Annotated in this window: 103 protein-coding genes, 1 tRNA gene and 5 pseudogenes; 57 read left to right on the top strand and 52 right to left on the bottom strand. The window is 71.6% G+C overall.

The window, feature by feature from the left end:
* Window positions 1-10: 10 nt before the first annotated feature.
* From HW837_RS02265 to HW837_RS02255, 3 genes are all read left to right on the top strand, one after another.
* Window positions 11-727, top strand: coding sequence for a polysaccharide deacetylase family protein (locus tag HW837_RS02265; protein ID WP_045558736.1), 717 nt, complete (start codon window positions 11-13; stop codon window positions 725-727).
* A gap of 433 nt (window positions 728-1160) precedes the next feature.
* Window positions 1161-2249, top strand: coding sequence for a multiple monosaccharide ABC transporter substrate-binding protein (gene chvE, locus HW837_RS02260; RefSeq protein ID WP_045558737.1), 1089 nt, complete (start codon window positions 1161-1163; stop codon window positions 2247-2249).
* A 126-nt stretch (window positions 2250-2375) separates the two neighbouring features.
* Complete coding sequence (locus tag HW837_RS02255; RefSeq protein WP_193379431.1) at window positions 2376-2585, top strand: DUF4287 domain-containing protein; 210 nt, start codon at window positions 2376-2378, stop codon at window positions 2583-2585.
* 28 nt (window positions 2586-2613) lie between these two features.
* Here HW837_RS02255 and HW837_RS02250 read toward each other — a convergent pair whose 3' ends face one another.
* Window positions 2614-4644, bottom strand: a complete 2031-nt coding sequence (locus HW837_RS02250; RefSeq protein ID WP_193379432.1) for a sensor histidine kinase — start codon at window positions 4642-4644, stop codon at window positions 2614-2616.
* Between the two features lie 101 nt (window positions 4645-4745).
* Between HW837_RS02250 and HW837_RS02245 the strand changes: the two genes are divergently transcribed.
* The 5 genes from HW837_RS02245 to HW837_RS02225 all read left to right on the top strand — a co-directional run bounded on the left by HW837_RS02245 (window position 4746) and on the right by HW837_RS02225 (window position 8527).
* Window positions 4746-5936: a CPBP family intramembrane glutamic endopeptidase gene (locus tag HW837_RS02245; protein ID WP_237269827.1), complete on the top strand. Its 1191-nt coding sequence runs from the start codon at window positions 4746-4748 to the stop codon at window positions 5934-5936.
* Between the two features lie 27 nt (window positions 5937-5963).
* The gene (locus HW837_RS02240) at window positions 5964-6467 is read left to right on the top strand and encodes an MSMEG_6728 family protein (protein ID WP_193379433.1); all 504 of its coding nucleotides are present in this window, start codon (window positions 5964-5966) and stop codon (window positions 6465-6467) included.
* 147 nt (window positions 6468-6614) lie between these two features.
* Window positions 6615-7232, top strand: coding sequence for a DsbA family protein (locus tag HW837_RS02235; RefSeq protein ID WP_045558741.1), 618 nt, complete (start codon window positions 6615-6617; stop codon window positions 7230-7232).
* Window positions 7233-7298: 66 nt separating this feature from the next.
* Complete coding sequence (locus HW837_RS02230) at window positions 7299-8105, top strand: MBL fold metallo-hydrolase (RefSeq protein ID WP_193379434.1); 807 nt, start codon at window positions 7299-7301, stop codon at window positions 8103-8105.
* A gap of 5 nt (window positions 8106-8110) precedes the next feature.
* Window positions 8111-8527: a nuclear transport factor 2 family protein gene (locus HW837_RS02225; RefSeq protein WP_179201627.1), complete on the top strand. Its 417-nt coding sequence runs from the start codon at window positions 8111-8113 to the stop codon at window positions 8525-8527.
* Window positions 8528-8658: 131 nt separating this feature from the next.
* On the opposite strand, the gene HW837_RS02220 is transcribed toward HW837_RS02225, so the two are convergent.
* From HW837_RS02220 to arsM, 3 genes are all read right to left on the bottom strand, one after another.
* Window positions 8659-9636 (bottom strand): helix-turn-helix domain-containing protein, encoded by a 978-nt coding sequence (locus HW837_RS02220; protein WP_045558744.1) that lies wholly within the window; start codon window positions 9634-9636, stop codon window positions 8659-8661.
* A 93-nt stretch (window positions 9637-9729) separates the two neighbouring features.
* Window positions 9730-10461: a hypothetical protein gene (locus tag HW837_RS02215; RefSeq protein ID WP_193379435.1), complete on the bottom strand. Its 732-nt coding sequence runs from the start codon at window positions 10459-10461 to the stop codon at window positions 9730-9732.
* A 201-nt stretch (window positions 10462-10662) separates the two neighbouring features.
* Window positions 10663-11589, bottom strand: a complete 927-nt coding sequence (gene arsM, locus HW837_RS02210; protein WP_193379436.1) for an arsenite methyltransferase — start codon at window positions 11587-11589, stop codon at window positions 10663-10665.
* Between the two features lie 105 nt (window positions 11590-11694).
* On the opposite strand from arsM, the gene HW837_RS02205 reads away from it, so the two are divergent.
* The 3 genes from HW837_RS02205 to HW837_RS02195 are packed head-to-tail and all read left to right on the top strand — an operon-like array spanning window position 11695 to window position 13398.
* A complete protein-coding gene (locus tag HW837_RS02205) occupies window positions 11695-12105 on the top strand; it encodes an ArsR/SmtB family transcription factor (RefSeq protein WP_193379437.1) in 411 nt (136 codons plus the stop codon).
* On the top strand, window positions 12102-12863 hold the full coding sequence (locus tag HW837_RS02200; RefSeq protein ID WP_193379577.1) for an aquaporin: 762 nt from the start codon (window positions 12102-12104) through the stop codon (window positions 12861-12863). The genes HW837_RS02205 and HW837_RS02200 overlap by 4 nt, the downstream gene beginning before the upstream one ends.
* A 52-nt stretch (window positions 12864-12915) precedes the next feature.
* Window positions 12916-13398, top strand: coding sequence for an arsenate reductase ArsC (locus HW837_RS02195; protein WP_078853548.1), 483 nt, complete (start codon window positions 12916-12918; stop codon window positions 13396-13398).
* 44 nt (window positions 13399-13442) lie between these two features.
* Here HW837_RS02195 and HW837_RS02190 read toward each other — a convergent pair.
* The 5 genes and pseudogenes from HW837_RS02190 to HW837_RS02170 form a co-directional block, all read right to left on the bottom strand.
* Window positions 13443-13829, bottom strand: a pseudogene (locus tag HW837_RS02190) (endo alpha-1,4 polygalactosaminidase); the annotation flags it as partial.
* 14 nt (window positions 13830-13843) lie between these two features.
* Window positions 13844-15559 carry a methyltransferase gene (locus HW837_RS02185; protein ID WP_193379438.1) on the bottom strand — a complete coding sequence of 572 codons (1716 nt, stop codon included), beginning with the start codon at window positions 15557-15559 and terminating at the stop codon, window positions 13844-13846.
* A 68-nt stretch (window positions 15560-15627) separates the two neighbouring features.
* Entirely contained in the window at window positions 15628-16794 is a 1167-nt protein-coding gene (locus HW837_RS02180; protein WP_193379558.1) for a 4-hydroxybenzoate 3-monooxygenase, read from the bottom strand.
* A 232-nt stretch (window positions 16795-17026) separates the two neighbouring features.
* Window positions 17027-17599, bottom strand: a complete 573-nt coding sequence (locus HW837_RS02175; RefSeq protein WP_045558750.1) for a GNAT family N-acetyltransferase — start codon at window positions 17597-17599, stop codon at window positions 17027-17029.
* Complete coding sequence (locus HW837_RS02170) at window positions 17596-18216, bottom strand: TetR/AcrR family transcriptional regulator (RefSeq protein ID WP_045558751.1); 621 nt, start codon at window positions 18214-18216, stop codon at window positions 17596-17598. Before HW837_RS02170 ends, HW837_RS02175 begins: the two co-directional genes overlap by 4 nt.
* 116 nt (window positions 18217-18332) lie before the next feature.
* On the opposite strand from HW837_RS02170, the gene HW837_RS02165 reads away from it, so the two are divergent.
* Complete coding sequence (locus tag HW837_RS02165) at window positions 18333-19244, top strand: alpha/beta fold hydrolase (protein WP_193379439.1); 912 nt, start codon at window positions 18333-18335, stop codon at window positions 19242-19244.
* A gap of 59 nt (window positions 19245-19303) precedes the next feature.
* Here HW837_RS02165 and HW837_RS50240 read toward each other — a convergent pair.
* From HW837_RS50240 to HW837_RS02150, 3 genes and pseudogenes are all read right to left on the bottom strand, one after another.
* Window positions 19304-19420, bottom strand: a pseudogene (locus HW837_RS50240) (phosphorothioated DNA-binding restriction endonuclease); the annotation flags it as partial.
* A gap of 121 nt (window positions 19421-19541) precedes the next feature.
* Entirely contained in the window at window positions 19542-20393 is an 852-nt protein-coding gene (locus HW837_RS02155) for a helix-turn-helix domain-containing protein (RefSeq protein ID WP_045558753.1), read from the bottom strand.
* A gap of 16 nt (window positions 20394-20409) precedes the next feature.
* Entirely contained in the window at window positions 20410-21168 is a 759-nt protein-coding gene (locus tag HW837_RS02150; RefSeq protein WP_045558856.1) for a DUF6879 family protein, read from the bottom strand.
* A 173-nt stretch (window positions 21169-21341) separates the two neighbouring features.
* Here HW837_RS02150 and HW837_RS02145 point away from each other — a divergent pair, with 173 nt between their 5' ends.
* The 3 genes from HW837_RS02145 to HW837_RS02135 all read left to right on the top strand — a co-directional run bounded on the left by HW837_RS02145 (window position 21342) and on the right by HW837_RS02135 (window position 22942).
* Entirely contained in the window at window positions 21342-21614 is a 273-nt protein-coding gene (locus HW837_RS02145) for a hypothetical protein (RefSeq protein WP_313895519.1), read from the top strand.
* A 98-nt stretch (window positions 21615-21712) separates the two neighbouring features.
* A complete protein-coding gene (locus HW837_RS02140; RefSeq protein ID WP_045558754.1) occupies window positions 21713-22213 on the top strand; it encodes a hypothetical protein in 501 nt (166 codons plus the stop codon).
* A 69-nt stretch (window positions 22214-22282) separates the two neighbouring features.
* Complete coding sequence (locus HW837_RS02135) at window positions 22283-22942, top strand: class I SAM-dependent methyltransferase (RefSeq protein ID WP_045558755.1); 660 nt, start codon at window positions 22283-22285, stop codon at window positions 22940-22942.
* Window positions 22943-23113: 171 nt separating this feature from the next.
* On the opposite strand, the gene HW837_RS02130 is transcribed toward HW837_RS02135, so the two are convergent.
* The 3 genes from HW837_RS02130 to HW837_RS02120 all read right to left on the bottom strand — a co-directional run bounded on the left by HW837_RS02130 (window position 23114) and on the right by HW837_RS02120 (window position 26146).
* Window positions 23114-23770: a DUF433 domain-containing protein gene (locus HW837_RS02130; RefSeq protein ID WP_093790708.1), complete on the bottom strand. Its 657-nt coding sequence runs from the start codon at window positions 23768-23770 to the stop codon at window positions 23114-23116.
* 85 nt (window positions 23771-23855) lie between these two features.
* Window positions 23856-24767, bottom strand: a complete 912-nt coding sequence (locus tag HW837_RS02125; protein WP_193379440.1) for a hypothetical protein — start codon at window positions 24765-24767, stop codon at window positions 23856-23858.
* Between the two features lie 485 nt (window positions 24768-25252).
* Window positions 25253-26146, bottom strand: coding sequence for a phosphorothioated DNA-binding restriction endonuclease (locus HW837_RS02120; RefSeq protein WP_045558758.1), 894 nt, complete (start codon window positions 26144-26146; stop codon window positions 25253-25255).
* A gap of 418 nt (window positions 26147-26564) precedes the next feature.
* Between HW837_RS02120 and HW837_RS02115 the strand changes: the two genes are divergently transcribed.
* Entirely contained in the window at window positions 26565-27104 is a 540-nt protein-coding gene (locus HW837_RS02115; RefSeq protein ID WP_045558759.1) for a DUF4232 domain-containing protein, read from the top strand.
* Between the two features lie 56 nt (window positions 27105-27160).
* Here the strand turns inward: HW837_RS02115 and HW837_RS02110 are convergent, their stop codons facing one another.
* Both HW837_RS02110 and HW837_RS02105 read right to left on the bottom strand, forming a co-directional pair.
* Window positions 27161-27547 (bottom strand): hypothetical protein, encoded by a 387-nt coding sequence (locus HW837_RS02110; RefSeq protein ID WP_193379441.1) that lies wholly within the window; start codon window positions 27545-27547, stop codon window positions 27161-27163.
* A gap of 85 nt (window positions 27548-27632) precedes the next feature.
* Complete coding sequence (locus HW837_RS02105) at window positions 27633-29168, bottom strand: fused MFS/spermidine synthase (protein ID WP_313895520.1); 1536 nt, start codon at window positions 29166-29168, stop codon at window positions 27633-27635.
* 204 nt (window positions 29169-29372) lie between these two features.
* On the opposite strand from HW837_RS02105, the gene HW837_RS02100 reads away from it, so the two are divergent.
* Window positions 29373-30098: a dienelactone hydrolase family protein gene (locus HW837_RS02100; protein ID WP_045558762.1), complete on the top strand. Its 726-nt coding sequence runs from the start codon at window positions 29373-29375 to the stop codon at window positions 30096-30098.
* A gap of 73 nt (window positions 30099-30171) precedes the next feature.
* Here the strand turns inward: HW837_RS02100 and HW837_RS02095 are convergent, their stop codons facing one another.
* The gene (locus HW837_RS02095) at window positions 30172-30714 is read right to left on the bottom strand and encodes a hypothetical protein (protein WP_193379443.1); all 543 of its coding nucleotides are present in this window, start codon (window positions 30712-30714) and stop codon (window positions 30172-30174) included.
* A 515-nt stretch (window positions 30715-31229) separates the two neighbouring features.
* Here HW837_RS02095 and HW837_RS02090 point away from each other — a divergent pair.
* The 8 genes from HW837_RS02090 (at window position 31230) to HW837_RS02055 (ending at window position 41907) form a co-directional block, all read left to right on the top strand.
* Entirely contained in the window at window positions 31230-34028 is a 2799-nt protein-coding gene (locus tag HW837_RS02090; RefSeq protein ID WP_045558764.1) for an alpha/beta hydrolase, read from the top strand.
* A gap of 197 nt (window positions 34029-34225) precedes the next feature.
* Entirely contained in the window at window positions 34226-35584 is a 1359-nt protein-coding gene (locus HW837_RS02085) for an MFS transporter (protein ID WP_045558765.1), read from the top strand.
* Window positions 35585-35625: 41 nt separating this feature from the next.
* A complete protein-coding gene (locus HW837_RS02080) occupies window positions 35626-36285 on the top strand; it encodes a response regulator transcription factor (RefSeq protein ID WP_045558858.1) in 660 nt (219 codons plus the stop codon).
* A gap of 17 nt (window positions 36286-36302) precedes the next feature.
* A complete protein-coding gene (locus tag HW837_RS02075; protein WP_193379445.1) occupies window positions 36303-37694 on the top strand; it encodes a sensor histidine kinase in 1392 nt (463 codons plus the stop codon).
* Window positions 37691-38713, top strand: a complete 1023-nt coding sequence (locus HW837_RS02070) for a TAXI family TRAP transporter solute-binding subunit (protein ID WP_045558767.1) — start codon at window positions 37691-37693, stop codon at window positions 38711-38713. The genes HW837_RS02075 and HW837_RS02070 overlap by 4 nt, the downstream gene beginning before the upstream one ends.
* Before the next feature lie 264 nt (window positions 38714-38977).
* Window positions 38978-40339 (top strand): sensor histidine kinase, encoded by a 1362-nt coding sequence (locus tag HW837_RS02065; RefSeq protein ID WP_313895521.1) that lies wholly within the window; start codon window positions 38978-38980, stop codon window positions 40337-40339.
* Window positions 40336-40995, top strand: a complete 660-nt coding sequence (locus HW837_RS02060) for a response regulator (RefSeq protein ID WP_045558768.1) — start codon at window positions 40336-40338, stop codon at window positions 40993-40995. The genes HW837_RS02065 and HW837_RS02060 overlap by 4 nt, the downstream gene beginning before the upstream one ends.
* Window positions 40996-41064: 69 nt before the next feature.
* Window positions 41065-41907 carry a hypothetical protein gene (locus HW837_RS02055; protein WP_093791295.1) on the top strand — a complete coding sequence of 281 codons (843 nt, stop codon included), beginning with the start codon at window positions 41065-41067 and terminating at the stop codon, window positions 41905-41907.
* Between the two features lie 71 nt (window positions 41908-41978).
* Here the strand turns inward: HW837_RS02055 and HW837_RS02050 are convergent, their stop codons facing one another.
* Both HW837_RS02050 and HW837_RS02045 read right to left on the bottom strand, forming a co-directional pair.
* Window positions 41979-43181, bottom strand: coding sequence for a L,D-transpeptidase (locus tag HW837_RS02050; protein ID WP_093791297.1), 1203 nt, complete (start codon window positions 43179-43181; stop codon window positions 41979-41981).
* A 131-nt stretch (window positions 43182-43312) separates the two neighbouring features.
* Window positions 43313-43915 (bottom strand): DUF4232 domain-containing protein, encoded by a 603-nt coding sequence (locus HW837_RS02045; protein WP_093791299.1) that lies wholly within the window; start codon window positions 43913-43915, stop codon window positions 43313-43315.
* Window positions 43916-44355: 440 nt separating this feature from the next.
* Between HW837_RS02045 and HW837_RS02040 the strand changes: the two genes are divergently transcribed.
* Together HW837_RS02040 and HW837_RS02035 are read left to right on the top strand one after the other, a co-directional pair.
* On the top strand, window positions 44356-45930 hold the full coding sequence (locus tag HW837_RS02040; protein WP_193379446.1) for a helix-turn-helix domain-containing protein: 1575 nt from the start codon (window positions 44356-44358) through the stop codon (window positions 45928-45930).
* 111 nt (window positions 45931-46041) lie between these two features.
* Window positions 46042-46785, top strand: a complete 744-nt coding sequence (locus HW837_RS02035; protein ID WP_078853551.1) for an aggregation-promoting factor C-terminal-like domain-containing protein — start codon at window positions 46042-46044, stop codon at window positions 46783-46785.
* A gap of 134 nt (window positions 46786-46919) precedes the next feature.
* Here HW837_RS02035 and HW837_RS02030 read toward each other — a convergent pair whose 3' ends face one another.
* Window positions 46920-47369 (bottom strand): DUF5707 domain-containing protein, encoded by a 450-nt coding sequence (locus HW837_RS02030; protein WP_045558773.1) that lies wholly within the window; start codon window positions 47367-47369, stop codon window positions 46920-46922.
* Window positions 47370-47929: 560 nt separating this feature from the next.
* Between HW837_RS02030 and HW837_RS02025 the strand changes: the two genes are divergently transcribed.
* The 7 genes and pseudogenes from HW837_RS02025 to HW837_RS48355 form a co-directional block, all read left to right on the top strand.
* Window positions 47930-48244: an MmyB family transcriptional regulator gene (locus tag HW837_RS02025; RefSeq protein WP_193379447.1), complete on the top strand. Its 315-nt coding sequence runs from the start codon at window positions 47930-47932 to the stop codon at window positions 48242-48244.
* Between the two features lie 32 nt (window positions 48245-48276).
* The gene (locus HW837_RS02020; protein WP_093791304.1) at window positions 48277-49155 is read left to right on the top strand and encodes a helix-turn-helix transcriptional regulator; all 879 of its coding nucleotides are present in this window, start codon (window positions 48277-48279) and stop codon (window positions 49153-49155) included.
* Between the two features lie 139 nt (window positions 49156-49294).
* Window positions 49295-51352: a PA14 domain-containing protein gene (locus HW837_RS02015; protein WP_193379448.1), complete on the top strand. Its 2058-nt coding sequence runs from the start codon at window positions 49295-49297 to the stop codon at window positions 51350-51352.
* A 507-nt stretch (window positions 51353-51859) separates the two neighbouring features.
* Window positions 51860-52513 carry a PadR family transcriptional regulator gene (locus HW837_RS02010; protein ID WP_193379449.1) on the top strand — a complete coding sequence of 218 codons (654 nt, stop codon included), beginning with the start codon at window positions 51860-51862 and terminating at the stop codon, window positions 52511-52513.
* 265 nt (window positions 52514-52778) lie between these two features.
* On the top strand, window positions 52779-53516 hold the full coding sequence (locus HW837_RS02005; RefSeq protein WP_093791308.1) for an ABC transporter ATP-binding protein: 738 nt from the start codon (window positions 52779-52781) through the stop codon (window positions 53514-53516).
* Entirely contained in the window at window positions 53513-56377 is a 2865-nt protein-coding gene (locus tag HW837_RS02000; RefSeq protein WP_045558778.1) for an ABC transporter permease family protein, read from the top strand. Before HW837_RS02005 ends, HW837_RS02000 begins: the two co-directional genes overlap by 4 nt.
* Before the next feature lie 456 nt (window positions 56378-56833).
* Window positions 56834-56941: pseudogene (locus HW837_RS48355) on the top strand (integrase); the annotation flags it as partial.
* A 228-nt stretch (window positions 56942-57169) separates the two neighbouring features.
* Here HW837_RS48355 and HW837_RS01995 read toward each other — a convergent pair.
* Window positions 57170-58516 carry a hypothetical protein gene (locus HW837_RS01995; protein WP_193379450.1) on the bottom strand — a complete coding sequence of 449 codons (1347 nt, stop codon included), beginning with the start codon at window positions 58514-58516 and terminating at the stop codon, window positions 57170-57172.
* Window positions 58517-58631: 115 nt separating this feature from the next.
* Here HW837_RS01995 and HW837_RS01990 point away from each other — a divergent pair, with 115 nt between their 5' ends.
* Window positions 58632-59939, top strand: coding sequence for a molybdopterin-dependent oxidoreductase (locus HW837_RS01990; RefSeq protein ID WP_045558780.1), 1308 nt, complete (start codon window positions 58632-58634; stop codon window positions 59937-59939).
* A 331-nt stretch (window positions 59940-60270) separates the two neighbouring features.
* Here the strand turns inward: HW837_RS01990 and HW837_RS49895 are convergent, their stop codons facing one another.
* The 3 genes from HW837_RS49895 to HW837_RS01970 all read right to left on the bottom strand — a co-directional run bounded on the left by HW837_RS49895 (window position 60271) and on the right by HW837_RS01970 (window position 62538).
* The gene (locus tag HW837_RS49895; RefSeq protein ID WP_193379451.1) at window positions 60271-61086 is read right to left on the bottom strand and encodes a class I SAM-dependent methyltransferase; all 816 of its coding nucleotides are present in this window, start codon (window positions 61084-61086) and stop codon (window positions 60271-60273) included.
* 88 nt (window positions 61087-61174) lie between these two features.
* On the bottom strand, window positions 61175-61792 hold the full coding sequence (locus HW837_RS01975) for a TIGR04282 family arsenosugar biosynthesis glycosyltransferase (RefSeq protein WP_045558781.1): 618 nt from the start codon (window positions 61790-61792) through the stop codon (window positions 61175-61177).
* Window positions 61789-62538 (bottom strand): glycosyltransferase family 2 protein, encoded by a 750-nt coding sequence (locus HW837_RS01970; RefSeq protein ID WP_390623553.1) that lies wholly within the window; start codon window positions 62536-62538, stop codon window positions 61789-61791. Before HW837_RS01970 ends, HW837_RS01975 begins: the two co-directional genes overlap by 4 nt.
* Window positions 62539-62654: 116 nt before the next feature.
* Here HW837_RS01970 and HW837_RS01965 point away from each other — a divergent pair, with 116 nt between their 5' ends.
* A complete protein-coding gene (locus HW837_RS01965) occupies window positions 62655-63482 on the top strand; it encodes a response regulator transcription factor (protein ID WP_237269822.1) in 828 nt (275 codons plus the stop codon).
* A 2-nt stretch (window positions 63483-63484) separates the two neighbouring features.
* Window positions 63485-64597 (top strand): sensor histidine kinase, encoded by a 1113-nt coding sequence (locus HW837_RS01960; RefSeq protein ID WP_045558783.1) that lies wholly within the window; start codon window positions 63485-63487, stop codon window positions 64595-64597.
* Window positions 64598-64673: 76 nt separating this feature from the next.
* Here the strand turns inward: HW837_RS01960 and HW837_RS01955 are convergent, their stop codons facing one another.
* Window positions 64674-65675: an NAD-dependent epimerase/dehydratase family protein gene (locus HW837_RS01955; protein WP_193379453.1), complete on the bottom strand. Its 1002-nt coding sequence runs from the start codon at window positions 65673-65675 to the stop codon at window positions 64674-64676.
* A 186-nt stretch (window positions 65676-65861) separates the two neighbouring features.
* Here HW837_RS01955 and HW837_RS01950 point away from each other — a divergent pair, with 186 nt between their 5' ends.
* The 3 genes from HW837_RS01950 to HW837_RS01940 all read left to right on the top strand — a co-directional run bounded on the left by HW837_RS01950 (window position 65862) and on the right by HW837_RS01940 (window position 68666).
* Window positions 65862-66428 carry a DM13 domain-containing protein gene (locus HW837_RS01950; protein ID WP_193379454.1) on the top strand — a complete coding sequence of 189 codons (567 nt, stop codon included), beginning with the start codon at window positions 65862-65864 and terminating at the stop codon, window positions 66426-66428.
* Between the two features lie 514 nt (window positions 66429-66942).
* Window positions 66943-67941, top strand: a complete 999-nt coding sequence (locus tag HW837_RS01945; RefSeq protein WP_045558787.1) for an RNA polymerase subunit sigma-70 — start codon at window positions 66943-66945, stop codon at window positions 67939-67941.
* A 428-nt stretch (window positions 67942-68369) separates the two neighbouring features.
* A complete protein-coding gene (locus tag HW837_RS01940; protein WP_193379455.1) occupies window positions 68370-68666 on the top strand; it encodes a hypothetical protein in 297 nt (98 codons plus the stop codon).
* Window positions 68667-69145: 479 nt separating this feature from the next.
* On the opposite strand, the gene HW837_RS48345 is transcribed toward HW837_RS01940, so the two are convergent.
* Window positions 69146-69349 (bottom strand): hypothetical protein, encoded by a 204-nt coding sequence (locus HW837_RS48345; protein ID WP_237269818.1) that lies wholly within the window; start codon window positions 69347-69349, stop codon window positions 69146-69148.
* A 381-nt stretch (window positions 69350-69730) separates the two neighbouring features.
* On the opposite strand from HW837_RS48345, the gene HW837_RS01930 reads away from it, so the two are divergent.
* Both HW837_RS01930 and HW837_RS01925 read left to right on the top strand, forming a co-directional pair.
* Window positions 69731-69952: a type II toxin-antitoxin system VapB family antitoxin gene (locus HW837_RS01930; RefSeq protein ID WP_177262056.1), complete on the top strand. Its 222-nt coding sequence runs from the start codon at window positions 69731-69733 to the stop codon at window positions 69950-69952.
* Complete coding sequence (locus HW837_RS01925; protein WP_045558788.1) at window positions 69949-70359, top strand: PIN domain-containing protein; 411 nt, start codon at window positions 69949-69951, stop codon at window positions 70357-70359. Before HW837_RS01930 ends, HW837_RS01925 begins: the two co-directional genes overlap by 4 nt.
* A gap of 196 nt (window positions 70360-70555) precedes the next feature.
* Here the strand turns inward: HW837_RS01925 and HW837_RS50235 are convergent.
* From HW837_RS50235 to HW837_RS01915, 3 genes and pseudogenes are all read right to left on the bottom strand, one after another.
* Window positions 70556-70648, bottom strand: a pseudogene (locus HW837_RS50235) (phosphorothioated DNA-binding restriction endonuclease); the annotation flags it as partial.
* 84 nt (window positions 70649-70732) lie between these two features.
* A complete protein-coding gene (locus HW837_RS01920; protein WP_193379456.1) occupies window positions 70733-71815 on the bottom strand; it encodes a fatty acid desaturase family protein in 1083 nt (360 codons plus the stop codon).
* 450 nt (window positions 71816-72265) lie between these two features.
* Window positions 72266-73096 carry a hypothetical protein gene (locus tag HW837_RS01915; protein WP_193379457.1) on the bottom strand — a complete coding sequence of 277 codons (831 nt, stop codon included), beginning with the start codon at window positions 73094-73096 and terminating at the stop codon, window positions 72266-72268.
* A gap of 103 nt (window positions 73097-73199) precedes the next feature.
* Between HW837_RS01915 and HW837_RS01910 the strand changes: the two genes are divergently transcribed.
* The 8 genes from HW837_RS01910 (at window position 73200) to HW837_RS01875 (ending at window position 80164) form a co-directional block, all read left to right on the top strand.
* Window positions 73200-73631, top strand: a complete 432-nt coding sequence (locus HW837_RS01910; protein ID WP_193379458.1) for an Asp23/Gls24 family envelope stress response protein — start codon at window positions 73200-73202, stop codon at window positions 73629-73631.
* Window positions 73632-73669: 38 nt separating this feature from the next.
* Window positions 73670-73897 (top strand): hypothetical protein, encoded by a 228-nt coding sequence (locus HW837_RS01905; protein ID WP_045558792.1) that lies wholly within the window; start codon window positions 73670-73672, stop codon window positions 73895-73897.
* Window positions 73894-74340 carry an Asp23/Gls24 family envelope stress response protein gene (locus tag HW837_RS01900; RefSeq protein ID WP_045558793.1) on the top strand — a complete coding sequence of 149 codons (447 nt, stop codon included), beginning with the start codon at window positions 73894-73896 and terminating at the stop codon, window positions 74338-74340. The genes HW837_RS01905 and HW837_RS01900 overlap by 4 nt, the downstream gene beginning before the upstream one ends.
* Window positions 74337-75026 (top strand): DUF6286 domain-containing protein, encoded by a 690-nt coding sequence (locus tag HW837_RS01895; protein ID WP_093791332.1) that lies wholly within the window; start codon window positions 74337-74339, stop codon window positions 75024-75026. Before HW837_RS01900 ends, HW837_RS01895 begins: the two co-directional genes overlap by 4 nt.
* A gap of 10 nt (window positions 75027-75036) precedes the next feature.
* Window positions 75037-75630 carry an alkaline shock response membrane anchor protein AmaP gene (gene amaP, locus HW837_RS01890; RefSeq protein ID WP_193379459.1) on the top strand — a complete coding sequence of 198 codons (594 nt, stop codon included), beginning with the start codon at window positions 75037-75039 and terminating at the stop codon, window positions 75628-75630.
* 1099 nt (window positions 75631-76729) lie between these two features.
* Window positions 76730-78115 (top strand): ice-binding family protein, encoded by a 1386-nt coding sequence (locus HW837_RS01885; protein ID WP_193379460.1) that lies wholly within the window; start codon window positions 76730-76732, stop codon window positions 78113-78115.
* Between the two features lie 173 nt (window positions 78116-78288).
* Window positions 78289-78981, top strand: coding sequence for a DUF5819 family protein (locus HW837_RS01880; RefSeq protein WP_237314176.1), 693 nt, complete (start codon window positions 78289-78291; stop codon window positions 78979-78981).
* The gene (locus HW837_RS01875; RefSeq protein WP_193379461.1) at window positions 78971-80164 is read left to right on the top strand and encodes an HTTM domain-containing protein; all 1194 of its coding nucleotides are present in this window, start codon (window positions 78971-78973) and stop codon (window positions 80162-80164) included. Before HW837_RS01880 ends, HW837_RS01875 begins: the two co-directional genes overlap by 11 nt.
* A gap of 413 nt (window positions 80165-80577) precedes the next feature.
* Here HW837_RS01875 and HW837_RS01870 read toward each other — a convergent pair whose 3' ends face one another.
* From HW837_RS01870 to HW837_RS01850, 6 genes and pseudogenes are all read right to left on the bottom strand, one after another.
* Window positions 80578-81042: a DUF5994 family protein gene (locus HW837_RS01870; protein WP_045558798.1), complete on the bottom strand. Its 465-nt coding sequence runs from the start codon at window positions 81040-81042 to the stop codon at window positions 80578-80580.
* Between the two features lie 54 nt (window positions 81043-81096).
* On the bottom strand, window positions 81097-81504 hold the full coding sequence (locus HW837_RS01865) for a DUF5994 family protein (protein ID WP_371271706.1): 408 nt from the start codon (window positions 81502-81504) through the stop codon (window positions 81097-81099).
* A gap of 39 nt (window positions 81505-81543) precedes the next feature.
* Window positions 81544-81684: pseudogene (locus HW837_RS48335) on the bottom strand (acyl-CoA desaturase); the annotation flags it as partial.
* A gap of 303 nt (window positions 81685-81987) precedes the next feature.
* Complete coding sequence (locus tag HW837_RS01860; protein WP_143110764.1) at window positions 81988-82650, bottom strand: DUF5994 family protein; 663 nt, start codon at window positions 82648-82650, stop codon at window positions 81988-81990.
* Between the two features lie 63 nt (window positions 82651-82713).
* Window positions 82714-83103: a hypothetical protein gene (locus HW837_RS49890; protein WP_319678000.1), complete on the bottom strand. Its 390-nt coding sequence runs from the start codon at window positions 83101-83103 to the stop codon at window positions 82714-82716.
* A gap of 34 nt (window positions 83104-83137) precedes the next feature.
* Complete coding sequence (locus HW837_RS01850) at window positions 83138-83440, bottom strand: hypothetical protein (RefSeq protein WP_193379561.1); 303 nt, start codon at window positions 83438-83440, stop codon at window positions 83138-83140.
* A gap of 542 nt (window positions 83441-83982) precedes the next feature.
* On the opposite strand from HW837_RS01850, the gene HW837_RS01845 reads away from it, so the two are divergent.
* Window positions 83983-84666: a hypothetical protein gene (locus tag HW837_RS01845; RefSeq protein WP_193379462.1), complete on the top strand. Its 684-nt coding sequence runs from the start codon at window positions 83983-83985 to the stop codon at window positions 84664-84666.
* 50 nt (window positions 84667-84716) lie between these two features.
* Here HW837_RS01845 and HW837_RS01840 read toward each other — a convergent pair whose 3' ends face one another.
* The 4 genes from HW837_RS01840 to HW837_RS01825 form a co-directional block, all read right to left on the bottom strand.
* Window positions 84717-86432: a SpoIIE family protein phosphatase gene (locus HW837_RS01840; RefSeq protein WP_093791340.1), complete on the bottom strand. Its 1716-nt coding sequence runs from the start codon at window positions 86430-86432 to the stop codon at window positions 84717-84719.
* Window positions 86433-86788: 356 nt separating this feature from the next.
* Complete coding sequence (locus tag HW837_RS01835) at window positions 86789-86944, bottom strand: DUF6131 family protein (protein ID WP_093791342.1); 156 nt, start codon at window positions 86942-86944, stop codon at window positions 86789-86791.
* 410 nt (window positions 86945-87354) lie between these two features.
* A complete protein-coding gene (locus HW837_RS01830; protein ID WP_193379463.1) occupies window positions 87355-88467 on the bottom strand; it encodes an alkene reductase in 1113 nt (370 codons plus the stop codon).
* 287 nt (window positions 88468-88754) lie between these two features.
* Window positions 88755-90101 (bottom strand): aldehyde dehydrogenase family protein, encoded by a 1347-nt coding sequence (locus HW837_RS01825; protein WP_193379464.1) that lies wholly within the window; start codon window positions 90099-90101, stop codon window positions 88755-88757.
* Window positions 90102-90274: 173 nt separating this feature from the next.
* On the opposite strand from HW837_RS01825, the gene HW837_RS01820 reads away from it, so the two are divergent.
* Window positions 90275-91198: a helix-turn-helix transcriptional regulator gene (locus tag HW837_RS01820; RefSeq protein WP_193379465.1), complete on the top strand. Its 924-nt coding sequence runs from the start codon at window positions 90275-90277 to the stop codon at window positions 91196-91198.
* 168 nt (window positions 91199-91366) lie between these two features.
* Here HW837_RS01820 and HW837_RS01815 read toward each other — a convergent pair whose 3' ends face one another.
* Window positions 91367-91975 carry a TetR/AcrR family transcriptional regulator gene (locus tag HW837_RS01815; RefSeq protein WP_093791350.1) on the bottom strand — a complete coding sequence of 203 codons (609 nt, stop codon included), beginning with the start codon at window positions 91973-91975 and terminating at the stop codon, window positions 91367-91369.
* 89 nt (window positions 91976-92064) lie between these two features.
* On the opposite strand from HW837_RS01815, the gene HW837_RS01810 reads away from it, so the two are divergent.
* Window positions 92065-92784: an SDR family NAD(P)-dependent oxidoreductase gene (locus HW837_RS01810; RefSeq protein ID WP_193379466.1), complete on the top strand. Its 720-nt coding sequence runs from the start codon at window positions 92065-92067 to the stop codon at window positions 92782-92784.
* Between the two features lie 680 nt (window positions 92785-93464).
* Here HW837_RS01810 and HW837_RS01805 read toward each other — a convergent pair.
* Both HW837_RS01805 and HW837_RS01800 read right to left on the bottom strand, forming a co-directional pair.
* On the bottom strand, window positions 93465-94733 hold the full coding sequence (locus HW837_RS01805; protein ID WP_193379467.1) for an ATP-binding protein: 1269 nt from the start codon (window positions 94731-94733) through the stop codon (window positions 93465-93467).
* Between the two features lie 670 nt (window positions 94734-95403).
* Window positions 95404-95477: transfer RNA gene (locus HW837_RS01800), tRNA-Gly, on the bottom strand.
* A 642-nt stretch (window positions 95478-96119) separates the two neighbouring features.
* On the opposite strand from HW837_RS01800, the gene dcd reads away from it, so the two are divergent.
* Window positions 96120-96695, top strand: coding sequence for a dCTP deaminase (gene dcd, locus HW837_RS01795; RefSeq protein ID WP_033530332.1), 576 nt, complete (start codon window positions 96120-96122; stop codon window positions 96693-96695).
* Between the two features lie 2 nt (window positions 96696-96697).
* The gene (locus tag HW837_RS01790) at window positions 96698-97216 is read left to right on the top strand and encodes a phosphoribosyltransferase (RefSeq protein ID WP_045558240.1); all 519 of its coding nucleotides are present in this window, start codon (window positions 96698-96700) and stop codon (window positions 97214-97216) included.
* Between the two features lie 143 nt (window positions 97217-97359).
* Here the strand turns inward: HW837_RS01790 and HW837_RS01785 are convergent, their stop codons facing one another.
* From HW837_RS01785 to HW837_RS01750, 8 genes are all read right to left on the bottom strand, one after another.
* The gene (locus HW837_RS01785; protein WP_193379471.1) at window positions 97360-98454 is read right to left on the bottom strand and encodes a hypothetical protein; all 1095 of its coding nucleotides are present in this window, start codon (window positions 98452-98454) and stop codon (window positions 97360-97362) included.
* A gap of 277 nt (window positions 98455-98731) precedes the next feature.
* Window positions 98732-99790 (bottom strand): Yip1 family protein, encoded by a 1059-nt coding sequence (locus HW837_RS01780; protein WP_193379472.1) that lies wholly within the window; start codon window positions 99788-99790, stop codon window positions 98732-98734.
* Between the two features lie 102 nt (window positions 99791-99892).
* The gene (locus HW837_RS01775; protein WP_313895523.1) at window positions 99893-101395 is read right to left on the bottom strand and encodes an FG-GAP repeat protein; all 1503 of its coding nucleotides are present in this window, start codon (window positions 101393-101395) and stop codon (window positions 99893-99895) included.
* 116 nt (window positions 101396-101511) lie between these two features.
* On the bottom strand, window positions 101512-101907 hold the full coding sequence (locus HW837_RS01770) for a nuclear transport factor 2 family protein (RefSeq protein ID WP_045558236.1): 396 nt from the start codon (window positions 101905-101907) through the stop codon (window positions 101512-101514).
* A gap of 97 nt (window positions 101908-102004) precedes the next feature.
* Window positions 102005-103393 (bottom strand): FG-GAP and VCBS repeat-containing protein, encoded by a 1389-nt coding sequence (locus HW837_RS01765; protein WP_193379473.1) that lies wholly within the window; start codon window positions 103391-103393, stop codon window positions 102005-102007.
* 23 nt (window positions 103394-103416) lie between these two features.
* On the bottom strand, window positions 103417-104844 hold the full coding sequence (locus HW837_RS01760; protein ID WP_193379474.1) for an FG-GAP and VCBS repeat-containing protein: 1428 nt from the start codon (window positions 104842-104844) through the stop codon (window positions 103417-103419).
* Window positions 104845-104921: 77 nt separating this feature from the next.
* Window positions 104922-106403 (bottom strand): FG-GAP-like repeat-containing protein, encoded by a 1482-nt coding sequence (locus HW837_RS01755; RefSeq protein ID WP_193379475.1) that lies wholly within the window; start codon window positions 106401-106403, stop codon window positions 104922-104924.
* 209 nt (window positions 106404-106612) lie between these two features.
* Complete coding sequence (locus HW837_RS01750) at window positions 106613-108130, bottom strand: FG-GAP and VCBS repeat-containing protein (RefSeq protein ID WP_237269816.1); 1518 nt, start codon at window positions 108128-108130, stop codon at window positions 106613-106615.
* Between the two features lie 241 nt (window positions 108131-108371).
* On the opposite strand from HW837_RS01750, the gene HW837_RS01745 reads away from it, so the two are divergent.
* Window positions 108372-109127: a DUF6281 family protein gene (locus HW837_RS01745; protein ID WP_045558231.1), complete on the top strand. Its 756-nt coding sequence runs from the start codon at window positions 108372-108374 to the stop codon at window positions 109125-109127.
* 114 nt (window positions 109128-109241) lie between these two features.
* Here the strand turns inward: HW837_RS01745 and HW837_RS01740 are convergent, their stop codons facing one another.
* Window positions 109242-111536, bottom strand: a complete 2295-nt coding sequence (locus tag HW837_RS01740; RefSeq protein ID WP_193382410.1) for a (Fe-S)-binding protein — start codon at window positions 111534-111536, stop codon at window positions 109242-109244.
* A 222-nt stretch (window positions 111537-111758) separates the two neighbouring features.
* On the opposite strand from HW837_RS01740, the gene HW837_RS01735 reads away from it, so the two are divergent.
* Entirely contained in the window at window positions 111759-112907 is a 1149-nt protein-coding gene (locus tag HW837_RS01735) for an MraY family glycosyltransferase (protein ID WP_193382411.1), read from the top strand.
* Window positions 112908-113417: the final 510 nt, after the last annotated feature.

Raw genomic sequence — 113417 nt, 5'->3', positions numbered from 1 at the left:
GGAGGATCCGATGCAACGTCGCCTCGTCATCTCGGCCGTCACGTCAGCCCTGTGCGCCACCACACTCGTCGGCACCGCCACATCAGCCTCCGCCGCCCCCCAGGCCGTCGACTGCCGCAAGGTGAAGTGCGTCGCCCTGACCTTCGACGACGGGCCGGTCAAGGACACCCAGCGGCTGCTGGGCCTCCTGAACGACAGGAACGTCAGAGCCACGTTCTACGCCGTCGGCACGAACGTCCAGAAGAACCCGGCGACGATGCGCGCCGCGTCGCAGGCCGGCCATCAGATAGGCAACCACAGCTGGGACCACGCGAATCTGACCAAGCTCAGCGCCGCCAAGGTCAAGTCGCAGCTCTCCCGCACCGACACGGCCATCAAGCAGGCGACCGGCAAGAAGCCGACCACCTTCCGTGCCCCCTACGGCGCCCACAACGCGACCGTCCGGTCGGCCGCCGGGCGCCCGCTGGTGCACTGGAGCGTCGACACCCTCGACTGGAAGTACAAGGACTCGGCGCGGCTCGTCAAGTACGTCAACGCGGAGACCAGGCCCGGCGACATCGTCCTGATGCACGACATCCACCGGACGACGGTCGACGCGGTGCCGGGCATCATCAAGGCCCTCACGGCCCGCGGCTTCCACTTCGTCACGGTCGACCAGCTCTTCGCCCCCACCAAGCTCGCCGCCGGCAAGGTCACGTACCACAACCGCGCCGCCTACCGCCCCTGACCAGCGGCACCCGGTGCGCCGCCCCGACGGCGCACGGCACTCCCGCCCCACCCGCCCCACGCGTTTCCGCAATCAATCGTGTTCGTTCCGTTGACACCCTGCACATACCCTCCTAATGTCTCGCCATCATGCCGACCATGTGACGAGATTTCGAACGGTTGAAGGTCCGTGCCCGCGTATCACCGAAATCAGCGCCTATGTGGTCGGAGTGCCGTGACGCGGCACGACCCGTGTGACGGTGCGTTCCGGTGGTGGGGCCGGAACGGCCGGTGCGCGGCGAGCCCCCGACGACCTCGGCGGCCCCGCGCCGTTCGCGGGGTCGCCGTGCGGTTGCTTCCCGGGACCACCCGAACGCCCAGCTCCGCCGCCCGCCCGCGGTCATCCGGCGCGCTGTCAGCCACCCCCACGACCACCAGAACGGGAAACGATCACCATGCGCAACCGTAGAGCCGCCCTCGCGGCCCTCGCCGGAGCGACCTCCCTCGCTCTCACCGTGTCCGCCTGCGGCGGCGCGGAGGTCGAGGCCCGCTCCGGGGGCGGCACGATCGGTATCGCCATGCCGACCCGGGCTTCCGAGCGCTGGCTCACCGACGGCAAGAGCGTCGTGAGCGACCTCGAGGCCAAGGGGTACAAGGCCAAGCTTGTCTACGGCGACGACGACCCGAAGCGGCAGGTCGCGCAGATCGAGAAGCTGGTCCAGCAGCGGGTCGACGCGCTCATCGTCGCGGCCATCGACAACAAGGCGCTCAACGGGGTGCTCAAGCAGGCCGCCGCCGCGGACATCCCGGTGATCTCCTACGACCGGCTCATCCTCAACTCCAAGGACGTCGACTACTACGTCTCGTTCGACAACGAGCAGGTCGGCCGGCTCCAGGCCCGCCACATCATCGACAAGCTCGGCCTGGAGGACGGCAAGGGCCCGTTCAACATCGAGCTGTTCGCCGGCTCGCCCGACGACAACAACACCAAGTTCTTCTTCGACGGCGCGATGCACCTCCTGCAGCCGTACCTGGACAACAAGCAGCTGGTCGTCCGGTCCGGCCAGACCGACATGGCCGACATCACCACCCTGCGGTGGGACGGGCCCACCGCGCAGAAGCGGATGACCGAGGTCCTCGCCGAGTCGTACCGTACCCAGAAGGTCGACGCGGTCCTCTCGCCGTACGACGGCATCTCCATCGGCGTTCTCAACGCCCTGAAGGCGGACGGCTACGGCACCGCCGGCAACCCCCTGCCCGTCATCACGGGCCAGGACGCCGAACTGGCCTCGGTGAAGTCGATCATCGCGGGCGAGCAGTCGCAGACCATCTACAAGGACCTCCGGCAACTCGCCGAGCGGGCCGCGGAAATGGCCGACGACATCCTCAACGGCGACACCCCCGAGCTGAACAACCGGCGTGCGTACAAGAACGGGGTCAAGGCGGTCCCCGCGTACCTCCTCCAGCCGATCAGCGTCGACAAGTCCAACTACGAGTACGTCCTGCTCGGCAGCGACTACTACACGGCCGAGGATCTGAAGTGACCGGTGTGGCCCGGATCACTCCCGGAGGCCGATGAGTTCTTCCGTCGGCGCCGGTCATGACTGCCGAGGACCGACCGGGGCCGGGCCAGGACAGGCTCGGCCGGGAGAGGAAGGGACGCGACCGCCATGGCCGCACCTGTGAAGGGCCCCGCCGGCTATTTCCCCTCGATCGAGAAGAAGTACGGCCGTCCGATCGCGGAGTGGAAGGAACTGATCCGGTCGTCGCCGTTGGGCCGGCACATGGAACTCGTCGCCTGGCTCAAGAGCGAACACGGTCTCGGGCACGGCCACGCCAACGCGCTCGTCGCCCACACGCTCGCCGAACAGGCCGGCTGAACCGGGCGCCCCTGACACCCCGCTCGCGTCAGGGGCCGGTCGTGCCGTTCAGCGGTTCGGTCGTCCCCTTCAGTACGGCCAGGAGTTCGCGCATGGCGGCCAGGCCCGCTCTTGCCCGGTCCGCGGCGCCGTCGAGGTCGTCGCGTTCGGCGTGTGCCACCACCTCGTGCGCGTGGCGCAGCACGGCCTGACGCAACTCGGCGGCGATCCGCTGCCGCTCGGCGTGCGCCTCGATGACGGCGGACCACACCACCGCCGTCAGATGGCTGTCCTCCCGCCGGGTGACGTACTCGCGACGCCTGCGCACGAACACGCCCGCGCCCCACACGCCGGCCGTCACCAGGGCCAGGGGCAGCGTGAGGAGGACGCCGAGGAAGACGTGGAACCAGGGGCCGATGCCCTCCGCCCGGGCCGCCTCGGCGCCGTCCAGCAGACCCAGCGCGACCGTCGTCGACGCGAGACCGGCGGCGACCGGCCAGATCCCCGGCCAGGTGCGGCCGGCCGGGCCCGCGAAGGCCGCCACCGCGTACAGGGCCACGCATTCCGCGCCGGCCCCCGCCATGGTGAGCGCCCACGCCACGTTCGCCGGCAGCAGCCCGAACGCCAGGCAGAGCGCCGGGATCCAGGCGGTGGCCAGCACCGCGAGGAGCACGGTCCAGGGGGCCCGGCGCCGCCACAGCAGCGGCAGCGCGTGGAGGAGGGCGGGCAGGCAGGCCGTGGCGGTGGCGCCGGGCCGCTCGATGAGCACGGCGACGACCGGGAGCGCGGTCAGCGCCAGCACGGTCGCCGTGTCGGCCCAACTCCAGTGCGGCCGGGCCGAGTTGACGCCGTCCCCGGACGGCGGCCACGGCAGCCGCGCCCGCACCGCCCACCCGGGGACGTCCCCCCGGGCCCCCACCACGAGCGTCCCCCCGACCCCCCGCGCCCGATCCCGCATACCGGCGGTCCCGCGCCCGCCGCCGAGGCCTTGCGTGGCCCGCGCCGCGTCGGCGGTGGCGGGGGCCGCGACGGCGGTGCCGGTGCTCGGGGCCCCCGCGGTGGTGGAGACCGTGGCCGGGGGTGGGGTCGCGTCGTCCTCCACCAGGACGTTCAGGGTGTCGTCGGAGTCGCGGATCGCCACGCGTACCGTCGCGCCGGGGGCGTAGCGCAGTGTGTTGGTGAGGGCCTCGCGTGCGATGCCGAAGGCGGCCTCGGCCACCGGACCCGTCAGGCCCGCCGCGCCGGGAGCGATGTCCAGCTCGACGCGCTGGCCCAGGCGTACGCATCCCGCCGCGAGTTCGGCCACCCGCTCCGCGAGCGGGCTCTCCTCGTCGGCCGCCGCGGTCCGCATCACCGCGACGAGCCGGTCCAGCGCGGCCACGGTCTCCCGCCCGGCCTCCGCCGCCAACCGCAGCGCGTCGGCGGTGAGTCGGGGGTTGCGGTCACCGATGTGGCGCGCGGCGTTCGCGGTGACCACCACGGAGGTCAGATGGTGCGCGCTGACGTCGTGGAGTTCACGGGCGAGCCGGTGGCGTTCCGTGGTCGCCGCGGTGACGCGTACGGCTTCCGCCCGCGCCAACTCCCGTTCGGCGGCCCGCCGTCCGGCGAGCCACCGGCGCCGGCTGTGGCCGGCCCCCACGGTTCCCGCGTACACCGCGAGACTCGCCAGGGCCTCACCGCCCACGTCGACCGACGAGTCGTACAGCAGCAGCGCCCTGACCACTCCGGTGGCGACCAGCACGGACGCGACGAGGACGGCCGTACGGGCGGGACGCCGCACCGCCACCGAGTACAGCGCGACCACGCCCGCCACCGCCGCGGCCGCCAACGCCCGGTCCGGCACGACGAACCCGGCGGTCAGCAGGGTGTCGATGACGAGCGCCGTGGCGACCGGGTGGCGCCGGCGCAGCCCCAGGACGGCGACGGCCACCACGGTCACGGCCGGGCCCACGACGAGCGCCGTCGTCTCCACCGTCTGCCCGCGCGAGAGCGCGAGCCCCGGCCAGAAGGACAACTGGGCGATCGCCAACAGCGCGGGCAGCAGCCAGTTCCGTAGGAGCCCCATGATGGCGTCGATCATACTTTCGGTTCGTTGCCGGGGCCGTCCCTATCCCAGGTTGGAGAGACGGGTCGTGCCCACGGGCGACGTGGGGGCCGCCCGCCACCGGAATGCTGAGAGACATGACGACGAGTCACCCCTCCGGCACCGACGAGCCTCCCCGCCACCCGGCCCCACCGACCCCGTACGGGAACCCCGCCCCGTACGGGAACCCGGCCCCCTACGGCCCCCCGGCCCCCGCCCCGTACGGGAACCCGGCCCCCTACGGCCCCCCGGCCCCCGCCCCGTACGGGAACCCGGCCCCCTACGGCCCCCCGGCCCCCGCCCCGCCCTGGTATCCGCCCCCGGCCCCCGCGCCCCCGGCGCAGCCCCTCCCGTACCACCGGATGGCGGTGGCGGCCGGGGCCCGAGGGTGGTGGCGGCCGGTGGTGGGGACCGGTGTGGTGTTCGGCGGCGCGATCCTCGCCGCCGTGGCCGTGCTCGTCGGCGGCGAGATCGTCGGCGCGGTCCTCGACCGCCCCCGCGACGCCGCAGGCAACCTCGTGTGGGGCGGGATCGGCGACACCGCCCTGGCCCTGCTCTCCCTCGCCCTGGTGCTCCCGGTCGTGCTGCTGGCAGCGCGATGGGTGCAGCACCGCCCGGCCGGCACGGTCTCCTCCGTGACGGGCGCGCTGCGGTGGCGCTGGCTGGCGCTGTGCCTCGCGGTGGCGCTGCCCGTGTCCGGGGCGATCCTGGGCATCTCCCTGCTCCTGCCCGAGCCCGCGGGAGGCGGGCCGGAGATGACCTGGGCCGGGCTGTCCCCGTTCCTGCTCGGCCTGGCGGCCGTCTGTCTGCTCGTCCCCTTCCAGGCCGCGGCCGAGGAGTACGTCTTCCGCGGCTGGCTGTCCCAGGCGGTCGGGGCCTGGTTCCGCTCCCCGTGGGTCGCGGTGGCACCGCAGGCGGTCCTCTTCGCCGCCGCGCACGGCTGGGGGACGCCCTGGGGCTTCGTCGACCTGGTGGTGTTCGGCCTCGTCGCGGGCCTGCTGACCATCCGCACGGGCGGCCTGGAGGCGGCGATCGCCCTGCACGTCCTCAACAACCTCCTCGCCATGGGCTTCATGGCCGCGATCGCCGGCGGCCTCGACACCGACGAGACGGCCGCCGACATGGACGTGCTGATGCTGGCCGTCGACGTCCCGCTGGTCGTCCTCTACGCGGCGGTCGTCCTGTACCTCGCCCGCCGCCGGGGCGTCCGCACCCGTGGTCTTCACCCCGCCGGACGCGGGTACCCGGTGGTGCCGGGCGCGACGACCGCGCCCGGCCACACCCCGTGAGCGATCCCCAACCACCGGGGGCGACGCATGCAGACCTTCCTCCCCTATCCCGACTTCCGCGCCTCGGCCCTGGTCCTGGACCGCCGCAGGCTCGGCAAACAGCGGGTCGAGGCGCTTCAGGTGCTGCGCGGGCTCACCGTGCCGGGGTACGGGTGGCGCAGGCATCCGGCCGTACGGATGTGGGCGGGGTACGAGGAGGCGCTGGTCCGGTACGGCCTGGAGGTCTGCGCGGTCTGGTGCGAGCAGGGCCGTCAGGACAGCTGCGCGACCACCCTGCTCGCCGACTTCGCCACGTTCCGCCCCGGCGCGCGGACACGTGACCAGGCACGACTGGCCGCCGCCGGGGAACTGCCGCCCTGGCTCGGCGACGACGCCTTCCATCGCAGCCACCGCTCGGCCCTGCTGCGCAAGGACCCGGACGTCTACGCCCCGTGCTTCCCCGGCGACCCGGACGACCTGCCGTACGTCTGGCCGGCCTCGGACCGGGAGGGCTCCCGGCCGTCCGACGGGACGCCGGGCGCCGCCGCGTAGGGGCGGGTTCAGGCCCAGTCACCCCGGGGGCGGGCGGACGATGTGGCGGGCGTCACGCGCCCCGAGAAATACCTGACGCGTCAGTTACTGTTGTCTCAGGTGAGTCGCTCGCAACCGGCGGGCGCCACGCCTTCGCCGAGGATTCCCATGAAGCTGGTCTATGTCTTCGATGCCTACTGCGGTTGGTCGCACGGTTTCTCCGGCACCCTGAGCGAGGTCGTCGCCCGCCACCCGGACCTGCCCGTCGAGGTGGTCTCCGGCGGGCTCTTCACCGGCTCGCGCCGTGTGCCGATCCGCGAGTTCGGCTACGTCCAGGGCGCCAACGCCGAGATCGCGCAGCTGACCGGCGCCGAGTTCGGCGAGGCGTACGAGCGGCTCATCGCGGACGGCTCGTTCGTGATGGACTCCGAGGCCGCCGCACGCGGTCTGGCCGCCCTCCGCGCCGCCGCCCCCGACCGCGCCGCGGAATTCGCCGTCGAACTCCAGCGCGTGTTCTACGTCGACGGCCTGAGCCTCTCCGACCCGGCCACCTACCGGAAGATCGCCGAGGACGCCGGACTGGACGCCGACGCCGTGGTCACCGCCTTCGAGTCGCCCGGCACGAAGGCGGCGGCCCAGGCCGACTTCCGACGCGCCGCCGCACTCGGGGTCACCGGCTTCCCCACTTTCCTGGCCGTCGACGGCGACCGTGTCACCGAGCTGGCCCACGGCCGCGGCACCCCCGACGAGATCGACGCGCGCCTCAAGGCCGCGAGCACCCACTGAACCTCCCCCGTCCCCACCTCCCCCTCCCCTCCCCGCTCGTTCACCCACGTCAAGGAGCCAACGACGATGAGCACCCTGTCCTACAAGGTCCTCGACCTCGACTTCCCGGCCGGCAGCAGGAACAAGACCGCCACGCTCGTCACCGGTGAGAACGAGGCGCTGCTGGTGGACGCCGCGTTCACCCGTGCCGACGGCCACCGCCTGGCCGCCGAGATCCTGGACTCCGGCAAGAAGCTGACCACCGTCTTCGTCTCCCACGGCGACCCCGACTTCTACTTCGGCGCCGAAGTGATCGCCGACGCCTTCCCCGACGCGGTCTTCGTCGCCACCCCGCTCGTCAGCGACCACATCCACCACTCCTACGAGGGCAAGCTCAAGGCCTGGGCGGCGCTCGGCGCCAACCTGCCCACCCGGCTGGTCGACCTCGAACCGCTCACCGGCGACCTCACCCTGGAGGGCCACCGCTTCGAGCTCAAGGGCGGTCCGGCCGCACTGGCCGACCGCCACTACCTGTGGCAGGCCGAGTCCCGCACGCTGCTCGGCGGTGTCCTGCTCTTCCAGCAGGAGCACGTCTGGGTCGCCGACACCCCCACCCCGGACGACCGGGCCGCCTGGATCGACCTGCTCGACGAGATGGCCGCGCTCCAGCCGGAGCTGGTCGTACCCGGTCACCGGCTGCCCGGCACCGCCGCCGACGCCTCCGCGATCGCCGCCACCCGGGAGTACCTCCTCGCCTTCGAGGAGGAGCTGGACAAGGCCGCCGACGGCGCGTCGCTGACCGAGGCCCTCGTCGGGCGCTACCCCGACAACGGCATGCGGATCGCCGCGCAGATCGGCGCGAAGGTCGCCAAGGGCGAGATGAAGTGGGGCTGACACCGATGACCGCCACCGACTTCGCGACCTCCACCGCCCCCGCCGACGTCGTACGCCGTCAGTACCTGGCCTCGGCGGCGCGTGACCTGGCCGCCCTGCGGGCCACCCTCGCCCCCGACGTGGAGTGGACGGAGATGGCCGGCTTCCCCCTGGCCGGGACCTACCGCACCCCCGAGGGCGTCACCTCCCACGTCATGGAGAAGCTCGGCCAGGACTGGGACGACTGGAGCGCCCACGACGACACCTATGTCGTCGACGGCGAGAACGTCGTCGTCCTGGCCCGCTACACCGCGACCAACAAGGCCACGGGCAAGCACATCCACGTCCGAGTGGCCCACCACTTCACCGTGCGCGGCGGCCTCATCGTCCGCTTCGAACAGTTCGTCGACACGGCCCTCGTCCGCGAGGCCATGGAGGCCTGAGGTCTGAGGTCTGACGCCTGAGGCCTGATCTCCACGGGGTTCATGCCCGGTGATGCCGTGATGCCGCACCCGGCCCGATGTGAGTGATGTCGGGCTGGGTGCGGCATGTTGTGTGTGTCGGCCGTCAGCCGTCAGCCGTCGGCGTGCCGGGCGGGAGCCCTCGGCGGGCGGGTCTCGCCGGGGGTCCGGCCGTGGTGGGCGCGGAAGACGCGGGTGAAGTGGGCCTGGCTCGCGAAACCCCAGCGGTGGGCGATCTCGGCGACCGTGAGGTGGCGGGAGCCCGGGTCGGTGAGCTGCTCACGCGCCCGTGCCAGCCGCCGGTCGAGGATGTACCGCGCGGGAGTGACACCGCTGTCCCGGAAGACACGGCTGAGGTGCCGGGCGGACACCCCGATCGCCGCGGCGACCCGTTCCGCGCTCAGCCAGGGGTCGGACAGATGCCGCTCCACGTAGTCGTGCGCCAGGGCCAGTCGCGCGGACCCGGCGGGGGCGGACCCGGCGCCCAGCCGGGGAGCGGCCAGCGCGCGGACGAGGTCCAGCACCGCGGTCTCGGTGCGCGCGGGGTCACCGCTCGCGCGCCGGGCGGCCCAGTCGGTGAGCAGGGCCTCCATCGCCGAGGTGGCCGCCCCCTCGACCGCCGCACCGCGCGCGAACAGCAGGGGCGCCGGCAGATCGCCGGGGACACACCGCTCGGCGAAGGTCTCGCGGGGGATGTCCACCAGCAACTGCCGCATGGTGGAAGGGAATCCGAACAGATACGACTGGCGCGTGTCGTAGAGGACCAGGTCGCCCGCCCGTACGGTGAGACAGCCGTCCTCGTGGAAGAACACCGCCTGCCCGGCCGTCAGCAGACTGACGAAGACCGAGTCCTTCGGGAGGTCCCGGCAGGTCCGCCGCGAGCGTTCGACGACGTGCTCGTTGCCGGTGATCTCGGCCAGCCGGAGCCCGCCCAGCCGGAAGTTCGTCTGGGTGGCCAGCAGGCCGTCCCGGGAGTACGAGGAGCAGGTGAGGCCCACCAGCGCCCGCCGGTTGTACTCCTCCCAGAAGTCGATCCGGTCGGCCGGGGCGACGGACCGTGTCGAGACATGGGACACGAGGGGAGCGCTCATCGGGGTCTCCTTCCGGGCCCGTGCGAGCGTATCCCGCGACGACCGCCGGGGTCACGACGACCGGGGACTCGATGATGAGGCGGGGGACTTGCTTTAGGGGCGGCGCGGAGTCACCCACAGGGCCGCGGAGATCCCGCAGAGATCGCCCTCGGCCGTGGCCAGGGCGGCGCCCACCCGGTGTTTGCGTCCCTCCTCCGCGACGACCCACGCGTACGACACCAGTCGCGTCGAGACCGGTACCGGCCGGAGGAGCCGGGCGGCGAGCGAGGCCGTCACCGCCCCCTCCCGCATGGTCCCCAGCAGCCGCCCCGCCGCGTTTCCGGGGCAGTCCAGCGCGCCCCACACGAGCTCCGGCGGCAGCATCCCGCCGGCTTCCGCGAGGGCGGGTCCGGGTGTCCACGCGGTGGCCACGAGGTCCCGTCCGGGGACGTTTCCGCAGTGCAGGCGGAGTCCGGTGTCGGGCGTACGGCCAAGCCCGCAGCCGAAGCAGTCCACGGACCCCGTCGGCGGTGCCGCGCGGTACGCCTCGGCCGCCGCGGAGGCCTCCGCCCAGGAAGGGGGCGCGGGGACGCCGAGTGCGGCGGGGTCCGCCTCGTCGGGGACGGCCGCCGCGAGGACCCCGTCCGCGCCGGTCAGTACGGCCCCGCCGTCGGCGGTCCGCGCGAGCCCCACCGGCACCTCGACGGGCGTCGGCCGCCGGAAGTCCACCCGCACGGACCCGGCCTCCGCGCGCCGGGCCAGCACCCCCGCCATGTACCCGCCGAACGCCACCCCCGGATAGCCCCGCAGCAGGTCGGGCACCGTGATCGTCTCGCTGTCGCTCATACCGCCCACTCCACCACACGCCCGACGGGCCGGGGGTGTGGTGGACGGGGTGTGGGGCCGGGCTCGGCCGCCGCGCCTACGGCAGGGGTTCGGGCCTGGGTGCGGGGCCGGGCCCGGCAGGTGGGGCTCGCGGCAGGTGGGGCTCGCGGCAGGTGGGGCTCGCGGTGGTGGGGCTCGTGGCGGTGAGGCCGGGTGCGGGGGTCAGCTCTGGCAGGCGCAGCCCGCGGCTGCCTTGGCTTCGGCCACCGTCGTCGTCGGGGAGGCGGACCGCTCGGCCGATGTGCAGCAGGCGTCCACCCCGCAGCAGGTGTCGGCCGGAGCCGACGCGGTCGCCCGGCCCTCTTCCGCCGGCTTCGTGGCGCGGACCACGGCGGAGTGCATGCCGTCGGCGACCGGGTGGGTCGGGGTGATCTCCACCTCGGTGAAGCCGGCCGCCGTCAGACCCGCGCGGTACTCGGCGAACGACAGCGCCCCGGCGATGCAGCCGACGTGGTCCCCGCGCTCGGCCCGCTGCCCGACCGTGAGGGCGTCGTCCGCGACGACGTCGGTGACACCGATCCGGCCGCCGGGCCTGAGGACGCGGAAGGTCTCGGCGAAGACGGCGGGCTTGTCGACGGACAGGTTGATGACGCAGTTGGAGATGACCACGTCGACGCTCTGCGCGGGCAGCGGCACCGCCTCGATCGTGCCCTTCAGGAACTCCACGTTCGTGGCCCCGGCCTTGCGCGCGTTGGCGAGGGCGAGGGCGAGCATCTCCTCGGTCATGTCCAGCCCGTACGCCTTGCCGGTGGGGCCGACACGGCGGGCGGAGAGCAGGACGTCGATGCCGCCGCCGGAACCGAGGTCCAGGACCCGCTCCCCGGCCCGCAGCTCGGCCACGGCGAGGGGGTTGCCGCAGCCGAGGGAGGCGGCGACGGCCTCGGCGGGCAACGTGTCCCGCTCGTCGGCGGTGTAGAGGGCGGAGCCGAAGTTCTCGTCGACCTCGACCGGCTCGGGCCCGCAACAGCCGGTGCCGCCCTCGGCGACCTGCACGGCCGCGGCGGCATAACGCCTGCGCACGCTCTCCCGCAGCTCGCTCGACTCCCGGCTCGTCACGGCGCTCGTTGCTTCGTTCTTCACTTCGTTCATCACTGTGCTCCTCGGTGATGGGGCATGGCGGTGCCCGGAACTGCCTGTATCGAAGTTTGTTGATGCAAGCTTGCGCCTTGAATCGAAGGACGTCAACATAGAGGCATGTCGAAACAAGGGCTCGAAGTCATCGGGCAGGACGCCGGCTGCTGCCCGGCCGTGACCACGGCACCGCTGGACGACGAGCGGGCGGCGGAGCTGGCCAGGGTCTTCAAGGCCCTGGGCGACCCGGTCCGGCTGCGTCTGCTGTCGCTGATCGCCTCGCGCGGGGAGTCCGGCGAGGTCTGCGTCTGCGAGCTGACCCCGGCCTTCGACCTCTCCCAGCCGACGATCTCCCACCACCTGAAGCTGCTGCGCCAGGCCGGTCTCATCGACTGCGAGCGGCGCGGCACATGGGTGTACTACTGGGTGCTCCCGGCGGCTCTCGACCGGCTCGCCGAGTTCCTGAAGACACCGACCACCACCGGGCTGTCCACCACCGCCGGGACGCAGACCACCGCCGGGGCTCCGGCGTGACCGCCCCGCTGGGCCGCCGTGCCCTGGCCGAGGCGGTCGGGTCGGCGGCGTTGGTCGCGGTGGTGGTGGGTTCCGGCATCCAGGCCACCGAACTCTCCCGCGACGTCGGCGTCCAACTGCTCGCCAACTCCCTGGCCACCGTCTTCGGCCTGGGTGTCCTCATCGTGCTGCTCGGACCCGTCTCCGGAGCCCACTTCAACCCCGCCGTCACCGTCGCGGCCTGGTTCACCGGTCGCCGTACGGAGGACGGGCCCACGGCACGGGACGTGGCCGCCTACGTCCCCGCCCAGATCGTGGGAGCGGTGGCGGGCGCGGTCCTGGCGAACGCCATGTTCGGTCTGCCGCCCGTGAGTTGGGCGACGCACGACCGCTCGGCCGGCCACCTGCTGCTGGGCGAGACCGTGGCCACCGCCGGCCTGGTCCTCCTGGTCTTCGGCCTGACCCGGGTGGACCGCGCCCGGTCCGCCCCGGTCGCCGTCGCGTCGTACATCGGCGCCGCGTACTGGTTCACGTCGTCCACGTCGTTCGCCAACCCCGCGGTGACGATCGGCCGGGCCTTCACGGACACCTTCGCCGGGATCGCGCCCGCCTCGGTCGCCCCCTTCGTCGCGGCGCAGACGGCCGGAGCCGTCCTCGGACTCGCCCTGGTGACAGCCCTCTTCGGGCGCCCCGCCACACTCACCCGGGCCGCGACCGTCCGGGCCACGGCCCCCACCGTGCCCGACGGACCGGACCTCACGGCGCCCACCGCCCCCTGACCCGCCCCGTCGACTGACCCACCGCTGACCGCTCGACTCAGAAAGGCTCCCCATGAGCAGCAGTCCCGCCGCCGACAGTCCTGCCGCGTCCGCAGCCCCCTCCGCGCCTGACGCTTCCTCCGTCTCCTCCACCCCGTCCGTCCTCTTCGTCTGTGTTCACAACGCCGGCCGCTCCCAGATGGCCGCCGCCTTCCTCACCCACCTGGCGGGTGACGCGGTGGAGGTCCGTTCGGCGGGCTCGGCCCCCGCCGACACGGTCAACCCCGCTGTCGTCGAGGCGATGGGCGAGGCGGGCATCGACATCTCCGCCGAGTCCCCGAAGATCCTCACCGTCGAGGCCGTACGGGCGTCGGACGTCGTGATCACCATGGGCTGCGGCGACACCTGCCCCGTCTTCCCGGGCAAGACCTACCTGGACTGGACGCTGGAGGACCCTGCGGGGCAGGGCGTCGAGGCCGTACGGCCCATCCGCGACGGGATCGAGACCCGTGTCCGTGCCCTGATCGCCGACCTGGGTGTGACCCCCCGCGCCTGACGGCCGTCCGGCGGGGCAGCCCCGGAGGACCGGCGGGGCTGGTGTCAGCACATCTCGCTGCGGTAGCCGTCGGTGCCCTCGGGCACCACGTCCTGGTCCCGGCGGACGATGCTCAGCTCACCGCCCCAGCCCTCGCACGCGTTCGCCAGACCCTTGGCCGTGTACTCGACGACGAAGACGTTGTCGTCGAACGCCTTCGCGAAGTCACCGCACTCGTCCCACTCGCCGCACTCCTCCACGACGGCGAAGTCCATGCCCACGGACGCCCGGTCGGGCGCCAGCTCCAGCGTGTTCTTCTGGGCCATGGCCAGGCCCTTCGCGTGGGCGTGCGCCGACAGCAGCTTCATGAACGCCTTGGCCTGATCGGCCGTTAGGTGGTCCGGGAAGCGGGTGAACGTGTCGTAGTCGTCGGGCTCGACCGCTTGGTATCCCAGTCCGAGTGCCGCTATTCACACCGCCGTTCACATCCGTGTGCACGTTCGGCCTTCCTGACGTGCAGTACGTGACCGTCCAGGGGTAGCGGGGTCAGGTCCACCAGGGCGAGGCCCGCGTCGGCGAACAGTCGGCCGTAGTGGTCGGCGCGCCGTTCGCGTCCGCCGACGTTGCACATCATGTGCAGGTCCCAGGCGGTGGCCAGCGAGACCGAGCCGTCGGAGGGCAGGACACGCTCGACGACGAGCAGTTCGGCGTGGTCGGGCATCGCACGGGCGCAGTGGCGCAGGATCTCCCGGCAGCGCTCGTCGTCCCAGTCGTGCAGGACGCGGGACAGGATGTAGACGTCACCGCCCGCGGGTACGTCCGCGAAGTCGCCGGTCACGAAGGAGCAGCGGGCGCCGAGACCCGCCTCCGCCAGCCGCAGGCGGGCGGCCTCGACGGCGTGCGGGCGCTCCAGCAGCACCCCCTTCAGGCGCGGGTGCGCGGCGAGAACCCGGCCCAGCAACTCCCCGTTGCCGCCCGCGACATCGACCACGGTGGCCCCCGTCGTCCCGGTGGCCCCGGCCGTGAGCACCGGGTGCGTGGGGAGCGGGTCGAACATCGCGGAGCCGGCGGCCATGGACCGGTCGAAGAGTTCCGCCAGTTCGGGGTCGCGGGCGAAGTGGTCGAAGTGGTTCTCGCCGAAGAGGTGCTCGAAGGCGACCTCGCCCGTGCGCACGGTGTGCCCGAGTTCGGCGAAGGACCGGTAGAAGGGGCCGCCGTACATCAGCGCCAGCGCCCGCATCGACCCCGGAGCGTCCGCCCGCAGCAGCGCGCCCGGACCGGTGAGCCGGAAGCCGTCGCGGCCCTCCGCCACCACGCCCAGCATGACGAGGTAGCGCAGCAGGATCGCCAGGTTCTCCGGCCGCGCCCCGACCTCCCGCGCCAGCTCCGCCACGCCGGTCCCTCGCTCGCCGTCCAGGGCGTCGGCCACCCCGAGCCGCGCGAAGACGGTCAGCGCCTGGGTCGTCCATGCCCCGGTCAGCAGGCGCAAAAGCGTTTCAGCGGGCTGCCGGGCGCGATGCTCGGCGAGGTGATCGGCGAGTACGTCGCGGTGGTCGCCGGGGACGTACAGCTCCACGCGCCGGTACCCGGCCTTGGTCTCGGCGGGCGCGTCGAAGTAGAAGACCGTGCCGTTCTCGTGCGGGGTGTAGCCGCCGCCGTCCGGGGTGGCCCCGTAGCGGGCGAAGGTCGCGCACAGGCCGCGCAGCACCAGCGGGTCGGGCGTCATGACGTCGAACGCGATGTGGGTCTCGTGCTCCCGCTCCCGCTCGTGCGCGGCCAGCTCCTCCAGGGCCGACCCCGGCGCCACGGTCAGCGCGAACACCTCGACCGTACGGTGCTCCCCGTCCGCGCCGACCACCGCCGGGCGCAGGATGCCCACGTCCAGCTCGGCGACCGGACGCCGATGCCGTACGGCCAGTCGCTCCCGTACGACGACACTCGGCCTCGGCGCCGGGACCGCGCCGAGCCCGCAGGCGGTGAGCATGGCGCCCAACTCGGCCTCGCCGGACGGGAAGACGAGCAGCGCGGCATGGGAGAAACGGCAGCGCTCCGCGAGCGCCCGCAGCTCCGGGCCGTCGAGCCCGGGCAGCAGCAGCGGGAGCAGAGCGGCGGTGTCCTGTTCCTTGACGAAGTCGACCGTCGCGCGCAGGCGGGACGTGTCGCCCGACAACGTCGTGATCATCGCGGGGATCCTCATTCGGGTGTGCGGAGGGGGGAATGGAAGCGGAGGGGGACCTGGACAAAGGGGCGTCATACGCCGACGTAGTGCTCGGCGAACCAGTCCTGGCGGCTGCGTGAGGTGCGCAGCGACGCGAGGCGGGAGCGGCGCAGGGAGTTGTGGAACAGGGACGGCCCGTCCGTGCCGGACGGGCCGTGCAGGAGCCCGATCATCCAGTGCGAGAACTCCTGCGCACGCCAGATGTGGGCCAGGCCGCGCGCGGAATAGGCGTCGAGCCCCTCGGTGTCGCCGTGGTGGAGATCGGCGATCAGGGCGCGCGCGAGCAACTCGGCTTCCAGGACGGCGAGGTTGGCGCCCTTCGCGGCGGACGGGCTGATGAGGCCGGCGGCGTCGCCCACCAGGAACAGCGAACCGTGGCGCAGCGGTTCGAGCACATCGGACTCCAGACCGACGACGGCCCGCTCCACGACGGGGCCCCGGTGCAGCGGGCCGTACTCCGTCGCCCGCATCCGCAGGTCCAGCTCGTCCCAGATCCGCTCGTCGGACCAGGCGTCGGCCGGGGTCCCGCGCTCGCACTCCAGGTAGTAGCGGGTGATCTCGCTGGTCCGCGCCATGTGCCCGGCGAAGCCCCGCTCGTGCGTCGCGTACCCGACGGCGTCCAGACTGGGCGGCGCCTGGGCGAGCAGTCCCAGCCAGGTCACCCCGTGGTCCAGGTGGTGCCGGCGCGCCGAGCCGGCCGGCAGGGACCGCCGGGCCGCGCCGTGCCGTCCGTCGCACCCGGCCACGTACCGCGCCCGCAGACGGCCGAGCCGCCCGTCCGCCTCGCGCACGGTCACCGTGGGCCGGTCGGTGTCGGCGTCGTGGACGTCCACGGCCTCGGTGGCGAAGCGGACCCGGCCGCCGGCGGCCAGGAACCGGGTCAACAGGTCGGTGACCAGGTGCTGTTGGGGGTAGACGGTGTGCCGCTCGCCGCGCCCGAGGCCGCTGTAGTCCAGCCGGAACCGGCCGTCCTCCGTGCGGAACTCGCAGGTGCTGTGGGCCTGTCCACGCCGGCGCAGCCCCTCGTCCAGCCCGTGCCGCTCCAGGATTCGTACGGTGTGGGCGGCCAGGAACCCGGCACGCGCCCGCGTCTGGACGTGCGCGCGCTCCGCACGCTCCAGCAGGACGCAGTCGATCCCGCTGTCCTGGAGGAGATTGCCGAGCACGAGCCCGGCCGGACCGGCACCGAGGACGACCACATCGGCTGCTCGCCGGATCTTCCTATCTGTCACGAGAAGGGATGGTAGGTGCCCGGAAGTTCCCTACTGGACGAAAATCACCTGAACGAGAAAAGCGGAACCCGTGACGTCAGGTCGGTCCGGTGGCAGGTCGCCGGTCACGCCGGACCCGTGAAGGCCCAGTCCCGGTATCCGACCCGGAAGACGACGAACGACGGCTCACCGCACAGGAATTCCGCTCCCTTCGGCGCGGTCACCCGGGCGCGGGACGCCCCTGGCAGGTGGCCGTGACCGCTTGCCGGGCGAGGTAGATCCAGTCGAAGCCGTCGTATCCCTCGGTGTCGAGATGCTGTGCCCGGCTGAGTCCGGCACGTATCGCCACGCGCTGAGAAGCGACGTTGGCCGGTCGAACGCGGGCGATCAGCGGGAGGTCAGGCAGGTGATGGGATGCCCAGGTGGCGACCGCGGCCGCCGCTTCACCGGCGTAGCCCTGGCCCCAGGCCGAGGCGGCGAAACGGTAGAAGAGGTTCAGGACCGGGGTCCCGTGCAGTCCCATGGGCTTGATTCCGCAGAATCCGAGCTGCCGGTCGGAGCCGTGGTGACGGACGACCCAGTACCCGTAGCCGCACCGCTGCCACTGGTCGTCCCAACGCCGGTAGAGCGACTCCGCTTCCTCGAACCGGGCCAGCGCGTCGGACGGGTTGTGGGTGCAGGTCCGCGGATCGTGGTGGACGGTGAAGATCGCGTCGACATCGGCTGTGGTGGGGCGTCGCAGCAACAGCCGGGCGGTTCGCAGTTCCAGGGCCGCTGGGCTCCGGTCATTCATGTCACGACCGCCTTACCGGTGCGGAAGATTCGGTTCAGGTGGTGATCCAGGACCTTGGTCGCGGACTCCGGGCTGCGCTGGCCGACGAGGACGCCGGTGCCGAGTCCCGCGGACATGGCGAGCAGGCCGGCCGCCTCCAACCGTGCGTCCACGCCGGGCTCGAGCAGTGCCGCTTCCTGTGCCTGCCGAAGGAGGTCGGTCAGGGCGTCCTCGGCGGCATCAGGGTTCTTGATGAAGGGCTGGGCCGCGAGCGCCGGGTCGTTCACGGCCAGCACCGCGTACGACGTGTAGAGGTGGTGGAAGGTGCGGCTCTCGTCGTCCGTCGGCAGCGCTGCCATCAGCAGCGCCTCGACGATCGCGCGCGGACCCGGATCGTTCCCGGCTGCCCGTACATGGGCGGAGACCCGCGCCGCGAATCTCTCCGCCAGAAGCTCGAGCCCGAAGAGCAGCAGCTTTTCCTTGGTCTGGAAGTAGTACTGCACCAGCCGCAGCGATACGCCCGCCTCCGCCGCCACATCGCGCATCCCGACGGCATGCAGTCCGCTTCGGCCGGCGACCCGGACCAGGGCCTCGGCGATCTCGGTGCGCCGTTCTGCGTGGTCCACGCGCTTGGGCATCGGCCGCTTCTCCGCTCGTCGTTCCTGCTACGGCTCCCTCGGAGCCCTCTTGATGATACAGCTGTACCAAAGTCGTGGTACGTTCGTATCACAAAACCGAGACGCCGGAGGTGACCATGCCCGAGACGGCTGCCCGACCCCGCGCCGACGTCGGCCGCTATGTGAGCGAGGCCTGGCGGGAGCGCCACTTCGCGGCCTGCGACGCGGTCTACGCGCTGGGGGCGCCCGCGCTCGCGGAAGAGGACGTGGAGACGTCCTTCGGTACCACGCACGTCTACCGCTACGGCGCCGAGAACCAGGCTGCCCGATCCCGCACCCCTGTCGTCCTGGTGCACGGGGCGGGCTCCTGCTCCGCCATGTGGTACCTGAACACCCCCGCCCTCGGCGCGGACCGGCCGGTCTACGCGATCGACACCCTGGGCGATCCCGGCCGCAGCGCGCAGCGCGCACCCATCCACCAGCCCGAACACGCGGCGCAGTGGCTGGATGAGACGCTCGCCGGGCTCGGGCTCGACCGCGTCCACCTCGTCGGCTCCTCCTACGGTGGCTGGCTCGCCCTGAACCAGGCGCATCGCAGGCCCGAACGCCTCGCCTCGGTCACGTTGCTCGATCCCGGCGGCCTGGAAAAGGTGGGGCTGCGCTTCTTCGTCTGGATCTTCGCCAGCCTCTTCGCGACCTTCGCGCCCAAGGCGTTCCGCCCGCGACTGGCTGCATGGCTCGAACAGCCGGTCCTCGTCGTACCGGAACTCCGCGCGATGATCCGAACGGCGGTTCGCGCCTACCGCATACGCCGCCCGGCGCCGCTTCCCCTGTCCGAGGAGGAGCTGTCCACCATCCGGACTCCGCTCTATCTGGTGCTCGGCAGGCGAAGCCTCCTCGTGCACCCGCAGCGGCAGGCGGAGCGTGTGCCACGCCTGGTCCCCGGTGCCCGAGCCGAGATCATCTCCGGCACCGGCCACGGGCCGCAGATCGACCACGCGGAGGAGGTCAACCGCAGGATGCTGCACTTCATGGCGTCCGCCGACTGACCATGGCCCGCGCCGACGGGCCCGGCGAAGGGTGAGGCCCGCGGTGGCGGTGAGTGCCGTCAGGCGGCCGTGGCGGGGCCGGTGGCGGGACGCGGTGTGCCGTGGAAGACCTGGCTGAGGTGCCAGTTGGGGCCCGAGGCGAGGGCCACGGGACGAGCGGGACGGCGACCGGGCAGTGCGGGCAGGGTCGCCGTCCCGCCGGTCATGTCCCACGTTCCGGCGTTGGCGAGACACCAGTCGTAGGGGCCGTCGGAGTCGGTCGTGTCGACCGTGAGCTCCTTGGACGCGGGCTTGGCTTCAACGTGAGTGCAACGCTCGTCGTGCGGCACTGATGAGGTTGTGCGCTTCAGCGCCGTACACGGCGGACCCCTGGAGCGTCTTCCAAGTGCGCAGATAGGTTTCCACGCTGGCTCCGTCGTCGATCCACAACTCCGCGTGCCAGTTCTCGACGATCACCTGCCGGTCGTCGTAGATCCAGAAGGCGGTGGCCGGAGGAATCTTGAGTGAGGCAGACAGGGGGATGATCCCCAGCTCTACGGTGTCCAGTCCGACGGCTCCTGTGAGTCGGTCCAGCTGGGCCGCGAGCACCGAAGGCGGGCAGACCAAGGCACGCAGGGCGGCTTCCCACATGATGAGGTGGAAACGCTTCGAGGAGTCGTACAGCGTCTCTTGCCGTTTCATGCGGGACCGGACTGCCTCCTCGGTGTCGCGTGGCGATCGCTGCAGCTCCGAGTACCGCGTGAAGATCGACCGGGCGTAGTCCGGCGTCTGAAGAATCCCGAAGATCATGGAGGGTTCCCAGCCACGGAACACGGAGGCATCGGCATGAGCGCTCAGGTGTGTGTCCTGGACCGGCTTGTGCCCGGCCGACAGTTGTCGCCGCCAGGACCGGATGTGGGACTCGAAGCCCCGGAGGCGGGCCAGCAACTCGTCGTACGCCTCGGACTGGCCGGTTGCCTCCGCCCACTTGCGCAGGTCGTCGGGTGTCGGTGTCTGCCTGCCGTTCTCCAGCCTGCTGACCTTGGACTTGTTCCACCCGTACAGCGTGGCGAGTTCCGTGCCGGTGAGCCGACGTCCAGGGGCGGAGAGCCGGAGTTCGCGTAGGCGCGCCCCGAGCGCTTCTCGTGCCTGCTGATAGTCCGTGCTCACCGGTACGCACCTGCTTTCAGTCCTTTTCTGCGGTCAGCCGCGCCGCGAACTGTCCGTACGGGACGGCGTGATGCATCGCTGCGTCACGCGCCATGGCGTACCGCAGGACCGCCGCGGGTTCCGTGATCAGTTCGACGTTCACCAAGTGGTCGGCGTCGTCGAAATTGAGCAGCGCGACCAGCCGGGAGTCGAAGATCCAGAAGTCTTCGTCGGGCAGACCGAGCCGCTGGGCGTCCGCACGCCAGAGGTTGAGGATCCTCTCGCCGACACTGCTGTTGCGTCGGGCGTTGTCGAGAAGATAGAGCTGGCCGACCGTCGGCGGATCGTCGACCGTGCGGACCCGTTCGAACCTCTTGCCGAGCCCGGTCTGCTCGCGGCGCTCGGCACACCACTCCGCGTCCACGCCCTCCCAGCTGACGTCCTCACCACGGGTGAACTGCGCATACGTGTCCGTGAGTTCGTCGGAGGCGTATCGACGTCGGCTCTCCAGACGCCATGCCGTGTGCTCGAACTGCGTGAAGAGTCGGTCGAACTCGTCCAGCCCGATGATGTTCGGCACGCGGGTTACCTCTTTGGGGGCGAAGTCGACGAGTACTTCCCGTGGCACCACGATGGGCACCTCCCCCTCGTTCAGGTGCCTGAGCTGGGCGACATCGTGCGGGTCGGTGAGGGCCGGGCCGTGCACGATGACCTCACCCGTGTCGAGGTCTTCGTGAATGGACGGGCACCCGTTGACGCCGCTGCCCGTGCCGTTGAAACGCAGTCGTCGGGCCATGATCACGTCCTTCTCCTGGGGGACTGATCTCCCAAGCCTCCCTGAGGTCAGGGCCTTCCGGTGGGGGTTCCGTCGACCCATATCGGCAACGTGGCGCAACCTCGCCAGGCAGTCAAGCAACTTCGCGCAACTTACATGGCGGCCATCAACTCCGCCTGTCTAGCGTCCTGTTCATGGCTACGACGGAACTGCGGTACGCCGACCCGTACACGGCAGTGGAGTCATTGAGGGCGACGCGGGAAGAGGACGGCGCCCTGGTCATCGACATGAAGACGGACAAGATCGGCTACGTGATGGGGTGCGCCGGCCCCTACTTGCAACTCAGACCCCCCGGCGGCGGGCGCGAGTGGGACGCGGACCCCGACGCCATCCGGCAGGCCACGGATACCGAGGTACTGCGCGCCCGTGTGACCGAGATGAACCGGGCGGAGCGCCGCCTCGGATGACCGCGCCCGTCTCCGATACCCATTCCTCCGAAGGACCACGAACCTTCGCTGGGGTGGGTTACCAGCACGGCACGACACCTCCCAGAAAGGGAACGTTCATGACCGTCATGTTCGACAACCCCTCCTACACCCGCACCAGGCATCCGAAGGAGCTGCTCGACGCCGTCCAGCCGCACATCAGGCACCTGACCGTGAACGTCCTCGACAGCGGCATGAGTCTGTGGGACCGCGAGGTCGCCCTGTTGCTACGGGATCACACGATGGTCCGCGACATGGCCGAGCGCGTCCTGGGCAACGCCGTCATGTACACCATCGGTTGCATGGAGCACCCGGAAGTCCACCTCGGAGTCGGCAAGCTCGTCGACATCGGTGTCCACCAGCTCATCCTCGACACGCCGGTGTGGTGGGCGCTGTGCGATGCGTACAACGAAGGCCGGTACAAGCACCATGCCCCGTTCATCGAGCGTCGCCGTGACGGGCTGTGCCTGCGTACCGCAGACTTCCTGAAGTCCGTCGGCTTCGACATCGACGAGGAGCTGTGGGCCATCGACGGCACGGACTGCTCACCGTGCGACAACAAGGTCCCCGACAGCCATTGAACGGCCCTACCCTGGCCCCTGCCCTCGGTCCCCTGAGGCAGGGGCCATCCCCTGCGAAGAGGAATCGTCTTGCCCGCACACCACGACATCGCCGCCGAGACTGAGTTGTGGGACACCTTCGCCGCGTCTGCCTTCAAGGACGACGCGGAGCCTGGATTCTCCTGGACCCAGTACGCCGGTCACGGCCCCGGCCCCGAACTGCTCGGCGACCCAGGATCCGTTCTGGAGATCGGCTGCGGCACCGGTCGCGCTCTCGCCTACCTGGCCCAGCGTGGCATCACCGCTCGGGGCGTTGACCTGTCTCCTGTCATGGTCAAGAAGACGACCACGAAGTGGGCCAGTACCGGCGCGGAGTTCGTGTGCTCCGAAGTACTGCGGTATCTGAGCGGGGAGGAGGCGGCGGCGTACGACGCCGTCTACTCGATCTTCGGAGCCGCCTGGTTCACCGACCCGAGCCGTCTCTTCCCGCTTGTCCGCCAACAGCTCAGGCCCGGGGGCGTCTTCGTCTTCTCGCAGCCGCCGGCCATCCCGGGCGCCTACGGACCGCAGGGCATGTACAAGGGGGGCTTCGCGGGCAAGGCGATGTTCACCTACCGCTACAGCTACCGCCCTGCCGTGTGGGAGCGCCTGCTCACCCGGGCCGGGTTCCGCACGGCTGAGGCCCAGGTACTTGATGCCCCGCACCCTGGCCACATCGGTACGCTCCTCGTTCGCGCGGTGGCACCGTGACCGACGGCGCACATGTGGCCGGCCTTCCTACGCCATCCCCTATCCACTCCTCGTCCGGGATGTCCTGGCCGTCGTCCGGGAAGACGTCCCCGATGCGGTGAACCGTCCACCCTCAGGCCCTCCGCCACACGGCGACCGAGATTCCGGTCGAGGAAGAACTCCCGGGAGGACTCAGGCGACAAGCTGCACCACTGCCTGGCAGAGCGCGTCCACCTGCTCAGGCGTCATGTCGTAGTCGTAGGCGATGTTCTCGACGGATTCCCCGGCCTCCCACAGGTCGGTGATCGCCTGGACCGTGACGCGGTTCGCGGCGACGACAGGGAGTCCGTGGCCGAACCTCGGGTCGATCACGACGGGGACGGAGTCCGGGTACTGCCTCAGTCGCAGGCCGGAGGGGAAGTCCTCGTCCGGCTCCCACGTGAGGTAGCGGAGATAGTCGGAGACGACTTCGTGGATGGGGACCTGTCCGTCGCGGGCTCTGCGGAGATCGCCCCAGCCGTGCTCGATGAAGATGTCCACGCCGTCCGTGGCGATTCTCTTCGAGACGAGGCCGTAGGGAGTGTCGAGAGCGTCCCGTACGGCGGCTGCGGCCTCCCTGATCTCGCTCATGCGGAGCCCCAGAGAACGTAGGGAACGCAGGGCGTGCGCCTCGGCCACCGCGATGAACGGCACCGAAGGCTGCCCTTTCCGCACTGGCTCCACCTGGTGGACCAGTGGTGCTCCGGCGGCTTTGCCCTTCAGCCACGAGGTGAGGGTCGACTGAGGAATCTGAAGGTAGGAAGCTGTCTCCGTGGGCGTCAGAAGCCCGTCCGTGAACCTGTCGACCATGTCCCACCTCCTCTTGGCGTCAGATTTCGCATCGTGCCACATCAAGCCTCCCACCTGTGGGTGGGCCGCACACCCGGCCACCGGATCACCCCGTCGCGGGTAGTTGGTTCCGGGTCCGGCAGTCCCGGCAGTGGCTGTGTCCTGCGGAGCGGAAGCCGCGGTCGCAGCCGTCGCAGTTCCGCATTCTCAGGACCGCTGGGCGCTCTGGGGTCTCGGGGCTGCTGGTGTCCGGTGCGGTCAGTGGGGTCTCCTTGAGGCGGTAGGCGAGGATGCCGACCGGGCGGACGAGGAGGTCTGCCGGGAGTCGTGCGGTGAGGTGGTCGGTGATCTGGGTGGGCAGCAGGCCTGCGCCGAGCCATCGGGTGACGGCCGGGGCGAGGCGGGCGGCTTCCCGTTCGGACAGGACGAGGCGGGGATCGACCCTGCGGAGCCCGGCGAGCAGGCCGATGGCCCGGGGGTCGGCGGCGGTGAGTGCGGCCGGTGCCTCCTCCGTCTTCACCTCCGTCTGTACGGGCGTTTGTACGGGCGTCTCCACTGCGTCCCGCACGGCCCCGGACGCGGGTGCGGGTGTGGCAGCAGTGGTCTGCTGACGGGGGCGACGAGGCTGGGGCGGCCGGGGAGACCCGCCGGGATCCGGGCCTGGTTCGCCGCCGGGTACGTCGTAGAAGTACGTCCGGGTGCGGACCTGGCCGGTGGGCGTCCGCTCGCGGCGGCGTTCCAGGTATCCGGCCGCTTCCAACTCCCTCAGCGCTCGCGAGACGAGGATCTCGCCCTCGTCGAAGTGTGCGCACAGGGCGGCGATGCTCACGCACGTGCCGTCCGGCAGGGAGGAGATGTACGCCGCGACGCCGACCGTGACCGCGCTGCCGCGCCGCTGGGCGAGAGCGTTGGAGAGCACCGTGAAGTCGGCCGTCAGCCGGGTGCGTACGTGGATCACACCGGAAGTGGGAGCTCCGGCGTCGGCGCGCAGGGGCGCGTTAGACTGCGAATCAGCCATCGGGAAGGTTACGTCTTCCTGATCGGTCAGGCCCTCGTTCGGGATTGCAGTCCCGGCCGGGGGCCGAAGTCTTTGTGCGGTTGTCGCGGCGAACGTAACCGTCCGCATCCCGCACCTGCAAGCCGGTCACTCGGACGGGTGACGCGGGCTTCGCGGCCGGGGAGGGTGGGTGGGCGGGTAGTTCTTTCCCTCGGTTCTTTGGGGAGGTCAGCGGCTCGCCGGACCCTCGCGAGCAAGGGCCCGGTGAGCCCGGAAGACGGACGGCGGCCGGGGCCCGGCTGTCTCAGCAGCGGTGGTGCTGCACGGCCTTCAACTCGCCTATGAGGGCGGCCCAGGCAAGACGGTGTGGGCGGAGGTGCCCCTTGAGGCACAGCCGGTGTCGAGGTGGTAGCCGCGTGCCGCCGCCTCTCGCTGCCCGTGCGAGGCAGGCGCGGGCACGCCAACAAGGTGTGTGACAGCGGTGATTGAGGTCGGCGGACGTGCCGTCAGGCGGCCGTGGCGGGGCGTGGTGCGCCGTGGAAGACCTGGCTGAGGTGCCAGTTGAGGTGGTCGGCCGCAACGGGGCGGATGCCCGGCTGCGGGCCGACCAGGGGGCGGCCCGCCAGCGCGAGGACCTGCTCGCGGGCGGCGGTGCTGTGGCCGACGAAGCGCTGGGAGACGAGGACGCGGTGGTCGCCGTCGACGCCGAGGACGCCCTTGTCGAAGAGGTTGTGGTGGAGCGAGCACAGGCACAGGCCGTTGTCGACGTCGTCCGGTCCGCCCAGTGCCCACCAGCGCACATGGGCGGCTTCCAGTCCGACCGGGACGGGGCCGAGCCTGCCGTCGTAGCCGCAGAAGGCGCACCGGTACTCGTAGGCGGTCAACACCAGTTCGCGCATACGCCGGTCCCGCTGCTTGCGTACGGCCGAGAGGGGGACGACCTTCGCCGGGTCCAGCTCCAGGCCGACGGCTTCGCACAACTCCCCGTGGACGGAGGGCGGGAAGTGCCGGTCCAGCAGCAACCGCGTGATCCGGTGCAGCAGTTCCGGCTCGCCGCGCAGCGCGGCGCCGAGTTCCGGAGCGAGCCGTCCCGTGGCACCCGACTCGCGCAGGTCCCGGACCCCGCTGCCGGGACTGCCGGGGCCGCGATCCGTCCGGACCTCCCACACGCCGTCGTTGACGAGGTGGTGGAACGGGTACGCGGGTGATGTTTTGTGGGGCGGGCCGTACTCGGTCAGCAGGCGCTGGAGGTCCTCCTCGACGGCGCTGTACCGCAGTTCGCCGTCGGGGTCCTGCTGGAACCGGCCGAGGGCGTGCAGGAGCAGCAACGGCTTGTGCGGAGCGCGCGTCCCGTTCCTGGTCCACTGCCGCAGTCCCGCGATGCGCTCCAGCCAGTCCATGGGCGCTGATCGTAGTGAGGCTCGGCGGCCGGGGTGAAGGGGCAGCGGCCGGGGAAAGGTCAATATGCTTTTGCCCTCGGGAGAAAATGCCGCCGTTTCGGAGAATCCTGATCCAGGAAGCGCTCACCCGGCCGGGGTGATTCGGCCAGGTCATGTCGTTCCACTCGTTGATGGCACCCGCTTGGCGAGTTGTCCCATGGAGATTCTCCACCTTCCGGAATCGACAGACTGCGAATCGGTCGACGTTCTTTCAGCCTGCCCCTTGGGGCAACTCCGGGGGGCGGAAAGGGCATTGACGCCAGCGGTCACAAAAGATCTCCCGCCCCGCTGAACCTCTTCCATGTGCCGCGCATCTGTAGGGGCGCAGAAGCGCACCGACTCGTGCGCCGATTCGTGTTCGAGGGGAATTCGAGATCTGATGAAGAGCAAGCTGACCGCCATGGCCCTCGCGGCGATCGTCGTCACCGGCACCGCCGCTGCCGCCGCTCCGGCCTCCGCCGCCGCGCAGGCCGAGCCGACCCGCTGCCACACCGCGGACCTGAAGGCCGGCTTCGCCACGGGCGGTGACGCGAAGCCCGAGATGCAGCAGACCGAGAAGCAGACCCAGGCGTACATCTGGTTCACGAACAAGAGCGAGCGCACCTGCACGCTCTCCGGGTTCGCCGGGGTCGACATGGTCGGCGCGCAGACGACCGACGGCACGTGGTCGCTGGTGCGGTCCGCCCAGAAGCCGCAGAAGCTGACGCTGGAGAAGGGGGACACCGTGGACTTCAGCATCACCCTGCTCCCGGTGGCCGCGTCGACGCCCCGGGCGGAGAAGTTCGTCCCCGCGAAGTTCCTGGTGACCCCGCCGAACGAGACGGACCACTTCACCCTGACGTGGCCCTTCGGCGGCCAGATCCTCAAGCAGGACGCCGCCACCCGCCCGGCCACCTACCTCAACCCGATCGGGCTGTAGTCGGCGCGGAAGTCAAGGGGGGCGGTCTCGCACAACGAGGCCGCCCCCCTCAGCGCTCACGCCCGGGGACGTCCCCCGGAAGGGCGGACCCGGAAGCCACCACAGACGACGAACCCACCGTCCACCGCCCCGTCCGAGACGAGCAGGGCGGTGAACTTGGACCGATGCCTCTCCGGGACAGGCACGAACGCGTCGATACCGGCGGCGGCAGCCGTGCCGCGTGCCGGGGCGTGGGAGATCAGGAGCTCGGAGTAGTGGGACTTCACCTGCATGCCCAGGACATCCACGAACTCGACCTCCCCCGCCCCGCCGGCCACGCCTCCCGGCTCTGCCCGCAGCACGAGACGGCGATGTGACACCTCGTAGGACCAGAGCAGGAAGGGCCGCTCGATACGCAGGGGGAGGTCCAGATACTGCTCCTGGCCCGTGACTTCAGATTGCACAGCGGTCCCCTCCGGAGGGCCTGAGGGCGACGTCCCTGTGGCGGTCGACATCGCAACCGAGCATGTTCCTGGAGCGGAGGCCGTGTCACCGGTCCCGGCGCGTGCTGGACGGTTGGAGGAGTTGGTCGACGGGGGCGTAGTCGTCGGTCAGGGGGCGGGCGTCGGCGGTCCAGGCCGTGAGGGTGTCGCCGGTGGTGATCCGCCAGCCGGTCCGGCGGGTGTCCAGCGCCTGCTGGGTCGCGCGCAGGTCGACGGGCCGGTCGGAGGCGAGCACCACGAGGTTGCCGCCTTCGGAGGTGGCCGTCGGGTCGAGGCCGATGTTCGCGGGGGCGCCGACGAGGGCTATGTGCTCGAAGGTCTCGGCGAGGGTGGCTACCTCGGCGCGGGCGAAGTCCAGGCCGCCGTGGTCGATGAGGTTGGCGACGTACAGGCCGTCGGGGTCGAGAACCCGCCGTACGTCGGCCATCGCCTCCACCGTGGTGAGGTGCCACGGCACGCTGACGCCCCCGAAGGCGTCACCGACGACGAGGTCCCGGCTGTCGGCGGGCAGCGCCCGCAGGCCCAGTCTGCCGTCCTCCACGCGTACGTCGATCCCGGCCTCCGCCCGCAGACCGAGCCGCTCACGGTCGATGCGTACGACCCCGCTGTCGATCTCGGACACGAGGCTGCGCGTCCCGGGCCGTGTGGCGGCGAGGTAGCGGGGGAGGGTGAGTCCGCCACCGCCCAGATGGTGGGCGGCGAGCGGCTCCCCCTCGGGAAAGGCCGCGTCGACCGCCGACGCGATGGCGCGCACGTAGGTGAACTCCAGGAACGTCGGATCGTCGACGTCGACGTAGGAGTGCCGCACGCCGTCCAGCACGAGCGTGCGGCCGCCGTCCCGGTCGGGGTCCGCGACGACCCGGGCGCAGTGGTACCTGGTCTCCGCGTCGCAGCCGCCGGGCGCGACCGCGGTGCCGAGGCCGCCGGCGACGACCGCGAGGGTCAGGGCGGGGGCGCCGCCCCACCGGCGCGTACGCCACTCGACCAGCGCCGAGCCGACGACCAGCAGGATGCCGAGGCCGATCAGGATGCCGCTCACCGGCAGCCGCGACACCAGGACGAACCCGGTGAGGACGGTGCCGACGATCGCGCCGACCGTACCGACGCCGGACAGCCGGCCGACGACCGTCCCGGTCTCGGCGAGGCGGGTGAGACGCAGCTTCGTCACCATCGGCGTCACCGCGGAGAGCAGCGCGCCCGGTACGAGGATGGTCAGCGACGCGATCAGCAGCAGCAGCGCCGGTGCCCACTCCGCGGTGGTGCGCAGCACGGCGGGGGTGAGCGCCACGACCGCTCCCGACACCCCGAGCGAGGGGCCGATCAGGCGGCGCGGATCGACCTGGTCGGCGAGGATCCCGCCCAGCCACGAGCCGACGGCGATCGCCGTGAGGGCGATGCCGATCACCATGGTGCTGGTCTCCAGGGTGAGACCGAGATAGGGAGCCAGCAGCCGCAGGGCGACGATCTCGACCACCAGGACCGCCGCCGAGGACCCGAACACGAGCGCGGCGGCGGTGCGGGAACCCAGTCCGGGGCCACGAGGACTGCCCTCGGCGCCGGGTGAGGACGACGATCCGGTCACGGCCGCCATCCTCGCACGGGCCGCCGGAAAACCGTTGGCGGCGGACGTACGACCGCTGCTAGCTTCCCGGTGGCCGTGCGAGAGAACGAGGAGGTGGTACCCGTGAACGCAGTATCGACATGGGTGCTCCCCTCAGGGGTCACGGTCGGGCGATAGGTCGTCGTCCGGGAGCGCCGTTCACGCGCACTCCCGAAAGGCACGACCATGCGCTTCACTTCCGAGCAGCGCCTCGACGACGGCGTCCTCGAACGCGAATTCACCCTCGGCGAGATTCCCGGCACCCTGTGGACGCCCGAATCCGCCGCACCGCTCCCGCTGATCCTGATGGCCCACAACAACGGCCTGCCCAAGGCGGACCCCCGGCTGGTCGCCCGGGCCCGGTACACCGCGGCACGCGGCTACGCGGTGGCCACCATCGACGCCGCCGGATGCGGTGACCGACCCCGCTCCGCCGCCGTCGAGCAGGTCCGGGCCGAGCTGGGGCGGGCGATGCGGGCCGGCGAGCCGGTCGACGAGCTCCTCGACTCCCTCGTCGGCCCGATGGTCGAGAACGCCGTCCCGGACTGGCGGACCACCCTGGACGCCCTCCTCGAACTGCCCGGCATCGGCGGCCCCGTCGGGTACTCCGGCGGTTGGGCGGCCCTCGGCATCCGGCTGGCGGCGGTCGAGCCGCGCATCGTGGCCGCGGGCCTCCACGCCGGGGGATACGTGCCCCGCGCCCAGCGCGAGGAGGCCCGGCAGGTCACCGTTCCGCTGCTGCTCCTGTTGCAGTGGGACGACGAGGGGAACCCCCGGCAACGGGCCCTGGACCTCTTCGACGCGTTCGGCAGCAAGGAGAAGACCCTGCACGCCAACCTGGGCGGCCACACCGGCACCCCGTGGTTCGAACTGGAAGACGGCTGCCGCTTCTTGGACCGTCACCTGAAGTGAGACCGACCGTACGTCAGCACGGTGGGTCCTGACGTCGGGTCCTGACAGTGGGCCCTGACAGCGAGTCCTGACGTCAGGACCCGCTGTCAGGGAAGTCCGCCAGCGCCGAGGCGACCGCGCCGAACTCCCGGAGGACGGCGAGGAATCCGGCCTCGCCCCATAGAGCCGACCCCAGTACGGCGACCCCCACGGCCGTGATGTGCACCGCCCCGGCCAGGTCCTGGCACGACGCCGCGCGCATCGCCGACTGGTCGCCACGGGCCCACGCCCGCGTCGCCTCGCCCACGGCGAACTCGTAGTGGGGCGGGGCGGAGGCGGCGAGTTCGTCGGCCCGGCCCACCAGGTCGTCCACCTTCCACGGCCTGCCGCTCAGCTCCATGATGCTGAGGGTGGAGCGCAGCAGCCCGTTCAGGACGACGTACACCTCGATCAGACCGCCCGAGCCCGAGCCCGAGCCCGAGCCCGAGCCGGTGCCCGCACCTGAGCCCACGCCCGCGCCCGCGCCCTGCCCCAGGCCCTCCAACGCCTCCCCGACCGCGGCACGGTCCTGATCCACGTAGCCGCGCACGAGGGCCGTGGCCCGGTCGCGGGAGGTCTGGTGCGCAGCGTCGCTCATGCCTCCCACGCTAGGGACACCCGCCCGGACCCGCATCGGTCTCCCGGCGCAACGCCCTTCGTAAGAAAGCACTAGGGCGTGTTGCGAAAGTCCCGCCTGCCTCGCGACGCCATGCACGCACTCTCGCCGCGCCGGGCGAAAGCCCAAGTACATCCAGTACGAGGGCTTCCGCCCGGCACGCCGAGAGCACGCACCTGACGCCGCGAGGCCCGCCCTTCGGGCGAACGACGGGACTTTCGCAACACGCCCTAGGCCCCCCGGACTCCCGCTCCCGCTCCCACTCGCCCAGTGTGCTCTCGGCCACCGCTCTGAATGCCCGCCCATCACAGGTCAGTTGAAGCTTCAGGCCCCCAACTCCCCCTGCTTGCACGTGTCTTGTTGTGCACCAGGGGCGGAACGTGTGCGAATACTGTGCGAAGACGTGACAGGGCGATCGAATGTGCTCCCTTTGGGGCGTCGGGGGAGCCCGGGGCCCGTGGGGCCTCAGGGGCACTGACCATGAGGAGGAACGAGAAGTGATCCGTGTCTCGCGCGTGACGACCGCCGTGGCGGCGGTCCTCGCGCTGGCGCTGGCGGCGCCGGGGGCGGCGCTGGCGGCGCCGGAACCGGACCCCGGGCGGCCGTCGGCCGCCGCGTCCGCAGGACTTCCCGAGGGCTGGCGGACCACCGGCTCCGGGGAGTCGGCGGAGCTGGTGTGGCGCTCGCCGCAGAAGGTGCCGGTGGGTGACGCCCAGGTCGAATTCCGCAGTGGGGACCGCCTGTTGGGCACCCCCAGACCCGCCGCGGACGGGCGCACCTTCCGGCTCCCGCTTGACGGCGTGCGCCTCGGCAGCACCGACGACCTGCGGGTCGAGGCCGCCGGGCGGCGGCTGGACGCGGCCGGAGCGAAGGCCGCGGCCCGTGAGCGCCGCGCGCTCGACGCCGCGTCGGACGACCCGTCGCGCCTGCCCCGCACGGCGGCCGTGAACGAGGTCGACCCCGGTGTGCCCGGCCCGTTCCGTACGACCAGCGGCGAGTACTCCCTGCCGTCGGTCCACCTGCCCGGCTACGACACCGACGTCGAGATGAAGGCCGTGGTGGTCGCGCCGGAGGACGCCTCGGGCAGCCGCCCGCTGGCGCTGTTCCTCCACGGTCGTCACGTCACCTGCTTCCAGGGCGACGACGTGACCCTGGAATGGCCCTGCCCGGCCGGCCACGAACCGGTCCCGAGCTACCGCGGCTACCAGCACGACCAGCGACTCCTCGCCTCCCAGGGCTATGTGACGGTCTCGATCTCGGCCAACTCGGTCAACGCCCAGGACTGGCAGGCCGACGACGCCGGCGCCCAGGCCCGCTCCTCGCTGATACGGCTGCACCTGGCCCACTGGGCGGACTGGGCCGCCGACCCGTCCACCGCCCCCGACGTCGTACGCCGGGCGCCCCGCGCCGACCTCGGCCGGGTCATGCTGGTGGGCCACTCCCGGGGCGGCGAGGGCGCCGACCGCGCCGCGCTGGACAGCCTCACCCCACCGCCCGCCGACGAGGACGGCTACCACGGCGAGACCCGCTGGACGATACGCGGAACCGTCCTCATAGGCCCCACGGTCTTCGGCCAGAACCCGGCCCCCGACGTGCCGTCCGTGACGATCCTGCCGGGCTGCGACGGGGACGTCATCGACCTCCAGGGCGAGCTCTACGTCGACGGCACCCGAGGCGTCAGCCGCGGCAGGGCCCTGCACAGCGCGGTCTACATGACCGGCGCCAACCACAACTACTTCAACAGCGAGTGGACCCCCGGCCAGGCCACGGCACCGGCGAACGACGACTTCCTGTACGGCGGCGAGGAGCACGACCCGCTGTGCTCGCCGGGCACCGCGACCCGGCTCACCGCCGAGCAGCAGCAGAAGGCCGGCTCGACGTACATAGCCGCCGCGGCCCGGCTGTTCGTCGCCGGTGACGACGCGGCCCGCCCGCTGCTCGACGGCTCGCCCGTGCGCGCCGCGTCCGCCGGTCCCGCCCGCGTCCTCACCCACGCCGTCGGCGCCGCCCGCGCGGGGGCGTTCCTGCCCGTGCCCTCCGCCACGGTCGGCGGCGGCCGACTGTGCGCCCAGGTGGACCCGGACCCCGGCGCCTCCTGCCTCGACCCCGATCTCAGGACCGCTTCCCCGCACTTCGCCCAGTGGCGCGGGGTGACACCCGGCAAGGAGCCGGACCGGTACGCGCTGGCCATGGAGTGGAGCCGCGCCGGCACCGCCACCACGCTCAGCCCCGCCCGCCCGGTCTCCCTGTCCGGCGCGCGGCAGCTGAGCCTGCGCGTGATCGTCCCGCCGAACACCACCGGCACCGAGCTGGACGTCGCCCTCACCGACACCTCCGGCAAGCGGGCGGACCTCGGCCGGGTGACCGTCGACGGCCTGCCGGGGACCTCCCGTACGTCCTCCTACTGGGCGCGCGAGGTCCGCGTACCGCTGACCGCCGAGACCCGGGAACGCATCGACCTCGGCCACGTCGAGACGCTGCGCCTCACCCCGCGTACCGCGTCCGGGACGGCCTGGCTGATGGACGCCCACGGCTGGCGCCCCGGCACCCCCGTCGTCGAGCCCGCGCGGCTCGCGCGCGTGGACGTCGGGCACCTGAGCGTCGAGGAGGGCGACTCCGGCACCCGCACCTACCAGGTGCCGGTCCAGGTCTCCGGGTCGGGCACCGGCGAGGTCCGGCTGTTCGTGGACGAGCCGGGCGCCGACCGGCCGGTCGCGCGCACGGTGCGGGTCCGGGCGGGCACCCGTGTCGACGTGCCGGTGTCGGTCGAGGGCAACACCCGCTACGGGGCCGACGATCTCCACGTGGTGGCCGTCAAGTCCGTACGCGGCGCGGTCGTCGGCTCCTACCTGGGCGGCGTCACCGCGCGCAACGACGACCCCCAGCCCGAGGTGACCGTGACCCCGGTCGCCGACCAGGTCACCGAGGGCCGGCCGCTGGTCTGGCGGATCAGCCTCTCCGCGCCCGCCGACGTCGTCACCTGGACGGATCTGGAGCTGCTGCCCGTCTCCGCCGGCACCGAACTGTCCACCACGGACGTCTCCGCGGCCTGGCTGGAGATGTTCTTCGAGGCCTCGCCGGATCCGGAGCGACCCCTGTCCGCGCTGCCGAACGGTGCGCTGATCATGTCCGAGGTGCCGGCGGGCAGCCTGAGCGTCGACGTGTCCGTACCGACCGTCACCGACGGGCTGAGCGAGGACACGGAGTCGCTGCGCCTGCGCCTGTGGACCTACGCCCCCGACGGATCGGCCGTCGAGGGCCCGCAGTTCACGGGCACGGTCCGCGACGCCGCCTAGGCGATCCCTCACACACCGCGCACCTCCATGAGGCGCCGTCGGCTCTCCCGCTCCCTGGGAGGGCCGACGGCGCCACCGCGGACGCGGGTGCCGTCACCTCAGCCCTAAGGGACTGTTAGGACTTCGTTCCCGCTGTTGAGCGGCGCCGCTCCGCCGTCGACTCTGTGTGCTCCCGGGCCGCTGACAAGGGAGTTCCGATGGCCACACAGACCACGACCGAGCGGGCGCGCGAGCCGCGCCGCGACGAACGCAGGGTCGTCAGCAACATCGTGCGCGGATCGATCGGCAATCTGATCGAGTGGTACGACTGGTACGCGTACACCGCCTTCAGCGTCTACTTCGCCTCCGTCTTCTTCCCCTCGGGCGACCAGACCGCCCAACTGCTGAACACCGCCGCCGTGTTCGCCGTCGGCTTCCTGATGCGGCCGATCGGCGGCTGGGTCCTCGGCCGCTACGCCGACCGCCGCGGCCGGCGCGCGGCGCTCACCCTGTCGGTGACGCTCATGGCGGCCGGTTCGCTGATCGTGGCGCTGACCCCCTCGTACGGCTCGATCGGGGTCGCCGCGCCGGTGCTCCTGGTGGCCGCGCGGCTGCTCCAGGGCCTGTCGGTCGGCGGCGAGTACTCCACCTCGGCCACCTATATGTCCGAGGTGGCCTCGCCCGGCCGCCGCGGCTACTACTCCAGCTTCCAGTACGTCACCCTCATCGCCGGCCAGCTGACGGCGCTCGGCCTGCAGATCGTCCTCCAGCAGGTGCTCAGCACCGCGCAGATGGAGGCGTGGGGCTGGCGGATCGCGTTCGTCGTGGGCGCGGCGGGCGCGGTCGTCGTCCTGTGGCTGCGGCGCGGCATGGACGAGTCGGAGAGCTTCGAGCGCGCGGCGGCCGAGGCCGGGGGCGAGGACGGGAAGCGGCAGGGCGGCGAGCCGGCCCGTGGCAGCCTGCGGCTGCTGCTGTCCTACCCGCGGCAGTGCCTGGTCGTCGTCGGCCTCACCATGGGCGGCACCCTGTTCTTCTACACGTACACGACCTACCTGCAGAAGTTCATGGTCAACACCAGCGGCATCGCCAAGCCCACGGCGGCCTGGATCAACTTCTTCGCGCTGCTCGTGTTCGTCGTGCTCCAGCCGGTCATGGGGCTGCTCTCCGACCGGGTGGGACGCCGCCCGATGCTGATCGCGTTCGGGGTGCTGGGCGCCGTGACGGTGGTGCCCTCGCTCACCCTGCTCTCGCGCACCAGCGACCCCGTGTACGCGTTCCTGCTCATGGTCGTACCGCTCGCCGTCAGCTCCCTCTACACCTCGATCAGCGCCATCGTGAAGGCCGAGCTGTTCCCGACCTCGATCCGGGCCCTCGGCGTCGGCCTGCCCTACGCGCTGACCGTGGCCCTGTTCGGCGGGACCGCCGAGTACGTCGCCCTCTGGTTCAAGAACGCCGGGCACGAGAGCTGGTACTTCTACTACGTCACCGCCTGCGTCCTGATCTCGCTGCTCGTCTACATTCGGATGCGCGAGACGTCGGACGGCTCGCCGCTCGACGAGGAAGCCGCCCGCCCGTAGGGCGGACGCGGACAGATCTTGAGGGACGGAAGGAGGTGACCGTGCACGTACTGCTGGCGGAGGACGACGACGGCGTGGCCGGTGCGCTGGCCGAGGCCCTGTACGAGCACGGCCACCTGTCCACCCGGGTACGGCGCGGCGAGGACGTCCTCGCCCGCCACCGACAGGCCGACCTGCTCCTCCTCGACCTCGGCCTGCCCGACCTCGACGGCCTGGAGGTACTGCGCAAGCTGCGCGCGGTGAGCGGCCTGCCGGTGGTGGTCCTCACCGCCCGGGGCGACGAGCGGTCCGTGGTGCGCGGGCTGCGGCTGGGCGCGGACGACTACCTGGTCAAGCCGGTCCGGCTGGCCGAGCTGCTGGCCCGCATCGACGCCGTCACCCGCCGCGCCGGGGCACCTGCCGCCCCGGCGCCGCGCACGGTCCGCGTCGACGACGTCGAGGTCGACCTCGACGCCCGCCGGGTGACGGTCGGCGGCGCCGAGGTGCGGCTGACGACGAAGGAGTTCGCGGTGCTGGCCGTGCTGGCGGCCCGCGCCGGTACGGCCGTCAGCCGCCAGCAGCTGATGGACGAGGTGTGGGGCGACGCCTACCTCGCCGTCTCCCGCTCCCTCGACGTCCACCTCACCCAGGTGCGGGCCAAGCTCGGCCGCCCCGACGTGCTGACCACCATCCGGGGCTTCGGCTACCGGTTCGGCGGCTGAGCGGGCCGGGGCCGACCGTGCGCACCCGGGTGCTGACCGTCGTCCTGGCCTTCGCCGTGCTCGCGGTGGCCGGGTTCGCCGTCCCCCTGCTGGGCGCCACCGCGTCCCAGCGCACCCAGCAGCTCGTCGCGGCCCGCACCGCCGACCTCGACCGCTTCGCCGGACTGGCCGAGCAGGCCGCCGAGAGCGGCGACACCGGCGCGCTGACCGCCGAGGTGACCCGCTACACCGAGCTGTACGGCGAGGCGGTCGTGGTCGTCGACGCCCGTCGCGCCCCGGTGGCGCAGACGGGCGGCATGCGCGCCGCCGACCCCGCCGTCGCCCGCCTGGTCGACGCGGCGCTGCGCAACCAGCGCGTCTCGCCCGGGGGCACCCTGCGCCCCTGGTCGCGCGGCACCCGTCTGCTCGCCCGCCCGGTGGGCACCGGCACCCGGGTCTCCGGCGCCGTGGTCCTGCGGGTCGCGGTGCGGGCCGCCGCGGACGACATCGCGCTGCGCTGGGCACTGGTCCTGGCGGGCGCGGGCCTGTTCGCGGTGACCTGTGTGCTGCTCGCCCGCTCCGCCACGCGGTGGGTCGTACGCCCCCTGCACCGCCTGGACCGCGCGGTCGGCGCGCTGGCGGCCGGGCTGCCGGCCGAGCACGCCCGGGCCGGCGGCCCGCCCGAACTGCGCCAGCTGGCCACCGGCTTCAACCGCATGGCCGACGCGGTGACCACCGCGCTGGAACAGCAGCGCCGTCTGGTGGCCGACACCTCGCACCAGCTGCGCAATCCGCTCGCCGCGCTGCGCCTGCGCATCGACTCGCTCCAGTCCCGGCTGCCCGTCTCCGCCACCCGCACCTACACCGGCGTCACGGCCGAGCTCGAACGCATGGAGCACCTCCTGGACGACCTGCTCGCCCTCGCGAACGCCGAACACCGCGCCGGCGAACTGTCCGTCACGGACGCGCGTCAGGCCTCCTGCGACGCGACGGCGGTCGCCGCGGCCCAGGCCCAGCTGTGGCGTCCGGTCGCCGAACAGGCCGGAGTCCGGCTGGAGTTCGTCCCCGGCCCGCCCGTCCTCATGACCTGCGCGGAGGGCGACCTGGCCCAGATGGCCGACATCCTCCTCGACAACGCGATCAAGTACGCCGGGAGCGGCGCCCACGTCACCACGCGCTGCTCCACCGAGGGCCCCGCCGCCGTGTTCGAGGTCCGGGACGACGGGCCGGGGCTCGCCACCGGGGAGCTGACCCAGGCGGGCACCCGCTTCTGGCGCTCGGAGCGCCACCGTGACGTCCGCGGCAGCGGACTGGGCCTGGCGATCGCCGAACAACTGGTGACCGGCCACGGCGGCCACGTCGAATTCGCGACGACGGAGCCGCACGGCCTGCGGGTGCGGGTCGTACTGCCGAAGGGGCGACCGGAGTGAACGGCCCGGCGCCTCTTCCCACCCGCCGCACCGCCCTGCACGCCGCTCTGCGCGCGGCGGCGTGCACCGGGCTGCTGGCCGGGGCCGCGGCGGCCGACGTACGGCACGCGGACCGTGGCCCGGAGGGTGAGCTGAGGATCGCGACCGGCGAACCCGACGGGTTCTACACGGCCTTCGGCCGGCTCCTCGCCGACCAGGTCACGACCGTCTACCCCCGGCTCTCCTGCGAGGTGGTCAACAGCGAGGGCAGCGTGGCCAACGTACGGCTGCTCCAGGCCCGCCGGGCCGAGGCCGCGCTGGCCCTGGCGGACATCGCGTGGGCCGCGTACGGCGGCACCGCGCCGTTCGACCGCGCCGTCCCGCTGCGCGCCATCGGCAGGGTCTACGAGAACTACATACAGCTGGCCGTGCGCGCCGACTCGACCGTCCGCGGCGTCGCCGACCTGGCGGGGCGCACCGTCTCCCTGGGCGCGCCCGGCTCCGGCGGCGCGGTCCTCGGCGACCGCCTCCTGCGGGCCGCGGGGCTGACCCCGGGCGGCGACGTGCGGGTCCGCCACCTGCTGATGCCGCGGGCGGCGCGTGCGATGCGGGACGGCGCCATCGACGCCCTGCTGGTCGCGGGCGGCGTCCCGCTGCCCGTGCTCTCCGGCCTCGAAGCCCGCCCAGGCATCCGCCTCCTGCCGCTGGCCGGCCTGCTGCCCCGGCTGCGCGGCGGCCCGGGACCGACCGGCTCGGGACCGACCGGCTCGGGTCTGGAAGCGGTGACGGTGCCGGCCGGGGCGTACCGGGGGACCCCCGAGGTGGCGACCATCGGGGTGGCGAACCTGCTCCTGTGCCGCCCCGACCTGCCCGTGCCCGTCGCCGCCGCCCTCACCCGCGTACTGGTCCGCCGGGCGACCCGCCTCGTCCCCACCACGGCCCTCGGTACCCAGTTCCTCGACGTCCGCAGCCTGATCTCCACCGGCGCGGTCCCCCTGCACCCGGGCGCGGTCGCCGCCTACCGCGAACTGCACGGTTAGGGCCCTTCCGGTGATCTCCGCGCCGTCGCGGCGGAGCCGGGCCGCCGCCATGCTGCCGTGCTCCGGCGGAGCCGGGCCGCCGCCGCGCCCCGGCCGGCCCGCGGAGCGCCGCCGGGGAGCCTCACCCGGCCAGGCCGTACCCTCCACCCGAAAGGGACGGACCGGCCGGCGTGTCCATGAACCCATGAACCCATGAACCTCGGCCCGGCAGCTCACCCCCGGGGCCGGAGGGCGGAGCCCCCCGCACCTGAAGCGTTGGAGACCGTGACCCCACCGAACACACCCGCACCCGCACCCTCACCCGACCCCGGCTCCGCCGGCGAGCGGGTGCTGCGCATTCCGGGGCCGTTGATGAGCGATCCCGAGTACCGCGTCATCCTCTCCCTCGTCGTCCGGCTCGCCTCGTGGCGCATGGCCGACCGGGCCCACCCACGGGTCCGGCGGTGGGGGGTGCCGGTCCTGTGCGTGGTGCTCGGCCTGCCTCCCGCGCTGGACACCTCCGACGGCCCCGGCGTCCCGGTCGCACTGGCCCTCGCGGCCGCGTTCGCGGTCCCGCTGCTGTGGCGGGAACGCGCGCCGCTGCTCGTCTTCGCCGTCACCACGGCCGTCCTGACGGTCTCGTTCCCGCTCGACACCGTCACCGGCTCCGCCACCGCCTGGGTGGTGGCCCTCTACCAGGTGGGCCGTCGCGAGCCCCCGCGCCGACTGGCCGGCGCCGTCGTCGTCGCCCTCGTGTGGATCCTCGGCTGGGCCTTCTTCGCCCGCAGCGGCCATCAGCTGGAGCAGATCACCCGCCCCGACGTGGTCACGCTCCTGACGGTCCTCCTGCTGTGGGCGTGCGCCGGACTCGGGCTGGCCAGCCGCCTGGTGAACGCCGCGCTCACCGCGCTGGAGAAGGAGCGCGACCAGCAGGCCCGGCTGGCCGCCGCCCAGGAACGCGCCCGCGTCTCCCGCGAGATGCACGACATCCTCGGCCACACCCTGGCCGTCGTCGTCGGCCTCGCCGACGGAGCCGCCGCCCTCACCCGGACCGACCCCGGACGCGGCGCCGACACGCTGCGCGTCATCGCCGACAGCGGCCGTGACGCCCTCGGTGAACTGCGCCGCCTCCTCGCCGTGATCGGCGAGGACGACATGCCACGGGACGAGGCCCCGCTCGCCCCGCAGCCGGGCCTGGCCGACCTCGACGCCCTGATGGAACGGGTCCGGGGCGCCTGCCCCACCGCCACCCTGCACACCGAGGGCGACCTCACCGCACTCAGCCAGGGCCTCCAGCTCGCCGTCTACCGCATCGTCCAGGAGGCCCTCACCAACAGCCTCAAGTACGCGGGCACCGACACCACCGTCGGCGTCTCCGTCACGGCCGACGCCCACCTCGTCCGAGTCGTCGTCGAGGACACCGGCCCGCCGCACGCCGCCGGAACGGACCGGCGTGGCGACGGCAGCGGCGGCGGCCGGGGCAGCGGCGGCCGGGGCGTGGTCGGCATGCGCCAGCGAGCCGCCCTGTACGAGGGCAGCGTCTCCGCCGGCCCCAACACCCGTGGCGGCTGGACCGTCCGGGCCCGGCTGCGGACCACCCCGCCCACCGGCACCACCGCCCGCACCCCGAAGGAGAGCCCGGCATGACCACCGTCCTCGTCGTCGACGACCAGCACCTGCAACGCCTCGGCTTCCGCATGCTGCTGGAGGCCCAGCCCGACATGACCGTCGTCGGCGAGGCGGCGGGCGGCGGCGAGGCCGTCCGCATGGCAGCCGAACTGCGCCCCGACGTCGTCCTGATGGACGTCCGGATGCCCGGCATGGACGGCATCGAGGCCACCCGCCGGATCGTCGGGACGGGCGGTCGCTCCAAGGTCCTCGTCCTGACCACGTTCGACCTCGACGAGTACGCCTACGAGGCGCTGCGCGCCGGAGCCAGCGGCTTCTTCCTCAAGGACGCCCGCCCCGACGAACTCGTCGTCGGCATCCGCGCGGTGGCCGCCGGGGACTCCGTCGTCTCGCCCAGCGTCACGCACCGGCTCATCGACACCTTCACCCGCCACGCGCCCGGCGGACACGGCTCCGAGCAGGAACGCCGCCTCGCCGACCTGACCGCACGGGAACGGGAGGTCCTCGGCGGGGTCGCCTCCGGCTGGACCAACGCCGAGATCGCCGAACGGCTCCACCTCGCCGAGTCCACCGTGAAGTCCCACGTCAGCCGGGTCCTCGCCAAGATCGGCGCCCGCGACCGCGTCCAGGCGGTGATCTTCGCGTACGACGCGGGCCTGGTCCGCCCCTCCTGAGCCCGGCGGAAGCACGGACGGCGGCGTTGCGCTCGTACGACACCACGGCGGGCCCTCTACGCTCGGCCCGTGGGACAAGCCGAGCAGCGCGCCGAGGGTTCGGGACCGTTCACCACCAGGCTCACCTGGTCCCTCCCGGACGGAGGAACGGCCGTATGGGAGTCCCGGCCCGCCCGCCGGCGCGGGATCATCGCCGTCAGCCCGCCCGGCTCACCCACCGCACGGCACACCAGCGCCGACGACGTCGCGCTGCACCGGCTGCGTGGGCTCAACGCCGCCGCCGCGAGCGCCTTCGTCATCGGCGGGGCCCTCTTCGCGGTGGGCGCCGGCCTCGCCCAGTTCGGCTCCGGCGACGCGACCACCTGCGCGTCCGTCTACTTCGCCGGCGGCCTCTTCTTCAACACCGGCGGCTACGTCTCCCTGCTCCAGGTCGTCGACGCGCCCCGCCATGTGCCGGGCGGCGAGGGTCGGCTCGTCACCCACGGCTGGCGCTGGTGGAGCTACGAGCCCGCGCGACTCGACTGGCTGAGCGCGTTCGTCCTCTTCGCCGGCACCCTGGTGTTCGCCGTCGATCTGATCGACTCCTTCCTCCAGGGGCTGAGCGCGCAGCAGATCAACCGGCTGATCTGGGCCCCGGACGTGATCGGATGCGCGCTCTTCCTGATCTCCGGCCACCTCGCGTTCGCCGAGATCTGTCACGGCCGGCTCTGCGTCCGCCGGCGCAGCCTCGGCTGGTGGATCGTCGCCGTGAACCAGTTCGGCTCGGTCCTCTTCATGCTCTCGGCGCTCGCCGCCTTCACCCGGCCCTCCACCGGCAGCCTGATCAACGCCGACATCGCCAACTGGACCACCCTGATCGGCGCCGCCTGCTTCTCCGTCGGCGGCCTCCTCCAGTTCTACGAGCGCCCCTGACGCGGCGCCCTGCCCCGGCGGCGAGGCGGACGCCGAGGAGCCGGAGGCGGGCGGGAAGCCGGACCCGCCGCTCAGCGCAGCGCGCTCAGCCCCTGCCACTCGGTCCACGAGAGGTTCCACGCGCCGAAGCCGTTCCCGGGCGCGACCACGCCCTTGGTGTCCTCGCCGGTTATCTCGAACGGGTCGCCCGGCCGCACCTGCCCGTAGAACCAGGCCGCGTCCGCGTCGCTCATCCCTATGCAGCCGGAACTCCGGTTGGCGTTGCCGAAGTAGCGCGCGTTCCACGGGGCGGCGTGCGCGTACATGCCCGACCAGGTCAGCCGCATCGAGTGGTCGACCATCTTGTCGTAGGCGTTGCCCAGGCCCACCGTCTCGGAGTTCATGTTGATCGTGCCCTCCTTGGCCATGAGCACGGCGGTTCCGCGCCAGGAGCGCTTGTCACCGCCGGGCGTGCCGCCGGAGACCGGCAGGGACCGGACCGTCTCGCCGTCGCGTACGAGGGTGAGTTGGTGACTGTCGAGGTCGACCTTGACCACCTGCCGGGCGCCGATGGTGAAGGTGGTCGTGTAGTCGCGTACGAACCAGCCGCCGTCCGCGCCCGAGTCGGTGCCGTTCAACTCGGCGTTCAGCGTGACCTTGGTGCCGGGCTTCCAGTACGTCCTGGGCCGCCAGTCCACCCGGTCCTTGCCCGACCAGTCGCTGATCCAGCCCCAGGAGCCCTCGGTGTCGTTCGAGGTGGTGATCCTGAGCTGCTTCTCGACCTCGGCCCGGTTCTCGACCGGATGGTCGAAGACCAGGGAGATCGGCTGGGCGACTCCGACGGTCGTGGCGGCGCCCGGCCGCCAGTCGACCTTGTTCACCTTGCCCGCCGCGGCCGTGGTGAAGGCGGCCCTGGTGCTGTCGGCCGTTCCGCCCTCGGTCCGGGTCGCCGCCGTCACCGTGTAGGCCGCGCCGGGTACGGCCTTGCGGTCGGAGACCCATGACCGGCCGTCGGCCGCGACCTTGCCGGTCAGCCGGTGGTTCTCGGCGTCGGTGACGGTCACCGAGGTGAGTCGGCCGCCCGCCGCCGTGACCCGCACGGGCACGCCCGCCGGGACCTGTTCCCCCGTGGGCGAGACGGTGACCGTGACAGGACGGTCGTCGGCGCCCGGCGTCCCCCCGGTGTCCGGGGCGCCGGGGCCGGCGCTCGCCGAGCAGGCGGCGAGCGGCACCAGCAGGGCGGCCACGACGACGGCCCGGAGGCGGGCAGGGGCGAGTACGGGTGTGCGGGGCAAGAGGATCTCCGGGAAGGACGGGACGGACGGGAAGACGGGAAGACGGGAAGACGGCGGGGGCGAGGAAAGGCGGCCGTGTGCGGGCCTCGGTCGTCGGCCGCTGGGCAGCGGCCGACGACCGAGGCCGCCCGTCACTTCGACATGATGAAGTCGAGGGCGAAACCGGGAGCGGTCGTCCAGTAGGTGACCCGCTGGAAGTCGTTGGCGTACAACGTCTCGACGGGCATGGGGACATCGATCGGCTTGCTCGCGGCGCTGCCGGGCTTGCGGCCCTGGAGGCTGAGGGTGATGCTCTTCGCCTCGTACTCGTCCATGGGGCCGTTGACGAGCACAGCGGCGTACGCCTCCTTGCCCGGGGCGAGGGTGACGGGCTTCCCCGGGTGCGGGTCGCTCTCCTCGATCACGCGGGACGTGTTCCGGCCGTTGCCGAGTCGCACGAGCGGATAGCGGTAGAGGTCGCACTTCTTGGTGCCGGTGTTCTGGACGGTGAGGAGGAGGTGCCTGGCGTCCTGGCTGTCCGCGGGCTCCTTCGAGGAGGACACCGCGAGGACCTGCGGGGAGCAGGCGGCCACGGCGCCACCGGCGCCCGAGCGGAGCTTCGCCACGTCAGCGGCCCGGCCGGCGGCCGTCCCCGGCCCGATGGCGGAGGCCTGCGCCGCCACGCCCCACCCGAGAGCCAGGACGAGACCCGTGGCCAAGGCCACCCGACGACTCACAAGGGACTTCACGTTCATCTGCGTATTCCTTTTCTGATCTGATCTGATCTGATCGGTACGAGGGCGCACGCGGCCCGATCGGTACTGGGGCGCATGTGTTCCGGTCGGTACGGCGGCGGACGCGACCGTGGTCCGGTGTCCCGCCGAGAGCCCGCGCCCCGGGCGGCGGCCGCTTCAGCCGGTGCGACAGCCAGAGCTTCGAATGCCATGCGGGCCGGGGACAACAGCCGCCGCCACCCTGCAACGTCGGAACGGTCCCACCCCCGGCGACCTGCGGAAACGCGGCAGCCTGGGATGCCGCTCCGGGATGGCGGACCCCTTTTGGCGGAACCATGTCAGCCGTCTCGGCGTGCAGTCAGGGGGAAGGGCCTGGGGCGCTGCCCGGAGCGGGACATGACCGAACTGGCCGGTGACGCACAGGCCGACGGACGGATGCGAGTACGGACCACATGGCTGCAATGCACGATGACGTAGCGGAGTTCGCGTTACTGCTGACGCGTCTGAAGGAGCGCACGGACCGCAGCTACGCGGCGCTTGGCCGCCGTCTGGGCATGAACGCCTCCACGCTGCACCGCTACTGCGCGGGAGAAGCGGTGCCCCCGGACTTCAGCGGGATCGAGCAGTTCACGGCGCTCTGCGGGGCCACCCCGGAGGAACGCGTGGAGGTGCACCGCCGTTGGATCCTGGCCGTCGCCGCCCGGCAGCGATCACGCTCGTCCGACGTCCGGCGGACACCGACGCCGCCCCGCGCGACGAGGAGCACCGAGCCGTCGTCGTCGGCATCGGCGAGCCCCGACGGCCGGGCGGACGAGCCACCCGAGCCGACGGTTCCGACCGAGCCGAGCCCGGAGCCGACCTCACCGTCCGACCCGCGCCCGCGCCCTGGCGCGCCGACCGACCGGCAACCCCACACCGGGCACGACCGGCGGCCCGACACCGCGCCCGACCGGCGGCCCCGCTCCACGCCCGCCCGGCGCTCCCGCCGACGGGCCGCGCGAGCGACAGGGCTGGCGGCCTCGCTCGCCGTCGCGCTCGCCTGCCTCACCGCGTCCGCGGCCGGGATCCCCGCCGACGGCCGCGACACGTCGGCCTCAGCCCCCGGCACCCCGAGGCCCTCGGCGTCGCCGACCCGCGGTGACGCCGGTCCACGCGCCGCCGGTCCCTCCTCCAACGGCGGTGAGCCGTCGGCCTCGGTGACGGCCGCGACCGACGGCGGCGGACCGCGGAAGAACCGGACGGACGACGACACGGCCGCCGCCCCGCGAACTCCGCTCACCTGGACGGCCAACTCGTACGACTGGGCGACGCTCGCATGCGAGCACGACTACGTCATCGCCAAGCCGCCGCGGCAGGTCCCGCCGCCGCCGGCCCCGCAGGACAACGAGGTGTGGGCCACGTCCCTGGGCGCGGTGCACGGAGGTAACACGCCTGCGCGGATCACGGTGCAGGGACGCGGCTCCGCGGCCGTCGTGCTGGAGGCACTGCACGTACGGGTGGTCAACCGCGCCCCCGCTCCCGCCGCCGACGGGGCCATCGCCTACTCCCTGGGCGATGGCTGCGGCGCCGGCATCGAGCCCCGCTACTTCTCGGTGGACCTCGACGCGCGCGCACCCCTGCTCCATGCCGTGCCGGCCGGCCGACCGGACTCACCGAGCTACGCGGTCGACTTCCCCTACCGTGTGTCCTTGCAGGAGCCGGAGGTCCTGCTGATCGACGCGGGCACCGAGTCCTGCACCTGCGACTGGTATCTCGAACTCGACTGGTCCTCACAGGGCCGGAGCGGCACCGTCCGTATCGACGACCACGGCCGCCCGTTCCGCACCACCGCCGTCGAGGGGCTACCGCACTACAAGTACGACGGCTCTTCCGGCTGGGTGCCCGTGACCACCGCCCACGACGACGAGTCGGAGACCGATGAGCCGAAGACCGACGACCAGGACAGCGGCCCGGCACTTGAGGGAGCCCCACCCCTGTCCGCTGCGTCATCGGCCCCTTCGACACCGGCCGGCCAGGACCCCGAGACGACCCGGTGATCCGTCGGACCGCCCGCTCCCGCTCGGTCCGATGCCACCAGTGCGGCCTTTTGACCGTCTTGATCCTGCGAAGAGCAACTTCTCGATCTGACGAAGCTGGAAGGACAACGCGTGAGTGGGAACTTAGTCCGGGGATTCGCGGTGGCCTCCGCCACCGCGGTCACCACGGTCGGTGCCGTAGCGGGAGTCGGCCAGAGCGGCACCGGCCAGGCGGTGGCCGACGCTGATCCGACGGCGAGCGGCTCGACGCTCCTCGCCGACCTCCCCCTGGGACAGCAGGCTCACATACAGACGGCCTCCCTGACCCAACAGGCCGCCGCACAGTCCGTCGCCGCGGACACCAGCGCGAGGCAGACCGCGGCGGAGGCTGCCCGCAGGCAGGCCGCCAAGGACGCGATCGCCAAGCAGAAGAAGGCGGAACAGAAGGCCCAGCAGGAGGCCAAGGCCAGGGAGGAGGCCAGAGATGAGGCCCGGGAGAAGGCCCGGGAGGAGGCCCGGCAGCAGGCCGGCGACTCGTCGACGGACTCCTCCAGCGTCGCACCGCCGCCGCAGCAGTCCTCGTACACCGTCGCGCAAGTGCAGGCCATCGCGCGGCAGATGGTGCCCGGTGGACAGTTCCAGTGCTTCAGCAACATCGTGGACCACGAGTCCGGCTGGAACTACAAGGCGGTCAACCCCTCTTCCGGGGCCTACGGTCTCGTGCAGGCCTATCCCGGCTCCAAGATGTCGTCCGCCGGAGCCGACTGGCAGACCAACCCGGCCACGCAGATCAAGTGGGGCCTGAACTACATGAACAACCGCTACGGCAGCCCCTGCGACGCGTGGGCGTTCTGGCAGGCCAACGGCTCCTACTGAACCGCCCCCGAACGCCCCGTCGAGGCCAATGGCCCCGCTGTGGTTCCTCACCGTCCCCGGTGAGGAACCACAGCACACCACAGCCCACGAGTCGGCCCGCCCTCACCGCGCTGTCCGACGGTCCGACCGGCGTGTCAGCGCGTGAGGTCGAACGTGGCGGCGCGGGGCACGAACGTCGTGCCGCCGTCCTCGGCCGTCGCCAGTGCCGAGACGTACCAGGTGCCCTTGGGCAGATCGGCCGCCTCCTGCTTCGTGACCTTCAGCGTGTAGGTGCAGCGGGTGGTCTCGTCCGAGGTGCTCCGGCACTTGGCGCTCTCCGCCGTGCGCAGCTCCGCCGCGGTCGGGTCGAGCTTCGAACTCGCGGGCCAGACAAGGACCTTGAGGCCGCGGACGCCCGAGTCGTCGCTCACGTCCACGGTGTAGGAGAACGAGCCCGCGCTGTCGCCGGCCGGAGCCGTGTAGCGAGCCGAGCCGTGCTCCAGGGTCGGCTCCGTGGGGGAGGCGGCCAGAGCGAGGCCGCCGGCGGCCACTCCGCCGAGGGCGACGGCGCCGATGAGCGAGGAGAGGACGATGCGCTTGGACATGGGAGATCCCCCTGAATTCGTCGGAAAGTTCGGAAGCTCGAAAAGCTCGAAGAGCTCGGAACACTCGGAAAGTTCGGCCCTTACGGAAGCTGGGCCGACCGCGTTCTCGATGTGATCGAGCCTATGGCCGTGGGTGCGCGCCGGCTTCGGGCTGCAGGACGAGTGGCGCCTCGAACCACAGGTAGAGACCCTGTAACCCATGGAGGAGACCGACCTCCGCCTCAGGCGGGAGCCGGGCCCGCTCGGGGCCAGGAGTCTCGCGGCTCTCGCCTCGTTCGCCGCGGCTGTCGCCGGACGCGACCTCGGCGGGACACAGGGGCCGGACGGGCAGGTACGGCGGAGATCGGCATGGACCAGCCGACCCGCGAACTTCACGACCCTCCCCGCCACGAGGACCGTGACCACGGCGGCGATGGGGTCGCGCCCAGCGGTGAGCATGTTGAGGTCGTCCAGGCGGAGCATGATGACGTCGGCCTGCTTGCCGGGACGCAGCGAGCCGGTGCGCTCGGCGAGCCCAGCGCGGCGGTTCGCCGGACGAACAGCGCGACTTGGAGATCGGCATGGTCTCCGAGCTGCGGTCCGCCGCCGCCAGGTTTCCCGCCGACCGTCAACTGCGGCGGCTGATCACCGAGTTGCGGGCGGGCAGCGAGCGGTTCGCCGAGCTGTGGGAGGCGGGTGTCGTCGGCAGTCTGGAGGTCTCCCGCAGGACGATCGACCATCCACAGGTGGGCCTGCTCACCCTGGACTGCAACGTGCTCCGGATGGACGGCAGCGGCCTGCGCATCCTCGGCTACTCGGCTGAGCCGGGCAGCGAGGACGCCCAGAAGCTGGAACTGCTGGCGGTGGTCTGTACACAGAGCCTGGCTGCCGAGTAGCACCTGCCCGGGCTTCTCCGCCCGTACGACCCGTGGACGAGACCCTGGGCACGGCACTGCACCGCTGGCGCGACCGCCTTTCCCCCGCAGACGTCGGACTGACCTCCCGGCCCGGACGACGCGCGGTGGGACTGCGACGCGAGGAACTGGCCGAACTCGCCGGGCTGTCGGTCGACTACGTGGTCCGCCTGGAACAGGGCCGTGCCACCAGCCCGTCGCAGCAGGTCGTCGCGAGCCTGACCAGAGCACTGCAACTACAGCCCATGGAGCGCGATCACGCCTACCGGCTGGCCGGGCTCCTCCCACCCCAGGAGGGAACGGTCTCCACGCATGTCCCGGCCGGGGTCCAGCGGATGCTGGCCCGCCTCGGGGAGTTCCCCGCGGGCGTGTTCAGCGCCGACTGGACCCTGCTCTCCTGGACCCCCGCGTGGTCGGTCCTGATGGGAGACCCCGGCGCCCGGACCCACGACGAGCGCAACCTGGCACGGGCGGTCTTCGCCACAGGTCCCGGCCGGCTCGTGTCCTGGCCCGTGCTCCAGAGCGACGACGCCCTCAGACCCGCCCTCGTCGCCGACCTGCGCACGGCACTCGTCGACTACCCCCGCGACCGCGGCCTGACCGCCCTCGTCGAGGAACTGCGGTCCACCAGCGCGGAGTTCGCCCGACTGTGGGACGAGGGCACGGTGGGCCCGCACGTCTCGGCCCGCAAGACCGTCGTACACCCCCAGGTGGGCGAGGTGATCTGCGACTGCGACGTGCTCACCGTCCCGGGCTGCGACATCCGACTCGTCGTCTACACCGTCGCGGCGGGTTCCCCCGACGCCGAAAAACTGGACTTCCTCCGCGTCACAGGCGGCACCCGCACCGACGGCCCCACGCCCTCGGGCCCCGGCCTGATCTCCACGCCGTAACACCGGGCCCGACCGGATCCCCGAACGGAAGACGAAAAAGGGGGAGGGGACGGGCAACCCTGCCCCCGCCTCATGGGTCACACAGGGGTCACCTGTTTCACATGTTCTCCGATGGTCCAGAAGGGCCCCACCCTCAGTGATGACTCGTATCCGGTTGACGGTGCTGGCCGCGACGGCCGCCCTCGCCACCACCGGCGGCCTGATCACCGCCGCCCCTGCTTCCGCGGCCGTCACCTGCGCCTCTTCCGTCTGGAGGGCGCAGTACTTCGGCAACTCCACCTTCAGCGGCACGCCGAAGCTGACCGCCTGCGACTCCGCCATCGCCGAGGACTACGGGCACGGCGACCCGCCCGGCGTCACGCTGCCCAAGGACAACTTCTCCGTCCGGTGGTCCCTCACCCGGGACTTCGGTTCCGGCGGCCCCTTCCGGCTCGCCGCCGCGACGCAGGACGGCATGCGCGTCTACGTCGACGGTGTGCGGAAGATCAACCTGTGGAAGAACGTCTCCACCACCGCCCGCAAGACCGTCGACCTGACCATCCCGGCCGGCAAGCACACGCTCCGCGTGGACTACGTCGCCTGGACCGGCCGGGCCAACGCCGGGTTCACGTACGCCCCGCGTACCGAGGCCGCCGTCGACACGGTCAAGCCGCTCGCCCCGACCGGCCTCACCGCCGCGTACGACCGGGACACCACGAAGACCACCCTGCGCTGGGCCGCGAACAAGGAGATGGACCTCGCCGGTTACCGCGTGTACCGCCGGCTGAGCACCACCCAGTGGGCGAAGGTCAGCGGATCGTCGCTGCTCACCTCTTCCTCTTTCGTGGACGCGACGCCCGCCACGGGCCAGACCTTCCTGTACGAGGTCCGCGCCGTCGACAAGGCGGGCCGCGAGTCCGCCGGCAGCGCCGACGCCACCGCCGTGACCGTGGACCGCACGGGGCCGGCGACGCCGACGGGTCTCACGGTCGTCGGCGACGCCTGGTGGGCCAACCTGGCCTGGCAGGGGGTCGCCGACGCCGCGACGTACGAGGTGTACGCCGCTCCCGCGGCCTCCGGTCCGTTCGAGCTGCTGGGTACGACGACCACGACGTCGTACCGCACCACCGCACCCGAGAACACCGTCCGCCACTACCGGGTCCGCGCCCTCGACGCGCTCGGCAACCCGTCGGCGTACGCCGACGTCACCGGCGACGGCGTCGACCGCACGCCGCCGAAGTCCGCCCCGACCTCCCTCGACTCCATCGCCGAAGTCGGCTACACCGACGTGTACTGGAAGCAGCCCGACGGCTTCTACGAGGACTTCGACAACGGCGGGACCTACCGCGTCTACCGCTCGCCCGGCAAGACCCTCGACCCGGCCGCGCTCACCCGCGTGACCTGCGCCGAGGAGAGCAGCGACGAGACCAGCACCGGCGGCGTCTGCCACGACCTGGACATGCCCGCGGGCACGTACGTGACGTACGCGGTCGCGGCGGTGGACCCGGCCGGCAACGAGTCGGCGCTGTCCGCCCCGCTCGTCGTCCGCACCGGCGACCGCGTCGCGCCCGGCCCGGTCACGGGCGTGAAGGCCACCCCGCGCGCCGACGGCGTGCTGATGAGCTGGGCGGCCTCGACCGAGGACGACGTCGAGCGTTACGCGGCCTGGACCGGCGCCCGGCAGGCCGACGGCACGGTCAAGTGGCTCGGCTCCAGCTCCTGCCGGGAGGGCACGAGCGACCCGCTCGCGGTCCTCTGCGGCGACCTGCCGGACGGCGAGACGTACGTGTACGCGGTCGTCGCGAGGGACCGCTGGGGCAACGCGCTGCCCCCCAGCCATCCGAAGGTCACGGTCGTCGATGCCACCGAGCTGGACGTCCGGCCGTCCGTGACGGTCACCCGGGACTGGGATCTCGGCAGCATGGGCTACGGCACCGTGATCGGCGGACCCGACGAGGACGGGCCGTCCATCAACTGGCGGTGCGACAGGACGGCTGACTGCGACACCGTCGTGGGCTACCGGGTCGGACGGTGGAACGCGGCCACGAAGGCGTACGAGCCGCTGCACGCCGGACTGCTGCCGGCGGAGACCCGTGCCTACACGGACACCACGGCGGCGCGGGGGACCACGCACTTCTACACGCTGGAGGCGGTGCGCGCCGACGGCAGCGTCGCGGGCACCCACGTGTGGGGCTGCGTCTTCCAGGACCGCGTCTAGCCCGCACGAGGTTGGTGGAGTCTGTAGCCGATCAACGCTGCGCCCTGCGACTCAGCAGTCGGTGGTCGTCCTCGAACCGTTCGCACTCCACACGGGTTCATGATCCAGCGGCCGGCCGCCCCCCGGCTCGCCGTTCTCCACGAGCCCGGTGGAGCCCGCTCGTACTAAAACGGCAACAGAGGAGGAGCCCGCCGAGGAGTCGGACGAGGGGATCGAGGTGGTACCCGAGACGGACGCCCCGGCCGCCGAGAGTCTCGCCCGCGGAGCTGCCGACGGCCGCTCACCGGACCGGCACCGAGGCCCCCCTCGGACTCTCCGACCGGCGGATTCCCGTGCTCACACTGGGCGTGGGGCCGGCTCTCGTGGGCCTCGGCATCGGCTTCCTCGGGGTGCGGACGCGCCGCCGCCGAGCGGCTCGCGACGGCCCGGGTCCCCCTTGAGTCGGACCTCCGGAGTCCACCTCAGGACGCTTGGTCCACGCGGACTTACTCGGTATACATACTCGGTATGTCCATCCGTCACGGGCTTCTCGCCCTCCTCGAACGCGGCCCGCGCTACGGCTCACAGCTCCGTACGGAGTTCGAGTCCCGTACCGGCTCCACCTGGCCCCTCAACGTGGGTCAGGTCTACACGACGCTCAGCCGGCTCGAACGCGACGGCATGGTCGTGCAGGACGGCGAGGACGAGGCCGGCCATCCGCTCTACACGATCACCGACAGCGGTCGCGTCGAACTGCGCAGCTGGTTCGAGAACCCCGTCGACCGCACCAGCCCGGCCCGTGACGAGCTGGCCATCAAGCTGGCCATGGCCGTCGGGGCGCCCGGGGTCGACATCCGTGACGTCATCCAGTCCCAGCGCCGACACACCGTGAAGGCCATGCAGGACTACACCCGGCTGAAGGCACAGGCCCTCACCGCCGTGGAGAAGAACGGGGCCCGGGAGCGGGACGACATCGCCTGGCTCCTCGTCCTGGAGCAGCTGATCTTCCAGACCGAGGCCGAGGCGCGCTGGCTCGACCACTGCGAGTCCCGGCTGATCCGTCTCTCGTCGACCGCCCCGGCGGCGGGGCCGGAACCGGCCTCGCCGGGGGCGGCGGGAGCGGCGGGGACGGGAGCGCGGGCGGGGGCCGAGGCAGAGGAGGCCGCACGCCACCGCCCGTGACGTCCGCCCTTCACGACCGGCCCTGAACACCCGACCGACCGATCCACAGGGCCGACCGAGTCCACCAGGTCCACCCGACCCACCAGGTCCACTCGACCCACCAGGTCCACCCGACCCACCAGGTCCACTCGACCCACCGGGTCCACCCGACCCACATGAAGATCCGAACCACCCGACCAGACCCATACCGTACGCACGGCGCTGCCAACGACCGTCCGTCGCACCGACGCCCGGCCGTTCGCCGGCGTACGCCCGAGGGGGAACCATGTCCACACAGCAGCAGCCCGCGCTGAGTCTGCGGAACCTGACCCGCGTCCACGGCTCCGGCGCCACCGAGGTGCACGCCCTGCGCGGCATCGACCTCGACGTCCACCCTGGTGAACTCGTCGCCGTCATGGGCCCGTCGGGCTCCGGCAAGTCCACCCTGCTCACCATCGCCGGCGGCCTCGACACCCCCACTTCCGGGCAGGTCTTCGTCGAGGGCACCGACATCACGGCCCTCGGCATCAAGGGGCTCGCCGCCCTGCGCCGCCGCAGCATCGGCTACGTCTTCCAGGACTACAACCTCATCCCAGCCCTCACCGCCGCCGAGAACGTGGCCCTGCCCCGCGAACTGGACGGCATATCGGCCCGCAAGGCCCGCACCGAGGCCCTCGCCGCCCTCGCCGAGATGGACCTCGGCCATCTCGCCGACCGGTTCCCCGACGAGATGTCCGGCGGCCAGCAGCAGCGCGTGGCCATCGCCCGCGCCCTCGTCGGCGACCGCCGGCTCGTCCTCGCCGACGAGCCCACCGGCGCCCTCGACTCCGAGACCGGCGAGTCCGTGCTGGCCCTGCTGCGCTCCCGCTGCGACGCCGGAGCCGCCGGCATCATGGTCACCCACGAGCCGCGGTTCGCCGCCTGGGCCGACCGGGTCGTCTTCCTGCGGGACGGCGCCGTCGTCGACCAGACCGTACGCAGCGACGCCGACTCGCTCCTGACCGGCCGGGCGGCCCAGCGGTGACGACCTGGTTCCACTCCTGGCGGGCCGCGGTCCGTATCGCCCGCCGTGACGCCTGGCGCTACAAGGGCCGCAGCTTCCTCGTCCTCGCGATGATCGCGCTGCCGATCCTGGGCGTGAGCGCCCTGGACCTGACCCTGCGCAGCGCCGAACTCACCCCCGCGCAGCGGATGGAGCGCACCCTGGGTGCCGCCGACGCTCGCTTCTCAGATGCCCGAGCGGCCGGCGTGGCCATCCTGCAGGACCCCGAGGGCGAGCAGCACACCCCGGCCGGGGACTACGACTCGCCGGGCGAGTCCTGGCCTGACGGCCCGACCGATGTCACCAAGAGCATCCCGGCCGGTTCGACGGTGCTGACCGACAGCAGGGGCAGCGCCAAGCTGACCACCAGACACGGTCTGCTCCAGGCCGAGGTCCGTGAGCTGGCCGCCGTCGATCCCGTCGCCCGGGGCATCATGCGGCTGCAGGAGGGCCGCTTCCCCGAGAAGAACGACGAGATCGCCGCGACCACCCGGTTCCTGGAGAGCAGCGGGCTGTCCGTCGGCTCCACCCTCACCGCCCGCGGCTTCGACCGCACCTATGTGATCAGCGGCTCGTACGAGCTGCCCAGCGACCTCAAGGCACAGCAGGTCAACGCCCTGCCGGGGGCCTTCCTCGCGCCGTACGCCAAGGCGGTCGAGAAGGCCGGACTGCCGAAGCCCGAGGACTCCACCACCTACCTGGTGAAGAAGTCCGGTGGTTTCACGTGGAACACGGTCCAGGCGATCAACGCCAAGGGCGTCCTGGTCACCTCGCGGGCCGTGGCCCTCGACCCGCCCGCCGACTCCGAGGTGCCGCTCTACCAGAAGGAAGGCTGGGCCGACTACGAGAGCGGGGGCGCCGACGCCGCCGCGCTCGCCGCCGTGGGCACGGTCGTCGGCCTGGCGATGCTGGAGATCTGCCTGCTCGCCGGTCCCGCCTTCGCCGTCGGTGCCCGTCGTTCCCGCCGCCAGCTGGGCCTGGTCGGCGCCAACGGCGGTGCCCGCAGCCACATCCGGGCCATCGTGCTGAGCGGCGGCCTCGTCATCGGCGCCGCGGCGGCCCTGGTCGGCATGGTCCTCGCCCTGGTCCTGACCTTCGCCCTCCGGCCGCTCCTCGAGGACTACATGGGGCAGCGGTTCGGCGGCTTCACCGTCAGGCCGCTGGAACTGCTCGCCATCGCCGCGCTCGCCGTCCTCACCGGCCTGCTCTCCGCGATCGTCCCGGCCGTCACCGCCTCCCGGCAGACCGTCCTGGCCTCCCTCACCGGCCGTCGCGGCGTGCGCCGCAGCAACCGCGTGCTGCCGTTGATCGGCTTGGGCGCCGTCCTGCTCGGCGCGGCCGTCGCCCTGTACGGCTCGGTCGTCTCCGACCAGTTCGCCCTGGTCGCGGGTGGCTCGGCCGTCGCCGAGCTGGGTGTGGTCGCCATGACGCCCGCCCTGGTCGGCCTGTTCGGCCGGGCCAGCCGCTGGCTGCCGCTCTCGCCGCGCCTCGCCCTGCGGGACGCCGTCCGCAACCGGGGCCGTACGGCACCCGCTGTCGCCGCCGTCCTGGCCGCCGTCGCGGGCACCGTCGCCGTCTCGACGTACGCCGCGAGCAGCGACGCCCAGAGTCAGGCCGAGTACCAGGCCGGCCTGCCGTACGGGGCCGTCGCCGCGCTCGTCACCGAGGAGGGCGGCCGGGACGTCCCCGAGGTCCGCGACGCCGTGCAGCGGACGCTGCCTGTCGACGTCCGCGCCGACGTGTTCCGGATCGCCGTCGGCAAGCCCGGCTGCGCCCCGTACGACGAGGGCGAGGGCTGTGGCCGCTTCGAGGTCGTCATCCCGCCGGCCAACGAGTGCCCGCTGTGGGCCAGCACCCCCGACGGCTCCGACCCCGCGGAGAAGTACAGCAAGGAGGAGCGGCGCGCGCTCGCCAAGGACTGGCGCTGCGTCTCGCCCGACGGCAACGGCATCTACGTCGACGGCGGTCTCCTCATCGCCGACGCCCCGCTCCTGAAGGTCCTCGGCATCGACGACCCGGGCGCGGCCAAGGCCCTCGCCGACGGAAAGCTCCTCAGCTTCCACAAGCCCCAGGTCGACAGGAACGGCGCCGTCGGCATCAAGCTGATCACCGACCCGAAGGCCGCCGACCGCGCCGCCCAGCAGAACAAGCCGGTCCCGGGCGAGCTGAAGTCCTTCCCCGCCTACCAGGTGCCCGGCTCGCCCGACTCCTACGGAGTGCAGAGCGTGCTCAGCCCCGCCGCCGCCAAGGCCGCCGGACTGACCACCGTCCCCCTCGGCGCCTTCTTCACCACCGACCGGATCCCCGGCACCGAGGAGCGGCAGAAGCTCGACGCCGAGATCGCCAAGCTCGGCAGCAACGTCGAGCTGACCGTGGAGCAGGGCTGGGTCGACGAGAACGGGCTCGTCCTGCTCGCGCTGACCGTCTTCGCCGGCCTGGTCACCATCGGTGCAGCCGGGATCGCCACCGGTCTCGCCCAGGCCGACGCGGAGGCCGATCTCAAGACGCTCGCCGCGGTCGGAGCCCCGCCCGGGGTGCGCCGCATGCTCAGCGGCTTCCAGTGCGGTGTGGTCGCCGCGATGGGTGTGGTCCTCGGCTCGGCGGCCGGTGTCCTGCCCGCGGTCGGGCTGCGGCTCACCGAGGAGCGCGAGCAGACGCGCTTCTACCAGGAGGCTCTCGACAACGGCTGGGGCGGCGCCGGTGACGCCCCGCCGTACGTGCCGATCATCGTCCCCTGGGAGACGCTCGCCGCCCTCCTGGTGGCCGTGCCCCTCGGCGCCGCCGTGCTCGCCGCGCTGGTGACCCGCTCGCGCGGTGCGCTGGCCCGCCGCGCCGCGCACTGAGCCTCCGTTGCCGGACCCTGCCCCTGGACGAGGGTGAATCACCCTCGTCCAGGGGCAGGAGGCAGTCCCGTCCGAAGGGATCTGCTCGGAGGCAGATGGGATGGAGTGGGGCGCTCCGCATCACCAGCCAGGGGGTCGGTGTCGGCAGCCCGTCGTACGGCGGCGATGGCTACTTCGAGCTGCGGGGCGTCCGCACCGGAGTCGAGTGATGTGACGGCCTGGTTGAGCTTGCTGTCGGCCCGGCCGAGCCCACGTCGACTGTCGAACAGGGTTGTGATCACTTCGCGTTCGTCGGCGATCTCGGCGGTGGTGCGGGCGAGGAACCCGGCGACGGACAGATTGCACCGGGCGGCGGCGGACTTGATCCGAGCGAACTCTTCGTCGTCGCACCATGCGTGGGGCTGGTGCGGGCGCTTCCTCTCAGACGACTGACGCGGGCGCTGACGAGCACGCGGACGCTCTCGGCGTAACACCCTGGCCGCCGACACCGGCGCCAAGCTGAAGGACCTCATGGTCCGCGCCGGCCAGTCCTCGGAGCGGGCCCAGCTGATCTACCAGCACTCGGCATGACACCCCAGATGCGGTCGCTCCGGCCGTGCGTCGATGGCCACGCCATCGTCGGGACGAAGGCTCATCACCTGTACCACGCCCGGCTCGGCGAGCGGCGGTCCGGGTGTGAGCCGCGCTCATCCGCCGGCACGACACACGCCCCCAGGCGGAACGCCGCCTCCACATCGATGAACCGCCTTTGGCCGACAGCCGTCACCCATCACGTTCGTTTCGGCCGCCGGGTCACCAGCCGGTCAGCAACAGGTGGTTGAGGAGGAGCGCCAGGATCGCCTGGGCGGTCAGCCACGTCCGGGGACGGTCGAGGAACGCGCCTGCCGAGACCAGCCACAGCGCGAACGGCAGCCAGATCCGTTCCGTCTCCGCCTTGCTCATCCCGGACACGTCGGCCGCGAGCAGCATCGCCAGGGCCGCGCAGAGCAGGAGCCCCACGGAGCGCTCGGAGACGGGCGTCGCGTGCCATCGGGCGAGACGGGCGCCCGCCCTGCGCAGCCCCGCCACCGTGGCCGGTCCCACGACGAGGACCGTGCAGGCGAGATTGGCGAACAGCCAGTAGCCGTACGGGCGGAAGCCGCCGGCGCCCTGGTGGTACCGCTCGACGAGCAGGTGATACGCCTCCCACCAGTCGAAGCCTGCCACGGTGAAGGCCACCGGGACGACGAGGAGGCCGGCGACCGCGTAGAGGAGGGCCGGCAGCCGTCGGGAGCCCAGCAGCAGGACGGTGCTGGCCATGGCGGCGAAGAGGGTGAGGCCGTACGACAGGTAGAGGGCGAGGCCGAAGAGGAGTCCGGCGGCGAGCGCGGTGGCCGCCGGGCGATGGCCCGTCACCGCGAGCGCGAGGAGGGCCGTGGCCCAGGCGGCGACCGCCGCGAAGTACCCGTCCGCCGATGTGCCCATCCAGACCGCAGCAGGGGCGAGGACCAGGAAGGGGGCAGCGCGGCGGGCCAGGGTCTCGCTCGCCAGCGTCCGTATGGTGACGAGGACCGCGACCGCGGTGGTCGCCCCGACGGTGATGACGAAGACGCCCGCCCACCCCCCGCCGGCCAGGCCGATCCGGTCGAGGAGGACGAAGGTGAGGGTGGCGCCCGGCGGGTGGCCGGCGACGTGCGGGGGCCAGTGGTCGGGGGAGCCGAGCAGGATGTGGTCGGTGAAGCTCCGCAGGGTGGCGGGGATGTCGTCGAAGCGTTCGATGACCTGGAGGTACTCGTACTTGGTCGTCAGGCGGCGGGCGATGCCGCGGTGCCAGCCGTCGACGAGGGCGAGGGAGAAGGTCCATGCCAGGGCGGTGCCCCACGCGCTCCACAGCAGCGGACGCCAGGGCAGCCTGGCGGCCAGCGGAGGGCCGTACGCCACGACGGCGGCGGCGACGATGATCGCGGAGGGGGTGCCGGGGCCGGTGTGGGGCAGCCAGTTGGCGTACAGGGGTGGCCAGCCGACGTGCAGGACGTCGTCGGCGCGCTTGATGGCGACGCCGACCGACGCGGTCACCACCACGAGCAGTGCGGCGGCCGAGACGGCGTAGAGGTCGCGGCGGAGATCGCGGCGCGGATCGCGGCGAAGATCACGGTTCACGCTCGGAGACGTTAGGCCGGGCGGTTGCCCGTGGGCTCCCGACAGGCGCGGACGTCAGCCTTTCGTCATGAGTCGCGCACCCTCCGAGCGGGTGCTCCGGGCCTAGCGTCGGGGCATGGCACGGTCTCCCTCCTCTCCCGCCTTCTGGCGCAGCCCGCTGCGCGGCCCCTGGTTCACCTCCGTCCTCGGCGTGGTGCTGCTCGTCGGTGTCACGGTGCTCTTCGTGACGGGGCTGCTGTCGTACGCCGCCTACAACCCGAACCTGTCACCGGTGAACGACAAGACCGGGGACAAGGGGATCCTCGGCTTCTACCTCTTCGCCTGGCCGACGAATCCGCACTGGCTGTACCGGCTCACCCAGGGCGTCCATGTCACGCTCGGGATCGCCCTGGTCCCCGTGGTGCTGGCCAAGCTGTGGTCGGTGGTGCCGAGGCTGTTCCAGCTGCCCCCGGCGCGCTCGCTCACCCACGCCCTGGAGCGGATCTCGCTGCTCCTGCTGGTCGGCGGAGTGCTGTTCGAGTTCGTGACGGGGCTGCTGAACATCCAGCTCGACTACGTGTTCCCCGGCTCCTTCTACCCGCTGCACTTCTACGGGGCGTGGGTGTTCTTCGCGGCGTTCGGGGTCCATGTGGTGCTGCGGGCACCGACGGCCCTGCGCAACCTGCGCCGGATGCGGGGGAGCGGAGAGGAGCGGGCCGAGGACGCGGAAGCGGACTCGCGGTCGGCGCCCGGGGGAGCCGTTCCGCCACCGGTGTCCGCGGAGGAACCCTCTCTCGTGGCGCCGGACCCCGCCGAGCCCACGGTGTCGCGGCGCGGTGCCGTGGGGCTGGTCGGGGGCGGCTCGCTGCTGCTCCTCGCCACGAGCGCGGGGCAGAACTTCGACGGGCCGTTGCGGCGTACGGCCCTGCTCGCCCCGCACGGCGGTGCCGAGCCGGGCAGCGGGCCCGGCGGCTTCCAGATCAACAAGACGGCCGCGTCCCGGGGGATCGACCCGGCCGAGACGAGCGAGGAGGCGTGGCGGCTGGTCGTCACCGGGCCGTCGGGGACCGTCCGGCTGAGCCGCGCCCAACTGCTGGAGCTGCCGCTGCACAGTGCGGCGCTGCCGATCGCGTGTGTCGAGGGCTGGTCCACCTCCGACCAGTGGTGGCGGGGCGTACGGCTGCGTGACCTCGCCGCGCTCGTCGGGTACGAGCCGGGCTCGGCGCCCGACGTCCTGGTGGAATCACTCCAGCGGCGCGGCGCCTTCCGCCGGGCCGCGCTGCGCGACAACCAGGTACGCGACGCGCGTTCCCTGCTCGCCCTGGACGTCAACGGCGAGCCCCTGACCCCCGACCACGGCCATCCGGCGCGGATCATCGTGCCCGCCGCGCCCGGTGTGCTCAACACCAAGTGGGTGGCCCGGCTGACGTTCGGAGACCTGTGATGAGAGCACCTGGGACGACAAGGCTTCGGGCGCGGGTCGGCAGTCCGTTCCCACTGCTGCTCCTGGCCTGCTCGTTCGCACTGGCCGGATACGCGGGTGTGCGGCTGCTCTCCGACGACTGGTTCGCGGTCACGCTGTGGTTCGTGGGCGCGGCGGTGGTGCACGACCTCGTGCTGCTGCCGCTGTACGCGATCGCCGACCGCGCGCTCGTCCGGGCGTCGGGCGAGGCCGGCCACCGGGAACTGGTGGCGTACGTCCGCGTGCCCGCCGTCCTGTCCGGGCTGCTGCTGTTGGTGTGGTTCCCGCTGATCAGCGGCCGGGTGGCGGACCGTTACGAATCCGCCACCGGCCTGTCCGCGGACGGCTTCGCCGCCCGCTGGTGGCTGATCACAGCCGTGCTGTTCGGCGGTTCGGCGCTGCTGCTGGCGCTGCGGGTGCGGCGGCGGGCGCGGCTGCGCAGCACGACGAAGGAGCGCCCGCCCGCCGTCCACTGATCGACCGCGCGCCAGCCGAGCCGACGGGCGTGCCGCAACAGCGCCGGCGTACCGAGCCGGGCCCAGGGGAAGGCGCCCTCGTCCGCGCCTGCGGCCTCGGCGCCGCCCACGAGGCGGACCTCGACACGCTCGTCCACGTCCACGGGGACCGTCTCGGCGATCAGGAGGCCGCCGGGACACAGCAGTTCGTTCACGCGGGACAGGAGGGCGTGGGGGTCGCCGCCGATGCCGAGGTTGCCGTCGAGAAGCAGGACGCTGTTCCAGCGGCCCTCTCCGGGCAGCGGTTCGAACACGGAGCGCCGCAGCGCCTGGCCGCCGAGCCGCAGGGTGTGCGCGACGGCGGCCCGGCTGACGTCGATGCCGAGCACCGGCCGCCCCCGGGCGGCGAGTTCCGCGACCAGCCGCCCCGGCCCGCACCCCACGTCGAGGACGGCGCCCTCGCACCTCCCCAGGGCCTCCAGATCGACGGCGTCGGCACGGGCACACCAGCGCTCCACCTCCAGCGGCAGCAACCAGCCGTCGCCGCGGCGCAGATAGAGCGGCCCGCGGCCGGTGCGCAGGGCGTCGGCGTACGGATCACCGGACCAGGTTCGCCGCACGGGACCGCGCCGCGTGCCGCTCGTCGGCCGGTCTTCTGCCACGGGCCCGTTCATCGGCCGGCTTCCTGTACTGGACCGTCCACCGGCAGGCCCCTGTCCCCGTGCGTACCGTTCACCGGCGCGGTCCTCTCTCCCGTGCCGCTCATCGGCCACTGACCGCTCGCAGCCGGGCCAGTTCCGCCGCGAACCGGGTGCGGGGCGCGAGCGTGGCGACGGCCTCGGCGTCGGCGGCGGTGTCGACGTCCCTCAGACGCGGCAGGTCGCGGACCCGCAGCCCGGCGGCCACCAGCCGGGCGCGCTGGACGGCTCCGGTGACGGGCGTCGACATCGGCACCCCGCGCAGCAGTGCCGGGTCCGGCTCGGCGAGTCCCAGGGCCCAGAACCCGCCGTCCTCGGCCGGACCGAAGCACGCGTCGCACCCGGTGAAATCCACGGTCAGCAGTTCGGGGGTCACCTGCGGGGTGTCCATGCCGATGAGCAGGGCCGGCCCGTCGCATCCGGCGAAGGCGGCGGCGAGCCGCTCGTCGAGGCCGCCCGCGCACTGCGGTACGACGTCGAAGCCGGGCGGCAGCCAGGGACCGGGCCGGCCGTCCAGCACCAGGACGCGCCGGAGGGCGGGCGTCGCGGCCACCACCCGCAGCGTGTCCGCGAGGGCCGCCTCGGCGAGCGCCGCCGCCCCCGCCGGGGTGAAGGGCGGGGTGAGCCGGGTCTTCACCCGGCCCGGCCGCGGCTCCTTGGCGATGACGAGGAGCGTGGTCATCGACGTACCCCTCCCGCCGTGTCGTCCTGCCGTACGGCTGGTTCGTGCAGGACGCGGCTCATGTCCCGCACCGCCTGCCAGGTGCCCCGCCAGGTGCCGGTGACCTTGGAGGCGCCGGTGCGCGGCAGGTACGGCACGTCGTGCTCGGTGACGCGCCAGCCCGCGTCGGCCGCGCGCACCACCATCTGCAACGGATATCCGCTGCGGCGGTCGGTCAGCCCGAGGGCGAGCAGCGGCTCCCGGCGGGCGGCCCGCAGCGGGCCGAGGTCGTGCAGGCGCAGGCCGGTGCGGCGGCGCAGCATGCGGGCGAGCGCGAGATTGCCGGCCCTGGCGTGCGCGGGCCACGCGCCCCGCCCCTGTGGTCGGCGCCTGCCGAGCACCAGATCGCTGCGCCCGTCCGCCAATTCGCCGACGAAGGGGACGAGGAGCGAGGGATCGAGTGAGGCGTCGCAGTCGCAGAAGCACACGATGTCGGCGGTGGCGGCGGTCAGTCCCGCGTGGCAGGCGGCGCCGAAGCCGCGTCGCGCTTCGTGGATCACGGTCGCGCCCAGTGCGCGGGCGATGTCGGCCGAGCCGTCGGTGGAGCCGTTGTCCACGACCAGGGCGCGCCAGTCCGCCGGGATACGGGCGAGTACCCAGGGCAGGGCGTCGGCCTCGTTCAGGCAGGGGAGCACGACGTCGACGTGGGGGCGGGGACGCACCGCATCGCCGTCCGATGGTGGAGGAGAGGTCGTCACGGCTTTCACCCTACGAGGACGAAGTTCGCAAATCGGTCGGAGTGTCCTTACGGAACGCGGACGTCAGGAGCCGGGGATGTCCGCCGGGCCGCGCGCGGGCCCGGCTTGGTGCGACGCTGGGCCGCATGGAACAGCAGCCACACGAGCCGGGGCGACGGACGGCGGCGCGCGTCCTGGTGGTCGACGACGACCCCACGGTCGCCGAGGTCGTCGCCGGATACCTCGACCGCGCCGGACACGCCGTCGACCGTGCGGGGGACGGACCGACCGCACTGGCCCGCGCCGCCGAGCACTGGCCGGACCTGGTCGTGCTGGACCTGATGCTGCCCGGCATGGACGGTCTGGAGGTGTGCCGCCGCCTGCGGGCACAGGCCCCGGTCCCGGTCGTCATGCTCACCGCGCGCGGTGACGAGGACGACCGCATCCTCGGCCTGGAAGTGGGCGCCGACGACTACGTGACCAAGCCCTTCAGCCCCCGCGAACTGGTCCTGCGCGTCGAGTCCGTACTACGCCGCGCCCGGCCCGCGTCCGGAGCGGCCCCTCTGGGCCCGCTGCGTTCGGCGGGCCTCACTGTGGACCCGGCCGCCCGCCGCGCCACCAAGGACGGAGTCGAACTCGCCCTGACCCTGCGCGAGTTCGACCTGCTCGCCTTCTTCCTGCGCAACCCCGGCCGTGCCCACAGCCGCGAGGACCTGATGCGTGAGGTGTGGGGCTGGGACTTCGGCGACCTGTCCACGGTCACCGTCCACGTCCGCCGACTGCGCGGCAAGGTCGAGGACGACCCGGCGAGCCCGCGGCTGATCCAGACGGTCTGGGGAGTCGGCTACCGCTTCGACGCCGCGGCCATCTCGACCGACGGTGCTCCCGCCGGACCACTGGCAGCCGGCACCCCTACCCGACCCCCGGTCGTCGTGGACGAACCGCCCGCCCCCCACCGGAACGGGGAGGCGTGAACATGCGTGACACCCTGCTCATCGCCCTGTTCGCGTTCCTCGGCGCCGTCGCGGCCGGACTGCTGGGCGCGGTCGCACTGTGGCTGCTGCGACGCCGCTCGCTCGTCGCGTCACTCACCGTGGTGGCCGCCGTCGCGGTGACCGCGATGCTCGCCGGCACCCTGGCCGTGGCGTGGGCGATGTTCCTCTCCTCGCACGACCTGTGGGTCGTCACCACGGTCGTGGCGATGGCGGCGGTCGTCTCGCTGGCCACCGCGCTGCTGCTCGGCCGCTGGGTCGTCGCCCGCAGCCGCGCCCTCCAGCTCGCCGCCCGCTCCTTCGGCGACGGCGGCTCGTTCACCGCGCCCGCCGGCCCTGCCACCGCGGAACTCGCCTCCCTGAGCGCCGAGTTGGCGGCGACGAGCGCGAAGCTCACCGAGTCCCGACAGCGGGAGCGCGCCCTGGAATCCTCGCGGCGCGAACTCGTCGCCTGGATCTCCCACGACCTGCGCACCCCGCTCGCCGGACTGCGCGCGATGGCCGAGGCCCTGGAGGACGGCGTCGCCGCCGACCCCGCCCGCTATCTCACCCAGATCCGCACCGAGGTCGAACGCCTCAACGGCATGGTCGGCGACCTCTTCGAACTCTCCCGCATCCACGCCGGAGCCCTCGCCCTCACCCCGGCCCGGGTGTCCGTCTACGACCTGGTCGGCGACGCCCTCGCCGGTGTGTACCCACTGGCGGACGAGCACGGGGTCCGGCTGGTCGGCGACCATGTCGAGCCCCTGCCCGTGGAGGTGGACGGCCGGGAGATGAGCCGGGTGCTCGGCAACCTCCTGGTCAACGCGATCCGCCGGACCCCCGCCGACGGCACCGTCATGGTGGCCGCCGAACGCTCCCCCGACGGCGTGCTGCTCTCCGTGTCGGACGGTTGCGGTGGCATCCCCGAGGAAGATCTGCCCCGCGTCTTCGACACCGGCTGGCGCGGCACCCACGCCCGTACGCCCCCGGCGGGCGCCGGACTCGGCCTCGCCATCGTCCGAGGCATCGTCGAGGCCCACCAGGGTCGTACCACGGTCCGCAACATCCCGGGCGGCTGCCGGTTCGAGGTGGTGCTGCCCGCGGCCGCTTCCTGAACACGGACAGCACCACCGGTACCCGAGGGCGCGCGGACGCGCTGTCGCGCCGGCCCACGCGCCCCAACACCCCGGCCTACGCGTCCCGCATTCCGGCCTGCGCGAACTCCCGCATGCCCTCCGTGAACCCGACCTCCGGTTTCCACCCCAGCTCCGAGCGCAACCGCGACGAGTCCGCCGTGATGTGCCGTACGTCCCCGAGCCGGTACTCCCCGGTCACGACGGGCTCCGGACCGCCGCAGGCGTCGGCCAGCGCCGCCGCCATCTCCCCGACGGTGCGCGGCTCACCGCTGCCGGTGTTGTACGCCGTGAGCGTCCCGGCCCGCACATCGGCCTCCAGAGCCATGACGTTGGCACCGGCCACGTCCCGTACGTGCACGAAGTCCCGCCGCTGCCGACCGTCCTCGAACACTCGGGGCGCCCGGCCGTCCGCCAGGGCCGAGCGGAAGAAGGAGGCCACCCCGGCGTAGGGGGTGTCGCGGGGCATCCGGGGCCCGTAGACGTTGTGGTAGCGCAACGACACCGCCGACCCGCCCGTCGTACGCGCCCACGCCGCAGCGAGGTGCTCCTGGGTGAGCTTGGTCGTGGCGTACACATTGCGCGGGTCGACCGGTGCGTCCTCCCGCACCAGCCCCGGCGCCAACGCGTCCCCGCACACCGGGCACAGCGGTTCGAAGCGGGACGCGGCGAGATCGTCGAGCGCGCGGGGCCCGGGCCGCACCACGCCGTGCCGTCGGCACTCGTACCGACCCTCCCCGTACACGACCATCGACCCCGCCAGCACCAGCCGCCGCACCCCCGCGTCGGCCATGGCGGCCAGCAGCACAGCCGTACCGAGGTCGTTGCGGGAGACGTATTCCGGCGCGTCCGCGAAGCCGGTCCCCAGTCCCACCATCGCGGCCTGATGGCACACGGCGTCCACCCCGTCCAACGCCCGGTCGACCGCCCGCCGGTCCCGTACGTCCGAGCCCGCGTCCACGGCCACATCGAACACGACGGGCTCGTGCCCGCCCTCCGCCAGCACATCCACGACATGGGACCCGATGAATCCGGCACCGCCGGTGACCAGTACACGCATAGGGCCACGCTAGGGCGCACCGGCCGGACCTCCCGCGCCCACGCCCGGCACGTCACGCTTCCGTAAGAGTGTGCGAGGCCGAGCCGGACGTAAGGATTTCGTCATCGGCCGTCCCCACCCGAAGGGCTGTCCCCTGCGTTGAATGGACGGGGACGACAGGGCTCACGGAGCGGGAAGAGGGACGACATGGGGCGCGGGCGGTTGGGGCCTTTGGCCGTAGGGGTGTTGGTGGCTGTGGTCGCGGGGGTGGGCGTCGGCCTGTACTGGTTCCAGCCGTGGAAGCTCTGGCAGGACGAGACGGTGACGGAGTCCCTGCCCGCCGTCGCGGAGCCCACCGGAACCCCGGCTGCGACCCCTGACACGCAGTCGTCACCCTCCCCGTCGGCACCGGTCTCCGCACCCGTGACGCTGGCGAGTGGCGATCTGATCAGCCACGAGCACACGACCTCGGGCAGTGTGAAGCTCGTACGGCTGGCCGACGGCGCGCACGTGGTACGGCTGGAGGACCTCGACACCAGCAACGGCCCCGATCTGCGCGTGTGGCTGACCGACGCACCGGTGAAGGAGGGGCGGGCCGGCTGGCACGTCTTCGACGATGGCGCACACGTCAGCCTCGGCAAGCTCAAGGGCAACAAGGGCAGCCAGAACTACGCCGTGCCCGAGAACGTCGACCTGTCCCGCTACAGCAGTGTCAGCATCTGGTGCGACCGCTTCGACGTCTCCTTCGGCGCCGCCGAACTGGCCGACGCCTGACGGTTCCCACTCATCGCACGACGTGGACCCGCCGACTTGAGCATGGCCTCGGGTGGGGACGGTTCCCTGGCCGTCCCAGCGATGAAAATCGTCCGTCGGCCCGCACCGAGAGAAGACGAACGTCCGCCGCCCTGGGCAGACTTCTGACCGAATGAACAACGCCACCGACCCGGCGTCCCGCCGGCTCTTCCCAGTACGCCGCCTCGGCCAGCCCCTCGGCCCCAACCACCTGTCCGCGCTCCTGAACCAGGCCGGAATCCCGATCGCCGCCGCCCTCCGCCGGCAACTCCCCGAACTGTCCGCATCCGTCGTCGCGGACACTCTCGGCCACCAGGACACTCACGGAAGGTCACCAGCAGGCCGGGCACTCCGGGGAACCGGTGCGACAGCCGATCAGGGGAGCCCACCAGGACCGAGGCCGTACTCAGGCGTGGCGATCGACCGTGGTGATGAGTTTTCGCGCCCGCCCCCGTCATATCTGCGTCGGGACACGATGAGACGGAAGGATGACGTGATGGATGCGGACACGCGGCTGGAGGAGACGGGCGTGAGCGGTCTGGGCGAGGTCGACGAGCCGGCGTTCTCGGGACTTGCGGAGCGACACCGGCGGGAGCTGCACGTGCACTGCTACCGGATGCTCGGGTCGTTCGAGGACGCCGAGGACACCGTGCAGGAGACGTTCATGCGTGCCTGGCGGCGGCGGGAGACCTTCGAGGGACGGTCGACGTTCCGGGCCTGGTTGTACCGGATCGCCACCAACGTCTGCCTGGATCTGCTCGCCAAGCGCCGCCCGGAGCCCGCAACCGGCGGAGAGGTGCTGTGGCTGCAGCCCTACCCGGACCGGCTGCTCGACGAGTTGCCCGCGGGCGACGCGGACGAGCCGGAGGCCGTCGCCGTCGCGCGGGAGACGATCGAGCTGGCCTACCTGGTCGCGGTCCAGCACCTCGCGCCGCGCCCGCGGGCCGTGTTGATCCTGCGGGATGTGCTCGACTGGCCGGCGAAGGACGTTGCCGAGACCCTGGGGGACTCGGTCAACTCCGTGAACAGCGCCCTGCAGCGGGCCCGCGCCGGCATGCGGGAGCACCTGCCCGCCGAGCGGCAGGACTGGACCGGCGGCGAGGAGGATGCCGGGACGCGTGAGCTGGTGCGCCGCTACACCGAGGCCAGCGTGGCTACGGACGTCAAGGCGCTCGCCTCGATGCTGCGCGACGACGTCCGTTTCTCGATGCCGCCCACGCCGGGGCTGTACGTCGGCCGCGACACGGTGGTGAACTACATGGTCGACAGCGGCTTCGAGGGCATGAAGGGCCTGCGCGCCGTCCAGACCACCGTGAACCGGCAGCCCGCCCTCGCCTTCTACCTCTGGCAGCAGCAGGAGGGCGCGTACCTGCCGCTGACGATCGACGTCCTGCGCATCACCGGCGGGGCGATCACCGAGATCGTCACGTTCCACGACGACCGGTTCCCACGGCTCGGGCTGCCGGAGCACCTGCCGGCCGACGGCACGGAGTAGTCCTCGATTGCTTTCACCGAGGTTCCCCGCTGTTCCCCGCTGGATCTGGTGCGTCGAGCGGCATGCCGAAGACTTCTGATTTCCAGCGGGCCCCGGGGTGCGTCTGCCGAACAGCGCAACCTCTCCCCGCGCGGGCGCGGGTTCCCCTGCCCGGAGCGGGTCGGACATTAGCTTGTGGGTCGGGGGGCGGCCGCGTCCCGTGGCTGGCTGCACTCGGGACAGGCCGCGGCGTCGTCGGTCATGCCGCGCACCTTAATGGAGCGACCGCTTCGTCCCGAAGCAACTCGGGTGGGCGCTCGGCCTTGGGCTGGTGCACCCCTCACCTGCGCTGATGGTCCGCTGACGTCCGAGCTTGTCCGCCGTTGTTCGTCGGCGTCGTCACGCGGTTAGACACTCAGGGTTCCGGAGGGCGCGATACAGTGCGCGCCGTGGACATACCCGGCTGGTTCGTCTGGCTCGCTCTCGGCCTGGCCGTCTTGCAAGCCCTCGGCCTCGTTCCCGTCCTCCGCCGACTCCGCGGGTCCGACTCGGCGGTGCGCTTCGAAGCTTGCCTCGACCTGCTGGACGTCGTCGCCTCCCTGCTGCTTTTCGGCGGCTTTGTGCTGAGTCTCGCAGTCGCGGAATCCTGGTTCTGGCTCACCTGCGCCGGCTTCGTGCTCATGGCTGCCGTGTACGCCGTGAAGGGTGTCCGCTGGGTCCGCACTCGCCAGCGTCACACGGCCTGACCCAAACGACAGGCGCTGACCGCTCGGCGCACTGCTTCTTCTTGCCCTGGGTCTTGCGGGGATCTTGGTGAGCTGCGTCTTTGCTGGTCAGGGGCGGTGGTATCGGGCGCCTGGTGGTCGTCGTTGGTCGTCATGGGTCACTGTTGAGCGGCCTCGGACGGCCTAGGGACGGCCCAGACTTCCGCTCATCGGCCCGCCTGAGAGGCGGTGCCGTTGGTTGCTGTGGCTCTCTTGTGCGACCGCATTGCGGTTCGCAGAGCTTCGAGTTCGGTTCGGGGAAACGGCCGGCCCCATTGGGACTCGTAGGCTTCTACGCCCTGCTCGTAGTCGATCAGGTCGAAGGCACGGACGGCGGACCGTGCGAGTGCCGTGACGGTGTGGCGGCCTGACCAGAGAACTACCCCTGAGCTGTCCGGAGCTTGGGCGTCGTCGGCCCTGACCAGGCGGGCATCAACGTCGGATCCATCTCTGTGGAAGAATCACCGGTACACCTGTGGCTCTCCTTCGAACTCGGCGCGTGTGTCCTCGTCACCGAGGACGAGCCGGGCAACGGCGTATAGGAACTCCTCGGGCGCGTCAGTGATGTAGGAAGCAAGGGCCTCTGCCTCCCCAAGCTCATCAGCAACTTTGACGCTCGCCCAGCCGTGACTGCCCAACGTCCATGTGATCGCTAGAGACGACATCTCCCCTCCTCCCAGGTGACTCTATGGACTCAGATGCCCTGCAGCCGAGTCATCAGCTTGGGAAGCGACGGCGCTTGGGTGGCCCGTATGGCTCTGACGTGCGCAGATGCTTGTTGCTGAGGTGGTCGTGCGGGTCACATCGCACCGCTGGTGACCGAGGCTTTCCGCTCTTACGGGCACACTGTGGGCACGGGCACCGCGAGCGGTCGGGCGATGCGGGCGGGTGACGCTTGCGCCGACCGAACCGCGGCGTCTCGCAGGATGATCTGGAGTGTCCGTTGCCACTGCACATACCTGGATTCGACATGCGGACGTGGACCTACGAATGTTGGTAACGTATTTTTCTATGTACATCACCAACATGTAAGCGGAAGGTGCCGGATGTCAGTGACCCAGATCGACATCGACGACGACGCCCTGGAGCGCGCCATGGCCCTGTCAAAGGTCAGGACCAAGAAAGAGGCGGTCAATCTCGCTCTGCGCTTCTACGCCGAGCAGCAGGAGCGTGCGGCGCGCATCAGTCGCCACTTCGAGCGTGCGCGTGAGTGGGGTGCCGTGGAGGACGCCGAGCGCCTGCACGAGGCGGAGAAGCGCAGCCGGTGATCTACTTGCTCGACACGTCCGGCCTGGTGCGGCTGCTCCGTGATCCCAAACTGCAATCGGCCTGGTACGACGCAATCGATGCCGGGGCCATCGCATCCTGCTACGTGCAACGCGCCGAGTTTCTTCACAGCGCACGGAACGGTCGCGAGTACGACGAGATCATGGAGATGTTCACCGACCTCTACCCAGATGTGTCGGTGCCGAAGATCGCGGGGCGCTGGATCGGTGCGGTGCAGCACCGCATGGCCAGGGCCGGGGAACATCGCAGCGCCTCAGCGGTCGACCTCGTCATCGCTGCCACCGCGGCTCACCATGGCCTGACTGTCCTCCACGACGATGCCGACTACCGTGCCGTCGCCCGGCACGCATCCGACCTGACCGAGCACAACGTCCACGACATCGCCTGAAAGATTTCCGCCGAGCCTGCGCCAGGCGAGGGCGGCGGCCCACGTCGTCATACCGGAGATGGCGGAGTATCACCTCGGTGCCGCCGGGTCCGTCCGTGTCCACTGCGGCGCACTCGTTGAAGTCCTGTCTTCTCGGCAGGAGTTGGGCAACCAATAGTGCTGCGGCGCCCGCAAACGCCATCCGTCTCGGTTGGCGGTCGCGTCGCAGCGCCGATCCCGGTTCGGGTGCGAGCCGTCCGGCGGCACCCGCTTCCCGAAGCTCTCGGAGCCCGGTTCCAGGACTGCCGGGCCGGCCGTGTCCCAGGCTGTGGTGAGACGTCGCCACGCCCGTCGCTCCCTACCGCTCTCGACGGGGCGGGTGTGTGCCGTCCCGCTACACGTCACCGCCGCCGATGGCTGCCGCACGTTCCTGGGCCGGGACGTGGGCGCGCCGGAGCGGTGCTCCGGCCTGATGGAGACTGGCGAGGGCCAGGCGGTAGGAGGTGAGCAGCCCGGTCTCCACGTAGTCCAGACCCAGTTCCTGGCAGTGGCGCCGCACGACGGTCCGGGCCTTGCGCAGGTTGGGGCTGGGCATGCTGGGGAACAGGTGGTGCTCGATCTGATGGTTCAGCCCGCCCAGTGCGATGTCGGTGAACAGGCCGCCGCGCACGTTGCGTGAGGTGAGCACTTGGCGGCGCAGGAAGTCCGGGCGGTCCTCGCCTGTCAGGATCGGCATGCCCTTGTGGTTGGGCGCGAAGAGGGAGCCCAAGTAGATGCCGAACAGGCCCTGGTGGACGGCGAGGAAGGCGATCGCCATGCCGGGCGGCATCAGCCACAGCAGGACGGTCAGGTAGAGCGCGAAGTGCGTGAACAGCAGGGTGCCGTCGAGAGTTCGGTGTTTGAGCGAGCGGTTGGCCAGCGCCTTCACGCTCGACACGTGCAGGTTGAACCCCTCCAGGGTGAGGAGCGGAAAGAACAGGAACGCCTGCCAGCGGCCGATCAGACGGGGTAGCCCCTTGGCGGCCCGGGCCTGATCCTGGGACCAGACCAGCAGGTCGGGGTCGAGGTCGGGGTCGAGTTCCTCGTGGTTGGGGTTGGCGTGATGGCGGGTGTGCTTGTCCTGCCACCAGCCGTAGCCCATCCCGACGCCGGCGCCGGCGATCCGCCCTGATGCTTCGCTGGCCCGGCGTCGGCGGAACACCTGACGGTGGGCCGCGTCATGGGCGAGTAGGGCAACCTGGCCGAAGACCACGGCCAGAAAGGCGGCGACCGCCAGGGTCCACCAACTGTCGCCGACGAGTGCGACGGCGCCCCACCCACCGACGTAGAGCGCGGCCACCCCCGCGATCCGCAGTGCGTAATAGCCGGGACGGCGCCCCATCAGGCCGGCATCAGCGATCTTTCGCGACAATCGGGCGAAGTCGCTGCCCGATGTCTTCGGGAGAAGGAGGGGGCGAACCGTCGTATTGCTGCTCATGATGAGACTCTCTCCGAAGGAGGCAGTGGCTCGGCGCCGCCTGGGGAGCCGCTGAGACCGGGCCGCAGCTGGGTATGCGCTTCCTCCGCAGCGGGAAGCGCATCGCGCGACCGCGGAGCGAGGACGATGTTTGCTTCGTCAGTCGGCGGCCGTGCAAACCTCCTGTCTGGCTGCGAGTGCCCTGCCGGGCAGGTCTTACACCGTGACGGGGCAGGGCTTCTGCAGCGAGAGATGTGGGCGCCTTCATGGCACGACGCCGGCCGGTGATGTGCGTCCGGCTGAGCGCTGAGGGGCGCTCAGCGCGGTGACCGTACGGGTCCGTACGGGTCCGTACGGGTCCGTGCGGCTCCGTACGGGTCCGTGCGGCTCCGTACGAGTCGTGTCCCAGCCGGGTGGAGCGGGGTGAGCTGGGCCCACCGCGGCTGACGCCATTCGTGATCGAGGCACCCGTCACCTCGGCGCCGACGGCCCTGGACGCCTGGGCGGCCAGGCCGCGGTTTCTGTGACGAGGACGGCGACGGTGACCGAGCCCGTGGTGCCGGCGGTGCTGGTGATGACTGCGTCGGCTACGGCGTCCCGGACGGCGCGGGCGACCACCAATGGATGGTGTCCGGGGGCGACCGCGAGGTGGATCTCGACGTGCCGACCGGGTGGATCGTCATGGTCCTCCACCTTGACCGGGCGGCTACCCGGCACGGCGGTGAGGCGGGCGACGCCCGGAACGCCCGTCACGACGTCCGCGAGCTCCCCGACGGGCCCCTGCATGGATCCTGTTCCGGTCACCGGGGGTGAGCTTCGTGCGGCTGCGGCTGCGGCTGCGGCTGCGGCTTTCGGCGCCGGCCTCATGGGCTCCGCTGTGGTCCGCGACTTCTCGACTGTCTCCGGACCCTCAAGGAGATCCGTCACCCGCAGGTCGGCTGTCACGGTGACCAGGCCGAGCCGTTCAGAGGCCCAGTTGAGCAGTGCGCTCCTCAACTGGTCGGCGGTGTGAGGCAGTGGCTCCCCGAGTGATGCCGCGAAGGTGGCTTCGATCCTGAGCGGGCCGGGCGGAAGCGCGCTGGCCGGCGGACGGACAGCCGGCTCGGACGCGGGCTCGTGCGGTGCCGACCCGATGCGCAGGGTCTCCAGCCGGACACCGGGAATTTCGTCGGCCGCGCGCCCGAGGTCCCGGACGGCCGCTTGCTCGGTGATCCATGTCCCGTCGTCGGGCCCGCCGAGCGGGAGCAGTCTGCCCAGGGCGAGCTGATGCCGTACTGCCTGCGTCCACGCCTCGACTGCCACCGTCCCCTCACCCTCCTCCGCGGCTCAAATTAGGTCTAAATACACTAGAATGACTTTAATCGTACCGGTGAGTGCTGTGTGCGCCTCAGAGGGAGGAATCCCGATGACCGAGAACACCGGCGTAAGGCAGGGCCATGCGCCCGGTTCGCGCGGCCGGACGGCCATCGCCGACGTGGTGGTGGAGAAGATCGCCGGAATGGCGGCACGGGACGTGCCCGGCGTCCACGCCCTGGGCAGCGGATTCGCGCGCTCGATGGGATCCATGCGGGAGCGCATGCCTGGCTCCGACAGCGGCAAATCCGTCACGCGCGGGGTCAGTGTCGAGGTCGGAGAGCTGCAAGCGGCCATCGATCTGGAGGTCGTCGTCGACTACGGCGTCTCGATCACGGACGTGGCCGGTGCGGTGCGGGAGAACGTGATCTCCGCGGTGGAGCGGATGGCGGGTCGGGAGGTCGTGGAAGTCAACCTCATGGTCAGCGACGTGAAGCTGCCGGACGAGGAGGACGAAGAGGAAGAGCGGCAGCGGATCCGGTAGCCGGGGCGGAGCAGCCCGCTTGAGCGAGGGAGCACGTGATGAGCAGGGCCGTGGTGGGCTTGATGGCCGGAATGGCGCTGGGTTTCGCCGCGTATTTCGGCGACTTCTGGGCTTTCGTGCTGGTGCTGGGGCTGGGTGTCCTCGGTCTCGTGGTCGGGCGGTTCATGGAAGGTGATCTCGAACCGGGCGACTTCGTCCGCCGCCGGGACCGGCAGGAGCGGATCCGCGACGACCGGCGACGCACTCGGGGAGACTGGCGGCAGTGACCGGTGAAGCAGATCGGCGTCCGGGCGTCCCCCGCGGGGAGCGCGGCGCGATCACCGTCGCCGACCGGGTCGTCGCGAAGATCGCTTCCCGGGCGGCGCGCGAGGCGCTGACCCGGTTCACCGAGTCGACCGGCCACGTACCACCCGGCCGCCGGCCGCCCCACGTGAATACATCCGTGCGGCGGGCACCGGAGCGGAACACCGAGGGACGAGACGCCGAACCCGCCGCCGTACGGCAGGCGGTGCTCGGCGAGGCGCGGGTGCGCATCACCGTCGACCTCGGCTATCCGTCCGACATCGGGGCGCAGTGCGCCGCGGTGCGCCGGGAGGTCACCGAACGGCTCAGCACATGGGCCGGCATGGAGGTGTCCGACCTCGTGGTGTCGGTCGAGAGGCTGCACTCGGTGCACACGCGGCACACGGACCAGAAGAGGGTGAGATGAGCGCGCACACCTGGCGGCGGCCGACCGGCGACAGCGCCCCTTCCTCCGACCCCGGCCCGGCGGTGCCGTCCGCCGATAACCCTCCGGGGCCGGGCGCGGATGCGACGGAGGCGGGAGACGGATCACGCCGGTCGGCGCGCCGTTTCTGGTCGGCACGGCGGATTCCCGCGGCCCTGGTGGCGCTGCTGTCCGCCGCGGCCACCGGACTGCTCCTGTACGACGTGGTCTCGGTGCGGGCGGGCCGAAGTGCGATGCGCTGGCGGCGGCGGCTCGCCGAGGAGCTGGCCACACGGCCGCTGGACGACACCTGGATGATCGTCGGGGCCGCTGTCGCGATGGCCCTTGGCCTGTGGCTCTTCCTGCTGGCGGTGACGCCGGGTCTGCGCAGGCTGCTGCCCATGCGGAAGCCCACCGGTGCCCCCGGGACAGAGGAGGTCCGCGCCGGGCTCGACCGCCGTGCGGCAGCCCTGGTTCTGCGCGACCGGGCCATGCAGGTCCCCGGTGTCCAGTCGGCACGGGTCGCTGTCGGCCGCCGCAAGGTCAAAGCCCTGGCACGGGCACATTTCCGCGATCTTGAGGAGGTCCGCACCGACCTGGACGCCACGCTGGGGGAAACCGTGACGTCCTTGCGTCTCGCCCGGCGACCCACGCTGACCGTGCGCGTCCGGCGCCCCAAGAAGGACTGAGGCGATCTTGATGCTCAAGACAGTGAACCGGGTACTGCTGGGGCTGCTCGGCCTCGGACTGTTCGCCCTGGGCGGCGGCGTACTGCTGGGTGGCCTGGATCTGCAGCGTCGCTGGCATTTCGACGTGCCGGGCTGGTGGCCCTTCCGCGGGCCGGGCGATGTGGTGCTGGGCGCCGAGGGGCGCACCCGGTGGCGGGAGGAAGGCTGGTGGTGGCCGACCGTCATCGCGGTGCTCGCCGTGCTGCTGGTCCTGCTGCTGTGGTGGCTCCTCGCGCAACGCAGACACCGCCTGGGCCAGGTCCTCGTCGACATCGAAGACGGCCCGGCGGCCCGGCTCGACGGCCGCACGCTGGAGCACGTCATCGAGGAAGAGGCGCAAGCCCTGGACGGGGTCTCACGGGCTCATGTACGGCTGGCGGGCCGACGTACCGCTCCCACCGCACGCGTACGGCTGCTGCTGGAACCTCACGCCGATCCAGCGCGGACTCTGGGGCGACTGAGCCGGGAAACGCTCGCACACGCACGAGACTCGGCCGGCCTGGACCGCCTCCCGTCGAAGGTACGGCTCCGGGAAGCCCGCCACCGCGCCCGACGCGCTGTCTGAGATCCCCTGGGCCGATGCCCCGCGGGGGTACCGGCTGCGAGGCGTCCGGGGCTTTTGACCCGACGTCCTGGCAATGCGGAAGCCACCGTCGCCCGGCACAGGCTCGCATCGCCGACCGGCCCGACGAGCCGATGACGCCCCGGGCAGCATGTCGCCGCCAGATTCCGTTCACCACAAGGGGCTTGGGGCGACGATATCGGCGGAACGAACAGATCACGCCGTGCTACGGCGTGGCCGCGTCGGCCGTGCGCCAACGACCCCGGCGTATACACACCGGGGTCGCCCTTCCGGGCCGGTCGCACGTGAGAGTGTGCCGACCCGCTTCCATGCTATGCCTGGTGCACATTTCGGGCATCCGGGGTTTCGTGGTTCCCGTGCCCCAGTGAACACATCGCGGCCTTCCCCACGGCCGCTCCTGGACGACCGTGCGGATTCCTGCTTCCGACGTCCGGTCACGGCTTCGCGATCACCGAGACCGTGCCTCACCCACAAGGGCGACCAGGGCCTCGCCTGCCACCTTCAGCAGCGTCTGCTAGCCGACATCACGCCTCGCTCGGGGCGACGTTGTCGCACGCAGTCCGGCCCCAGCGCCCCACCGACGCCGAGGCAGATCACGTCCGTCGAGCGACCGCTGCCTCCGCTGCGTGGGGGCACCCGCCGTGGGGGCTGGGGCCGGGGCTGTGTGCCGTGGTCCGTCGGAGGATGCGACTTTCTCCGTCCATTCGCACCCGCTCTCCCGGCATGCGGAACAACCAATGACCGAGTCGCAGGATCCAGCCGGATCGAACCCGCCCTTCCGAAATTCATTATGGTTCCGGCCTGCGGCTTCCGCTTTATATGGATTGTGTGGCGTCACGCCCTTAGCTTTATGTGATATTCCGATTCGGGTGTGACTGTGTCCGTCGAAGGCACTCGAATGCGTCGCGCTTTGGCGCTCTCCATGGTTCCTCGCCCGTTAATCTGAAGCAACTCTCTTTCTCGGGTGCCGTCGGCCGGCCGTGAAACCTGCGGCGCTTGCCGGAGGAGAGTGGTTCCGCGCGGAAACTCGACAAGGACAGCAAAACATTCACTCTACCTCCCTAGAGGAGTAATCCCCTCGATGACGCAGAACATCTCTGGTGCGTATCGGCGGCGCGCAATGCCCGCCTGGATCGCGTCGGTCGTCACGGTGTTGATCGCTGCTACCGCAGTGGTAATGGTGCCGACGCATGCAAATGCCATCACAACCCCCGTTCCCCTTGGTGCTGCTGAGAGCTTCGCGGTGTTGGGCGGCGAGGCGGTCACCAATACCGGTTCTTCCCTGCTCAGCGGCGACGTTGGGGTGTCACCAGGGACTTCGATCACCGGGTTCTGTAACCCGCCACCGCCTGGGATCCCCGCGTCTCCGCCGTGTGCCAATGTGATCAACGGAACCGTTCACGTGGCAGACGGGCCGGCCAACTCCGCCCATGCCGCGCTGCAGAACGCGTACGGCGTCGCCGCAGCCCGGGGCCCCGTCGATGGCACCCTCAACTCGGAGCTCAGTGGCGCGGGTGGCCCGACGGGGCTGGGTCCGGGCCTGTACAACTTCGTTCCTGGTGTGGTCACGAACTCCGGTGTTCTCACGCTGAACGGCGGCCCCGACGCTGTCTGGGTGTTCCAGGTCCCCTCCGGACTGACGCTGGCATCCGGCAGCCGAATGGAATTCACCGGCGGCGCCAACGCATGCAATGTCTTCTGGCAGATCGGAAGTTCCGCCAGCTTCGGCAGCGACTCCTTCTCCGTGGGCACCTTCATGGCCCACACCTCGATCACCATGGAGAACAGGGCCGTGGTCGAGGGTCGGGTACTGGCCGGCGCTGTGGCTGAGTCCGGGATCGTGTCGATGATCACCAACACGATCACCCGGCCGACCTGCGGGACCGGCACCACCACCACCGGCACGACGACCGGCACGACGACCGGCACGACGACCGGCACGACGACCGGCACGACGACCGGCACGACGACCGGCACGACGACCGGCACCACCACCGGCATCACCGGTGGGGGCCTCGTCAACGGTGGCCTCGTCAGCGGTGGCCTCTTGGGAGGGCCCATCCTCTCGCCCGGTGCAACCTCGGGCAACGTCGCAGGCACCACGTCCGGGAACACTGAGGGCAACACCGCCGGGAACTCCGCGGGCAACACGTCCGGGAACACCGCCGGGAACACCGCTGGGAACTCCACTTCCGGGAGCACCGTGGGCAACACGGCCGGGAACACCTCCGGCGGTAACGGCGGCGGGCACGACGACGCGCCGGGTCGGCCCCACGACGACGGCAACCCCGGAGGACCGGGCCACGACGGCAACCCCGGAGGACCGGGCCACGACGGCAACCCCGGAGGACCGGGCCACGACGGCAAGCCCGGCCACGGGCAGCACGTCCACCACGGCAAGCCCGACCATGCCAAGCCCGACGAGAACTACGGCTACGACGAGGTGCCCAAGGGCTACGAGAGCTAGGCATCGCACTGCGGTCAGTCCCTTCACCGAATGACGGCGCACGGCGGAATTCATATCGAGTCCGCCGCGCGCCGTCGGTGGCAGTCAGCGAAAAGCCGGGGCGCGAGCAGCTGATAGAGAAAGTCAGAAAGAAAGACAGGTAGGCGGTGTCGAGCGGAATCGACTCAGTGGACGTGGAGGAAATCCAGCAGTCCGACTCCGGTCCGGCCAGGCAGGAATGTCCTGACGCCACGGCCGCACCGCGCAAGTCGCGGAGGGGTGCCCGGGCGCTGGTGAAATCCGGACTGCGCGCCGCCGTGGTCCTGTGCTTGGCGACGAGCGTCGTCCACGTGATTTTCGTGTTCCTTCACGTGGCACCGGCCAATACCGTCTCCAAGCGATACGGCCCGCTGATCCACGCATGGGTGTACCCCTTCTTCGAACAGAACTGGCGGCTCTTCGCTCCGGACCCCGAATCCAGCAACCGGCGGATTCTGGCGAGAACCGCGCACACCGGCTCCGACGGATCGGTTCAGGTGAGTCCCTGGTTCGACCTGACCGCCGTGGACAGTTCCGCGGTCGAACATCAGCCGTTCCCGAGCCACACGGCTCAGAACATGCTGCGCCGCGCCTGGACCGGCTACGTGGACACACACGGAGGAGACGACAGGGCACACACGGACCGCGCCCTGATGATGCGGAAGTACCTGACCAACATCGCCGCCGACCGCGTCGCCGCCCACAACAGCACCACCTTCGACTTCATTCAGCTCCGCGTGCTCACCCTGCCCATCGGCGCGCCCGGCCCCGCCGCCGGCAAGCGCCCGCCGACACCGGTCGAGAACCGGCTCCTGCCCTGGTGGAAGGTGCCCCGCCATGGAAACTGAGGCGCAGAGGACCGCGTCCGCCGACGCCGCCCGGTGGATCGCCGCCCGGATCAACGCGGCAGGGGGCCTGCTGACCGGCCGCCCGGTGTCCCTGTACGCCGCGTCGGTGCTGCGCATCGGCTACGGGCTGCTCTACCTGCTCCTTCTGCTACGCGAGTTCCCGCACCGTGCCGAGATCTGGGGCCCCGGCTCCGCGTGGACGCCCGCCTTGGCGCGCCAACTCTTCGAGCAGACGGGCTGGTTCAGCATCCTGACCCTGTCCGACAGCCGTACCTACTTCGAGCTCTGCTATGTGCTGGCCCTCGTCACGGCCACACTGTTCATGCTGGGCTGGCGGACCCGCGTCCTGTCCGTCCTCTTCGCCGTCGTGGTGACCTCGTTCCATGCCAGGGCGATCTTCATGACGGACGGGGGCGACAACCTGGTCCTGCTGATGTCTCTCTACCTCGTCCTCACTGCCTGCGGCCGGCGCTGGTCCCTGGACGCACGCAGAAACAGGCTGAAGACGGTTCGTGCGGGCAACACGCCGGAACGGTCGAGGAGCCCCTTCGCGAGGCAACCCCGCGATGCCCGCACCACCTTGGTCACGGTGGTGCACAACTGCGGCATGTTCGTCATCGCGGCACAGGTCTGCTTCCTCTACGGATCAGCCGGTCTGTACAAGGTCCAGGGACCTTCCTGGAGCGGTGGCACCGCACTCCACTACGTCCTGAACCTCGAACTCTTCCGGCCCTGGCCCGCGCTCTCCCACTTCGTGGACGAGCGCACGCTCGTGGTCGCGATCGGCGGCTACCTGACCGTGCTCCTGCAGGTGGCCTTCCCGTTCGTGCTCTTCGGCAGGCTCAAGTACCCCGTTCTCGCCATGCTGTTGGGCATGCACATCGGCATCGCGGTGCTCATGGGGCTGCCTCTCTTCTCCGGCGCGATGATCGTCGCGGACGCCGTGTTCCTTCCCGACCGCTTCTACACCTTCCTGCCCCGCCTCTGCCGACACGTGATCCGGCGGACGGACAGCCGGCGTCCGGCCCCCGGACGAGCGGCAGGATCCGGAGCCGTGCCTGCGCAAGGTGGGCCCGGCGGCGCGATCGGCTCGAAGCGTCGAGTCGTCCTCCCCACGAGACGGAACGACGCCACGCTCGTGCCCGAGCCCTTGTCCCCCGAGGCCCCACCGAAGAACGGCTGACTCAGTCACCGTTCTGGCACGCGGCGAGTGATCGCAGAGCACGGCAGAAGGCCCGGGCCTACGACCTGGGCCTTCGCGATGGAACGGGTGACGAGAATCTCGGAATCAAGCGGAGGATGAAACCGGGGCCGGCCCGGCGGCTGGGACGTGAGAGCAGGACCTCCAGGTGCGCTGCGTGCGGCGGGGACCTTCCCGCGTGGGCCTTCGCTCACGCGCATCCGGAGAAAACGTCCAGTAGAAGCTGCCGGCGGGTGTCAGGCGAGCGCCGATGACCGGGTCTTGCCGACGTGTGTAGGCAGGACAAGGCCACCTTGCCGGTCATGGCGCCGCAGCCCTGTGGTCCGGACGCGGCCATGTCGTCGCCCCCGGTCGTGGGGGCGGGCTCCCCCCGGATGGTGCCGCATCTGAGTGAGTCAAAGGCTGGTGTCGATCAGGATCTGCTCGGCCTGCTTGGGGTTGCCGGATCGGACCGCTTCGGTCATCGCGGCCCGGGCCGCCTCGGGGGGCGTGTCCGGTGGGACCACGAGCAGGGAGAAGTGGTCCTGGTCCCCTCGGGTCACGAGCGCCGTGTTGTCGCCCACGGAGAAGACGTCGATGTGCACCACACGGTCGTCGACGGTCATCCGTGTCGGTATCTCGTCCCAGGCCGCGGAGTCCAGGCCGACCCGTGTGATCGGCCCGAGGCGCTCGGTCAGTGCGCTGACCAGGCCGGGCAGTTCGGCGGCGAGATTCCTGGAACGGGGCCACCACGCACCGTCGAGGATGCTCCGGCGTTCGTGAGTGGTGGTGAGCCGCAGGAGTGCTGTTCCGGGACGCATGGATTCGTGCACACCGTCCGCCAGAACTCCTGCCGGAGGCGCAGAGTCGGGATCGGGCATCGTGCTCACCTGCCTGTTCGGGGCCCTCCTCGCGTCCACGCTACTCCTGCCGGGTCAGGCGCGGTCGCTGAGCGCGGCGGCAATGATCGGCTCGGCTGCCTCCTCGGTGGTGCCGGGCGGCACGACCAGCAGGTCCCAGCGGCCGTGGCCGGGGGCGAGCAGGACAACGGTGTCCGGGGCGGGCGCCGCGACCGTCTTCCGTAGCCGTACGACCTGGTTGGCGACAAGCATCCGGCCAGGAGCCGCGGACCAGGCCGCTCCGTTCACCGTGACTCCGGAGATGTGCCCCCAGGCGCGCGGCAGTGCGGCGAGCAGTTGCGGAAGCTCTGCCAGGAGGTCGTAGGAATGTGGCCACCACACTCCGTCGAGGCGACGTGACAGCGCGCTGTGGGGCGCGAGGCGCAGGCGGAGGAGAGGGCGGGTGGGCGGTGAGGGCGGTGAGGGTGGCGCTGTGGTGATCACGGTGTTTCCTTCGACGGGTTGTGGAGCGGTTGGTTCGGGTCAGGTGCGACGGGCGGCGAGCCGGTCCGACGTGGGCCGGCGCACGTCGTGCACCCAGCCCAGGCGTTCGAGGAGACGGTTGGCGGCGGCCGAGGGGTCGATCTGGCCCCGGTCGACGCCGTGCCGGGCACGGCATGACGGGGTTCCTCGGCCTCGGTGAAGGGGATTCCTCCCACCAGGCCGGGACGAGAAGCCGGGGGAGGCGCGGCCGGTGCTCGGCTGCCGTGGTGACGTGGAGGGGCGGGTGTCAGGTGAGGCCACGCTCTCCTGCGTCGCTGGTGGGTGGGGTGGCGTTCCGGCTGCATCTGCGTGCCGGTCGCCTGCGGATACGCGGTGCCACGACATCTGTGTCGCGGGCGGGCGGCAAAGGCTGCGATGACGCGGAACCTGTCCGGGCGACGAACCGTCCGGTGTCGTGGTGCGCCGCGGGTGAAAGCCGGTCCGTCACCGGTGTGCGTCGTGCCCTCCTGTCCCTTCAGCGTACCTGGCGGAAGTGAAAAGGGGGTCACGGACCGTAACAGTTGCGGGAGGGAGAGAGCGTGAGGCCGAGGGGCGTCTCAGCGCTCCGCCCTCGTCTTCCCAGTGCTCCGTCCGCCCCGGCTCGCGGTCGGCCTCGTCCTCGGCGTGGAGTCGCCGCTCGGCTGCCAGGAGCTCGCTCGCGGTGAGGTGGAGCGCGGGGTCGGCCGCCGCGGCCATGAGCCGCGCGGCCGTGGCGGTATCGGTCCGGGGCGGGACGACGAGCAGGTCCCAGCGTCCGACGCCGTACGAGAAGAGCCGGATCATGTGCGGGTCGAAACCGGCCGCGAACCACGCGGCCTTCACCGTGTGCCCGGTCACCGGCAGGTCGCAGGGCGCAGCCGGCCAGGTGTGGCGGTGGGACGCCATGCGCGACACGCGTCCTCGCGTTGCGTCGAACGCCGCGGTGAGCGCGGGCAGTTCGGTCATCAGGTCGTCGGTACGGGGCCACCAGGCGCCGCACACCGGACCGGGCGGGAAGGTCGGTGGGCGCAGGGCGAGCCGGGCAGGGAGCGGTGAGGTGCGTTGCGGGCGGGCCGGGGCGCGGTCGTCGGCCCTGGGCGGGGGGCCTGGGCCGGTGGGCGGGTTCATGGTCACGGTTCCTGTCCTCGGGCGGCCGTCGTACGACGGCCGGTGGTGCGGTGGGGCCGGGGGTCAGCCCGGCTCGTCGGTGTGGGCGCGCCGTGCCTGGGTGTGGCTGGTGGTCAGCCAGGGCGACTCGGCGGAGGGCGCATCGGCGACGTGCCCGGTGTCGACGGTGAGATGGAGCAGGGTGTCGCGCCCCTCGGGGCCCGCGGGGTAGCTGCGTGGCTCGTCGCAGCGGAAGTGCCGGCGCAGCAGCTGCGCCACCCGTTGGGCGATGTCGGGGCCGGCGGCGATGATGCGGACCTCCGCGAGTCCGCCTACGGGGGGATCGCCGTCTCCGCCCACGGGGGTGTCACTGTGCGCGGTCTCGTACGCCGGCGGATCTCCCCCCGTGCCGTGTGTGCTGCCGGTGCCGGTGCCGGTGCCGGTGCCGTGGCTGTGGCGGGGCGATGCGTGCATGGATGTGACCTCTGTCCTGTGGGGCATCTCGGCCTCAACGCCCTGCGAGATTCGGCTTGTTGTGCGTGGTCCGGTCCCGGTGGCGGCGCGGTCGGAAGCGTCCCCGGCCGCCGTCACGATGGTCACGACGCTCGTGCGCGGCGGACGGGCCGGAGTCCGGTGGGGGCGGCGCGGTGTTGTCGGCGGCGCGGTCGGCGGAGGCCGGGCGGCCGGGAAGGAAGCGGCTGTAGGAGTGCGAGGCGATCCTCTCGCCGTGTGCGGAGTTGAGCCGGTGGATCACGTACGCTCCGCCGGCGATGAGCACGAGGAACGCGGCGATGGTGAGGACGATGTCCATGGCGGTCACGGCCTGACGGATAGTCGAACGCGAGACGCGCTCGGGAGAAGCGGACCCGCCGTTCCACGGGAGCGTGAAGTCCGTGGCGCAGTGGTGCCGGTGGTACCCGTGGTGCCGGTGGTGCTGGTGGTGAAGAGCAGCAGTACGGCCCTGCACGGGTCGGGCTCTGGCCACGCGTCGGCGGCGGGGAACGTGTCGAAGGCCGAGGCCATCGTGCTGACCTGTCTCCGGAAACCGCCGCGCTGCGCGGGGTGTCCGGTGAAGTGTCTCGCCGAGGACGAGACCGGCGCGGAAGCCGGTGTGCGACATGCCCTCGGTACGTCCACCGTACTCCCGCGTGCCCCCGTCCGACGGAGAGCGGACACACCGCCGTACCCACCTCGGCGTTCCAGGCCACCGTCGGTCCACAAGGGGGGCGCGGCCCCGGGAGTACGGTTGAAGACACCGAGGGCATGTCGCACACCGGCTCCGACACCGATGCCGCTCTCGGCGACCGACGACGCCGGGCCGGATCCGCCCGTGCCCGGGGCAGGGCTTGCCTCATGATCGTGAACGTGCCGGTTCCGCCGACGACCACGGTGCTCCTTGGGCGGCCCGCCGGCCCGGACCGGCACGGTACGGGTACGGGGAAGCCCAGTTCGTCAAGGCCGGAACGAGGCTCCTCGCCCCGAGAGGGGCAACGTGTCCGTCCGCTGTCCCGGCGTCAGATCGAGGACCATCTGCAGGAACTGGGCGATCTGTACGCGGAGACGTCCGGCGGCGGCCCCTGGGCGTGGAACCAGGCCCGCGGCGACTTCCTGCGGCGGCTGGCGGCCGACGTACGGCGACCGGGATTCGAGTTGCTGGTCGCCGAGACCACCGCGCTGACGGGATGCGCCTACGGTTTCCCCGTGCGCGGCGACGGTCCCTGGTGGGAGGGCTTCGACGGCTACCTTCCGGGGCGGCTGCTCCGGCTCGCCGCCTCCGGACGCCTCTTCGTGATCTCCGGGATCCACGTCCCGTCCCGTGTACGCAGGCAGAACCAGGACCGTGCCTGGAACCTCGCCCGGCGCCTGCAGAAACGGCTGCTCACCGACCACGGTGCCGCCGTCGGCGTCACGCTGGTGAACCGCTCCGACCACAGGACCGTCGAGGCGCTGCGGTCCTGGGGGTGGCGGTACATCGAAGGCGACACACCCCGGACGGCCCCGCTCGGCCCGTTCCGCGTCCTGGTCCTCGAGACCTGAGCGCCTGAGAGCCTGAGCACCACGTCCCGCGTCGACGCCTCTCACCGCTCTCACGGCGACGGCAGGCGCAGGGCGAGGAGGGCAACGTCGTCGGTGCTGCCGGGCGGCATGCGAGCGGGCAGCTGGTCGCACAGGGTGTCCAGCGGTTCGTGGGCGAGGTCGAGGGCGTGGCGGCGCAGACGGGCGAGGCCGGTGTCCAGGTCACTGCCCGGGATCTCGATCAGACCGTCGGTGTAGAGCAGGAGAGTGGAACCCGGCGGCAGGGACTGCGCGGCGCTCGGCCGACTGCCGCCGGTGCCCGGAGGGGCGCCGAGGAGGAGTCCCTGTCCCGCTTCGAGGTACTGCGCCTGTCCGTCCCCCGTCAGCAGGAGAGGCGGCGGATGCCCCGCGCTGGTCCACCGCAGCGTCCACGGACCGGTGTGCGGGTCGCCTTCGAGCACGCCGAGGACGAGGGTGGCCATGGGCACGGTGGTGATGGCGGGCATGGCGTCGTCGAGGCGGTCGACGACGGCGCCGGGCGGGCCGCTCTGGTCCCAGGCCAGTGAGCGCAGGATGCCGTGCAGTTGCGCCATGCCGGCCGCCGCGGTCAGGTCGTGGCCCACGACGTCGCCGATGACCAGCGCGAGTGTGCCGTCCTTCCGCTCGAACGCGTCGTACCAGTCGCCCCCGACCTGGGAGCCGGCCGGAGCGGGCTGGTAGCGGGCGGCCAGCCGCAGCCGGCCGGGTTGCGGCAGCGGGGCGAGCAGGTTGCGCTGCATGGCCTCGGCGACGGCGCGCTGGCGGCCGAAGCGGCGGGCGTTGTCGATGACCAGGCCGACCCGACGGCCGATGTCGCTCACCACTGTCAGGTCGTCGGCGTCGAAGGGGTGTGCCGGGTCCGTGCGCACCAGCGTCAGAGCGCCGGTGACCTGCCGCCCGGAGCCCAGCGGCACCGTGACGGAGGACGCCGCGCCGGCGGCGCGCAGGAAGCGGCTGTGGACGGCGGCCAGGGCAGAGGCCGCCGGTGCGGCCACGTCCGCCTCACGCTGCAGGACGGGATCACCGCCGTTCAGCACCTGGACCAGAGGGGACTGGTCCTCCTCTCCGGCCTCGGGAAGGCGCTCGCGCCAGTCCTCCTGCGCGGCGTCCCGGCCCGCGGGACCCGTCGCCGCGACACGGTGGACCTGGCCGGAACCGACCCGGAGGTCCACCGCCGCCCAGTCGGCGAGGCGGGGAACCAGCAGGCGGCCCAGCCGGGCGAGGGCCTCATCGGTCTCCAGGGTCTGACCGAGCACGTCGGTGATCTCCGCGACCAGCGTCAGCCGCTCGGTGAGGTCCTCCAGAGCACGTGTATAGGCCGCACGCTCCCGACGCGCGCTGCGGTCGCCGGCGGTGTCGGTGAACAGCACGGCCATGCCCATGAAGGCGCCGTCGACCGTCAGGGGAGAAGCGGACCAGGAGAGCGCGACCAGGCGACCGTCACCGCGCAGACAGATGTCGCCCTCCCCGCGTGCCTCGGCCCTCGCGGCCACGGCCCGCAGCAGCGGGCACCGCTCCCGGGGGATCGTGCCGCCGTCCGCGTCCCGGTGCAGCAGGTCGTGTGCGTCCTCTCCGCGCATCGCCGCAGCGGAGCGGCCCAGTAGCCGCTCGGCTGTCGGGTTGGCCGCGAGGACACGTCCGGCCGGATCCGTCACGATCAGAGCTGCACCCAGCTGCTCGACGACCTGCCGCCAGAAAACCGGCTCGGCCGGCGACCACCACCGCCCCTCATCTCCCACATCCTCCACAACGCCGCCCCTCCAGTCATGGAAACCCTCGCCGAAGACCGCGGGGGTATCGGCAGACCGACACACCGGTCGATCGACGGTTCCCCGACGTGGCTCGATCAACTCGGCGACCTTGCCTCCGGCCCATGGTGTACGACGAGTACGGGTAGAGGTCGTCGCCGAGCCGGTCGGCGGCGTACGGCTGCCCTCGGCGTACGACCTGCTCCGGCGTGGGCGGTGCCGGTCCGGGCGGCACACGCGCCGGTGCGGGACCGGGCGCGGCGGCGCCCGGCCCTGTCAGGAAGGCCGTGCGTCGGCTGGGGGCGGGGCCTCCGCCCCGAGCCCTGCAAGCCCTTGGCGGTGCGGTTCCTGGCCGGTCACCAGTAGTGGCGTCGTCCGGCGACGGCGTGTCCCGTCGCGCCGAGGACCCACAGGATCGCGCCGATGGCTATCAGGACGATCCCGATGGTCCAGAGGATGGATATGCCGGCGATGAAGCCGATGACGAGCAGAATGATGCCCAGGATGATCATCGCGTTTCTCCTGGGGAGTAGTTCCGGTTTCCCGGCTTCTCTGGGGGACTGAGGCCGTCGTTGTGGTGTGCACCTAGGGTTTGTGCAGCTCAGCCACTTGTGGTCGAACTCTAGCCAGTGCAACAGCTGTGGTGTTATCGCTGGTTGGAGTGTCTCCTCAGAGGGCGGTACGTGGCTTGATGTCTGCATTGCCCTGTCGGCTGGGGTAGGCAGGCTGCTCGGGGGGCCGCCGGGCGGCCATGGTCGCGGCTGGGCGAACAATCCCTGGGGTCAACACCGTGCCCGGCCCGCTCTGGCGGAGTGAAGACTGCGGCGCGGGGACGGCCGTACGCCCTGGCGCGGGCGGCGAAAGCGGTCGCGGCCGGACATGGTGAGTGGGGCTGCCGCACGGACAGGCGTGGCCGTGGGCCTCAGGCCGCTTCGAGGAAGGGGTAGTCGGTGTAGCCCTCGGCGTCCGGCCCGTAGAACAGTTCCGGCCGCGGCTCGTTCTCCGGGTGGCCACCCTGCCAGCGCTCGACCAGGTCGGGGTTGGCGATGAGGGCCCGGCCCACGGCCACGGCGTCGGCGTGGCCGGCCTCGATCTGCTGGAGCGCCTGCTCGCGGGTGGTCTGCCCCCCGAAGGGGCCGTTGTTGACGATCAGCTTGCCGTCGAAGCGCCGCCGCAGCTCCTGCACCAGGTCGCCGCCCGGCTCGGCGTGCAGGACGGAGAGGTAGGCCAGGCCCAGCGGGCGCAGCTGGTCCACCAGGGTGCCGTAGGTGGCCAGGACGTCGTCCCGGTCGGTCTCGAAGACGTCCCCGAGGTCGACCTCCGGCGAGATCCGCAGCCCGACCCGCCCGGCACCGACGGCCTGGACGACCGCCGTGACGACCTCGACGACGAAGCGGGCGCGGTTCTGCGGCGAGCCGCCGTATCCGTCGGTGCGCTGGTTGGCCGCCGGGGAGAGGAACTCCTGGAGCAGGTAGCCGTTGGCGCCGTGGATCTCCACACCGTCCGCTCCCGCTTCGATGGCCCGGCGGGCCGCGGCGGCGAAGTCCTCCACGGCTGCCCGGATCTCCGCGGTGGTCATCGCTTCCGGTACGGGGTAGGGCTGCTCGCCCTTCTCGGTGAACGTCTTGTTGTCGATGGCGATCGCGCTGGGGGCGAGGATGCGGCGGCCGCCGTTGATGTCGGGGTGGGTGCCGCGGCCGGCGTGCATGATCTGCAGGACGATGCGGCCGCCCTCGGCGTGCACCGCCTCGAACACCCGCTGCCAGCCGGCTGCCTGCTCGTCGGTGGCGATGCCCGGCTCACCGACATACCCCTGCGACGCGTGGTCGGGGTAGGTGCCCTCGGTGATGATCATTCCGACGCTCGCCCGCTGCCGGTAGTACTCGACCATCAGGTCCCCTGGGATGCCGGCGGAACCGGACCGGACCCGGGTCAGCGGTGCCATGACGATGCGGTTGGCGAGCTCGATCTTCCCCAGAGAGACCGGGGAGAAAAGTGACGGGACGGGCGAGACTTCTGAAGTGTTGACAGGCATGGGTTTCTTTCTTTCTGCGATACGGAGGGAAGCGGGACGAAGGTCTGCGCCGCAAGGGGTCCACGCTGCCCCGGCGGAGGCGCGGATGCGGCCCTCGGGCGGGCGCGGGCCCGCTGACGGTGACGCCTTCCGGCACCGCGATCGGGGCGTGGGCGGTGTCGGCGGCGAACACGGTGAGAGCCGAATGCCGTCGGCGTCGGTGTCGACGCCGGTCAAGCGCAACTGCCCGCCGAATTCGGTACGGATCGGTGTCCGCAGGCCGCGCCGCGGCCGACGAAGGCGCGGGCTTAGCTGAGCGGGACGTCCGCGACACCCTTGAGGTGGCTGAACGTCTCGAGGGAGTACCGGCCGTGGTACCGGCCCATGCCGCTTTCACCGACGCCGCCGAACGGCAGGCCGGTCATGAGCAGTTGCATCACCGGCTGGCCCCAGGCGATGCCGCCGGAGGACGTCTCGTTCAACAGGCGCGACTTGGTGGCCTCGGACGTGGTGAAGGCGTAGAGCGCGAGGGGCTTGTCGCGTTCGTTGATGAAGGCGATGGCGGCATCGAGGTCTGCGACTTCGACGACGGCGAGGATGGGACCGAAGATCTCCTCCTGCATGACCGGCGATGCGGGGTCGACATCGGTGAGCACGGTCGGTGCGATGAACAGGTCGTCACGGTCGTGCCGGCCTCCCACCGCCGCCCGGCCGGAGTCCAGCAGAGCGGTGAGCCGGTCGAAGTGCCGCTCGTTGATGATCCGGCCGAAGCCGGCCGAGGCCTGCGGGCTGGTGCCGAACTGGGCTTCGACAGCCGCACGCAGGGCGGGAACCAGCGCGGCGGCGGTGGCAGGGTCGGCCAGCACGTAGTCGGGGGCTATGCACTGCTGCCCCGCGTTGCCGAACTTGGCGCCGACCAGCCGCTTCGCGGTCTCGTCCACGTCGGCGTCGGGTGCCACGAAGACCGGCGACTTGCCCCCGAGTTCGAGCGTGACGGGGGTGAGGTGCTTGGCGGCTGCGGCCATGACAATCCGGCCGACCGTGCCATTGCCGGTGTAGAAGATGTGGTCGAAGCGCTGTGCCAGGAGGGCCGTGGTCTCCTCGGCGCCTCCCTCGACCACGGTGAGCACGTCGGGGTCGAAGTACTCACGCAGCAGGCGTGAAGCGACCGCCGAGGTGTGCACCGAGACCTCGCTCGGCTTGGCCACCACCGTGTTCCCGGCGGCCAGGGCGCCGATGATGGGGTCGATGAGCAGGTGCAGCGGGAAATTCCACGGAGCGATCACCAGGACCACCCCGAGTGGGTCGTACGTGGTGTAAGCGGTTGTCGTGGGACCGAAGTGGGCGGGAACCTCCACAGGGCGAGGCTGAAGCCAGCTCTCGAGATTCGCCAGCGTCTCGTCGATGTCGGCGACGGTGAAGTCGATCTCCTGCGTCTTCGCCTCGGCGGCGTTCTTCCTCAGGTCCGCCCAGAGCGCTTCGATCAGCTCCTGCTCGTTCTCGACCAGCAGGGCCCGCAGCCGCCGCAGCTGGTCGACGCGCCAGTCCAGTCCGCGGGTGACGCCGGTGTCGAAGGTCGCACGAAGGCGGCCGACCACCTCCGCGGCCGTTTCCGTCTGGGGGGTCCTCGACTCGGTCCCCTGTGTCGTGGTCATGGGATGTCTCCGTTCTCGATGCAAGGCCACGCCCGGCTGCCTTCCAGCCGGGCACGGTCTCCAGCGTGCTGGCCGATCCGGTATTCACCCAGGTCACGGCTGTATGTACATCGGCTGTGCCTACCACTGACCGGTGCAGGCTGATGTGCGTCCGGCCGGGGATACTCGGAGGCATGGACGAATACCCCGAACCGGTGCACGAGCCCGTCGACGGCGCTCTGGACGCGCGTGCCGAGCTCAGTGAGTTCTTGCGCACCCGGAGGGCCCGGCTGAAGCCGGAGGACGTGGGACTGCCGGACTTCGGGCGGTACCGGCGGGTGCCGGGGCTGCGCCGCGAGGAGCTTGCGCAGCTGGCCGGGGTGTCGGTGGGGTACTACACGCGCCTGGAACAGGGCAACGGGCAGCACGTGTCGGCGGAGGTCCTCGACGCCATCGCCCGCGCGCTCAGGCTGAGCGACGCCGAGCACGCCCACCTCACACACCTGGCGAAGCCGAAACAGCGGAAGAAGAAGCCGGCCGGCCGCACCCAGCAGGTGCGGGGCCCCCTGCGGATGCTGCTGGACACCATGGAAGGCGGCCCGGCGATCCTCGTGGGGCGGCGCTCGGACATCCTCGCCTGGAACCGGATGGCCGCGGCGGTCTTCGGCGACTGGGCCGAGCTGCCCGAGCACGAGCGGAACTGGGCGCGGCTGGTGTTCCTGCGGCCCGAGTACCGCGACCTGTTCGTGGACTGGGAACGCAAGGCGAACGACGTCGTCTCTCAGCTGCGCATGGACGCCGGCTCCCACCCCAACGACCCCCGGCTGTCCGCGCTGGTGGGCGATCTCTCCGTGAAGAGCGAGGAGTTCAGGCGGCTGTGGGCCGCCCACGACATCAAGGACAAGTGTCACGGCATCCAGCGCCTGCACCACCCGCTCGTCGGCGAACTCGATCTGCGCCTCGAGTCGTTCCACCTGGCCGACGACCACGAACAGACACTGGCGACGTACATCGCCGAACCCGGTTCCCCGTCCGCGGAGGCACTACGACTGCTGGCCAGCTGGGGCACCGACGCGACAAGGGCGGGAGCCGGGGCACCGCCGGCACGCACGGCTTGATGAACAGTTGATCATCGGCAGTCGGCTGCGCGCCACGCCCAGCGTCCCGTCGACCTTGCCGCGCCCGGAGCCCCCGGCCCCGGCACCCGCCGTCGCGCCAGTCACACCGGCCTCGCGCGAACCACGGAAAACCGAAGTACGTGCGCAGGTCCCGGTCTGACTGGCTGACTACGGCTTTGGCCAGCTGCCCAGCGCGAGGTCGGCGACGCGCAGCAGCTCAGGGCGGGAACTACCACTCGCGGCCTGGACGGCGATCCCATTGGCGACTGTTCTCAGGTAGAGCGCGAGGAGATGGGGATCTGTGGAAGGCGGAAGGTCACCGGCGTCCACCGCCTGTTGAAACCGGCGCGTCAAGTGGGCTATCCCGTCCTCACGCCATGCGATGAGTGCGTCTCGGACCGGGCGGCTGTCATCCCCGGTGGCCAACGCACCGTGCACGCCAAGACAGCCTGCGGGGAGTCCCGGCATGGTTGCCGCCTCGACCGTCCCGTGGAGCACGGCAGTAGCCACTGCTCCGCTTGTGGGCTCCGCCAGAGCCCGGCCGAAGTAGGCGGTCAAGCCCTCGGTGTACCGCTCCAGCGCCTTGTAGAAGAGGTCTTCTTTGCTGCCGAACGCCCTGTAGAGGCCGGGGCGGCTGATGCCCATCGCCTCGGTGAGGTCGTCGAGGCTGGCGCCCTCGAACCCCTTTGACCAGAACACCAGGACCGCACGGTCGAGTGCCTCGTCGATGTCGAACGAGCGAGGCCTGCCGGGAGGGACCGGTGTCGTCGAGGTCATTTCTTCATCCTACTCCTTTGGTACCGATCGGTACGGATGTGCTAGAGTATTTTCGTACCAATCGGTACGCTATACGGAGAGGTGTCGTCGTGTCACAGACCGTACTCATCACTGGCGGAACCTCAGGCATCGGCTTGAGCCTCGCGCAATCCTTCGTGGAGCTCGGGGCGTCTGTCGTCGTGTGCGGGCGTTCGCAGCCTGCGCTGGACCGATTCGCGCAGGCCCACCCGCAGGCGCTGGCCGTGCGGGCCGATGTGACGGACGTAGCCGACCGGGCAGCGTTGTTGCAGGCAATCGCTGATCGCTTCGGGCGTCTGGACGTGCTGGTCAACAACGCCGGTACGTTCGAGGAGCGAGACTATGCAGCCGGCAAAAACCCCAACGCGACCCTCGATGACGAGGTGGCGCTGAACCTCACCGCCCCCATCCACTTGACGGGCGAAGCGCTCGAGCGATGGCCAGAGCCCGGCGCGATCGTATTCATCACCTCGGGGTTCGCTCTCGTCTCGCCCACTCGCGCGCCTACCCATGGCGCGGTGAAGGCCGGCCTGCACGGCTTTGCGGATGGCTTGCGCCGTCAACTCGCCCCGAAGGGCACCCATGTCCTCGAGGTCCTCCCACCGTCCACGGACACGCCCATGAACGCCGAAGCCACAGGGAAGAAGCTGACTCCCGCACAGGTGGCGGCGGTCACGATGAAGGCTCTTCGGGGACGGCGGAACATGGCATTCCCCGGTCAGACGAAAGTCATGCCCGCCATGCTGCGCATCGCGCCGGGCACACTACGTCGCGTCGTCGCCGGGCTCTGACCCCAGAGAAATCCTTCCCAGGCAACACCTCACCGAGTGAACCGAGTGGGCTCCCGTCTCCCGCGAAGCCGAAGGCAAGCAGCCGATTCGGCCTGGGGCCAATGCCGCGACTCTGTCGGCCGCCGCCGCGATCGCCGCCCCGTTGTCCGAGCGGCCGCTCATCCTGGGACGCTTCAGCGCGAGTCGGGGCGGGCGAGGCCCGAAGCGGCGTCGAGGCTGTCGATGGCGGTTCGGGCATGTGGTGCCGGCTTGGGGCTCGTCGGCGCACAGGCCGACTGTGCGGAGCCGTCGCGGCTGTACAGGGGAGCCCGAAGTCTGTGTGGGGGGATCTGTCAGGCCGCAGCGGCAGCGCGCGGAGTGCCGTGGGAGACCTGGCTGGTGTGCGAGCGTGGTGGGCCGTTGCGACGGGCCGGGTTGCCCGCCTCGCCTGCCACCTTCGCAGCACCGGCTCGCCAACCATCACTCCTCGCTCGGGGCGACGTTGTCTCACGCGGACCGGTCCCAGCGCCCTACTGACGCCGACGCAGACCACGCCCGTCGACCGACCGCTGCCTCCGCTGCACGCCGGACGGATACTCATCGGTACCGCTGCCCGGCAGCGGTCCATCCGCCGGCCCTGTCACGTCGGCTGCGACCGAGTCCGGGGGCGCCGAGAAGTCCGCGCTTCCCGGGCGCGGACGTCAGAGGCGGGCGTACTGCTCCGTCTGTTCGGCGAACTCCTGAGCCGCGGTGGCGCTGACCGTGGGCTGTGTGTCGCGGATCGTGTCCAGGTAGTCGTGCGTGGAGGGGAGGACGCGGGTTCCGGTGTCGAAGGTGCGCTCGAATCCGGCCTGGGAGACGGTTCGTGCCACGTGGGCGATGTCGGCCGGTGTGAAACCTTCGCTGGCGGACGCGAGCGCCTCCCTGTCGGCCTTCGCGCCCGCTCGTGTCAGGTAGCTCTCCCACAGCGCGGTCCTGGCGCGGTGGTCGGGAGGACCGAGCGGCAGTACGTAGTCGAAACGGCCGTGCCGCAGGAACGCGGAGTCGAGCGTGGTCACGTTGTTCGTGGCGCAGACGAGCAGCCGCCCGTCCTGCCTGCGGAACCGGACGATCGCCTTGAGCAGCTCGTTGACGACGCCGACCGCGGTCGCGTCCGCGCCGCTACGGGCGCCGGCGACCTCCTCGACCTCATCGATGAACACCAGGACGTGGTCGAGCCGGGATATCTCGTCGAAGCGCCTGCTCAGCCCGCTCGCCAGGCCGTACTCGGCGGCCAGACGTGCGGGGAACAGCTCGAGGAAGGGCCATCCGAGGCGGCTGGCGATCGCCTGCGCGAAGGTGCTCTTGCCGGTCCCGGGCGGACCGAACAGCATCACCGCGCGCGGCAGCTCCACACCGTGCTCCGCGGCCAGTCCGGGATGGGCCAGTGGCAGGACCAGACGGCGCTCGATGAGCTGCTTCTCCTTCTGCATGCCCGCGACCTTCTGCCACAGTCCGCCGGGCGGCAGCTCCGCTCCGAGCGAGGAGAGCATGTCGGCCGCCGGCCGGGGCGCCGGTCTGCGCTTCTCGAAGAGGACCAGGCCCGATCGGGCGCCGAAGTCGCAGTTGCGCAGCGCGGTGGCACCGGTCTCCCCCTCGGGCAGGGCGGCGTGTACCGCGCGGACACCGTCGGTGAAAAGCCGTCGCTCAAGGGCCGTGATCAGGGAGCTGCCCAGCCCCTGGTGCCGCCAGGCAGGTGTCATGCAGATGCGCAGGATCCACGCCCGGTCACCCTCCACCCTGCTCACCGCGGCGCCGACGACCACGTCGTTCGCCGTGGCCACCACAGCGGGGTGGAGGGCCTGGAGGGCCGTCACGGCGTCCGAGAGCGGGAAGAGGGCCGGTTCTTCGGTCGTGCCGCTCTCCACGTCGACACGGAGGACTCCCTCGAGATCGTCCGGGGAGTAGTCCCGGACCCGCCAACCCGTCATGACCAGCTCCGTGTGTTCGGCCGTGTTCCCATCATCGGCCGTGGCGTGGGGTACACGCGCGCCAAGCCCCGGCTCGGTCGAGCGGGACCGCGCCACTCGATCAACAGGAGGGGGGCGTCCTTGGGACGCCGCCCCGCGCCGGTTTTGAGCGCGTGGGAGAGGGCCCGGGCCACGGCCGGGAGGTTCTGCGCCGTACCTTCGACTCGGTCCGCCCAGCTGATGAGCTGTTCCTCGCCGAACTCCGCACGGCCGACCGGGTTGGGTGGTCGCGAGGGGGGATCGCACCACTGTTGACCGAGGCTGGGGAGGCCCGAGGATCTACAAGATCATCGCCGGGTGTCGAACAGTTCGACAGCCCCACGAGGGAACCGATTCTGGCGACGGCGTCCTGTGTTTGGGAAGTGTCTGGCGAGGCACCCGCATCCGCGGGGCTCGGCGGGCCGGCTGTTGAGTCTCACGGTTCACGGATGCCTTGCCGCCGGACGTCCCTGGGCTGTCGGCACACTCCACACTGGCCGGTCCGGTCTGCTCATGGTGTCCGGAAGAAATCGCCCTCCGGCGTCCCTCCTGGTGGCGCATTGGTGCGACTTGGGGCACGCGGAGGGCACAGAGTCCCCAAATTGGACTAGACAATTAATAAACCCCAGGCCGCTGACCTGGGGTTTCATCATGGAGCGGGTGACGAGAATCGAACTCGCGCTCTCAGCTTGGGAAGCTGATGTTCTACCATTAAACTACACCCGCGTAAGACGCCGGTTGGTGCCGGTGTCGGAACGCATCGTTACTTTACCTCATGCCGGGCCCCGCGCGCTGAAGCCGTGGGGCCCGGTTGTGTTCCCGGGGTCGGGACGGGGCTGCGGGGCGCGGGAGTTGGGGCGTACGGTGGAGGCGCTGAAGAGGGTCTGCGTGGGGCTCCCGAGGGATCGGAGTGCCGCCTGGAGGGGCGTCCCGTTCATCCCGTAATGTGGCGCTTCGTCGTCAGGTCGACGTAGGTCGACAGCCAGACGCGGCTCTTGGGGAAGGGACTCTTGGACTTGATGGAGCGCACCGTCGTCCGTTGTGCCGATGGGCACGTGTTCAGCACCGCTTCGTTCCCGATGCAGCAGGCCGAGCGCCTCGGCCCCGGTCGGCTCATGCGCTGCCCACGCTGCGCGCGCCTGCGCAGTGTCGTGCCGGTGGCGTTGGAGAAGCGGTAGCCGGTCCGTCGGTAGGCGGGCAGGTAAAGCAGGGCAGCAAGTAAGCAGTTGGGCAGGTAGTAGCTCGGCGGCAGATAGGTACACAAGCGGCTGACACGCGGGTGTGAAGGTCAGCGACAACCGGCATCTCTTCGGCGCGCGGGTCCGTCCTGGTTGTGGGCGGTCCGCGCGTCTTGCGTATCCTCGGGGCGTGCTTCTCTCAGACAAGGACATCCGGGCCGAGATCGACGCCGGTCGGGTGCGGATCGATCCGTACGACGAAACCATGGTGCAGCCGTCGAGCATCGACGTGCGTCTCGACCGCTTCTTCCGGGTGTTCGAGAACCACCGGTACCCGCACATCGACCCCTCCGTCGAGCAGTCGGACCTCACGCGGCTCGTCGAACCCGAGGGGGACGAGCCCTTCATCCTCCACCCCGGCGAGTTCGTGCTCGCCAGCACCTACGAGGTCATCTCGCTCCCCGACGATCTGGCCTCCCGGCTGGAGGGGAAGAGCTCCCTCGGCCGGCTCGGGCTCGTCACCCACTCCACCGCCGGGTTCATCGACCCCGGCTTCTCCGGGCACGTCACCCTCGAACTGTCCAACCTCGCCACGCTCCCCATCAAGCTCTGGCCGGGCATGAAGATCGGGCAGCTGTGCATGTTCCGGCTCAGCTCGCCGGCCGAGTTCCCGTACGGCAGCGAGCGCTACGGCTCCCGCTACCAGGGGCAGCGAGGCCCGACCGCCTCCCGCTCCTTCCTCAACTTCCACCGGACGCAGGTGTGAGCATGCCGAGCACGCCGCCGGTCCGGGAGAACCTCACCTACGAGGCGTTCGGCACCGCCGTACGCGAACTCGCGCAGACCATCGCCGACGACGGGTACGAGCCCGACATCGTGCTCAGCATCGCCCGCGGCGGGGTCTTCGTCGCCGGCGGCCTCGCGTACGCGCTCGACTGCAAGAACATCCACCTCGTGAACGTCGAGTTCTACACCGGCGTCAACACGACCCTCGACATGCCCGTCATGCTCGCCCCCGTCCCGAACGCGATCGACTTCTCCGACAAGAAGGTCCTGATCACGGACGACGTCGCCGACACGGGCAAGACGCTCAAGCTCGTCCACGACTTCTGCCTCGACGCCGTCGCCGAGGTCCGGTCGGCCGTGATCTATGAGAAGTCCCACTCCCTCGTGAAGTGCGAGTACGTGTGGAGGCGGACCGACGAGTGGATCAACTTCCCGTGGAGTGTTCTGCCTGTGGTACGTAAGTCGGGTGAGCCGGTCACGCCGTCGAAGGAAGCGCTCTGAGGGCGTAGGCGGCAGGCCGGCCCGGGCCCCTCGACCGGGCGTCGAGGGGCTCAGACGGCGGAGGGACGTCGTACGGACGGCGCGGGGCTCAGACGGACGTCGAGGGGGTCAGGACCGTGACCGGTGATGTCGGCGCGAGGGGGTCAGGACCGTGAAGCCGTGCCGCAGTTTTTCTCGTCCGACTGGCGCAGGCGTTCGTCCATCGACGTGCTGCGGTCGTACGGGTCGAGTGCCGGGCCGTCGCCCGAGGAGGAGGTCTCTCGGTCCGAGTCGAACTCGGGGGTGAAGTAGCCGGTGAAGTTGTCGCAGCCGCCGTTGGTGGTGTCCACCTTGTACGAGACCAGGGAGAACGTGCCCGGCTCGGTGATGATCTTCGCCGGGTCGTCCCAGCTCATCACGACCTCGCGGCGCACGATGGTGCGAGCCACCTCGTCGCTGCCCGCCTCGGCGCGGACGACCGGGTAGACGTACGTGACGTCGGTGGTCACCTCGACCGCGCCGCGCTTGCCCTCGCGGTAGGTGATCCGGCCCCGTGTCTTGACCACGTCCCCCACCAGCCGGACCTTCTTCTCGAACCTGCTGAACAGCAACAGGGGATCGTCCTCGCGGCTGGGCGAGCGGAACGCGGTCGCCAGGTAGTCCTGGACGTCCTGCTGATGAGGGTTGAGCAGCGCGATCGCCTTCTTCGGGCGTTCCCCGCGCAGCACACCGGGATCCAGGCTCGACGCGGCGAGGAAGTCCCGGCTGTCCTCGAGCGCCTGCTCGACCTGTTTCTTGCTCATCCAGCCGGTCGCCCGTGCCTCGGGCAGTCCGAGCCCGGCCGTCCCGTCTCCCCACCGTGCCGCGGGCGACCCCCGGAACGGCTGCTTCAGGGTCGGTCGCGGGGCTGCCGCCTCCGTCGGCGGCGGCTGGTCCGGGCGCTCCGACTCCACGGCCAGCGGCGTGCTCTCGCCGCCCTCACCCGCGAACCATCCGACCACCCGCCCCGGCGCCACCGCCACGACCAGCAGGGCGACCGCGACGAGCAGGCCGACCACGTACCAGCCCTTGCCTCTTCGGCGCCGGGGCGGTTCGTGACTCCGCCACGGCTCCGGCTCGGCGGGGGCGTCCCGCAGCCGTCCCGCCACCATGCGGGCCCGCGCCGACGGCTCCTCGGGCGCGTCCTTGCTCCCCGCTTCCGCTTCGCGGAGGAACCGCTCCCACTCCTCGTCCGATATGGACTCCCCGCCCTTGCCCACGCCGGCCCCCGCCCTTCTCGCGTACCCGCCCCACCCCGGAGCCGGTCATTTTCGAGCATCATCACACAGCCGAATTACGGCCCGAGCGAAGGCCGGACGGAGGCAGGCCGGAGGGAGGCCGGGCGGAGGGCGGCCCGGGCGGAGAACGGCCCGGACGAAGGCAATTGCCCGGCCGTCGCGGCTTCCCGCCGGGCAGCAGGAAGGGGCTCCCGGTCTGTCGCCGGGAGCCCCTCACCTCATACACATACCCGCCGCGTACTCGCCGCGGCCGCCGTGCCTAGAACGTGCCCAGCTTGATCAGCGACAGGATCGCCACCAGTTGGATCGCGGAGGCGCCCAGCGCCTTCGGCCACGGGAGGTCGTGGGACCTGGCGACCATCATGGTCAGCAGGGCGCCCGCGGCGACCCAGGTGATCCAGCCGAGGATCTGGACGAAGGAGGCGTCACCGCCCGCGAACATCGCCACGACCAGACGGGGCGCGTCCGTGAGGGCCATGATCAGCATGGAGAGGCCGACCGTGGGCTGCCAGGCTCCGTCGCCGCCGAGCTGGCGGGCCAGGGTGTGGGTGACCACGCCCAGGACGAAGATGCTCACCACCATCGTCACGCCGGTGACGAGCACGATCGGCACGGCGGCCGAGAGCGTCGCCTTGATCGCTTCTTCGCGGGCGCTGTCGAAGCCGAAGACGGCCAGCAGGCCGTAGAGGAACGTCACGACGAGGGCGGGGCCCCACACCGCGTAGTCGCGCATCACCAGGAACGTCTGGTTCGGGCTGGTGACGATGCCCTTGAGGAGTTCCTTCCAGGGCAGCCGCGGGCCGAGCGGCGCCGCCGGGGCGTTGCCCGCGCGGTAGGTGTCGCCCTGCTGGTACGGGTCCTCGCCGACGGCGAACATCTGGGTGTGCCCCGGGTTGTTGGCCGCGTACGGGTCCACTCCCTGGGGGTGCCCGCCGTCGTCGCCGAAGTACTCCGGCTCACCGTGGTTGCCGTGACCCCCATGGCCCCCGTGACCCCCATGGCCCCCGCGACCCCCAGGGCCTCCGTGGGTCCCGTAACCGCCGGGGGCACCGCCGTGCGTCTGGGGCCACCCGCCCTGACCGCCGCGCCCGCCGCCGTACGGCGGTCCCGGGGGCGTCTGGGGGTAGCCGTACGACGGGCCGCCGGCCTGCGGGGCCTGCTGTCCGTACGGAGGGTTGTGCGGTCGCGCTTGAGGAGCGCCGTTGTCCCGGCCGCGTCCGATCCTGAATCCAGCCACGTCATCGAACGTACCTGTTCCCGGACGGCCGTGTGCGGGGCCGGGGCCGACCGGCCCGGCTTTGCGGCCGAGCTGTGACATCCCCTAAGGGATCGTCAGGGATGGGTGAGGGGTCGGTCGGTCACGGCCGCCGCGCAGGTCGGCGGCCGTACCAGCGGCTGCATCAGCGCCCGCCCGCGCGTGTTAACGGCTGCTGCTCAGGTACCTGCCGTACGACAGGGCCGATGACGCGGACGGCAGGCCGAGGTTCTTCGGGGTGAGGGCGTAGGAACCGGTGACCGAGGTCTTCGGGAAGACCCAGACGCCGCCGGACTTCGCGTTCTCGCCCGGGGCGCCGACGGCCGTGTCCGGGGTGCCGTCCTTGTCGTAGTCGCCGGTGGCGACGGCCGCGCCGAAGGCGTCGTTCGTCTCCGCCACGCCGGGGACACCGGGGCGGTCCTGGTGGTACGGCACGGAGGTCGCCTCGCCGAACTGGTCGACGATGCCGCCCGCGTGACTCAGCAGCAGGGTGGCCGCGCCGGCCGCCGCGCGGGTGCCGATGGCCTCGCCGGGGGCGCCCGCGACCAGGTCGTCGCGGCCGTCGCGGTTCCAGTCCAGTACGGCGAGGGAGGCGCCGAAGTGGTCGCCGTCCTCGGCGACGCCGTACACGCCGACGGTGTCCTGGTTGAGGGTCTGGGTGCGCAGGCCGAAGGACTTCTCGTCGCCGTAGAGGAGGTGGATGCCGCCGCCCTTGGCGTACGACTCCGGGCCGCACGGGTCGTCGATGTTCTCGTCGGCGATCTCACGGCACTCGCCGAGGGCCAGGTCGTCCAGTCCGTCGCCGTCGAAGTCGCCGACGGCGAGCGCGGAGGCGGCGCCGTTGTCGGAGTTCCAGATGTTGGCCATACCGCGCTCGGCCTCGTCCCATGACCACAGCCGCACATGGGACTGGGTGAAGGGGGCGTCGATCGTGTGGTACGCGAGGGCGAGGTCGTCCGTGCCGTCGGCGGTGAAGTCGCCGGTGGCCAGGAGCGGGGCGCGGCCGCCCATCGGGGTGGCGAGGACGGTGGTGATGACCAGGTCCTCGCCGTTGTCGACGGCGGCCCGCATGACGACCTTGTCCCGGCCGCCGACCACGATGTCCCGGCCGCCGTCGCCGGTCAGGTCCGCCGCCGCGACCGACCAGCCGTACGCCGCGTTCCCCGACGGGCCGGTGAGGGCGGTGGAGGCCGGGCCCGTGCCGGTCCGCGCGCCGCCGACGACGGTGACCGTGCCCGCGTCCGCGCCCCGGCCGGTGACGTCCTCGCCGGGGGCGCCGACGATCAGCTCGGCGAGGCCGTCGCCGCTCAGGTCGGCCAGCAGCACGGAGGCGCCGAAGCGGTCGCCCGCCTCCGGGGTGCCGGGGACCTCGGCGGTGGACTGGCTGACCCGGATGCCGCCGTGCCTGCCGAGGCCCTTCGCGCCGCCCCAGAGGAGGTGGACGTAGCCGGCCTTGGCCTTGCCGTTCACGGTGCCGTCGGGCACGCCGACGGCGAGGTCCGCGTAGCCGTCGGCGTTGAAGTCGCTGGTCACGGCGGCGGAGGGGCCGCCGGGCGCGGTGCGCGGGGCGGCGGTCGCGGCCGGCGCGAGGGTGAGGGCGAGGGCCGCCGTGGTGGCGGTGGCGGTCGCCACGGTGGCGGCGGCCAGGGCGTACGTCCGTCTGTGCACGGGGGGCTCCAGGTGGGGTGGCCGGATGTCGAGGGTGTGGCTGGTTCACTGGCTCGTTCACCTGTGTGACACCTGGAGGCCGTGCGGGGTTGTAGTGCGGGGCGACAGGGTCGGGGCTAGGACCAGAACTCCGCTTCCTTGTCCATGTCCTCCTGGCATTCGTCGATGTCCGTGAACTTGTCCCCGACGATCCGGAAGACCAGGCAGCCGTTCTGTTCGATGCGCTTGCCGCCGCGCTCGGCGGTGTACCGGTGCACGGAGACGGCGTGGCCTCGGCCGTCCACGCAGACGTGGCTGAGGGTGACGTCGAACGTCCCGCCGGTCTCCTCGAAGAGACGCTGGTACATGGCGAGGATCGAGTCCTGCCCCTTGTGGTCGCCCGACAGCAGGTGGCTGCCGGGGACGTGGTGCGTACAGTCCGAGGCCATCAGGCCGCGGAGGGTGTCCATGTCGCCCCGGGTGAAGGCGTCGTAGCCCTTGCGGACGAGCGCTGCGTTCGGGTGTTCGGCCATGGGGATCGCCGGCTTTCCGCTGCTCGTGGAGTTTGTCCCTATAAGGGAATTATCTTCGCAAGTCTGGGCTCTCGCATCACCCGGGGCGGTCACGGTGTCACTGGAGCATGCCGCGGATCGTGTCGCCCTCCACCGCCGTCGCCCCGGCCGTCGTCACGCCCCTCGCGGAGCCGCGCAGGACGAGCGAGCCGTTCTCCCCGATCACGTGCAGGTCGGCCTTGCCGTCCCGGTTCGTGTCGCGGAGGCGGATCGTGTGGCCGAAGTACTCGCCGGCGGACAGCTCGCCGGGCACGCCCGCCGTGTCGCGGGCGAACCACTGGGAGTTCTTGGTGGTCAGGCCCGACGCACCGCCGTAGAGGACGTGGACGCCGCCCGCCTGCTCGCGGCTGCCGATGGTCTCGCCCGGGGCGGCGATCGCCAGGTCGCGGTAGCCGTCGCCGTTCACGTCACCGGCGGTGATCGCGTCGCCGAAGGCGTCGTACGACTCCGGGGTGCCCGTGATGCCGGACGTGGCCTGGGTGAAGCGGGCGGACTTCGACGGGCCGGTGGAGGTGCCGTACCAGAGCGTCACGCGGCCCTTGGTGCGGTCGTAGACCGGGGTTCCGATGGCGATGTCGCCGTCGCCGTCCTTGTCGAAGTCGGCGATGACGCCGTCGCCGCCGCGCTCGGCCTGCCCGCCGTTGGCCTTGACGGACTCGATGCGCAGGGTCTTGCCGGGGTACAGCTTGGTCTTGCCGCCGGAGACGAACCAGGCGTCGGAGGCGAGGGTGGTGTCGGTGACGACGTCGCCGATGACGACGAGGTCGCTCTTGCCGTCCGTGTTCACCTTCCCCGCGATCAGGGCGGTGGCGTAGAAGGGCGAGTCGCTCTTGTCCAGGACCGTCACTGTGCCCTTCACACCGGACTTGGTGATCGCGCCCCGGTAGACGTACGCCTTGCCGGCGCGGACGAGGGCCAGGTCCGGGTGGCCGTTGCCGTCGAAGTCGCCGGTGGCGAGGTCGACGGCCTCGCCGGAGGCGCCCTTCGGGCCCTTGAACGGGACGGTGGTGCCGCCGGAGAGGCCCTTCGCGCTGCCCCAGAGGATCGTCACCGTGCCGTTGTCCTTGGCGCTGCCGACGTCCTCGCCGTTGGCGGAGACCGCGAGGTCGCCGTAGCCGTCCCGGTTGAAGTCGGCGGCGGCACGGAACTCGCCGAAGAAGTCGTCCGACTCGTCGGCACCGGGGACGCCGGCGCTCGCCTGGTCGATGAACTGGGTCTTCGTACCGGGGCCGCCGGCCGCCGTACCGAAGGTGACCAGCACGCCGCCGCCGTCGCTGTAGCGGGTCTCGGTGCCGTACGAGAAGGCCGCGTAGTCGCGGTGGCCGTCGCCGTTGAAGTCGTCGGCGTACTTGGCGGGGGCGGCGGTGGCCGGGGCGGCCAGGGTCAGCGGGGTGAGGCCCGCTGTCAGCAGGGCGGCGGTCAGGGTGGCCGCGGTGCGCTTGCGCATGGGTGTGCTCCGGTGGTGGGTGGTCAGTCCGGCAGTTCGGCCCAGAAGCGGGCGAGGGAGGTGAGGTTCAGGTTCTCGGCGTCGAGGAGGAGCGATCCTTTGCCCGTGGGGCCCGAGGAGGTGCCGGGGAGGATGTGCAGACGGCCCGCTCCGGGGGCGGCGGCGACGAGTTCGGCGCGGCCGTCCCGGGTGAGGTCCCGCAGGAGGAGCGAGCCGCCGAGCCCGGCGTCGTTCCGCTCGTCCGGCTCGCCCTCGACACCGGCTGTGGCGTAGTCGTACACGCGGGCGTATCTGCCGGTGAGGCCCGACCTGCCGCCGCGCAGGAGCGTGACACCGCCCATGCGGAAGAGGCTGTCGCCGATGGCCTCGCCCGGGGCGCCGACCGCGAGATCGGGGTAGCCGTCACCGTCGGTGTCGGCGGCCGACACGTCGCTGCCGAAGGTGTCGGAGGATTCCGGAGAACCGGGCACCCCGGGCGTCGCCTGGGTGATCCGCCGGGGCGAGCGGCCGGGGCCGGTGGAGGTGCCGGGGAAGACATACACGGTGCCGCCCTTGCCCGAGCGGCGGCTGCCGAGCGTGAGGTCGCCGTAGCCGTTCCGGTCGAAGTCGGCGATGGTGGCGCTCGCCTGCGTCAGCAGGTTGACACCGCCGGGCAGCGGCATCTTCTTGGTTCGCTTCGGGGCGCCGGAAGCGCCCTTGTAGAACCAGACGCCGTTGCCCTCCTTGCCGGAGCCGTGGGCGTCCCAGTCCCAGCCGAGCACGGCGAAGTCCGCCGTACCGTCCTTGGTGACCCTCCCGGACACCACGACGTACGACTCGATGTGCTCGCCGTCGGTCGGGTCGAGGTTGGTCGCCTTGCCGCGCTTGCCGGACTCGGTGAACGGGCCCCGCAGGTACCAGATGTTCCGGCCGTCGACCGCGACGACGTCCTGCTTGCCGTCCTTGTCGAAGTCGCCGACGGCGACGTCGTTCGCGAAGCCGCGGTCGCGGTACTGCGGGTTGCGGTACGAACTCCCCTTGGTGAGACCGGACTTCGAGCCCCACAGGACGGTGAACGTGCCGTTGTACCGGCCGTCGTTCTCGCCCGGCGCCGTGGCCAGGACGTCCGCGTAACCGTCCGCGTTCAGATCCGCCGTGGTGACGGTGGAGCCGAAGTGGTCCGACGCCTCCGCGGCGCCCGGAACGCCCGCGCTGTTCTGCGAGACGACCGTACGCCGGGCCGGGTCGAGTCCCTCGGCCGTGCCCCAGACGACGATGACGGCGCCCGCCCGCTTCTTGCCGCCGATCGTGGCGCCTCGGTCACCCATGGCCAGGTCGCGGTAGCCGTCGCCGTTGAAGTCGTCGGCGTGCCTGGCGGGGGCGGCGGCGGCCGGGGGCGCCGGGAGGGCCGGGAGGGCTGTCAGGAGCGCGGACGTTAAGACGGCGGTCAGGGGGAGCGTGCGCTTGCGCAAGGTGAGGGCTCCGGGGGAGGGGGTGGGGAGGGCCCGCGTCCGGTGAGGACGCGGGCCCGGGAAAGGCGTGGCAGGGGTCAGTTCGCGAAGTTCACGCCGAAGGCGGGGGCGCCCGTCGTGGAGACGCCCGAGGTGCTCGGGCTGACGGTGCGACCGCCCGACGTGGTGATCTTCGTGCCGCTGGACGGCAGGTAGAGCACCGAGCCGTTGCCGCTGTTCTCGTACGAGCCCGCCAGCAGGTCGGCCTTGCCGTCGCCGTTGACGTCGTCGAGCTTGACCTCGGCGCCGAACGCGTCGTACGCCTCGGCGCTGTCGGGGACGTTGGCCGTGTCCTGGGTGAAGTACTGGGCGCCGGAGGAGAGGTTGATGCCGCTCGCCGAGCCGTACAGGACGGTGAGCGAGCCGGCGTCGTCGATGGAGCCGACGTCCTCGCCCGGGGCGCCGACGACCAGGTCCTGGTAGCCGTCGCCGTTGACGTCGCCGAGGTCCAGCTCGTAACCGAAGTAGTCGTCCGTCTCGGACTCGCCGGGGACGTTGCCGGACTCCTGGGTGAAGCCCGTCGAGGTACCGGGACCGGCGCTGGTGCCGTAGGTGACGTTCACCTTGCCGCCCAGCGCGGCGTCCGGGATGGTCGTGCCGTCGGGCGTCTTGTTGTTCCAGTGGGAGCCCGTGACGATGTCGCCGTAGGTGTCGCCGTTGACGTCACCGATCGCGGTGATCACGCCCGGCTTCAGGGTGGTGGCGGACGCGGCGCTCAGGCCGCTCGCGGTGCCGGGCACGAAGTAGTTCGTGTTCCAGCCGGAGTCGGTCTCGGTCTCGAAGCCGTCGACCACGAGGTCGGTCTTCTTGTCGCCGTTGACGTCGCCCGCGTGGATGTTGAGCGGGCCCATCGAGGAGGAGCCGGACTGGATCGGGGGCGTGACCTTGTACCGGCCGCCCACCGCCGAGCCCGTGGAGCTGATGCCGCCCTTGAGGACGTAGAGGGTGCTGGACGTGTTGCCGACGACCAGGTCGTCCTTGCCGTCACCGTCGAAGTCGCCCGCGGCCAGGTTCTTGCCCCAGCGGTCGTGGGAGGAGGCGGCCGGGTCGGCGATGGTGACGCTGCCGGTGCCGGTCACGCCCTTCGCCGAGCCCCACAGGACGACGACCGTGCCGCCGTCGGTGTCACCGCTCACGTCCTCCTTGTAGGCCGTGGTCGCGAGGTCGTCGTAGCCGTCGCCGTTGAAGTCGCCGTACGCGCTGACCGCGCCGAAGGCGTCGCCGGCCTCGGCGGTCCCGGGAACGCCCGAGCTGTCCTGGCTGAGGACGGTGCGCTTGGCGGAGGAGACGCCGGTGGCGGTGCCGTAGAGGACGACGATCTGGCCGGCGGCCTTCTTGCCGTTCACGTAGGCGCCGTCGGCCGAGAAGGCCACATCGCCGTAGCCGTCGTTGTTGAAGTCGGCCTGCGGGACCGTGGCGGAGTCGGCCGCCGTCGCCGTCGCGGCCGAGAAGGTGAGCAGACCGCCCGTCAGCGCGGCCGCGGAGGCCGTCGCGAGGGCGAGTCGCAGATGCTTGTGCATGCGGGAATCTCCTGCTGCATGCGGACGCCTGGCAGACGTCCGCAGTCAATGGGGTGCCCTTTCTGTTCGCGTTTCCCCTGAGTTCTCCAGGGGTTCACGGGAAAGTGGCGAACAGGAGACCGGTGGAGTGCCGGGAGGGTTGTACGGGAGTTCGAGGAATTTCTGTGATCTGTGGGACACCAAGGGCGTAGGGGCGCAGGGGCAGTGGATCAGTTCGCCGCGTCGCCGCCGAGGTTCGGCGAGGCGTGGGTCGACACGCCCACGGCGGACGGGGAGAGGGAGCGCGCGCCGGTCGTCGTGATCTTCGTGCCGTCGGAGGGCAGGAGGACCACCGAGCCGTTGCCGCCGTTCTCGCCGGCCCTGCCGACCGTCAGGTCCGCCCTGCCGTCCCCGGTGACGTCGCTGAGCTTCACCTCGCAGCCGAAGTGGTCGCGGATCTCGTCCGCGCCGGGGACACCGGCCGTGGACTGGGCGAGGAAGCGGAAGCCGGCCTCGGTGTCCGGGCCGTTCGCCGAGCCGCGCAGGACCGTCACCGCACCCGCGTCGACGGCCCCCTTCAGGTCCTCGTCGGACACGCCGACCACCAGGTCCTGGAAGCCGTCGCCGTCGATGTCGCCGAGCGACACCTCGAAGCCGAAGCTGTCGCCGCGCTCGGAGGCGCCGGGGACCCGGCCGGTGTCCTGGGTCACCGAGTACGCGGTGGCCGTGTCCGGGCCGTCCGCCGAGCCGTAGGTGATGTTGACCTTGCCGCCGGTGACGGACCCGGGCGCGGACAGGACGTCGGGGGCGTCGGTCGGGTCGAACGCCTGGCCGGTGACGATGTCGCCGTAGCCGTCGCCGTTGATGTCGCCCACGGCGCTGACGACGCCGGGCCTCAGCTTCCGGGCGGCGGCCACGGACAGACCGGAGGGCGTGCCGGGCAGGTAGTGGTTGACGTTCCGCCGCCCTGTGCCGCCGGGCTCGATGCCGTTGACGATCAGGTCGGTCCGTTCGTCGCCGTCGACGTCCCCCGCGGTGAGGTTGAGCGCGCCCGTGAACTCCTCCGATCTGATGGCCGCCTTGACCGTGTAGTGGTCGTAGGGCTTGCCCGATCTGGCGATGCCGTTCCCGAAGACGTGGACCGTGCTCGACGCGGCGCCGACCGCGAGGTCCTCCGTGCCGTCGCCGTCGAAGTCGCCCGCGGCCAGCGACTTGCCCCAGGCGTGGTGGCGGGAGGGCGTGGGGTCGTCCAGGGTCGTGGCGCCGGACAGGCCCTTCGCCGAGCCCCACACGATCACGACCGTGCCCGTGTCCCGGTGGCCGCCGCTGTCCTCCAGATCGGCGGAGACGGCGAGGTCGTCGTAGCCGTCGCCGTCGAAGTCGCCGTACGCGCTGACGTGGCCGAAGCTGTCGCCCTGCTCGGCGCTGCCGGGGACGCCCGGCGTGTTCTGGCTGAGGGTGGTGCGGTGCGTGGAGGTCAGGCCGTTCGCCGAGCCGTACAGGGCGACCATCTGGCCGGCGTACGGCTTGCCGTCCACCGTGGAGACGGGGGCCGAGTACGCGACGTCGCCGTACCCGTCGCCGTCGAAGTCGGCCACGGGGTGGTGGACCGGGTCGGCGGCCGTCGCCGGCGCGGCCGAGCAGGTGAGCAGACCGCCGGTCAGCGCCGCCGCGGAGGCCGTGGCGAGGGCGAGTCGCAGGTGCCGGCGCGGGGGCTCGCGCCTGTCCGTGTGCTGGTCCATGTGCATGCGGGGATCTCCTGCGGTGGGCGGGGCGCCGGGCGCTCGGGGAGGGCGTCGGTGAAGAGGAGACCGCTGGAGGGGTGGGTGGGTTGTACGTGAACTCCGTTCCGATTCCGTGGTGTTGGGCGGGGCGTGTGGTCCGAACGTTCCGCCGCGCTCGTGCGTCTGCGGTGCGAGGCAACGGCAGTGCGAGGCAACGGCAGTACGAGGCAACGGCAGACAGGCCGTCGGACCGGTAGGAGACGAGATGCTGAGTGGTACCCGTGTACGAATCGCCCTGGCCGCCCTGGCGACGGTCCCCCTGGCCGTCGGGTGCGCGGCACTGGACACCGGGGGCACGAGTTCCGCCTCGTGCGTGTTCGCCGTGGACTACGGCGACCGGCAGTACGTCGAGGCGGGCGAGGTCGACACCGTCCTCGGCGCGAAGGTGGGTACCGCGCGGGACTCCGTATGCGAGGACCAGGGCGGCGGTGAGGAGGACCAGGTGCCGGTCGATGAGCTGGCCGTCTACACGGCGTACGCCGTCGAGGGCGTCGACACCGAGGACGCGATCGCGGTCCGTGAGTCGCCGGGGGGCGAGGTGCGCGTCCTGGTCCACGCGGCCGAGGACGAGGGGCTGAAGGCGGCGGTCGAGCGGGTGTTCGGCGAGACCGGCAGTAGCGGTGACGGCGGTGACAGTGGTGACAGTGGTGACAGCGGCGCGGCGAAGTGCGCGCTCGTCGTGGAGTACGGGGAGGGCGAGTACAGCTACCGCGGCGACGTGGAGTTCGAGGTGGGCGCCGGGGCGGGGGAGGCCCGGGCGGTGCCCTGCGGTGACACACCCGGCGAGGTCGACACCACGGCCGAGCCGGCGGAGTACGAGGCGTACGAGGTCAAGGGGCTGGACCCGGCCGACGCCGTGGCCGTCCGCCTCTCGCCGGACGAGGAGCCGCTCCTCGTGGTGCGGGTGACCGACGACCTGCCGCCGGAGATCGAGAAGCTGCTCCCGGCCGAAGAGTTCTGAGCCGAGTTCTGGGCCGCACGCGCTGTGACGGCTGGGACACGACGACGCCCCCGGTCCGAGCGGGACCGGGGGCGTCGACGTACAACTGGCTTTCGGCGGGGGCTACTTGACCGGTTACTTCACCGGCTGTGGCTCCGGCTCGCTCTCCGTCTCCGCCGCGCCCGCCGGGGGCTCGTCGTCCGGGACCGGGGTCTTGACGGACTCCAGCAGCAGCTGGGCGACGTCGACGACCGTGATGGACTCCTTGGCCTTGCCGTCGTTCTTCTTGCCGTTGACCGAGTCGGTCAGCATGACGAGGCAGAACGGGCAGGCGGTGGAGACGATGTCCGGGTTGAGCGAGAGGGCCTCGTCGACGCGCTCGTTGTTGATGCGCTTGCCGATCCGCTCCTCCATCCACATCCGCGCGCCGCCGGCGCCGCAGCAGAAGCCGCGCTCCTTGTGGCGGTGCATCTCCTGCTGGCGCAGGCCCGGGACGGCGGACATGATCTCGCGCGGGGGCGTGTAGATCTTGTTGTGACGGCCCAGGTAGCAGGGGTCGTGGTAGGTGATCAGGCCCTCGACCGGGGTCACCGGGATCAGCTTGCCCTCGTCGATCAGGTGCTGGAGCAGCTGGGTGTGGTGGATGACCTCGTAGTCGCCGCCGAGCTGCGGGTACTCGTTGCCGAGGGTGTTGAGGCAGTGCGGGCAGGTGGCGACGATCTTCTTCGCCGACTTCGGCTTGGCCGACTCCGGGACGACCTTGCCGTCGTCGTCCATCTCCTCGCCGAACGCCATGTTCAGCGCCATGACGTTCTCCATGCCGAGCTCCTGGAAGAGGGGCTCGTTGCCGAGGCGGCGGGCGGAGTCACCGGTGCACTTCTCGTCGCCGCCCATGATGGCGAACTTGACGCCCGCCATGTGCAGCAGCTCCGCGAAGGCTTTGGTGGTCTTCTTCGCGCGGTCCTCCAGGGCGCCGGCGCAGCCGACCCAGTACAGGTACTCGACCTCGGAGAGGTCCTCGATGTCCTTGCCGACGACCGGGACCTCGAACTCGACCTCCTTGAGCCACTCCAGGCGCTGCTTCTTCGCCAGGCCCCAGGGGTTGCCCTTCTTCTCCAGGTTCTTGAGCATCGTGCCCGCCTCGGACGGGAACGCGGACTCGATCATCACCTGGTAGCGGCGCATGTCGACGATGTGGTCGACGTGCTCGATGTCGACCGGGCACTGCTCGACGCAGGCGCCGCAGGTGGTGCAGGACCACAGGACGTCCGGGTCGATGACGCCGTTCTCCTCGACGGTCCCGACCAGCGGGCGCTCGGCCTCGGCGAGAGCCGCGGCGGGCACGTCCTTGAGCTGCTCCTCGGACGCCTTCTCCTCGCCCTCCATGGTCTTGCCGCCACCGGCGAGGAGGTAGGGGGCCTTGGCGTGCGCGTGGTCGCGCAGCGACATGATCAGCAGCTTCGGGGAGAGCGGCTTGCCGGTGTTCCAGGCCGGGCACTGCGACTGGCAGCGACCGCACTCGGTACAGGTCGAGAAGTCGAGGATGCCCTTCCAGGAGAACTGCTCCACCTGGGAGACACCGAAGACGTCGTCGTCACCGGGGTCGGTGAAGTCGATCGGCTTGCCGCCGGAGGTCATCGGCTGAAGGCCGCCCAGCGCCGTCGCACCATCGGCGTTGCGCTTGAACCAGATGTTCGGGAAGCCCAGGAAGCGGTGCCAGGCGACACCCATGTTGGTGTTCAGCGAGACGACGATCATCCAGATCAGCGAGGTGCCGATCTTGATCATGGCGACGAAGTAGACCAGGTTCTGGAGCGTGGCGACGCCCAGGCCCTTGAAGGCCAGGACGAGCGGGTACGAGGCGAAGTAGGCGGCCTCGTAGTGGTCCACGTGGTGGATGGCGCCCTCGAGGCCACGCAGGGTGTAGATCGCGAGGCCGATGGTGAGGATGACGTACTCGACGAAGTACGCCTGCCAGGCCTTGGAGCCCGCGAAGCGCGACTTGCGGCCGGCCCGGGAGGGCAGGCTGAGCAGCCGGATGGCCATCAGCACGAGGATGCCGAGGATCGTCATCACACCGATGAACTCGATGTACATCTCGAACGGCAGGAAGCCGCCGACGACCGGCAGCGTCCAGTCGGCCTGGAACAGCTGGCCGTACGCCTGGGCGAGGGTGGGCGGCAGCGTCAGGAAGCCGATCGCGACGAACCAGTGGGCGAAGCCGACGATCCCCCACCGGTTCATCCGGGTGTGGCCGAGGAACTCCTTGACCAGGGTGATCGTGCGCGCCTTCGGGTCGTCCGTACGGCTGCCCGCCGGGACCGGCTGACCGAGCTTCACGAACCGGTAGATCTGCGCCACGGCTCGGGCGATGAGCGCAACGCCGACCACGGTCAGGACCAGCGACACGATGATCGCGGCGAGTTGCATTTCGGGGCTCCTCGGGCCTGCGAGGGTGATTACTAAGCAGTAACTTATGCAGTCCGTCTGAGACTACCCAGTTCTTCTGCCGCACTGTAGCCAGGGGGGCGGTGATCTGCGTCGCTGAGGGTTGCCTGAGTACCGGCCTGTCGCGTTCCGGGGTGATCGTGCTGTTTCAAAACGATCGTGTTATTCGTAAGAAATTGTGACACTCCCCCCTAACGTGGATCCGTGCTGTACGGAATCCTCGCCGCCGCCTCCGCCCTGTTGCTGACCGCCGTGCTCTCGGCGGCCGTCCGCGCGCCCGCGCTGCGGCTGGGGATCGCGGAGCGCCGGCGCGGGCGGCGGGTGCCGTTGCTCGGCGGCCTCGCGGTGATGGGCGGGGTGGGGGCCGTGGCGTGGGTGGGGGAGTGGAGCGGGGTCGCTCCGCTCGGGCGCGAGGCCGGATGGCTGATCGTCGTCGGGGCCGGGCTCGGGGTGTTCGGGCTGGTCGGTGACGTGTGGCGGCTGCCGGCCGTGGTGCGGGCGGCTGCCGTGCTCGTCGGCGCGGCGCTGGTCGTGCCGTACCGCGAACTCGGCGTGCTGGGCGGGGCGGCGGGGGTCGTCTGGATCGTCCTCGTGGTGCACGGGTTCAAGGGGATGGGGCGGTCCGACGGGGTGCTCGGGGTGGTCGGGGCGATCACCGCGTTCGCGTTGAGCGGGTGCGCGGCGGCCGAGGTCATGGACGGGCTGGCCACGCTGTTCAGTGTGCTCGCCGCGGCGCTCACCGGGTTCCTGATGCACAACTGGCCGCCCGCGCGCGTCGTGCTCGGCACGTGCGGGGCGCTGTTCGTGGGCTTCCTGCTCGCGGGGGGTGTGCTGCATGTGTACGCCGTCGGGTACGGGGCCGGGGTGGGGGCGCCCTTCGCTCTCACGGCCGTGGCCACCGCCGACGTGGTGCTCGTCCTGGTCTCGCGGAAGCGGGCGGGGCGGGAGCTGTGGCGGGGCGGGCCCGACCATCTCGCCCACCGGCTGCGGCGGATCGGGCTCACGCCGCCGGGGGTGGTGGTGATGATGGGGGTCGCGGCCGCGGGGTCCACGGGTGTGGGGCTCGCCATCCACATGCTGTGGACGCAGCCGCGCACCGCGTGGTGGGTGGCGGGGGTGACGGCCCTGGTCGTCCTCGGCATGCTCTTCGTCCCGCCGCCTGAGACGAGGCCGGGCCCCACGACCTCCGTGCGCGTCCCCCGCCCTGTCCCCACGGGTGCCCACCGCGCGCCCGCCCCGCTCACCCGCCGCCGCCCCATCCCCGGGGGCCGCGCCCCCGGCCCGCCGCCCCGCTCCGACCGCTTCAGGGAACAGGAGGCGGCGGAGCTGGGGAGGAGGGGGTGGGCGGGGTAGCGCTGGGGCCGGGTGGGGTGGGATGCCGGTTGGGCTGGCTGTGGGTGGGCCCCGGGCGGCTGGCGGGCGAGGGGGCGGTTGCTACGGGCGAAGGGGGCGGGTGCGTCCGCGCGCCGATGGGCGTCACGGGCTGCGCCTGCGCCTGCGCATCGACTCGACGGACGGGGTGTGGTTCTGCTGCCGGGCCGGTGGGGCTTCTCGCGCAGTTCCCCGCGCCCCTGAAGGGCGCGCCAGTCCTTGGCGGGCCTGCGAGCGCGGGGTGCGGCTCCTGGGGTTCCACCGCACTCCCGTCGCCCGCCGCTCGGCAATCCGCCGCCCCACCCCGCACGTCACTCTCGTACCGGATGCGTGCCTGCATCGTGGACGTATGCGTGCGGTCAGCAGGGGCGGCTGCCCTCCCAGCCGGCCGCGGTTCTGCTGCCGGGCCGGTGGGGCTTCTCGCGCAGTTCCCCGCGCCCCTGAAGGGCGCGCCAGTCCTTGGCGGGCCTGCGAGCGCGGGGTGCGGCTCCT

Source organism: Streptomyces caniscabiei, from assembly GCF_014930365.1.
GTDB classification, from domain to species: domain Bacteria; phylum Actinomycetota; class Actinomycetes; order Streptomycetales; family Streptomycetaceae; genus Streptomyces; species Streptomyces caniscabiei.
This window is presented reverse-complemented; position numbering and strand designations above follow the sequence as displayed.

Coding starts and splice junctions, on each gene's coding strand:
- HW837_RS02195 (WP_078853548.1), top strand. CDS start 12,916: ATGAGCAGCAGTCCCGCCGCCGACAGTCCTGCCGCGTCCGCAGCCCCC.
- HW837_RS02030 (WP_045558773.1), bottom strand. CDS start 47,369: ATGTCCAAGCGCATCGTCCTCTCCTCGCTCATCGGCGCCGTCGCCCTC.
- HW837_RS02130 (WP_093790708.1), bottom strand. CDS start 23,770: ATGGTCGACAGGTTCACGGACGGGCTTCTGACGCCCACGGAGACAGCT.
- HW837_RS02150 (WP_045558856.1), bottom strand. CDS start 21,168: ATGGCCCGACGACTGCGTTTCAACGGCACGGGCAGCGGCGTCAACGGG.
- HW837_RS01765 (WP_193379473.1), bottom strand. CDS start 103,393: ATGCGCAAGCGCACCGCGGCCACCCTGACCGCCGCCCTGCTGACAGCG.
- HW837_RS02245 (WP_237269827.1), top strand. CDS start 4,746: ATGACGACGAGTCACCCCTCCGGCACCGACGAGCCTCCCCGCCACCCG.
- HW837_RS02015 (WP_193379448.1), top strand. CDS start 49,295: ATGACTCGTATCCGGTTGACGGTGCTGGCCGCGACGGCCGCCCTCGCC.
- HW837_RS01975 (WP_045558781.1), bottom strand. CDS start 61,792: ATGACCACGCTCCTCGTCATCGCCAAGGAGCCGCGGCCGGGCCGGGTG.
- HW837_RS02225 (WP_179201627.1), top strand. CDS start 8,111: ATGACCGCCACCGACTTCGCGACCTCCACCGCCCCCGCCGACGTCGTA.
- HW837_RS02120 (WP_045558758.1), bottom strand. CDS start 26,146: ATGGACTGGCTGGAGCGCATCGCGGGACTGCGGCAGTGGACCAGGAAC.
- HW837_RS01755 (WP_193379475.1), bottom strand. CDS start 106,403: ATGCACAAGCATCTGCGACTCGCCCTCGCGACGGCCTCCGCGGCCGCG.
- HW837_RS01885 (WP_193379460.1), top strand. CDS start 76,730: ATGACGCAGAACATCTCTGGTGCGTATCGGCGGCGCGCAATGCCCGCC.
- HW837_RS01990 (WP_045558780.1), top strand. CDS start 58,632: ATGGCACGGTCTCCCTCCTCTCCCGCCTTCTGGCGCAGCCCGCTGCGC.
- HW837_RS02140 (WP_045558754.1), top strand. CDS start 21,713: ATGACCGTCATGTTCGACAACCCCTCCTACACCCGCACCAGGCATCCG.
- arsM (WP_193379436.1), bottom strand. CDS start 11,589: ATGAACGAAGTGAAGAACGAAGCAACGAGCGCCGTGACGAGCCGGGAG.
- HW837_RS01830 (WP_193379463.1), bottom strand. CDS start 88,467: ATGCCTGTCAACACTTCAGAAGTCTCGCCCGTCCCGTCACTTTTCTCC.
- HW837_RS01945 (WP_045558787.1), top strand. CDS start 66,943: ATGGATGCGGACACGCGGCTGGAGGAGACGGGCGTGAGCGGTCTGGGC.
- HW837_RS01960 (WP_045558783.1), top strand. CDS start 63,485: ATGCGTGACACCCTGCTCATCGCCCTGTTCGCGTTCCTCGGCGCCGTC.
- HW837_RS01875 (WP_193379461.1), top strand. CDS start 78,971: ATGGAAACTGAGGCGCAGAGGACCGCGTCCGCCGACGCCGCCCGGTGG.
- HW837_RS02175 (WP_045558750.1), bottom strand. CDS start 17,599: ATGAATGACCGGAGCCCAGCGGCCCTGGAACTGCGAACCGCCCGGCTG.
- HW837_RS02100 (WP_045558762.1), top strand. CDS start 29,373: ATGCGCTTCACTTCCGAGCAGCGCCTCGACGACGGCGTCCTCGAACGC.
- HW837_RS02115 (WP_045558759.1), top strand. CDS start 26,565: ATGAAGAGCAAGCTGACCGCCATGGCCCTCGCGGCGATCGTCGTCACC.
- HW837_RS01790 (WP_045558240.1), top strand. CDS start 96,698: ATGCCGAGCACGCCGCCGGTCCGGGAGAACCTCACCTACGAGGCGTTC.
- HW837_RS02025 (WP_193379447.1), top strand. CDS start 47,930: ATGGTCTCCGAGCTGCGGTCCGCCGCCGCCAGGTTTCCCGCCGACCGT.
- HW837_RS02235 (WP_045558741.1), top strand. CDS start 6,615: ATGAAGCTGGTCTATGTCTTCGATGCCTACTGCGGTTGGTCGCACGGT.
- HW837_RS02010 (WP_193379449.1), top strand. CDS start 51,860: ATGTCCATCCGTCACGGGCTTCTCGCCCTCCTCGAACGCGGCCCGCGC.
- HW837_RS02215 (WP_193379435.1), bottom strand. CDS start 10,461: ATGAGCGACAGCGAGACGATCACGGTGCCCGACCTGCTGCGGGGCTAT.
- HW837_RS49890 (WP_319678000.1), bottom strand. CDS start 83,103: ATGCACGCATCGCCCCGCCACAGCCACGGCACCGGCACCGGCACCGGC.
- HW837_RS49895 (WP_193379451.1), bottom strand. CDS start 61,086: ATGAACGGGCCCGTGGCAGAAGACCGGCCGACGAGCGGCACGCGGCGC.
- HW837_RS01845 (WP_193379462.1), top strand. CDS start 83,983: ATGATCGTGAACGTGCCGGTTCCGCCGACGACCACGGTGCTCCTTGGG.
- HW837_RS01780 (WP_193379472.1), bottom strand. CDS start 99,790: ATGTCACAGCTCGGCCGCAAAGCCGGGCCGGTCGGCCCCGGCCCCGCA.
- HW837_RS02045 (WP_093791299.1), bottom strand. CDS start 43,915: ATGAACGTGAAGTCCCTTGTGAGTCGTCGGGTGGCCTTGGCCACGGGT.
- HW837_RS01860 (WP_143110764.1), bottom strand. CDS start 82,650: ATGAACCCGCCCACCGGCCCAGGCCCCCCGCCCAGGGCCGACGACCGC.
- HW837_RS01905 (WP_045558792.1), top strand. CDS start 73,670: ATGAGCAGGGCCGTGGTGGGCTTGATGGCCGGAATGGCGCTGGGTTTC.
- HW837_RS02005 (WP_093791308.1), top strand. CDS start 52,779: ATGTCCACACAGCAGCAGCCCGCGCTGAGTCTGCGGAACCTGACCCGC.
- HW837_RS01770 (WP_045558236.1), bottom strand. CDS start 101,907: ATGGCCGAACACCCGAACGCAGCGCTCGTCCGCAAGGGCTACGACGCC.
- HW837_RS02265 (WP_045558736.1), top strand. CDS start 11: ATGCAACGTCGCCTCGTCATCTCGGCCGTCACGTCAGCCCTGTGCGCC.
- HW837_RS01950 (WP_193379454.1), top strand. CDS start 65,862: ATGGGGCGCGGGCGGTTGGGGCCTTTGGCCGTAGGGGTGTTGGTGGCT.
- HW837_RS01870 (WP_045558798.1), bottom strand. CDS start 81,042: ATGCCCGATCCCGACTCTGCGCCTCCGGCAGGAGTTCTGGCGGACGGT.
- HW837_RS01930 (WP_177262056.1), top strand. CDS start 69,731: ATGTCAGTGACCCAGATCGACATCGACGACGACGCCCTGGAGCGCGCC.
- HW837_RS02145 (WP_313895519.1), top strand. CDS start 21,342: ATGGCTACGACGGAACTGCGGTACGCCGACCCGTACACGGCAGTGGAG.
- HW837_RS01955 (WP_193379453.1), bottom strand. CDS start 65,675: ATGCGTGTACTGGTCACCGGCGGTGCCGGATTCATCGGGTCCCATGTC.
- HW837_RS02250 (WP_193379432.1), bottom strand. CDS start 4,644: ATGATCGACGCCATCATGGGGCTCCTACGGAACTGGCTGCTGCCCGCG.
- HW837_RS02220 (WP_045558744.1), bottom strand. CDS start 9,636: ATGAGCGCTCCCCTCGTGTCCCATGTCTCGACACGGTCCGTCGCCCCG.
- HW837_RS02205 (WP_193379437.1), top strand. CDS start 11,695: ATGTCGAAACAAGGGCTCGAAGTCATCGGGCAGGACGCCGGCTGCTGC.
- HW837_RS02165 (WP_193379439.1), top strand. CDS start 18,333: ATGCCCGAGACGGCTGCCCGACCCCGCGCCGACGTCGGCCGCTATGTG.
- HW837_RS01965 (WP_237269822.1), top strand. CDS start 62,655: ATGGAACAGCAGCCACACGAGCCGGGGCGACGGACGGCGGCGCGCGTC.
- HW837_RS01835 (WP_093791342.1), bottom strand. CDS start 86,944: ATGATCATCCTGGGCATCATTCTGCTCGTCATCGGCTTCATCGCCGGC.
- HW837_RS02170 (WP_045558751.1), bottom strand. CDS start 18,216: ATGCCCAAGCGCGTGGACCACGCAGAACGGCGCACCGAGATCGCCGAG.
- HW837_RS02085 (WP_045558765.1), top strand. CDS start 34,226: ATGGCCACACAGACCACGACCGAGCGGGCGCGCGAGCCGCGCCGCGAC.
- HW837_RS01910 (WP_193379458.1), top strand. CDS start 73,200: ATGACCGAGAACACCGGCGTAAGGCAGGGCCATGCGCCCGGTTCGCGC.
- HW837_RS01750 (WP_237269816.1), bottom strand. CDS start 108,130: ATGCACATGGACCAGCACACGGACAGGCGCGAGCCCCCGCGCCGGCAC.
- HW837_RS02230 (WP_193379434.1), top strand. CDS start 7,299: ATGAGCACCCTGTCCTACAAGGTCCTCGACCTCGACTTCCCGGCCGGC.
- HW837_RS01805 (WP_193379467.1), bottom strand. CDS start 94,733: ATGACGGGTTGGCGGGTCCGGGACTACTCCCCGGACGATCTCGAGGGA.
- HW837_RS02060 (WP_045558768.1), top strand. CDS start 40,336: ATGACCACCGTCCTCGTCGTCGACGACCAGCACCTGCAACGCCTCGGC.
- HW837_RS01740 (WP_193382410.1), bottom strand. CDS start 111,536: ATGCAACTCGCCGCGATCATCGTGTCGCTGGTCCTGACCGTGGTCGGC.
- HW837_RS02095 (WP_193379443.1), bottom strand. CDS start 30,714: ATGAGCGACGCTGCGCACCAGACCTCCCGCGACCGGGCCACGGCCCTC.
- HW837_RS02240 (WP_193379433.1), top strand. CDS start 5,964: ATGCAGACCTTCCTCCCCTATCCCGACTTCCGCGCCTCGGCCCTGGTC.
- HW837_RS01920 (WP_193379456.1), bottom strand. CDS start 71,815: ATGAGCAGCAATACGACGGTTCGCCCCCTCCTTCTCCCGAAGACATCG.
- chvE (WP_045558737.1), top strand. CDS start 1,161: ATGCGCAACCGTAGAGCCGCCCTCGCGGCCCTCGCCGGAGCGACCTCC.
- HW837_RS02185 (WP_193379438.1), bottom strand. CDS start 15,559: ATGATCACGACGTTGTCGGGCGACACGTCCCGCCTGCGCGCGACGGTC.
- HW837_RS01850 (WP_193379561.1), bottom strand. CDS start 83,440: ATGGACATCGTCCTCACCATCGCCGCGTTCCTCGTGCTCATCGCCGGC.
- HW837_RS48345 (WP_237269818.1), bottom strand. CDS start 69,349: ATGTCGTCTCTAGCGATCACATGGACGTTGGGCAGTCACGGCTGGGCG.
- amaP (WP_193379459.1), top strand. CDS start 75,037: ATGCTCAAGACAGTGAACCGGGTACTGCTGGGGCTGCTCGGCCTCGGA.
- HW837_RS01745 (WP_045558231.1), top strand. CDS start 108,372: ATGCTGAGTGGTACCCGTGTACGAATCGCCCTGGCCGCCCTGGCGACG.
- HW837_RS02040 (WP_193379446.1), top strand. CDS start 44,356: ATGCACGATGACGTAGCGGAGTTCGCGTTACTGCTGACGCGTCTGAAG.
- HW837_RS01820 (WP_193379465.1), top strand. CDS start 90,275: ATGGACGAATACCCCGAACCGGTGCACGAGCCCGTCGACGGCGCTCTG.
- HW837_RS01895 (WP_093791332.1), top strand. CDS start 74,337: ATGAGCGCGCACACCTGGCGGCGGCCGACCGGCGACAGCGCCCCTTCC.
- HW837_RS01815 (WP_093791350.1), bottom strand. CDS start 91,975: ATGACCTCGACGACACCGGTCCCTCCCGGCAGGCCTCGCTCGTTCGAC.
- HW837_RS01825 (WP_193379464.1), bottom strand. CDS start 90,101: ATGACCACGACACAGGGGACCGAGTCGAGGACCCCCCAGACGGAAACG.
- HW837_RS02255 (WP_193379431.1), top strand. CDS start 2,376: ATGGCCGCACCTGTGAAGGGCCCCGCCGGCTATTTCCCCTCGATCGAG.
- HW837_RS02125 (WP_193379440.1), bottom strand. CDS start 24,767: ATGGCTGATTCGCAGTCTAACGCGCCCCTGCGCGCCGACGCCGGAGCT.